General features: G+C 71.3%; 91 protein-coding genes, 10 tRNA genes and 1 other RNA gene (1 of these 102 only partly in view). 31 read left to right on the top strand and 71 right to left on the bottom strand.

Annotation, left to right across the window (positions count from 1 at the left end; all coding sequences use genetic code 11):
- Positions 1-633: 633 nt before the first annotated feature.
- Both BEK98_RS25065 and BEK98_RS25060 read right to left on the bottom strand, forming a co-directional pair.
- A tRNA-Met gene (locus BEK98_RS25065) sits at positions 634-707 on the bottom strand.
- A gap of 66 nt (positions 708-773) precedes the next feature.
- Positions 774-1,907 (bottom strand): dihydrofolate reductase family protein, encoded by a 1,134-nt coding sequence (locus tag BEK98_RS25060; protein ID WP_094218881.1) that lies wholly within the window; start codon positions 1,905-1,907, stop codon positions 774-776.
- Between the two features lie 95 nt (positions 1,908-2,002).
- Between BEK98_RS25060 and BEK98_RS25055 the strand changes: the two genes are divergently transcribed.
- Both BEK98_RS25055 and BEK98_RS25050 read left to right on the top strand, forming a co-directional pair.
- Positions 2,003-2,596 carry a MarR family winged helix-turn-helix transcriptional regulator gene (locus tag BEK98_RS25055; protein ID WP_244201964.1) on the top strand — a complete coding sequence of 198 codons (594 nt, stop codon included), beginning with the start codon at positions 2,003-2,005 and terminating at the stop codon, positions 2,594-2,596.
- A 99-nt stretch (positions 2,597-2,695) separates the two neighbouring features.
- Positions 2,696-3,331 carry a GTP cyclohydrolase II gene (locus BEK98_RS25050; protein ID WP_094218880.1) on the top strand — a complete coding sequence of 212 codons (636 nt, stop codon included), beginning with the start codon at positions 2,696-2,698 and terminating at the stop codon, positions 3,329-3,331.
- A 145-nt stretch (positions 3,332-3,476) separates the two neighbouring features.
- On the opposite strand, the gene BEK98_RS25045 is transcribed toward BEK98_RS25050, so the two are convergent.
- Together BEK98_RS25045 and BEK98_RS25040 are read right to left on the bottom strand one after the other, a co-directional pair.
- On the bottom strand, positions 3,477-4,904 hold the full coding sequence (locus BEK98_RS25045) for a DHA2 family efflux MFS transporter permease subunit (protein ID WP_094218879.1): 1,428 nt from the start codon (positions 4,902-4,904) through the stop codon (positions 3,477-3,479).
- Positions 4,905-4,920: 16 nt separating this feature from the next.
- The gene (locus BEK98_RS25040; protein ID WP_208643213.1) at positions 4,921-5,517 is read right to left on the bottom strand and encodes an NADPH-dependent FMN reductase; all 597 of its coding nucleotides are present in this window, start codon (positions 5,515-5,517) and stop codon (positions 4,921-4,923) included.
- A 178-nt stretch (positions 5,518-5,695) separates the two neighbouring features.
- On the opposite strand from BEK98_RS25040, the gene BEK98_RS25035 reads away from it, so the two are divergent.
- Positions 5,696-6,382: a TetR/AcrR family transcriptional regulator gene (locus BEK98_RS25035; protein ID WP_094218878.1), complete on the top strand. Its 687-nt coding sequence runs from the start codon at positions 5,696-5,698 to the stop codon at positions 6,380-6,382.
- Here BEK98_RS25035 and BEK98_RS25030 read toward each other — a convergent pair.
- From BEK98_RS25030 to BEK98_RS25015, 4 genes are all read right to left on the bottom strand, one after another.
- Complete coding sequence (locus BEK98_RS25030; protein ID WP_094218877.1) at positions 6,336-6,692, bottom strand: hypothetical protein; 357 nt, start codon at positions 6,690-6,692, stop codon at positions 6,336-6,338. The genes BEK98_RS25035 and BEK98_RS25030 overlap by 47 nt on opposite strands.
- 264 nt (positions 6,693-6,956) lie before the next feature.
- The gene (locus BEK98_RS25025) at positions 6,957-7,379 is read right to left on the bottom strand and encodes an arsenate reductase ArsC (RefSeq protein ID WP_094218876.1); all 423 of its coding nucleotides are present in this window, start codon (positions 7,377-7,379) and stop codon (positions 6,957-6,959) included.
- A 26-nt stretch (positions 7,380-7,405) separates the two neighbouring features.
- Positions 7,406-8,140: an aquaporin gene (locus tag BEK98_RS25020; RefSeq protein WP_167444256.1), complete on the bottom strand. Its 735-nt coding sequence runs from the start codon at positions 8,138-8,140 to the stop codon at positions 7,406-7,408.
- Positions 8,137-8,511: an ArsR/SmtB family transcription factor gene (locus BEK98_RS25015; RefSeq protein ID WP_208643212.1), complete on the bottom strand. Its 375-nt coding sequence runs from the start codon at positions 8,509-8,511 to the stop codon at positions 8,137-8,139. Before BEK98_RS25015 ends, BEK98_RS25020 begins: the two co-directional genes overlap by 4 nt.
- A gap of 124 nt (positions 8,512-8,635) precedes the next feature.
- Here BEK98_RS25015 and arsM point away from each other — a divergent pair, with 124 nt between their 5' ends.
- Complete coding sequence (gene arsM / locus BEK98_RS25010) at positions 8,636-9,457, top strand: arsenite methyltransferase (RefSeq protein WP_094218874.1); 822 nt, start codon at positions 8,636-8,638, stop codon at positions 9,455-9,457.
- 30 nt (positions 9,458-9,487) lie between these two features.
- Here arsM and BEK98_RS25005 read toward each other — a convergent pair whose 3' ends face one another.
- The 8 genes from BEK98_RS25005 to BEK98_RS24970 form a co-directional block, all read right to left on the bottom strand.
- Positions 9,488-10,153, bottom strand: a complete 666-nt coding sequence (locus BEK98_RS25005; RefSeq protein ID WP_094218873.1) for a nitroreductase — start codon at positions 10,151-10,153, stop codon at positions 9,488-9,490.
- A 63-nt stretch (positions 10,154-10,216) separates the two neighbouring features.
- The gene (locus BEK98_RS25000; RefSeq protein WP_094218872.1) at positions 10,217-10,945 is read right to left on the bottom strand and encodes an SDR family oxidoreductase; all 729 of its coding nucleotides are present in this window, start codon (positions 10,943-10,945) and stop codon (positions 10,217-10,219) included.
- Positions 10,946-11,045: 100 nt separating this feature from the next.
- Entirely contained in the window at positions 11,046-11,714 is a 669-nt protein-coding gene (locus BEK98_RS24995) for a nitroreductase (protein ID WP_094218919.1), read from the bottom strand.
- 305 nt (positions 11,715-12,019) lie between these two features.
- Positions 12,020-12,505, bottom strand: a complete 486-nt coding sequence (locus BEK98_RS24990) for a MarR family winged helix-turn-helix transcriptional regulator (RefSeq protein ID WP_094218918.1) — start codon at positions 12,503-12,505, stop codon at positions 12,020-12,022.
- A 130-nt stretch (positions 12,506-12,635) separates the two neighbouring features.
- The gene (locus BEK98_RS24985; RefSeq protein ID WP_244201963.1) at positions 12,636-13,802 is read right to left on the bottom strand and encodes an alpha/beta hydrolase family protein; all 1,167 of its coding nucleotides are present in this window, start codon (positions 13,800-13,802) and stop codon (positions 12,636-12,638) included.
- A 29-nt stretch (positions 13,803-13,831) separates the two neighbouring features.
- Positions 13,832-14,521, bottom strand: a complete 690-nt coding sequence (locus tag BEK98_RS24980) for a LuxR C-terminal-related transcriptional regulator (protein WP_094218870.1) — start codon at positions 14,519-14,521, stop codon at positions 13,832-13,834.
- Positions 14,512-16,125 carry a sensor histidine kinase gene (locus BEK98_RS50115; RefSeq protein WP_244201962.1) on the bottom strand — a complete coding sequence of 538 codons (1,614 nt, stop codon included), beginning with the start codon at positions 16,123-16,125 and terminating at the stop codon, positions 14,512-14,514. The genes BEK98_RS24980 and BEK98_RS50115 overlap by 10 nt, the downstream gene beginning before the upstream one ends.
- Positions 16,126-16,272: 147 nt before the next feature.
- Positions 16,273-17,331, bottom strand: coding sequence for an oxygenase MpaB family protein (locus BEK98_RS24970; protein WP_094218869.1), 1,059 nt, complete (start codon positions 17,329-17,331; stop codon positions 16,273-16,275).
- Between the two features lie 91 nt (positions 17,332-17,422).
- Between BEK98_RS24970 and BEK98_RS24965 the strand changes: the two genes are divergently transcribed.
- Positions 17,423-18,073: a TetR/AcrR family transcriptional regulator gene (locus BEK98_RS24965; protein WP_094218868.1), complete on the top strand. Its 651-nt coding sequence runs from the start codon at positions 17,423-17,425 to the stop codon at positions 18,071-18,073.
- Positions 18,074-18,203: 130 nt separating this feature from the next.
- On the opposite strand, the gene BEK98_RS24960 is transcribed toward BEK98_RS24965, so the two are convergent.
- Positions 18,204-18,276, bottom strand: a tRNA-Lys gene (locus tag BEK98_RS24960).
- Positions 18,277-18,363: 87 nt separating this feature from the next.
- Positions 18,364-19,884, bottom strand: coding sequence for an amino acid permease (locus BEK98_RS24955; RefSeq protein WP_094218867.1), 1,521 nt, complete (start codon positions 19,882-19,884; stop codon positions 18,364-18,366).
- Between the two features lie 250 nt (positions 19,885-20,134).
- Between BEK98_RS24955 and glgA the strand changes: the two genes are divergently transcribed.
- Positions 20,135-21,325, top strand: coding sequence for a glycogen synthase (gene glgA, locus BEK98_RS24950; RefSeq protein WP_094218866.1), 1,191 nt, complete (start codon positions 20,135-20,137; stop codon positions 21,323-21,325).
- Between the two features lie 109 nt (positions 21,326-21,434).
- Here the strand turns inward: glgA and BEK98_RS24945 are convergent, their stop codons facing one another.
- From BEK98_RS24945 to BEK98_RS24920, 6 genes are all read right to left on the bottom strand, one after another.
- Complete coding sequence (locus BEK98_RS24945; protein ID WP_094218865.1) at positions 21,435-23,027, bottom strand: GMC family oxidoreductase; 1,593 nt, start codon at positions 23,025-23,027, stop codon at positions 21,435-21,437.
- A gap of 55 nt (positions 23,028-23,082) precedes the next feature.
- Positions 23,083-24,624, bottom strand: a complete 1,542-nt coding sequence (locus tag BEK98_RS24940) for a GMC family oxidoreductase (protein WP_094218864.1) — start codon at positions 24,622-24,624, stop codon at positions 23,083-23,085.
- 9 nt (positions 24,625-24,633) lie between these two features.
- Positions 24,634-24,963: a Nif11-like leader peptide family natural product precursor gene (locus BEK98_RS24935; RefSeq protein ID WP_094218863.1), complete on the bottom strand. Its 330-nt coding sequence runs from the start codon at positions 24,961-24,963 to the stop codon at positions 24,634-24,636.
- Positions 24,960-25,295 (bottom strand): Nif11-like leader peptide family natural product precursor, encoded by a 336-nt coding sequence (locus BEK98_RS24930; RefSeq protein ID WP_094218862.1) that lies wholly within the window; start codon positions 25,293-25,295, stop codon positions 24,960-24,962. The genes BEK98_RS24935 and BEK98_RS24930 overlap by 4 nt, the downstream gene beginning before the upstream one ends.
- A 104-nt stretch (positions 25,296-25,399) precedes the next feature.
- Positions 25,400-26,668 carry a low temperature requirement protein A gene (locus BEK98_RS24925; protein WP_094218861.1) on the bottom strand — a complete coding sequence of 423 codons (1,269 nt, stop codon included), beginning with the start codon at positions 26,666-26,668 and terminating at the stop codon, positions 25,400-25,402.
- Between the two features lie 7 nt (positions 26,669-26,675).
- On the bottom strand, positions 26,676-27,626 hold the full coding sequence (locus BEK98_RS24920) for an NAD(P)/FAD-dependent oxidoreductase (protein ID WP_167444255.1): 951 nt from the start codon (positions 27,624-27,626) through the stop codon (positions 26,676-26,678).
- Positions 27,627-27,827: 201 nt separating this feature from the next.
- Here BEK98_RS24920 and BEK98_RS24915 point away from each other — a divergent pair, with 201 nt between their 5' ends.
- Complete coding sequence (locus tag BEK98_RS24915; RefSeq protein ID WP_094218860.1) at positions 27,828-28,862, top strand: zinc-binding dehydrogenase; 1,035 nt, start codon at positions 27,828-27,830, stop codon at positions 28,860-28,862.
- A 529-nt stretch (positions 28,863-29,391) separates the two neighbouring features.
- Here the strand turns inward: BEK98_RS24915 and BEK98_RS24910 are convergent.
- The 21 genes from BEK98_RS24910 to BEK98_RS49105 form a co-directional block, all read right to left on the bottom strand.
- Positions 29,392-30,027, bottom strand: coding sequence for a mycothiol-dependent nitroreductase Rv2466c family protein (locus tag BEK98_RS24910; RefSeq protein ID WP_094218859.1), 636 nt, complete (start codon positions 30,025-30,027; stop codon positions 29,392-29,394).
- A 129-nt stretch (positions 30,028-30,156) separates the two neighbouring features.
- Complete coding sequence (locus BEK98_RS24905; protein WP_094218858.1) at positions 30,157-31,614, bottom strand: MFS transporter; 1,458 nt, start codon at positions 31,612-31,614, stop codon at positions 30,157-30,159.
- Between the two features lie 138 nt (positions 31,615-31,752).
- Entirely contained in the window at positions 31,753-32,175 is a 423-nt protein-coding gene (locus BEK98_RS24900; RefSeq protein ID WP_094218857.1) for a CoA-binding protein, read from the bottom strand.
- The gene (gene glgB, locus BEK98_RS24895) at positions 32,172-34,424 is read right to left on the bottom strand and encodes a 1,4-alpha-glucan branching protein GlgB (RefSeq protein WP_094218856.1); all 2,253 of its coding nucleotides are present in this window, start codon (positions 34,422-34,424) and stop codon (positions 32,172-32,174) included. The genes BEK98_RS24900 and glgB overlap by 4 nt, the downstream gene beginning before the upstream one ends.
- A complete protein-coding gene (locus BEK98_RS24890; RefSeq protein ID WP_167444254.1) occupies positions 34,421-36,502 on the bottom strand; it encodes an alpha-1,4-glucan--maltose-1-phosphate maltosyltransferase in 2,082 nt (693 codons plus the stop codon). The genes glgB and BEK98_RS24890 overlap by 4 nt, the downstream gene beginning before the upstream one ends.
- Positions 36,503-36,537: 35 nt before the next feature.
- Complete coding sequence (locus BEK98_RS24885) at positions 36,538-37,338, bottom strand: MinD/ParA family ATP-binding protein (RefSeq protein ID WP_094218855.1); 801 nt, start codon at positions 37,336-37,338, stop codon at positions 36,538-36,540.
- 20 nt (positions 37,339-37,358) lie between these two features.
- Positions 37,359-38,639: a PP2C family protein-serine/threonine phosphatase gene (locus BEK98_RS24880; protein ID WP_094218854.1), complete on the bottom strand. Its 1,281-nt coding sequence runs from the start codon at positions 38,637-38,639 to the stop codon at positions 37,359-37,361.
- A gap of 10 nt (positions 38,640-38,649) precedes the next feature.
- Positions 38,650-39,165 (bottom strand): ATP-binding protein, encoded by a 516-nt coding sequence (locus tag BEK98_RS24875; RefSeq protein ID WP_244201961.1) that lies wholly within the window; start codon positions 39,163-39,165, stop codon positions 38,650-38,652.
- Between the two features lie 9 nt (positions 39,166-39,174).
- Positions 39,175-39,486 carry an STAS domain-containing protein gene (locus tag BEK98_RS24870; protein ID WP_094218853.1) on the bottom strand — a complete coding sequence of 104 codons (312 nt, stop codon included), beginning with the start codon at positions 39,484-39,486 and terminating at the stop codon, positions 39,175-39,177.
- Positions 39,487-39,512: 26 nt separating this feature from the next.
- Positions 39,513-41,657, bottom strand: coding sequence for a glycogen debranching protein GlgX (gene glgX / locus BEK98_RS24865; protein ID WP_094218852.1), 2,145 nt, complete (start codon positions 41,655-41,657; stop codon positions 39,513-39,515).
- Positions 41,654-41,995, bottom strand: coding sequence for an STAS domain-containing protein (locus BEK98_RS24860; protein WP_094218851.1), 342 nt, complete (start codon positions 41,993-41,995; stop codon positions 41,654-41,656). Before BEK98_RS24860 ends, glgX begins: the two co-directional genes overlap by 4 nt.
- Complete coding sequence (locus tag BEK98_RS24855) at positions 41,992-43,830, bottom strand: AGE family epimerase/isomerase (RefSeq protein ID WP_094218850.1); 1,839 nt, start codon at positions 43,828-43,830, stop codon at positions 41,992-41,994. Before BEK98_RS24855 ends, BEK98_RS24860 begins: the two co-directional genes overlap by 4 nt.
- A 2-nt stretch (positions 43,831-43,832) precedes the next feature.
- On the bottom strand, positions 43,833-44,432 hold the full coding sequence (locus BEK98_RS24850; RefSeq protein WP_094218849.1) for a DJ-1/PfpI family protein: 600 nt from the start codon (positions 44,430-44,432) through the stop codon (positions 43,833-43,835).
- Positions 44,425-46,071 carry a thiamine pyrophosphate-binding protein gene (locus tag BEK98_RS24845; RefSeq protein WP_094218848.1) on the bottom strand — a complete coding sequence of 549 codons (1,647 nt, stop codon included), beginning with the start codon at positions 46,069-46,071 and terminating at the stop codon, positions 44,425-44,427. The genes BEK98_RS24850 and BEK98_RS24845 overlap by 8 nt, the downstream gene beginning before the upstream one ends.
- A gap of 54 nt (positions 46,072-46,125) precedes the next feature.
- Positions 46,126-46,962: a type 1 glutamine amidotransferase domain-containing protein gene (locus BEK98_RS24840; RefSeq protein WP_094218847.1), complete on the bottom strand. Its 837-nt coding sequence runs from the start codon at positions 46,960-46,962 to the stop codon at positions 46,126-46,128.
- A 29-nt stretch (positions 46,963-46,991) separates the two neighbouring features.
- A complete protein-coding gene (locus BEK98_RS24835) occupies positions 46,992-47,696 on the bottom strand; it encodes an EthD domain-containing protein (protein ID WP_094218846.1) in 705 nt (234 codons plus the stop codon).
- A gap of 94 nt (positions 47,697-47,790) precedes the next feature.
- Positions 47,791-49,281, bottom strand: a complete 1,491-nt coding sequence (locus tag BEK98_RS24830; protein ID WP_094218845.1) for a maltokinase N-terminal cap-like domain-containing protein — start codon at positions 49,279-49,281, stop codon at positions 47,791-47,793.
- The gene (locus BEK98_RS24825; RefSeq protein WP_094218844.1) at positions 49,278-50,588 is read right to left on the bottom strand and encodes an IS701 family transposase; all 1,311 of its coding nucleotides are present in this window, start codon (positions 50,586-50,588) and stop codon (positions 49,278-49,280) included. The genes BEK98_RS24830 and BEK98_RS24825 overlap by 4 nt, the downstream gene beginning before the upstream one ends.
- Positions 50,589-50,790: 202 nt before the next feature.
- Positions 50,791-51,486 (bottom strand): SDR family oxidoreductase, encoded by a 696-nt coding sequence (locus tag BEK98_RS24820; protein ID WP_094218843.1) that lies wholly within the window; start codon positions 51,484-51,486, stop codon positions 50,791-50,793.
- 46 nt (positions 51,487-51,532) lie between these two features.
- Positions 51,533-52,879 carry a sugar phosphate nucleotidyltransferase gene (locus BEK98_RS24815; protein WP_094218842.1) on the bottom strand — a complete coding sequence of 449 codons (1,347 nt, stop codon included), beginning with the start codon at positions 52,877-52,879 and terminating at the stop codon, positions 51,533-51,535.
- A gap of 45 nt (positions 52,880-52,924) precedes the next feature.
- Positions 52,925-53,071, bottom strand: a complete 147-nt coding sequence (locus BEK98_RS49105) for a hypothetical protein (RefSeq protein ID WP_167444252.1) — start codon at positions 53,069-53,071, stop codon at positions 52,925-52,927.
- A 309-nt stretch (positions 53,072-53,380) separates the two neighbouring features.
- Here BEK98_RS49105 and BEK98_RS24810 point away from each other — a divergent pair, with 309 nt between their 5' ends.
- The gene (locus BEK98_RS24810; protein ID WP_244201960.1) at positions 53,381-54,196 is read left to right on the top strand and encodes a helix-turn-helix transcriptional regulator; all 816 of its coding nucleotides are present in this window, start codon (positions 53,381-53,383) and stop codon (positions 54,194-54,196) included.
- A gap of 234 nt (positions 54,197-54,430) precedes the next feature.
- Here the strand turns inward: BEK98_RS24810 and BEK98_RS24805 are convergent, their stop codons facing one another.
- Positions 54,431-55,300 (bottom strand): transketolase family protein, encoded by an 870-nt coding sequence (locus tag BEK98_RS24805; RefSeq protein ID WP_094218840.1) that lies wholly within the window; start codon positions 55,298-55,300, stop codon positions 54,431-54,433.
- Between the two features lie 600 nt (positions 55,301-55,900).
- On the opposite strand from BEK98_RS24805, the gene BEK98_RS24800 reads away from it, so the two are divergent.
- The gene (locus BEK98_RS24800; RefSeq protein WP_244201959.1) at positions 55,901-57,826 is read left to right on the top strand and encodes a helix-turn-helix domain-containing protein; all 1,926 of its coding nucleotides are present in this window, start codon (positions 55,901-55,903) and stop codon (positions 57,824-57,826) included.
- An 86-nt stretch (positions 57,827-57,912) separates the two neighbouring features.
- Here BEK98_RS24800 and BEK98_RS24795 read toward each other — a convergent pair whose 3' ends face one another.
- The 3 genes from BEK98_RS24795 to BEK98_RS24785 all read right to left on the bottom strand — a co-directional run bounded on the left by BEK98_RS24795 (position 57,913) and on the right by BEK98_RS24785 (position 61,236).
- Positions 57,913-60,066, bottom strand: a complete 2,154-nt coding sequence (locus BEK98_RS24795; RefSeq protein ID WP_094218839.1) for a DEAD/DEAH box helicase — start codon at positions 60,064-60,066, stop codon at positions 57,913-57,915.
- A 215-nt stretch (positions 60,067-60,281) separates the two neighbouring features.
- A complete protein-coding gene (locus BEK98_RS24790; protein ID WP_094218912.1) occupies positions 60,282-60,788 on the bottom strand; it encodes a hypothetical protein in 507 nt (168 codons plus the stop codon).
- 97 nt (positions 60,789-60,885) lie between these two features.
- On the bottom strand, positions 60,886-61,236 hold the full coding sequence (locus BEK98_RS24785; protein WP_094218838.1) for a metallopeptidase family protein: 351 nt from the start codon (positions 61,234-61,236) through the stop codon (positions 60,886-60,888).
- A gap of 83 nt (positions 61,237-61,319) precedes the next feature.
- Between BEK98_RS24785 and BEK98_RS24780 the strand changes: the two genes are divergently transcribed.
- The 8 genes from BEK98_RS24780 (at position 61,320) to BEK98_RS24745 (ending at position 68,295) form a co-directional block, all read left to right on the top strand.
- Positions 61,320-62,873 carry a metallophosphoesterase family protein gene (locus BEK98_RS24780; RefSeq protein ID WP_094218837.1) on the top strand — a complete coding sequence of 518 codons (1,554 nt, stop codon included), beginning with the start codon at positions 61,320-61,322 and terminating at the stop codon, positions 62,871-62,873.
- Positions 62,874-62,953: 80 nt separating this feature from the next.
- A tRNA-Glu gene (locus BEK98_RS24775) sits at positions 62,954-63,026 on the top strand.
- A gap of 38 nt (positions 63,027-63,064) precedes the next feature.
- Positions 63,065-63,139: transfer RNA gene (locus BEK98_RS24770), tRNA-Asp, on the top strand.
- 24 nt (positions 63,140-63,163) lie between these two features.
- Positions 63,164-63,237: transfer RNA gene (locus BEK98_RS24765), tRNA-Phe, on the top strand.
- A gap of 120 nt (positions 63,238-63,357) precedes the next feature.
- On the top strand, positions 63,358-63,669 hold the full coding sequence (locus BEK98_RS24760; RefSeq protein WP_208643211.1) for a 6TM ABC transporter family protein: 312 nt from the start codon (positions 63,358-63,360) through the stop codon (positions 63,667-63,669).
- A 58-nt stretch (positions 63,670-63,727) separates the two neighbouring features.
- On the top strand, positions 63,728-67,672 hold the full coding sequence (gene hrpA / locus BEK98_RS24755; RefSeq protein WP_094218836.1) for an ATP-dependent RNA helicase HrpA: 3,945 nt from the start codon (positions 63,728-63,730) through the stop codon (positions 67,670-67,672).
- A 96-nt stretch (positions 67,673-67,768) separates the two neighbouring features.
- A tRNA-Asp gene (locus tag BEK98_RS24750) sits at positions 67,769-67,843 on the top strand.
- Positions 67,844-68,097: 254 nt separating this feature from the next.
- Positions 68,098-68,295, top strand: a complete 198-nt coding sequence (locus tag BEK98_RS24745) for a DUF6274 family protein (protein ID WP_094218835.1) — start codon at positions 68,098-68,100, stop codon at positions 68,293-68,295.
- Between the two features lie 410 nt (positions 68,296-68,705).
- Here BEK98_RS24745 and bldC read toward each other — a convergent pair whose 3' ends face one another.
- Entirely contained in the window at positions 68,706-68,912 is a 207-nt protein-coding gene (gene bldC / locus BEK98_RS24740) for a developmental transcriptional regulator BldC (protein ID WP_003949541.1), read from the bottom strand.
- Between the two features lie 518 nt (positions 68,913-69,430).
- The gene (locus tag BEK98_RS24735; protein ID WP_094218834.1) at positions 69,431-70,273 is read right to left on the bottom strand and encodes a DUF8083 family protein; all 843 of its coding nucleotides are present in this window, start codon (positions 70,271-70,273) and stop codon (positions 69,431-69,433) included.
- Positions 70,274-70,473: 200 nt separating this feature from the next.
- On the opposite strand from BEK98_RS24735, the gene BEK98_RS24730 reads away from it, so the two are divergent.
- Positions 70,474-71,568 (top strand): Leu/Phe/Val dehydrogenase, encoded by a 1,095-nt coding sequence (locus tag BEK98_RS24730; protein WP_094218833.1) that lies wholly within the window; start codon positions 70,474-70,476, stop codon positions 71,566-71,568.
- Positions 71,569-71,885: 317 nt separating this feature from the next.
- Positions 71,886-72,137, top strand: coding sequence for a DUF3073 domain-containing protein (locus BEK98_RS24725; protein WP_094218832.1), 252 nt, complete (start codon positions 71,886-71,888; stop codon positions 72,135-72,137).
- Between the two features lie 82 nt (positions 72,138-72,219).
- On the opposite strand, the gene purM is transcribed toward BEK98_RS24725, so the two are convergent.
- The 6 genes from purM to BEK98_RS24700 all read right to left on the bottom strand — a co-directional run bounded on the left by purM (position 72,220) and on the right by BEK98_RS24700 (position 77,077).
- Positions 72,220-73,287: a phosphoribosylformylglycinamidine cyclo-ligase gene (gene purM / locus BEK98_RS24720; RefSeq protein WP_094218831.1), complete on the bottom strand. Its 1,068-nt coding sequence runs from the start codon at positions 73,285-73,287 to the stop codon at positions 72,220-72,222.
- A 34-nt stretch (positions 73,288-73,321) separates the two neighbouring features.
- Entirely contained in the window at positions 73,322-74,851 is a 1,530-nt protein-coding gene (purF, locus tag BEK98_RS24715) for an amidophosphoribosyltransferase (protein ID WP_094218830.1), read from the bottom strand.
- Between the two features lie 61 nt (positions 74,852-74,912).
- Positions 74,913-75,035, bottom strand: coding sequence for a hypothetical protein (locus BEK98_RS50915; protein ID WP_279635480.1), 123 nt, complete (start codon positions 75,033-75,035; stop codon positions 74,913-74,915).
- 17 nt (positions 75,036-75,052) lie between these two features.
- Positions 75,053-75,475, bottom strand: a complete 423-nt coding sequence (locus BEK98_RS24710) for an META domain-containing protein (RefSeq protein ID WP_244201958.1) — start codon at positions 75,473-75,475, stop codon at positions 75,053-75,055.
- A 56-nt stretch (positions 75,476-75,531) separates the two neighbouring features.
- Entirely contained in the window at positions 75,532-76,329 is a 798-nt protein-coding gene (locus BEK98_RS24705; protein ID WP_094218828.1) for a maleylpyruvate isomerase family mycothiol-dependent enzyme, read from the bottom strand.
- A gap of 109 nt (positions 76,330-76,438) precedes the next feature.
- The gene (locus tag BEK98_RS24700) at positions 76,439-77,077 is read right to left on the bottom strand and encodes a TetR/AcrR family transcriptional regulator (RefSeq protein WP_094218827.1); all 639 of its coding nucleotides are present in this window, start codon (positions 77,075-77,077) and stop codon (positions 76,439-76,441) included.
- A 96-nt stretch (positions 77,078-77,173) separates the two neighbouring features.
- Between BEK98_RS24700 and BEK98_RS24695 the strand changes: the two genes are divergently transcribed.
- The 3 genes from BEK98_RS24695 (at position 77,174) to BEK98_RS24685 (ending at position 83,080) form a co-directional block, all read left to right on the top strand.
- Positions 77,174-78,709, top strand: coding sequence for an MFS transporter (locus tag BEK98_RS24695; RefSeq protein ID WP_094218910.1), 1,536 nt, complete (start codon positions 77,174-77,176; stop codon positions 78,707-78,709).
- A gap of 64 nt (positions 78,710-78,773) precedes the next feature.
- Positions 78,774-79,091: a trypco2 family protein gene (locus tag BEK98_RS24690; protein WP_094218826.1), complete on the top strand. Its 318-nt coding sequence runs from the start codon at positions 78,774-78,776 to the stop codon at positions 79,089-79,091.
- Positions 79,088-83,080, top strand: a complete 3,993-nt coding sequence (locus BEK98_RS24685) for a trypsin-like peptidase domain-containing protein (RefSeq protein WP_094218825.1) — start codon at positions 79,088-79,090, stop codon at positions 83,078-83,080. The genes BEK98_RS24690 and BEK98_RS24685 overlap by 4 nt, the downstream gene beginning before the upstream one ends.
- 73 nt (positions 83,081-83,153) lie before the next feature.
- Here the strand turns inward: BEK98_RS24685 and purL are convergent, their stop codons facing one another.
- The 3 genes from purL to purS are packed head-to-tail and all read right to left on the bottom strand — an operon-like array spanning position 83,154 to position 86,349.
- Positions 83,154-85,412 carry a phosphoribosylformylglycinamidine synthase subunit PurL gene (gene purL / locus BEK98_RS24680; protein ID WP_094218824.1) on the bottom strand — a complete coding sequence of 753 codons (2,259 nt, stop codon included), beginning with the start codon at positions 85,410-85,412 and terminating at the stop codon, positions 83,154-83,156.
- Positions 85,409-86,089 (bottom strand): phosphoribosylformylglycinamidine synthase subunit PurQ, encoded by a 681-nt coding sequence (purQ, locus tag BEK98_RS24675; RefSeq protein ID WP_094218823.1) that lies wholly within the window; start codon positions 86,087-86,089, stop codon positions 85,409-85,411. Before purQ ends, purL begins: the two co-directional genes overlap by 4 nt.
- A complete protein-coding gene (gene purS / locus BEK98_RS24670) occupies positions 86,086-86,349 on the bottom strand; it encodes a phosphoribosylformylglycinamidine synthase subunit PurS (protein ID WP_015659417.1) in 264 nt (87 codons plus the stop codon). The genes purQ and purS overlap by 4 nt, the downstream gene beginning before the upstream one ends.
- Before the next feature lie 311 nt (positions 86,350-86,660).
- Here purS and BEK98_RS24665 point away from each other — a divergent pair, with 311 nt between their 5' ends.
- From BEK98_RS24665 to BEK98_RS24630, 8 genes are all read left to right on the top strand, one after another.
- Positions 86,661-86,978: a histone-like nucleoid-structuring protein Lsr2 gene (locus BEK98_RS24665; RefSeq protein WP_031164632.1), complete on the top strand. Its 318-nt coding sequence runs from the start codon at positions 86,661-86,663 to the stop codon at positions 86,976-86,978.
- Positions 86,979-87,134: 156 nt separating this feature from the next.
- Positions 87,135-87,206, top strand: a tRNA-Gly gene (locus BEK98_RS24660).
- 82 nt (positions 87,207-87,288) lie between these two features.
- Positions 87,289-87,364, top strand: a tRNA-Gly gene (locus BEK98_RS24655).
- A 118-nt stretch (positions 87,365-87,482) separates the two neighbouring features.
- Entirely contained in the window at positions 87,483-88,421 is a 939-nt protein-coding gene (locus BEK98_RS24650) for an ABC transporter ATP-binding protein (RefSeq protein ID WP_094218822.1), read from the top strand.
- Positions 88,418-89,197 carry an ABC transporter permease gene (locus tag BEK98_RS24645; RefSeq protein ID WP_094218821.1) on the top strand — a complete coding sequence of 260 codons (780 nt, stop codon included), beginning with the start codon at positions 88,418-88,420 and terminating at the stop codon, positions 89,195-89,197. Before BEK98_RS24650 ends, BEK98_RS24645 begins: the two co-directional genes overlap by 4 nt.
- 14 nt (positions 89,198-89,211) lie before the next feature.
- Positions 89,212-90,453 carry a sensor histidine kinase gene (locus BEK98_RS24640; protein WP_094218909.1) on the top strand — a complete coding sequence of 414 codons (1,242 nt, stop codon included), beginning with the start codon at positions 89,212-89,214 and terminating at the stop codon, positions 90,451-90,453.
- Positions 90,450-91,064 (top strand): response regulator transcription factor, encoded by a 615-nt coding sequence (locus BEK98_RS24635; protein WP_094218820.1) that lies wholly within the window; start codon positions 90,450-90,452, stop codon positions 91,062-91,064. The genes BEK98_RS24640 and BEK98_RS24635 overlap by 4 nt, the downstream gene beginning before the upstream one ends.
- Positions 91,065-91,086: 22 nt before the next feature.
- Positions 91,087-91,162, top strand: a tRNA-Gly gene (locus tag BEK98_RS24630).
- A 39-nt stretch (positions 91,163-91,201) separates the two neighbouring features.
- Here the strand turns inward: BEK98_RS24630 and BEK98_RS24625 are convergent.
- From BEK98_RS24625 to ffs, 6 genes are all read right to left on the bottom strand, one after another.
- Complete coding sequence (locus tag BEK98_RS24625; RefSeq protein WP_094218819.1) at positions 91,202-92,101, bottom strand: phosphoribosylaminoimidazolesuccinocarboxamide synthase; 900 nt, start codon at positions 92,099-92,101, stop codon at positions 91,202-91,204.
- Between the two features lie 115 nt (positions 92,102-92,216).
- Entirely contained in the window at positions 92,217-93,713 is a 1,497-nt protein-coding gene (locus tag BEK98_RS24620) for a N,N-dimethylformamidase beta subunit family domain-containing protein (RefSeq protein WP_094218818.1), read from the bottom strand.
- A gap of 233 nt (positions 93,714-93,946) precedes the next feature.
- Entirely contained in the window at positions 93,947-95,809 is a 1,863-nt protein-coding gene (locus BEK98_RS24615; protein ID WP_094218817.1) for a M48 family metalloprotease, read from the bottom strand.
- Positions 95,810-96,085: 276 nt separating this feature from the next.
- Positions 96,086-97,372, bottom strand: a complete 1,287-nt coding sequence (gene purD / locus BEK98_RS24610; protein WP_094218816.1) for a phosphoribosylamine--glycine ligase — start codon at positions 97,370-97,372, stop codon at positions 96,086-96,088.
- A gap of 142 nt (positions 97,373-97,514) precedes the next feature.
- Positions 97,515-99,836 carry a DNA polymerase III subunit gamma and tau gene (locus tag BEK98_RS24605; RefSeq protein WP_094218815.1) on the bottom strand — a complete coding sequence of 774 codons (2,322 nt, stop codon included), beginning with the start codon at positions 99,834-99,836 and terminating at the stop codon, positions 97,515-97,517.
- A gap of 63 nt (positions 99,837-99,899) precedes the next feature.
- Positions 99,900-99,994, bottom strand: an RNA gene (gene ffs, locus BEK98_RS24600) — signal recognition particle sRNA small type.
- A gap of 97 nt (positions 99,995-100,091) precedes the next feature.
- Between ffs and BEK98_RS24595 the strand changes: the two genes are divergently transcribed.
- A tRNA-Ser gene (locus BEK98_RS24595) sits at positions 100,092-100,179 on the top strand.
- Positions 100,180-100,243: 64 nt separating this feature from the next.
- On the opposite strand, the gene BEK98_RS48025 is transcribed toward BEK98_RS24595, so the two are convergent.
- The 5 genes in view from BEK98_RS48025 to BEK98_RS24575 are tightly spaced (at most 55 nt apart) and all read right to left on the bottom strand, a layout consistent with a single transcriptional unit that may run on beyond the window.
- Positions 100,244-100,870 (bottom strand): histidine phosphatase family protein, encoded by a 627-nt coding sequence (locus tag BEK98_RS48025; RefSeq protein ID WP_425276624.1) that lies wholly within the window; start codon positions 100,868-100,870, stop codon positions 100,244-100,246.
- Entirely contained in the window at positions 100,867-101,349 is a 483-nt protein-coding gene (locus BEK98_RS50110) for an SRPBCC family protein (RefSeq protein WP_107428291.1), read from the bottom strand. Before BEK98_RS50110 ends, BEK98_RS48025 begins: the two co-directional genes overlap by 4 nt.
- Positions 101,350-101,364: 15 nt before the next feature.
- Entirely contained in the window at positions 101,365-103,128 is a 1,764-nt protein-coding gene (locus BEK98_RS24585) for a carbamoyltransferase family protein (protein ID WP_341868985.1), read from the bottom strand.
- Positions 103,129-103,183: 55 nt separating this feature from the next.
- Positions 103,184-104,230: an NAD(P)/FAD-dependent oxidoreductase gene (locus tag BEK98_RS24580; RefSeq protein ID WP_094218813.1), complete on the bottom strand. Its 1,047-nt coding sequence runs from the start codon at positions 104,228-104,230 to the stop codon at positions 103,184-103,186.
- 31 nt (positions 104,231-104,261) lie between these two features.
- Positions 104,262-104,847, bottom strand: partial view of a cucumopine synthase-related protein gene (locus BEK98_RS24575; protein WP_244201957.1) — the 3' portion only. The gene runs 374 nt beyond the window's last position; 586 of the gene's 960 nt are visible here — the last part of the coding sequence; its start codon lies off the right edge, out of view — the gene reads right to left on this strand; the stop codon is at positions 104,262-104,264.

Genomic DNA, 104,847 nt, shown 5'->3' with positions numbered 1-104,847 from the left:
AGACGGGCCCAGGGTCAGAGACGAGGGCGGGGCCTGGTACGGGGCAGGGATCCGCGCCGAGGACCGAGTCCGGGGCGGAGTCGGGGTCCGGGGCGCGGCCCGGGACAGGGCCGGGGTCCGCGCCGAGGACTGAGTCCGAGACGGGCCCAGGGTCAGAGTCAGGGTCCGAGACGGGAGCGGGGTCCGCGCCAAGGACTGAGTCCGGGGCGGAGTCGGGGTGCGGGCCCGGGGCGCTGCCCGAGACTCGGCCAGGGGCAGAGTCCGGGGCGAGGACGGGGCCCGAGACAGGGTCGGGGTCCGCGCCGAAGCCTGAGTCGAGGGCGGGGCCGGGGTCCGGGGCGGGACCCGAGACGCAGGCTGGGACGGGGGGCGGGGCGGGGTCGTCGGGGAGGTGGTCGCCGGGTCTGGCGTTTGGGTTCTGCTCCAGCTCACCAGGGCGCACTGCTCGTCTCCCGTGCCCTTTCCCGTGTCCTTGACGTGCGTCCAGCCTGGCGGGAGCGGGGAGGGCGGGCGACTGCTGTGGACCGAGCGGATGATCGGGTGTGACGTATGCCACTAGGCGGCCTGTCGCGGGGGGCCGGGAAACACTCAGGGCCGGAATCCATTTACTGGATTCCGGCCCTGAGCCTTCAGTAGCGGGGACAGGATTTGAACCTGCGACCTCTGGGTTATGAGCCCAGCGAGCTACCGAGCTGCTCCACCCCGCGTCGTTGTGTCTCAAGAGTACCCCATGGCCAGACCACAAAGCACACGGGTTTCCCCGAGGGTGCCGCTCAGGGCAGCAGGTGGGCGTTCGGCTGCTTCGCCAGGGCCTCGTACTCCGGCAGCACCACGGCCGCCACGCCCGCGCTCAGCAGCGCCCCGGTCCCGTCGGCCGCCGTCACGAAGGTGTCCGGCTCCCGCCAGGCCGTGACCACTCGCCGTACGCCCGCCCGCAGGATCAGTTCGGCGCAGGGGGCGGGGCGGGAGGCGCGGCGGGTACAGGGCTCCAGGCTGCTGTAGACGGTGGCGCCGGGCAGGCGCGGGTCGGCGGGGTCGATCTTCGCGAGGGCCGCCTCCTCCGCGTGCACCACGGAGTCGCCGCCCTCGCGGGAGTAGCCGCGGGCCAGCTCCGTGCCGTCGGCCGCGACCACCACGGCACCGACGCTGAACGCGGTCTGCGAGGGCGGGCACAGGGCGGCCAGTTCGCAGGCGGTGCGCAGCCAGTGGCGGTCGGCGGCGGCGGGGGCCGGGCCGGTGCCGGGGGCGGTGGGCTCGTAGCGCATGAGGACGACGTCCTCGATCCGGCGGGTCTCGGTGAGGCGGAGCCGGCCGCCCTGGTACGACCCCGGGCCGAACAGGCGCGGGGCCGCCGGGGCGCCCACGAACAGCGGGGCGAGGACCAGCTGGAGTTCGTCGGCGAGGCCCTGCTGGAGGAGCTGGGTGTGGACGGTTCCGCCGCCCTCGACCATCAGGCGCCGTACCCCGCGCACGTCGTGCAGGTGCTCCAGAAGGGCGCGCCAGTCGAGGTCGGGGCCGAGGGAGACCACGTCGGCGGTCCGGCCGAGGGCGCCGGAGGCCGGTTCGGCGCCCTCGTCCGTCGTGTAGACGAGTTTCTCGCCACCCGTGTGCCAGAAGTTCGCGGCCGGGTCGAGGTCGCCGGTGGCGGTGACGGTGACCTTCAGGGGGTATTCGGGCCGGCCGTCGGCGACGCGGGCCGCCCTTCGTTCGGGTGAGTTCACCAGCAGGCGCGGGTTGTCGGCGCGGATGGTGCCGGCGCCGATCAGGATGGCGTCGACCGAGGCCCGTACCTCGTCGACCCGGTCGAAGTCGGCCGGGCTGGAGAGGAGGAGCCGGTCGGGGCCGGTGTCGTCCAGGTAGCCGTCGAGGGAGACGGCGGCGGACAGCAGGACGTACGGGTACGGCATCGGCGCGGTCTCCCTGGCGAGCGGTCACGGCTGTTGGTGAAGCGGTCGGGACTGGCGTTCTTGGTTCAAGTTTGAAACAAACCTACACTGGTGGCATGACGACCCGCTGGCTCACCCCCGAGGAGCAGCGCGCCTGGCGCGCCTACATCGCCGCCTCCCAGCTTCTGGAGGACGCGATCGACCGGCAGCTCCAGCAGGAGGCCGGCATGCCCCACCTGTTCTACTCCGTGCTGGCCAACCTCTCCGACGCACCCGACCGGCGCCTGCGCATGACGGATCTCGCCGAGACGCTGAAGATCACGCGCAGCAGGCTGACGTACGCGGTGACCAGGCTGGAGCGGGACGGGATGGTGCGGCGGGAGAACTGCCGCTGGGACAAGCGCAGCAGTCTCGCGGTGCTGACGGACGCGGGGATGGCCGTGCTGGAACGTACGGCGCCCGGGCATGTCGAGACGGTCCGCGCGACCCTGTTCGACCGGCTCACGCCGGAGCAGGTGGGGCAGCTGGAGGAGATCTGTACGGGGATCACGCGCGGACTGCAGGGCGACGACACCGAGGCCGGAGCGGGTGACGTCCCGTGGCGGCGGCGTTCGTCCTGCTCCTCGTCCCGGCCGGCCGATTCCTCGTCCCAGCCTGCCGACTCCTCGTCCGAGTCTGCCGACTCCTCGACCGAGTCCGCCGACTCGTGAGTCACACGCGAGAGCAATTGCTTTAACTTTTAAGCATGAGGTAGGGTCCCTACGTCCGTCTGCTTCAAATATGAAGCAAGCCCACCCGGAGGGACCCGCATGCCCGACACCCCCGCCGCCACGCCGCGCTCCCGCGTCCGGGTACCGCTGCACTTCCACGACGGCTACCGCGTCGACGCCGAACTCGTCACCTTCCACGGACTGGCCGACGGCCAGGAGCACGTGGCCGTGGTCCTCGGCGACCCCGGCCCCGTCCCACTGGTCCGGCTGCACTCCGAGTGCCTGACCGGAGACGTCTTCGGCTCCGCCCGCTGCGACTGCGGTCCCCAGCTGCGCGAGGCGGTGGAGCGGATCGCCGAGCGCGGGGGCGTCCTGCTCTACCTTCGCCAGGAGGGGCGCGGCATCGGGCTGTACAACAAGCTCGACGCCTACGCCCTCCAGGACCAGGGCCTCGACACGTACGAGGCGAATGCCGCGCTCGGGCTCCCGGAGGACGCTCGCGACTACACGGCCGCCGCGCAGATGCTGGGTGCCCTCGGCATCGGGGAGCTGGATCTTCTCTCCAACAACCCTGACAAGGCGGAGCAGTTGCGCTCGCTCGGTGTCGTCGTGCGGGATCGGGTGCCGACCGGTGTCTTCACCACGGCGCACAACGTCCGCTACCTGCGCGCGAAGGTTTTGCAGACCCAGCACACGCTGCCGCTGGGGGAGCTTACGGAGCTGAACGCGGGCTGAGCTTGGCGTTCTGAGGTGCGCTGCGCTTCGGGCACCGTCCCAGGGGGCTCCGCCCCCTGGACCCCCGGCCTATGCCCACCCACCACCCGACTCGGTAGGCGGAAAAGTGGCCGCCACCTCTCGACTCGGTAGGCCGAGAACGCGCTCAGCCCCGCCGCCCGCCCGGCAGCCGCAGCGCCGGCAGGATCGCCAGGCCCAGCAAGACCGCCGCGATCGCGTACGTCGTCCGGAAGCCTGCCGGAGTCGTGCCCGCCGCGCCCAGTGCCACCGACAGGACCGCCGTTCCGACGGACGCGCCCAGTTGGGAGTTGATGCTCAGCGCGGTGCTGGCCGCGGCGACGCGGTCGGTGGGCAGGTTGCGGGTCGCGGTTGTCATCGTCGGCATCAGGACCATGCCGGCGCCGACGCCCATGACCATGCCCGGTAGGACGACCCGCCACATGGGCACCCCGCTCTCCCCGGCCTGGAGCGCCACCAGTGCCATCCCCAGGGCGCCCACCGCGATCCCGGCCGGGATCAGCCGGCGCGGTGAGACCCGGTCGATCCGCCGGGCCGCGATCTGCATCGTCACCCCGACGGCCAGCCCGACCGGGGCGCCCAGCAGCCCGGCGCCGGTCGCGCTGACCCCCCGTTCCTGCTGCCAGTACAGCGGCCCGAGCAGCATCGACCCGAAGTAACCGCAGGTGAACAGGGCGAGCGTGGCGATACCGGCGGCGAAGGTGCGGTCGCCCAGCAGCCGCAGGTCCAGCAGCGGATCGCGGACGGTGAGGGCCCGTCGTACGAAGGCGGCGGTGAGGGCGGCACCGGCGAGCACGGGCAGGAGCGCACCCGGTGCCGTGAAGTCGCCGCGCTCGCCGCCCCGGGCCAGGCCGTACAGGAGCAGGGCGAGACCCGGCGAGAGCATCAGCAGGCCGGGGACGTCCAGGCGGGGCGCCGCGGCGGTACGGGCCTCGGGCGCGTCCCCGGGCAGCAGCCGTGCCGCGAGGGTCAGCGCGAGCGCGCCCACGGGCAGGTTGACCAGGAAGATCCAGTGCCAGGACGCGGAGTCGACCAGCCAGCCGCCGAGCAGCGGCCCGGCGACCGGGCCGACCAGGATGGGCAGCCCGAGCAGGGCCATCGCGCGGCCGAGCCGGGCCCGGTCGGCGATCCGCATCACCATCGCCATGCCGACCGGCATCAGCAGCCCACCGCCCAGCCCCTGCACCGCGCGGAAGGCGATCAGGCTGCCCGCGTCCCAGGCGCACGCGGCGAGCAGCGAGCCCAGCGTGAACAGGGTGAGCGCGGTCAGATAGGTGCGCTTGGCGCCGATCCGCCCCATCGCCCAGGCGGCGGTCGGAATCACCGCGGCGAGCGCGAGCGTGTACGCGGTGGCGGTCCACTGGATGGTCTCCAGCGGGGCCCCGAAGGACTCCGAGAGGCGGCGCAGCGCGACGTTGACGATGGTCATGTCGAGCACGGACATCACGGAGGCGATGACGGTGACGGCGACGACGCGGTAGAGCGCGGCGGATGCGTCCGGTGCGGGCCGGGCGGCCCCGGCGGCGGCCGCCTCGGCGGTCTCGGTCCTGTTCATGTCCCCCACCCCGCGCTCAGCCCGCGTACGGCCGCTCGGCGCGGGCGGCCCGCAGGGCCCGTCCCCACCAGGCGAGTTGGCCGAGCATGCCCTTGGCGGCACCGGCGCAGACGGCCGCGTCGCGCGGCGCGCCGTCCTCCCCGAGGCCCGACCACGGCCCGTGCAGGCTGACCGAGTCGCGCACGGTCACCGCGTGCAGCTCGGCGAAGACCAGCCGAAGCTGCTCGACCGCGCGCAGACCGCCGCCGAGACCGCCGTACGACACGAAGCCGACCGGCTTGGCCTGCCACTGGGCGTGGTGCCAGTCGACGAAGTTCTTCAGGGACGCCGGGAAGCTGTGGTTGTACTCCGGCGTGACGACGACGAACGCGTCGGCGGCGGCGAGCCGCGGCGAGACGTCCTTCAGCGCGGCGACGGCCTCGGGGCTCGGCGTGCCGCCCCAGCCGGGCAGCACCAGCGGCAGGTCCACCTCCGCGAGGTCGATGACGTCGAGGTCCAGGCCCTCGTCGGCAGCGGCGGTGCCGAGGAACCAGTCGGCGACGGCCCGGCCCTGCCTGCCCTCGCGGACGCTGCCGACGATCACGGCGACGCGGAGCGGGACTTCATCGGTCACGGATCGCGGAACTTCATTGGTCACGGCTGCGGACACAGGGATCCCCCAGTTCAGGCTCACGGCAGGACGGCCGCCCGATGCGGCCGCGCCGACCTCCCCAGCAAAGTACAACGAACGTTGTAGAAATTACAACGCTCGTTGTAATCCAGGTAGAGTGCAGGCGGAGGAGGGAGTGGGAGTGGACGAAAGCAACGAATCCCGGCTGGCCCGGGCGCAGCGCGAGGTGTCACCGCGCAAGCTGGAGAAGCAGATCGCCCTCGCGAGCGCGTCCTGCACGCTCTTCGGCCGCGAGGGCTACACCCGCGCCTCGGTCGACGCGCTGGCCGCCGAGGCCGGCGTCTCCACGCGCACGCTCTACAACCACTTCCCCGGCGGCAAGGCGCAGCTCTTCCAGACGGTGGTGACATGGACGTCGAGCGAGGTCCGGGACGCCCAACTGGCCCGTCTGCGCGCGACGCTGGACCCGGAGCGCCCCCCGCGGCCCGACACCCTGGAACGCGACCTGGTCGCCCTCGCCCGCGCCTTCGTCGGGCTCATGAGCGACTACCCGAACCACTTCGCCCTGGTCCGCCACATCCACGCCGAGGCCGACCACGTACCGCCGGAGGTCCTGAAGGCCTGGCACGAGGCGGGCCCGCAACCGGTCGGCCGCGCGCTCGCGGAGGCGATGGCCCACCTCGCCGAGGCCGGCCTGCTCGACGTACACGGCGACCCCGCCCTGACGGCCGCCCACTTCACGGCCCTGACCTCGCACACCATCGTCCAGTCCACCCACTACGGCGTCCTGCCCCTGCCCCCGAAGGAGACGGACCGCCTGATCACGGGCGGGGTGGCGGCGTTCCTGCGGGCGTACGGCGTCCGGTGAGGGCCCTCAGTCCCACCCGTTGAACATCAGCTCGCCGAGCGTCCGGGGCCGCCAGTACCGGACCTGCCGGTACGACGGGCCCGGCGGCGAAGGCCACGACCGGCAGGGTGCCGTGCGCCAGGACGGCGGTGCCGCCGATGTCCACGGCGTGGTAGCTCGCGGCCACGCCGGTGTCGAGAGCCCGGACCCTGAGCCGGGCCGTGCGCGCCGCCGCATGGCAGGCCCACTGAAAGGATGCCAAGTCGGGCTCGGGAAGCGGGACTTCACCGGCGGCCCGGAATCCGGTGGTCCCGCGCTCGGCGCGTATCACCCGGCACGCTCCACGAAGCCCGCCACCACGCGCCGCACCTTCGCGGCCGCGTCGGCGTTCCTCGGCCTCATCGCGGTGTTGGCGGCGCTGAGGACGGCATCGATCTGGAAAGCGGCCAGCTCGTCGTCCAGTTCAACGGTTTCCCAAGCTCGACGGCCTGCCGCAGTGGTCGAGGGGCGGGGTCGCCCACCAAGTGGCGCGGGTTCTGTGAGCCGTACGGCCGCTCACGCATCGCTCGCCTGACGCGGACGGCCGCCGTCGCGGTCATGCCGTCGCCGGGATGCCGAGTTCGGCGAGCAGGCCGCGTACCCGCATCTCGATGGCGTCCCGGATCGGGCGGACGGCTTCGACGCCCTGGCCCGCCGGGTCGGCCAGCTGCCAGTCCAGGTACCGCTTGCCGGGGAAGACCGGGCAGGCGTCCCCGCAGCCCATCGTGATCACCACGTCCGAGGACCGCACCGCCTCGGTGGTGAGGACCTTCGGCGTCTCGGCGGAGATGTCGACGCCCACCTCCGCCATGGCCTCGACCACGGCCGGATTGACCGTGTCGGCGGGGGCGGAGCCGGCCGAGCGGACCTCGACGCGGCCGCCGCCGAGGTGGGTGAGGAAGGCGGCGCCCATCTGGGAGCGGCCGGCGTTGTGGACGCAGACGAACAGCACGGAGGGACGCGGGGCGGGAGTGCTCATGGGGAAGTCTTTCCAGGAAGGGCGGGTCAGGGGGAGGCCGGTTCGGGTGCACCGTGCGGGGCGACGACCTTGCTGCCGGCCGGGGTGGGACGCCCGTGGATCGCGATGACGGCGCCCAGCCCGAGTGCGGCTCCGGCCAGCTGTGCTGCGAGGAACGGGGCGACGGAGGCGGGGGCGATCCCGGCGAACGTGTCGGTGAAGGCCCGTCCGATGGTCACCGCCGGGTTCGCGAACGAGGTGGAGGAGGTGAACCAGTAGGCGGCCCCGATGTACGAGGCCACGGCCGCCGGCGCGAGGGACGCACGGCCGACGCGGTCGAGCCCGAAGACCAGCAGGATCAGGCCGGCCGTGGCGACCACCTCACCGAGCCACAGGTGCGCGGCGGACCGGTCGTGCGTGGACCACTCGACCAGGGGCCTGGCGAACATCGCGTCGGCCAGGATCGCCCCGCTGATCGCCCCGGCGATCTGGGCGGGAACGTACGCCGCCGCCTCCCTCAAGGTGAGGCCATCGGGGGTGCGGCGGCCGGTGAACCAGGCGGCCAGGGTGACGGCGGGGTTGAAGTGCGCGCCGGAGACCGGCCCGAGGACCAGGATCAGGACGCCGAGGCCGAAGACGGTGGCGAGGGAGTTGGCGAGGAGTTGCACGCCTACGTCGTGAGACAACTCGGTTGCCTGGATGCCGGAGCCCACGACGACCGCGACCAGCAGCCCGGTGCCGACGGCTTCGGCGGCGAGCCGTCGGCCCAGCGGCGCGGTCACGCGACGGCTCCCGCGGTCTGCGAAGTGGTGAGGAACGCGGCGAGCCGGTCCAGGACGCCGGGCAGCACCCAGTAGTAGACCCAGGTGCCGCGGCGCTCGCAGTCGATGAGGCCGGCCTGCCGCAGGAGCTTGAGGTGGTGGGAGATCGTCGGCTGGGACAGGTCGAACGCGGGCGTCATCTCGCACACGCACACCTCGCCGCCCTCACGGGAGGCGATCATCGACAGCAGCCGCAGCCTGACCGGGTCCCCGAGGGCCTTGAACACCTTCGCCAGCTCTGCGGCCCGCTCATCACCCAGCGGCGCGACTGCGAGTCCGCCACAGCAGCCGTCGCCGTCCTGGCCGAGCACCTCAAGCTCTTGTTTCGACATTCCTCTATGTTGACGTTTTTCGATCCAAGGCGCAACCTTGCATCAACGAACGTCAATACAGACTGTTCCAGGGCACCGCCATGCCCCGTCACCCAGGCCACCCAGGCCACCCAGGAGTGAAGTCATGCACGAGCAGTCCACCGACCTACGCGAAACCGTCCGTCGACGCTACGCCGCGGCGGCCCTGAAGGTCACCGAGGGCGGCACCGCCTGTTGCGGGCCGCAGCCGGTCGAGGTCGACGAGAACTTCGGCTCCACCCTCTACGGCGCCGACGAGCGCGACGCCCTGCCCGCGGAGGCCGTTGCCGCCTCCCTCGGTTGCGGCAACCCCACCGCCGTCGCCGAACTCCGCGAGGGCGAACGCGTCCTGGACCTCGGCTCCGGCGGCGGCATCGACGTCCTGCTCTCCGCCCGCCGCGTCGGCCCCACCGGCAGGGCGTACGGACTGGACATGACCGAGGAGATGCTCGCCCTCGCCCTGGCCAACGCCGCGCAAGCGGGCGCGACGAACGTGGAGTTCCTCAAGGGCACCATCGAGGCCATCCCCCTGCCCGCGAACACGATCGATGTCGTGATCTCCAACTGCGTGATCAACCTGTCCGTCGACAAGGCCGCCGTGTTCGCCGAGACGTTCCGCGTCCTGAAGCCCGGCGGCCGGCTCGGCGTCTCGGACGTCGTCGCCGACGACTCCCTCACACCTGAGCAGCGGGCCGAGCGCGGTGACTACGCCGGCTGCATCGCCGGCGCGCTGTCCTTCGCCGAATACCGCCAGGGCCTGGAGACCGCCGGCTTCACCGACATCGAGATCACCCCGACCCACCGGGTCGCGGACGGGATGCACTCGGCGATCGTCCGGGCCGTCAAGCAGGCGATGGCCGACGCAATCGACGCACCCCGCACCGTCACCGAGGCCGAGGCGGCATCGGGGTGCGGCTGCAGCGGCTGAGCACGCATCGATCGTCACGTAGTTGCGCATCTACCCCTCGACGAACGTGACGGTCTCGGCAAGCGGCGCCCGGCCGGTACGGGCGTAACCCACCGTGACGTCCTCGAATCCGATCGACATTCCGCAGAACAGGACGAGCTCGTCCGGAGGTGACAGGACCTCCGCGACCGTCTGGCGATACACCGACCACGCCATCTGCGGGCAACTGTGCAGCCCTTCGGCGCGCAGCAGCAGCATGACGGTCTGCAGATACATGCCGATGTCGGACCATTGAGGTCGGCCCATGTCGCGGTCGATGTAGCAGAACAGGGCGGCGGGCGCGCCGAAGCAGTCCCAGTTCGCGGCAGCGGCCCGCTGGCGCGCCTCCCAGTCGTCGCGCTCAATACCAAGTGCGCTGTAGCGCTCATGGCCGAAGGCGGATCGGCGCTCATGGTACGGAGACTTCAGTGCGGGCGGGTACATCTCGTACTCCCGCTCGTCCCAGGGGTCGGCTGCCACCACGCGCTCGCCGGCGCGCCTCTTGAGCTCGGCCAGCGGCCCGCCTGTCACCACGTAGGCGCGCCACGGCTGAAGGTTCGATCCGGACGGCGCCCAAGCCGCGGCGGACAGCACCCGCTCCAATACCTGCCGCGGGACGGGCCGGTCGGTGAACCCACGGACCGCCCGTCGACTCGTGACCGCCTCATAGACATCCAAGATCGTCTACCTCCCTCATGCGCTCCACCTGTCCACTCATGCGAGACGCAGGAGGCGGGGCTGTCAGGAGAGCCAGTCGGTGTAACGGGTGGCGGCGAGGTGGGCGTCCTTGTCGGTGAGGACGTCGCCCTTGACGACGGCGAACATGCCGGCGGTGGGGTCGGTCACGACGGTGCGGTTGTCGCCCTTGTGGGACAGGGTGATCCGGCCCAGCTCGTCCAGGGTGAAGATCTCGGGGCCGGCGATGTTGCGGATGCCGTTCAGCGGGGCGCCCGCGGCGACCTCCGCCACCGCGGCGGCCACGTCTTCGGAGGCAATGGGCTGGATGGGCGTGGCGGGCAGCCGGACGGTCTGGGCGTCAGCGGTCCAGGACAGGACCGCGTCCATGAAGTCCATGAACTGCGTGGCCCGCACGATCGAGTACGGGATCGGCCCGGCCGCGAGGATCTTCTCCTGGAGCGCCTTGGCGCGGTAGTAGTCCAGCTCCGGCACCTGGTCCACGCCGACGATCGAGAGGATGACGAAGTGGCCGACGCCGCCCTTCCGGGCCGCGGCCAGAAGGTTGTCCATCGAGGTCTGGAAGAAGGCCAGGGAGGCTTCGTCGAAGGTCGGGGAGTTCGTCAGGTTGACGACGACGTCGGCTCCTGCCACCGCCTCGTCCAGTCCCTGGCCGCTGATGATGTCGACGCCGGTGGACTTCGAGTGCGGTACCGCCTCGTGTCCGGCGGCGTTCAGGTTCTTGACGACCTGCGACCCGATCAGTCCGGTGCCGCCCATGACTGCGATCTTCATACCATGCCCTTTCGTCGGGATTACGTGCGCAATGTGGCATATACAACGCTATGTGGGTGCGGCATGAAACCGCTCGTTGATCGACCAAGGAGGGAGGGCGTCAGAGCCCGTCGACGAACGTGACCGTCTCGTCGAGCGGCGCCCGGCCTGTACGGGCGTCACCTGCTGTGACGTCTTCGAATCCGATCGACATGCCGCAGAAGAGGACGAGCCCGTCCGGGGGAGACAGGACCTCCGCGACGGTCTTGTGGTACTTCGCCCAGGCCATCTGCGTGCAGCTGTGCAGCCCTTCGGCGCGGAGCAGCAGCATGACGGTCTGCAGGTACATGCCGGTGTCGGACCATTGGGGTCGACCCATGTCGCGGTCGATGTAGCAGAACAGGGCGGCGGGCGCGCCGAAGCAGTCCCAGTTCGCGGCAGCGGCCCGCTGGCGCGCCTCCAGGTCCCCACGCGCGATGCCGAGTGCACCGTAGCGCTGCTCGCCGAAGGCGGATCGGCGCTCGCGGTACGGAGACTTCAGTTCGGGCGGATACATCTCGTACTCCGGCGCGTCCCAGGGGTCGCCCGAGGCCAGGCGCTCGCCGGCACGCTTCTTGAGTTCGGCCAGCGGTGCGCCGGTCAGCAGGTAGGTGTGCCACGGCTGGAGGTTCGATCCGGACGGCGCCCAAGCCGCGGCGGACAGCACGCGCTCCAGCGTCTCCCTCGGGACAGGTCGGTCGGTGAATCGACGCACCGCTCGTCGGCTCGTGACCGCCTCGTAGACGTCCATGATCACCCGCCTCCATCTGCTCGTCGGGCTCACCTTCACCACACTCAAGACAGTATCACTCAATACCGTATCGAGTGAAACTATCTTGGGGCATGAATCCGCGCGGGTGAAGAGCACGCACGCCACCGGCCAGGCATGCGGCACGGCAGCCGTGCGGACGACTCGATCCGTCGACAGCGAAGCCTGACCGGCCGCCCGTCACCGCGTAGCGACGACGGCCGCAGCTCTCAAGGCCGGAGGTTCACCGCGGAGGCCGCACGGGACGAAGCGCGCCGTCGCGGCGGGCGACCGGTGCGTGGGCGGGCTTACGCCTCGTCGTCCGCGGGATGAGCAAACCGGGTCAGCAGGGCCGTCAGCTGCTCGGACTCGCCGGGTCCCAGTTCGGCGACCAGCTGCTCGGCCAGCGGCCCCGCAGCCACATGGGCCGCGTCGAAGAGTTCGAGTCCCTGGGGCGTGATCTCCACCGCTCGCACTCGCCGGTCCCCCGGAACGGCCTTGCGCACCGCCAGGCCCTTCCGCTCCAGGTCGTCCACGACCCGCATGATTCCCGCCTTGTCCGACCCCGTCGCCGCCACCAGGTCCCGCTGCACCGTGGGCCCGTGATTGACCAGCTCGATCAGCACCGCGAAATGCCGCAACTCCACGCCGAGCGGACGAAGCACCTCCCCCATCGCCGCGGCCGCGCGCCAGTGCGCCCGGCGCAGCAGCAAGCCAAGAGCGAAAGGCGAGGCATCCCCGGGGCGGTCGGTCGCACGCGAGGCGGTGGTGTGGCGAGGAACGTCGGCGGCCATGAACCCAGAATACGTCATTCGATACGGTATCGTTTGAAACTAAATCGGGTACGTCTGCTACGGCCCTGTCGCCGCATCGGTGAAGGGCGCTGTGACGCGCCGAGAGACGTGAGCGCCGCGGTCCGTCGCTTCAGGGAAGGAACTTGACCTCCGGGAAGGCCGCACTCGGACCGTCCAGCAGGCGCTCCCGGCGGTGCCGCAGATGCAGGTCGAAGAACGCGAGCGGGTACGCCTGCTGGATCCGTACCGCCCGGGCCGGATCCAGGGTGCCGATCCAGCCCTGGAGGTCCGCGTCGCTCATCCCGACGGCTTGGGCCAGCTGCGGGATCAGAAACTGGACGTCGCAGTACGACGAGTGCACCGCACCCTCCGCCTGGACATTGAGCCGCCATCCCCGCAGACGCGACCAGAACTCGGCCACGCTCGGCTGCGTGGCCCGGGGGAACTCGGCGGTCATCAGCATGAACGGCCGGTCCAGGTCGGTGCTGATCGTCGGTTGCATCGGGCCGTCGAAGCTCAGCCCGGCCCGGACGCGCTGGTCCTCGCTCATCACAAAGGCCGTCGCCGACGCGCCTTTCGACCAGCCGAACATGCCGATGCGACGCGGGTCGAGTGCGCACAGCAGACCGGCCGGCAGCGGCCGCTGGTCGGCGTCGGGGTTGCGCCCGGCGGCCAGTTCCTCGATGCGGTCGAGCACGAACCGGAGGTCCGTGGCGAAGTCCCGCGGCCCCAAGGCCGGTTGGTCGAGCGGCACCGTGAGCCGGCCGTCGGGGAACTCGCTGAACGCGTCGTACGTGTGATCCACCGTGATCACCACGTACCCGTGACTGGCAAGCTCCTGAACCACGATGGTGGTGTCCGCCCGGTGATCGTGCGCGCCGTGCGAGAACACGACGACGGGCAGTCGTCCGCCGGTTCGCCGCACCGGAGCACCCTCGTGGCCGGCCGTGAGAGGCGCCGGCGCGACATCGGCCGGAAAGCCCGCCGCCGTGAGGAGCGCCCGCGCCACGGCGGGGGACGTCCAGCGCGCCAGTGGATACCGCTCGACAGCCCGGGCGGGGTACCAGACGCCGGCCATCAGCTCACGGTGATGCCCCGGGCCCGCCACGGGATCCGGACGTGAACGGTCGACGAGGTGCAGGGGCACCGTCCCCACCGGGTACGGTCCGGTGGGCGCGGGCAGGGTGAGCCGCACCGGGCCCGGGGCGGTCGAAGCCGCCCGCGCCGGGCGTGCGACGCCGATCGGTAAGGCGGCCCCGGTTGCCAGCGCGGCTCCGAGCACGCGACGGCGCGTCATTCCTTCTCGGTTCATGAACGGTGTGGTTGTCACGGACTCTCCCGGGGTCGGGTGCGGCCTTCACGCGGCACGGACATGAGGTGGGCGAGTACGGCCAGCACGCGGCGGTTGTCGTCGTCGGAGGGGGTGAGGTCCAGCTTCGTGAAGATGCTGGTGCTGTGCTTGGACACGGCCTTCTCGCTGATGAAGAGCCGGTTCGCGATGGCGCTGTTGGAGCGTCCCTCGGCCATGAGTTCGAGCACCTGGCGCTCCCGCTCGGTGAGCCGGGAGAGGCGCTCGTGTTCGCCGCGGCTGCGGCGGCCGAGCAGCTTGGTGACCACTTCGGGGTCCATGACCGTGCCGCCCGCGGCGACCGTACGGATCACGTCGACGAACTGGTCGTCGCTGAACACGCGGTCCTTGAGCAGGTAGCCGACCCCGCCCGCCTGGTCGGCGAGCAGTTCCTGGGCGTAGATCTGCTCGACGTACTGAGAGAGCAGCAGGATCGGCAGCCCGGGTATCCGTTCCCGGGCGGCGAGTGCCGCACGGAGCCCGTCGTCGGTGTGGGTGGGCGGCAGCCTGATGTCCACGATCGCGAGGTCCGGCCGGAATTCCAGCAGCGCGTCGAGCAGGCCCGGCGCGCTGTCGGTGGCCGCCGCGATCTCGAACCCGCGCGCCTTGAGAAGCCGGACCAGTCCCTCCCGGAGCAGGAAGAGATCTTCCGCGACGACTACCCGCACGGTACCTCCATGACCACGATCGTCGGCCCGCCGGACGGGCTGCTGACCGCGAGGATGCCGTCGAAGGCCGCGAGCCGTCGCTCCACCCCCGCCAGCCCCGTGCCCTGGGCCGGGTCCGCGCCGCCCACCCCGTCGTCGACCACCTCGATGCGCAGCAGTCCGCCCGCCTGGGCCATCCGGATCTGGAGGCCGTGCGCCGAGGCGTGCCGGACGGCGTTGGTGACCACCTCGGCGACGGCGAAGTAGCAGGCCGATTCCAGCGGAGCGGCGAGCCGTTCGGGCAGATCGATCTCGGTCTCACAGGGCAGGGGCAGGTCCAGTGCCAGCGCCCGGACCGCCTCCCCCAGGCCCCGGTCGGCCAGCATCGGCGGGTGCATCCCCCTGATCAGGCCGCGCAGTTCCTCCAGCGCCGCCGACGAGGCGACGCGGGCCTCCACGACCAGCGCGGCGGCTTCGTGCGGGCTGCTGTGGATCATCTCCTCGGCCACCCTGAGGTTCATCCCGATCGCGACCAGCCGTCCCTGCGCGCCGTCGTGCAGGTCGCGCTCGATCCTGCGCAGCTCCGCGGCCGCGGAGCTGACCGCGTCGGCCCGCGTCTCGGTCAGCTCCCGCACCCGCCGGGTCAGCGCCGGATCCGGCTCCCGCCCCAACAGCCGCCTGGCATCCGGCAGTACGGTCAGTGTCAGCAGCCAGAGTCCGAGGGCCAGCACCACTGCCCCCTGGATGCCACCGAGGACCGACGCATGGTGTGCCAGCCCCTTGGGGAGCGACGGCGCCGACCCCTGCGGGGAGCCGATCTTGTGCACCACCACGTACTGCCCGAACCCGCTCTGGGCGACGTCGTACGCCCCGATCCCGACCAGCCCCAGGGCCGCCAGGTCCGCCGCCGCCCGCGGCCAGCGCGCCAGCCCGGCCACGACGGCCGCCAGCAGCACCAGCCCCACCAGATGGCCCGCCACCGACGGCCCGATCCCGATGCCCGGCGGCGGGGACTGCCACAGATCGAGGCCGAACAGGTCACCGGTCATCACCACGACGGCGGGCAGCAGCAGGGCCCAGCGCGCCGACCTGGGCGCGTCGGCTCCGGCCAGACGCGCGGGTCTGCCGGTCGCCGGCCAGAGCAGAGCGGCACCGGCGAGGGCGGCAATCACCGGCACGCTCACACCGCCCACCAGGACGTTCAGCGGTGTCCGGCCCGAAACGGCAGCGGAATGCGTGAGCCAGTACGTCGCTTCCAGCAGTTCGCCGGTCACCGCCGCGACCACGGGCAGCACCCACCGCCGGGGCGCGGGCGCCGAGGTGAGCAGCGCGGTGGCGAGCAGGCCGGCCGTCAGCAGCGCCGCCGGGAGCAGCCCGCCGGGCTCCAGATCCGGCATGGTCACGACGTAGCCGGGCGGTACAGCGGAGTTGTGCAGGGCGGCCAGCAGGGCCGGCACGCTGCCGTACGCGGCCGTACCCACCAGTCCCGCCACGACCGGCCAGCCGATCCGCCCGGCCGGTCGCGCGGTACGCGCCGGTCGGTCCCGCGCCAGCTCCGCCCTGAAGGCCAGCGCGGCGCAGACCGCGGTCAACGCCGCCAGCACGCCCGCCGGCCAGGGCGTCACGCCCGCCGGAAACGGCCACATATCCGTCCCCCGTCTCGTCTTCCAGGCCACGCGCTGCGGCCTGGAGATCATGCTGCTGCGAGGGGTCCGGAAAGCACCATGGGCCGAGACCTACTTCTGAGGTGGGCAAACACCTACCTGGACCTGCTAGAGCGGCCCCAGGATCTCCTGGGACTCGATGAGCCCCTGCTCGCTGGGGGCCTCGCCGTCGCCGAAGACACGGGTGGCCTGCCGGGCCCGGAATTCGAGATGTGCTTCGGCGGGCTTGGCGTAGCCGTAGCGGGCGCGGGCTTCCGCCGGGGTCAGTACTTCCTCGTTGCGGGGAGGTATGCCGAGCTTCATCGGCGCGATCACCGGAACCGTGGAGGGTGAGAGCCGTGCCAGCAGGCGCAGTTCGGCCTTGGGGTTGAGGTGGACGAGTGCGAAGGCCGTCTTCATGACGGGCACGATGAGGGTGTCGAGGAGGCGCGACTGCCGGATCCCGGCCATCTCGCGCATCCAGCGCGGCATGGTGGCGAGCGTGGCGATCCGCTGCGCCCGCGCGACAACCAGGCTCGCCGGCTTGGCCCAGCGCGGCGTCGGCGGCAGTACGAGCTCGCTCCTGAGCAGGTGGTTCATGGCCTGCCGGGCGATCGGGCTGGCGGACAAGTGCGGGCGCATGCGTGCGAAGTACGCCCGGACGCCGTCACGGCTGCGGGGGATGTCCTTGGGGGAGCAGGTCTGCAGTTCCGCGGCGATGGCGCATGCCTCCCAGTACTCCTGCTCCTCCTGCGCGGTGAGCTTCCCGGGCCCGTACTTCTCGTAGGCGTAGAGGATCGAGTGCCAGCCGGTGAGCTGGATCCACAGCTGCGAGGCGGGGTCGTTGGCGTCGTAGGTCCCACCGCCGTAGGGAAGCCGGCCGATCGCCTTGGAATGGACCTTGACCAGGACGTCCGCGGCTTTGCACACCTCCCGTGAACCGGCGAAGGCCACCATCGCGAAGTAGCGCAGGGTCCGGTCGTAGCGGGTGCGGGAGCGCCGGTAGATGCCCTGGGTTCCGTGGACGGCGGCCACCAGCGGCGGGTCGAGTTCCTCCACCACCACGGACCGCTGGAAACCCACCGTCGGCGCCGTCGGATAACTCCAGACCTTCCACACCACCGAGCCCGGGCCGAAGAAGCCGTAGTCCTCGTGCGGTTCGACCTCGTCACGCTTCAGCTTCGCCATGGAGCCGCTCCCTGTGCGTCCGCGGCGTGCGCCGCCCTCATTTACGACACTGCTGTCTTAAATTAAGACACGCCTGTCGTAAACTGCCAAGGTGTCAGCGTCCACAGCTTCGGAAGACAGGCCACGCAAGCGGCGCCCCTACGCCCCACGCGTCCCCCTCGCGCAACGCCGCGCGCAACTGCTCGACGCGGCCCTCGCCGTAATCGTGAGCGACGGCTACGACCGGGTCTCCATCGATGCCATCGCGAAGAGGGCCGATGTCGCCCGGTCGGTGGTCTACGGCGCCTTCGAGAACCTCGACGCCCTGCTGAGCGCCCTGCTCGACCGGCAGCAGGCACGCGCCTTCGCACGACTGCTTGAGACGTTTCCCGGCACCGCGGACCTGCGCGACCCCGCCGCGTTCGTCTCCGAAACCGTGCGCCGGATGTCCGCCATGCTCCACGAGGACCCGGATACGTGGCGGCTGATCCTGCTGCCCCCCGGCAACATGCCCACGGTCGTCCGCGACCGCATCGAGGCGGACCGGGAGCGGTTCCGGCTCCGGGTCGAGGCATGGCTGTCGCTCGTCCTGGCCGACCGGAGTGATCCGCGGCTCGACCCGCAAGTCCTCGCCCACGCACTCGTCGCCTGCGCGGAACACTTCGGCCGCCTCGCCCTCACCGAGCCCGGCAAGTTCGACCCGCCACGGCTGATCGGCCAGGTACAGGTGATCCTCGGCGCCCTCTGGCCGCGGACGCGTTGACGGCAGGTCAGCGGAGAGCGGCAGCCTCGGCGACAGCCTCCACCCGGAAACGAGACAGCGCCCGAGCCGACCGAAGCCGACCCAGGCGCTGCGTAGCAGGTCAGAGGGGGTCTCCCCTCCCCCGCAGCCGTAGGCCCTGTGGGACTCGAACCCACAACCAATGGATTAAAAGTCCACTGCTCTGCCAATTGAGCTAAGGGCCCAGGCGATGTTGCCTGTCCGAGCATAGCCGGACGAGGCCGTGTCTCCGATCGGGTATCGAGGACGCGGCCGCGTCAGGAGGGTGAAGGTTACTTTTCGACCGGTTCGGGGGAGCGGGTGGCGTGGGTCGGGGCGAGGAACCAGTGGCGGGCCGAGGCCAGCCACCAGGTGGCGGCGAAGCCCAGGACGACCAGGACGGCGACCGGGGCGTAGTTGAAGGTCTTCCAGGTGACCGGGGAGACCTGGGGGAGCATGAAGAGGATGGTGATCAGCGCGACCCAGGTGACGGAGACGATGCCGATGGGGACGGACCAGCGGCCCAGGTGCCAGGGGCCGCGTTCGAAGGCGTCGCCCTTGCGGACGCGCAGGAGGGTCGGGATGACGTAGGCGATGTAGAGGCCGATCACCGCGATCGAGGTCACCGCCGTGTAGGCCGTGGAGTTGATGAGGTAGGGGAGGCCGAGGGCCAGGGCGGCGAGCGCGGCCAGCCAGACCGCTGCCACGGGGGTGCGGGTGCGGGGGCTGACCGTGTGCCAGATGTGCGAGAAGGGCAGCGCGCCGTCGCGGGAGAAGGCGTAGATCATGCGGCTGTTGGCGGTGACCGAGGCCATGCCGCAGAAGAGCTGGGCGCCGATCACGACCAGGAGCAGGAGCTTGCCCGTGGTCGCGCCCAGTGCGTCCAGGAGGATCTGGGCGGGGGGTGCGCCGGTCGGGGACGTCAGCTCCTTGCCGTAGGACTGGATGGCGAAGGTGAAGCCCAGGAGGAGGACGAAGCCGGCTATCCAGGACGTCCAGATCGAGCGGACGATGCCCTTCGGGCCCGCCGTGGACGCGTCGTGGGTCTCCTCCGTCATGTGGGCGGAGGCGTCGTAGCCCGTGAAGGTGTACTGGGCCATGAGGAGGCCCAGTAGGACGACGTAGACCCCGTTGCCCCAGCCCGTCTCGTTGACGAACTTCGTGAACACGAAGGACGCCGACTGGTGGTGGTCGGGGACGAACGCCAGGGCGCCGACGATGACCGCGACCCCGAGGACGTGCCACCAGACGCTCACGCTGTTCAGGAACGCGACGATCCGGACGCCGAAGGTGTTCAGCAGGCCGTGCAGGATCAGGATGGCCGCGAAGAGCAGGACCGTGCGGCCCGGGGTGACCTCGAAGCCGAACTGGAGGTTCAGGTAGGCGCCGAGGAAGGACGCCGCGCCGAAGTCGATGCCCGCCGTCACCGCCACCTGGCCGAGCACGTTGAACCAGCCCGTGAACCACGCCCAGGCCGCCGCCGAGCGCGGGGGCGCGAGGCGGTGGGCCCAGAAGTAGAGGCCCGCCGAGGTGGGGTAGGCGGAGCAGATCTCGGCCATCGAGAGGCCCACGAACAGGGTCATCAGGCCGACCGCCACCCAGCCCCAGGTGATCACCGCGGGGCCGCCGGTGATCATGCCGAAGAGGTAGAGGGTCAGGCAGCCGGAGAGGACCGAGATGATCGTGAAGGACACGGCGTAGTTCGAGAACGCCGACATACGGCGGGCGAGGACCTGGGTGTAGCCGAGCTGGGCCAGTCGTTCCTCGTCCGAGAGCCCGGCCGCTCCACTGCTCGCTCTTGCGTCATCTGTCATGTCCCCAGCGATTCCCTCGCAGGCTCCGTGACATGCGTCACAGGGGTCTCGCTCTAGCGTGGTTTCCGGATCCGTGGCCGCCGAGCTCCACCCCCGTCGTCCGGCGGCCACGGATTCCCTGGTCACACCGGGCACAGGCATGCCGCTCCCGCGCGCTCCGCTCCCGGTTCCTCCACCGAAGAGCCCCGAAGACCCGGGCCCGGCATGCACGGAAACCGCCGCTCACGGCCGCAGACGTCAGGAAGTACGGATGAACACACGCGTGGATCTGCTCACCAAGGAATTCCCGCCCGCCGTCTACGGCGGCGCGGGCGTGCACGTCACCGAGCTGTCCCGGCAGCTGCGCACCCTGGTCGATCTGCGGGTGCGCTGTTTCGGCGAACCCCGCCCCGATCCAGGGGTGTTCGCGTACCCGGAACCCCGGCTGGCGGACGGAGCGAACGCCGCGCTGCGCACCCTCGCCGCGAACGTCGCGATGAGTGCCGCGTGCGAGGGGGCGGACCTGGTGCACAGCCACACCTGGTACGCGAACGCCGCGGGGCATCTGGCCCGGACCGTGTACGGCGTCCCGCACGTGGTGACCACGCACAGCCTGGAGCCCCTGCGGCCGTGGAAGGAGGAGCAGTTGGGCGGCGGATACCGGCTGTCCTCCCTGGTGGAACGTACGGCCGTGACGGCGGCGGACGCCGTGATCGCCGTGTCGCAGGGGATGCGCGAGGACGTCCTGCGCGTCTACCCGGACGTCGACCCCGAGCGGGTGCACGTCGTGCACAACGGCATCGACACCGAGGCGCACCGGCCCGATACGGGTACGGCCGCACTGGAGCGGTACGGCGTCGACCCCGAGCGCCCGCTCGTGCTCTTCGTGGGACGGGTGACCCGGCAGAAGGGGCTGCCCCAGCTGCTGCGCGCCGCCTTCGAGATCGATCCTGCGGCCCAGCTGGTGCTGTGCTGCGGGCAGCCGGACACGCCCGAGATCGCGGCGGAGACGGCCGCGCTCGTCGACGAGCTGCGGCGGAGCAGAGGGGGTGTCGTCCGCATCGACGGCATGCTGGACGCCGTCTCGCTGCGCCAGCTGCTGACGCACGCCTCCGTGTTCGTCTGCCCTTCGCTGTACGAGCCGATGGGCATCGTCAACCTGGAGGCGATGGCCTGCGGTACGGCCGTGGTGGCCACCGCCACCGGGGGGATACCCGAGGTGGTCGCGGACGGTGTCACGGGGCTGCTGGTGCCGATCGAGCAGGAACAGGACGGCACGGGCACCCCGCTGGACGAGAAGCGCTTCGCCGCCGACTTCGCCGCGGCGGTGAACCGGCTGCTGGCCGAGCCGGCGCTCGCCCGCGCGATGGGCGAGGCGGGGCGGGTGCGGGCCCGGGAGCACTTCTCCTGGCGGGCTGCCGCCGAGCGGGTGCTGGACGTCTACCGCCGGGTGCTGGCGTGAGGGGCCGGAGAGCGCCTGCCGTTTCATGACGTCGAGGACGGGGTCCCGCCGGTGGTGGGGCCCCGTCCTCGTCCTCTGTGTCCGCGGCTCTCCGCGGTAGCTGTTCGCGTCAGCCGCGCGCGGCGAGGTCCTCCTTGATGAAGTCCGCGGCGCGCTCGCCGATCATGACGGCCGTGGTGTGGGTGTGGGCCGAGACGATCGACGGCATGACCGAGGCGTCGGCCACCCGCAGCCCCTCGATCCCGCGCACCCGCAACCGGGCGTCCACCACGGAGAGTTCGTCGATGCCCATCTTGCAGGTGCCCGAGTAGTGGTGGAACGAGCCGGTGTTGTGCGCCACCCAGTCCCGCAGCTCGGCGCGGGTCTGGACATCCGGTCCGGGCGCGACCTCGCGGACGCCCCACTGGCTGGTGAACGCCTTGGAGCGGAACACCTCACGGGCGATCTCGGTGATGTCGGTGGCCCGCTCCAGGTCGGCCCGCTCCCCGTAGAAGTTGGGGTTGACCCGGGGCCGTACCGTCGGGTCGGCACTGGCCAGTCGTATCCAGCCGCGCGAGAGCGGGCGGATCACGGCTGGCAGCATGATGACCAGCCGCGGATCCACCTCGTCCTGCACCGAGACCGACGAGGTGCTGCCCGTGCGCTTCCACTCCATGAGCTTCTCGATCAGCTTCTCGCCCCACGGCGCGCGCGGCAGGAACCACAGCTCCATGTCCGGGGCGGGCAGGCCGGGCTGTGAACCCCAGTAGAGCGCGGGCTCGTTGATAACGCCCTCGGCGGGACCGGGCTTGTCCATGTAGCCGGTGGGCCCGATGACCAGCGGGTGGTTCTGGTAGTTCTCGCCGACACCGGGCAGGTCGGCGACGACGTCGATGCCGAAGGAGGTCAGCTGCTTGGGGTCGCCGATGCCGGACAGCAGCAGCAGCTTGGGCGACTCGATGGCGCCCGAGCTGACCACGACCTCCCGCTCGGCCCGTACGGTCTTGCGCTCGCCCTCGTGGAGGTACTCCACGCCGACGCACCGGGTCCCCTCGAACAGCAGCCGGGTCGCGGTCGAGTCGGCCCGCACGGTGAGGTTCGTGCGCGCGCGGGCGGGATCGTAGTAGGCGGTGCGGACGCCGTTGCGCTTGCCGTCCCGGAGGTCCAGGTGGTGCCAGCCGACCCCGAAGCGGTCCACGTTGACGTCCGCGACCTCGGGGTAGCCGAGTTCGACGCAGCCGTCGACGAACGCCTGGGAGACGGGGTTGCCCTCGTCCCCGGTGTTGACGACGTTGATCGGGCCGCCCTGCCCGGCCGTCGGGTTGGTGCCGTCCTCCTGGTTCTCGATCCGCTGGAAGTACGGCAGCACGTCCTTGGCGGACCAGCCGGCGGCACCCTGGTAGGCCCAGGTGTCGTAGTCGGCGTCAGGACCCCGGTTGTGGATCATGTGGTAGATGTTCGAGCTGCCGCCCACTCCGCGACCGGCCGCCGAGTAGACCGTCTCGCCGCCGAGAGCGGGCTGCGGCTCGGTGAGGTAGGACCAGTCGAACTCGCTCAAATTGGTCTGGGACCACAGTTCGGGTACTTCGAGCAGGCGGTCGTCCTTGGCGCTGCCGGCCTCGATGACCAGCACGGAGACGTCCTCCAGCTCGCTGAGCCGGGTGGCCGTCACCAGACCGGCGGTTCCGCCGCCGACGACGACGAAGTCGTAGGTCTCGGTCATGGCTGTCCTCTCCCTGGTTGCCTGGTGGATGGTTCGCATGGGCCGCGCCGCCCGCTCAGGCGCCGGCCTCGATCAGGTCCGCCGCCTTCTCGCCGATCATCACCACGGCGGCGTTGGTGTTGCCCGTGGTGATGGCCGGCATGACGGAGGCGTCGGCGATCCGCAGTCCGTCCACCCCGTGCACCCGCAGCCGGGCGTCGACCACGGAGCCGCCGTCCACGCCCATGCGGCAGGTGCCGACCGGGTGCCAGACGGTGGAGGCGGACTCGCGGACGTAGCGGGCGAGTTCACCGGGGGAGGTGACGTCCACGCCCGGGGCGAGTTCCCGGCCGCGGAACGGGGTCAGGGCCCGGGTGTGGGCCAGCTCGCGGGCCAGCGTGATGCCCCGGACCAGGACCTCCAGGTCCTCCTCGGCCTCCAGGTAGTGCGGGTCGACCACGGGCGGCGCGAGGACGTCGGCCGAGGCCAGCGTGACCGTGCCCCGGCTGCGCGGCCGGGCGAGGATGGGGGCGAAGGTGAAGCCGGGCGCGTCCGTCTTGTAGCGCTCGTCGACGAACTGCACCGGCCCGAAGAAGTACTGCAGGTCCGGTGCGTCGTCCTCGCCGGCGGGCCGTGCCGTGGTGAACAGACCGGCCTCGGCGAGGAGTTCGGGGACGGGCAGCTCCCGCGGGCTCTCGTAGGCGACCCCGAACAGCAGGTGGTCCTGCAGGTTCTGGCCCACCCCCGGCAGATCGACGACCGGGTCGATGCCGTGGCCGCGCAGCTCGGCGGCGGGGCCGATCCCGGAGAGCAGGAGCAGCCGCGGCGTGGCCAGCGCGCCCGCCGACAGCACGACCTCGGCCGTGGCGGCCGCGATGTGCCGCTCGCCGTCGCGCAGGTACTCGACGCCGGCCGCGCGGCCGCCCCGCAGCACCAGCCGGGTCGCCGTCGCGCCCGTGACGACGGTCAGGCGGGGATCGCCCAGCACCGGGTGCAGATAGGCGACCGCGGTGCTGGCCCGGCGGTCGTCCTTGGTGCGCGTGGACTGGTAGAAGAACGCGGTGTTCTCCTGGCGTTCGGCGTTGTAGTCGCCCGGGCCGTCGAAACCGAGTTCGCCGGCGGCGGCCACGAAGGCACGGGACACCTCGGCGGGCCGCGCGTACGGCACGACCGAGAGGGGACCGTCCGCGCCCCGGTACCGGGAGCCGCCCTCCTCGTACGACTCGGACCTGCGGAAGTACGGCAGGACGTCCTCGTACCCCCACCCCTCGTTGCCGAGGTCCCGCCAGCCGTCGAAGTCACGGCGGTTGCCGCGCACGTACATCATCGCGTTGACGGAGCTGCCGCCGCCGAGCATCCTGCCCTGCGGGACGGGAATCGTCCGGCCGCCCAGACCGGCCTGCGGGACCGTCTCGTAGCCCCAGACCGTCCCCTGCGGCCCCCACAGGGAGACCATCGAGGGGATGTCAGTGCGGTGCACGGCCTCGGCGTCGTCCGCGCCGCCCGCCTCCAGCAGCAGGATCCGGGCATCGGTCCGCTGCAGCAGCCGTGCGGCCACGACGCATCCGGCGGAGCCGGCGCCCACCACGACGTAGTCGTAACTCTCCTCGTTCTGCATGGGGGCTCCTTACGGCAGCTGCGGCGTCTCCGTGAACGTGGGCAGCAGCTTGGTCTCCTGGAAACTCGGAATGAGGTCGACCACCAGGTATTCCAGGTAGTACTTGCCCCACATCGTCTGCCACAGCGGGAACGTGCCGTCGAAGTTCTCGCCGCGCACTCCGGCGAGCTTCGCCTCCAGGTCCCAGATCAGATCGTCGAACTCCTGGTTGCTGAAGGGGAATCCGAAGGATTCCGCGGCCTGGAGCACCTCGTCCTTGCTGCGGTACTTGAGGGAATCCAGCAGGTCCGGTCGCACGGCTACCGTGCGCAGAAACTCGATCACGTTCTTGCTGCTCATCGGAGTGCGGCTCCGTTCGTCTCGGCGAGGGTGCGCAGTTCGTCGTCGGTGTGCCGGGCGACCACCCGGTCCAGCAGGTAGCCGAGGTGGGTCTGGCCCCACATCGCGCGCCACAGCGAGCTGTTGCCGTCCACCGGCTCCGCGTCCTTCTCGATGATCACGCCCATTTCCAGCTGGGAGACGACCTCGGCCATCTCCTCGGGGGTGAACTCGAATCCCTCGTTCTTGGCGTGGAAGACCAGCTGGCTCAGATTGCGCGACTCGTACGCGGCACGCTTCGCCGGATCGTCCCGGGCGGCCAGGAGGAATTTCACGAAACTCTGCTGGGACATGTGCGCCCTCCGCTGGAAAACTCCGGTGCGCACGGAATGTGCGCCGGAATGAGCCTGGCCGGAAAGGGTGCTTGTCCGCAAAAGTCGGGACGAGACTTCCTGAATTACCGGTCCGTCGCGGGGTCGCCCGCGGATTTCCGGGCGCTTCTGGGCAGGCGCGGCAGATGCACGAAGAGGACCCGCCGGCCGGTGGAGACGATCCAGTACTCGAAGGCGTTGAGACCGACCAGCACCAGGGCCACCAGGACGCCGGTGACGAACAGCGGCAGACGGGGGGCGAGCGGGACCAGCGCGAGGCAGAGCAGGGCCGCGGAGAACCGGCTCACTCCGGCCGCGCCGAACATGCGCCAGCGCGAGTAGCAGAAGCCGAACAGGTACAGCGCGGCGCCCGGGGCGAGCAGCAGCCCGGGCAGGCCGTGCGGGGGCTCGAACGGGTCGACGCACAGCTTCTTCAGGCCGACCGCCACGCAGATGATGGCGGTGACGTAGATGAAGTGGCCGTAGTTGAAGACGTCCCGGACGATGCGGGCCTGGACCGGGTCGGTGCGCAGGCTGTGCCGCACCGCGGCGGCGCCGAAGTGGAAGTAGCTCCACCACAGACCGAGGATCACCACGAAGCTCACCGCGAGCGAGGCGAGCTGCGCGGCGCCGAGCGGGCTGCCGGAGACCTTCGTGCCGACCGACATCACGGTCTCGCCGAGCGCCATGATGATGACCAGGCCGAAGCGTTCCGGCAGGTGGGAGGTCTCGAACCGCATCCGGTCCAGCCGGTGACCCAGCAGCACCGGTACGGCCACCTCCAGCACGGCCGCGCCGGCCCACGCCAGGGTGCGGGCCGGTTCCGGGAGCAGTCCGCCGGCCAGGAACACCGGGCAGACGACCAGCAGGTTGATGCCGAAGGGCTCCACCCGCAGGTCGCCGAAGAGCGGCAGCCGCCGCATCCCGGCCCACAGCAGCAGCCGCATGGCGACGTAGCAGAGCGGGAACAGCAGTCCGTGCCCGCCGTAGGCGTGCGGCACCGCCACCGTCATGGCGAGACCGCAGGCCCCGAGGGCGAAGAGCAGGAAGCGGCCCGAGGGCCGGTCCAGCGCCTCGCCCGCGGAGTTGCCGACCAGGGTGGCGCTGGTCCAGCCCCACCAGAGCGGGACCAGCAGTACCAGGGTGCGCAGCAGCTCCATCGGGCCGCCCGCGGTGCCCAGGCTCGTGGCGATCTGCGTCAGCGCGAACACCCAGACCAGGTCGAAGAACAACTCGGCCCAGGTGACGCGCTGTTCGGCGCCCTGCTCCGCCGGACCCGCGTCCTCGGTGCCGGCGATGTCCACGTCCGCGTCCGGGTGGTAGGCGGAGTCCCGGTCGTCCGTCTCCACGCTCATGAGGGTCTCAGTCGGCCTTCAGCTCGGGCGGGTAGAGGAAGTAGTTGGCCGCCGACGCCGCCTGCGCGCCCTCGTGGACGGCCGCCGTGACCTGGTGGGAGTGCAGGGCGGTGAGGTCGCCGGCCGCGTAGACGCCGGGCACGGAGGTCTTCTGCTCGGAGTCGACCTGCACGTAACCGCTGGCCGCGAGCCCGACGCCGAGCTGCCGGGCGAGCCCGGTCTCCGGGGTGGCGCCCTGGATGGAGAACAGCGCGTCCAGCTCCAGCCGGAGGCCACGGCGGGTGAGCACCGCGGAGAGCAGGCCGTCCTCGCCCTCGACCTCCTTGATCCGGTCGTGCACCACGGGGATCCCGGCCCGCTCCAGCCGCCGCCGGAACTTGGGGCTGATCTCGTCGCTGCGGCTGTTGGTCAGCAGCCGCACCCGGTCGGTGAGGCTGTGCAGCTGCATGGCCTCGCCCGCGGCCGCGTCGGTGTGGCCGACCACCAGGATGCTCCGGCCCCGGTTCTCGTACCCGTCACAGGTGATGCACCAGAACATCGAGCGTCCGACGTACGACTCCCAGCCCTCGAAGTGGGGGAAGTGGTCGAGCACTCCGGTGGCCAGCAGCAGCGACCGGGCCTGCCAGGAGTGGCCCTGGGAGCGGACGGTGAAGCCCTCCACCGCGTTGCCCTCGGCCTGGGTGATCAGGTGGTGCACCACCCGGGCGTTGGGGTAGCGGGAGAGCTGCTCCAGGCCCAGCTTGCGCAGGTCGACGGTCGGGATGCCCGACGGGAATCCCAGGTAGTTGTGGTTGGTCTGGTGGTGGGTCGAACGGCCGTGGCCGGTGTCGAAGACCAGGACCTCGCGGTTGTAGCGGGCCAGGTAGAGCGCCGCGGACAGACCGGCCGGGCCTCCCCCGACGACGATGGTGTCGACCGGCTGCCCGGCCTCGGACCCTGTGCTGGCGGGCGTTGCCAAGTCCCCTCCCTGAATGGTTCCGTTCCGGCGGCCGACGCTAACCGGGGGGTGCGGAAGGGGCCCAACGATCCGGGCGGACAATCTGAAGTCGGGCCGGGCGGCGGACCTCAGATAGCCCGAGCGGATTTCTTGCCGGTGCCCGGCGGCCCCGGATTGAGTCGTGAACTCCCCATGTCCACCTGCTTCTAGGCGGGAGCTCTCATGCGCGCGAGTGTCATTCACGGCCACCGGGACGTCCGGGTCGAGGAGGTTCCCGACCCTCGGCTCCGCTATCCCACCGACGCCCTGGTGCGGGTCACGCACGCCTGTGTGTGTGGCAGCGATCTGCTGGGCTACCGCAATCCGGCGCCGCGCCCGCAAAGCCAGCGCACGGGCCACGAGTTCATCGGCGTGGTCCAGGCGGTCGGCTCCGCGGTCACCACCCTGCGCGAGGGCGACCGGGTCATCGCGCCGTTCACCTGGTCCGACGGCGTCTGTCCGCACTGTGTCGCGGGGCTGCACACCTCCTGTGTGCGCGGCGGCTTCTTCGGCCAGCCCGGTTCCGACGGCGCGCACGGCGAGGCGGTCCGGGTGCCCTTCGCGGACGGGACGCTGGTGACGGTGCCCGAGGACGCCGAGGCCCCGCCGACCGCGCTGCTCGCCCTGTGCGACGTGATGGGCACCGGCCACCACGCGGCGCTGTGCGCCAAGGTGCGGCCTGGAGCGACGGTGGCCGTCGTCGGTGACGGTGCGGTCGGGCTGTGCGGGGTGCTGGCCGCCCGGCGGCTCGGTGCGGAGCGGGTCATCGTGCTCAGCAGCCACCCGGACCGGGCCGCGGTCGCCCGGCGGTTCGGGGCGAGCGACATCGTGACCGGACGCGGCGAGGCCGCCGTGGAGTCGGTACGGGAGCTGACCCGGGGGCTCGGCGCCGAGGCCGTGCTGGGCGCCGCGGGCACCGGCGAGGCCCTGCACACCGCGCTGGGCATCGCGCGCGACGGCGGCGCGGTGGGCTTCGTCGGGGTGCCGCGCGACGGCAACGAGGGCATCGACTTCCGGCAGATGTTCCGGCGCAACGTCGCGCTGAGCGGGGGCGTGGCCCCGGTCCGCGCCCACATCCCCGAGCTGCTGGCCGACGTGGTCGCCGGCCGGCTCGACCCCTCCCCGGTCTTCGACCTCACCGTCAAGCTGGACGGGGTGCCGGAGGGCTTCCGGGCGATGAACGAGCGACGGGCCATCAAGACGCTGATCGAGTTCTGATGCGGGTCGGGGGCTGATCGGGCGCCATGAGCGCGGCGGGCCCGGTCACGCCTCAGGCCCGGCCAGACCGCGGGCCCGGCGCTGATCGAGGTCCGTTCCGGCGCCACGACCACCGAGGGCCGGTCGCGCGGCGGGCCCGGCCACACCGCGGGCCCGGCAACACCAAAGGCCCGGCGCTGATCGAGCTCTGATCCGGCGCCACGACCGCCGCGGGTCCAGCCACGCGGCGGGTTGGTCACGCGGCAAGCCCGGTCCACACCACAGGCCCGGCAACACCAAAGGCCCGGCGCTGATCGAGGTCCGATCCGGCGCCACGACCGCCGAGGGCCCCGTCACGCGGCGGGCCCATTCAGACCAGCGGGCCCGGCCAGATCCGCAGGCCCGGTCCGCACCACAAGCCCGGTCACACCACAGCCCGGTCACACCGCAAGCCCGGTCACCAGCAACGCCATTGGCCGGCAACACCACAGGCCCGGTCACCGGCAGCGCCGGTGGCCGGGCCTGTCGCCGTCGTGGGCGGCCGCAGGGCTCAGCGGAAGTCGGGACCGTGGGTGCGGGTTCGCTTCAGTTCGCTGAAGCCGGGCGTGGCGGAGACCAGGACCACCCCGTCCCACAGGCTGCCCGCCGCCTCGCCCCGCGGAGTCGGGGTGACGACCGGGCCGAAGAACGCCACCTGCCGGCCACCCTCGTCAGCACCCTCCAGCGCGATGACGGGCGTGCCGACGTCGTCGCCGACCAGCGCCACCGCCGCCCGGTGGGACTGGCGCAGCGCGTTGTCGTGCTTGAGGAGGGTGAGGTGGTCGGCGAGGGAGAGCGGCAGCCCGACCTCGGCCAGTGCGTCCTCCACCACCTCCCGGTTCTGGGGCAGGCCACGCTGGTGGAAGCGGCTGCCGAGGGCGGTGTAGAGCGGACCGACCAGCTCGGCGCCGTACTCCTGCTGTGCCGCGGCGCAGACCCGGGCCGGGCCCTGTGCGTCGAGCAGCATCTGCTGGTAGGCGCGGGGCAGCCGCGGGTTCTCCTGCAGGATGGCGAGGCTCATCACATGCCAGCGGGTCCACACCGGCCGGACCTGCTCGACCTCCAGGATCCAGCGCGAGGTCATCCAGGACCAGGGACAGATCGGGTCGAACCAGAAGTCGACGGTACGCGGCTCAGTCGTGTTCATGTTCTCCTCCGGGGCGCGACGGATGGCGCGCGGGGGCGGGCCGGGGGGCAACGACCGCCGCGCCGGGCACCGCGCGGGACGTCGGGCGGAACGTCCCGTGCGGTAGCCGGCGACGGCGGTCCGCCCAGGTCAGGACTGGGACGTCGGAGTACGGCCGGGCAGCAGGGCGAGGGCTCCGAGCGTGGCCAGCACCGCGAAGCCGGCCGAGCCGAACAGCGCCGTGCGGTAGCCCTCGGTCAGCGCCGCGGGCAGCGCGCTGCCGTCGCCGACGGCGTCCGCGGTGGCGGAGCCGGCGACCGTGACCAGGATGGCGAGGCCGAGGGCGGCGCCGACCTGGTTGGCGGTGTTGAACAGGCCGGAGGCGAGGCCGGCCTCCTCCTCGGTGGCCTCGGCGGTCGCGGCGACCGTGGCGCACACCCAGACGGTGCCGCCGCCCAGGCCGGTGAGCACCTCGGGCCCGAACTGCTCGACGAAGAAGGCGCCCTGGTCGATCTGGGTGGCCCACAGCGTGCCGGCGACCACCAGCAGGGTGCCGATGATCGTGGTGCCGCGCAGGCCGAGCTTGGGCAGGACGCGGCCCACGTTGGTGGCGGCGACGACGACGCACAGGGCGAGCGGCACCAGCGCCAGACCGGACTTCAGCGGCGAGAAACCGCGCACCAGCTGGGTGTAGAGGGTCAGGAAGAAGATGGCGGGGATGACGGCCATCGGGATCAGCCCGCCCACGAGGTTGGCGCCGCGCAGCGTCTTCTTGCGGAAGATGCCCAGCGGGACCAGGGGCTGCCTGAGGCGCGACTCCAGCACCACGAAGCCGACGAGCAGCACCAGCGCCAGCCCGCCGAGTCCGAGCGTGCGGCCGGAGGTCCAGCCCACCTTCTCCGCCTCGACCAGGACGTAGACGAGCAGCGCCAGGCCACCGGTGCTGAGGACGGCACCGGTGAGGTCGAAGCCGCCGGAGGACCGGGCCTCGGCGCGGTCGGCCGGGAGCAGCTTGCCCGCGAGGAGGATCGCGCCGAGGGCGATGGGGACGTTGACGTAGAAGACGGCGGACCAGCCGAACCAGTCGGTGAGCAGACCGCCGAGGATCATGCCCGCGGCGCCGCCCGCGCCGGAGACCGCGCCGTAGACGCCCAGGGCCTTGTTGCGCTGCTGCTGCTCCTCCTCGGTGCCGTTCGGGAAGACCGTCATCAGCAGGGACAGCGCGGCGGGCGCGGCGAACGCGGACGCCAGACCCTGCAGGGAGCGCGCGGCGATCATGATGGCGGGCGAGCCGGCCAGCGCGCCGAGCAGCGAGGCCGCGGCGAACAGCAGCAGGCTGGCGGCGAACAGCTTGCGGCGGCCCACCAGGTCGGCCAGCCGGCCGCCGAGCATCAGGAAGCCGCCGAACAGGAGCAGGTAGGCGTTGGTCACCCAGGACAGGTCGGCCTGGGAGAAGCCGAGATCCTTGCCGAGCGAGGGCAGCGCCACCGCGACGATGGTGGAGTCCAGGACGAGCATGAACTGGACCGCGACGAGTAGTGCCAGTGCCGCGCCAGGGCGCCGGACCACCGGGTTGAGCGAAGTCTCAGTGACCGCTGGAGCGGACATGAGAGTAACCCCCAGAGTTGAGTAGGTGAGCGAAGCGGCAACCGAAAGTAGCCACGGCCCCCGGGGTGGGGGCAAAGAATGCGTCCCGACAACTTGAAGTCGGCTTGTTGCGGACGGGACTTGGGGCGCCTGCGCCCCTCAGATGTCCCCGGCGAGTTCCAGTTCCGCGTGGACCGCGCCGAGGCAGCGGTTCATGACGATGCTGAGCCCGCCGGACTCGGCGATCTCGTGGGCCCGGTCGGAGACGATGCCCAGCTGCAGCCAGAGGGCACGGGCCCCGATGGCCACGGCGTCCCGGGCCACGTCCGGTGTCTCGGGCGCCGGCCTGAAGACGTCGACGATATCGATGGGTTCGCCGATGTCGAGGAGCGAGGGGACGGCGGGCACGCCGAGCACCTCGCTGTGGTGCGGGTTGACCGGGATGACCCGGAAGCCCTTGCGCTGGAGGTAGGCGGGTATCTCGTGCGCGGACTTGCCGGGCTCGGCCGAGGCACCCACCACGGCGATCGTGCGCGCCCCGCTCAGGATGTGCCGGTACTCGTCCCACAGGCGTTCGGTCATGAGGTCCTTCCGTTCTCGTGTCGGGCGGGCGGTGCGGTGGCGGGTTCCACGGCCGGCCGCAGCGGCCGCAGCCAGACGACGCCGAGCGGCGGAAGGGTGATCTCGGTGCTCCACTCGACGCCCTGCCAGGGACGGGAACGTGCGGTCAGCGGGCCGGAGTTGACCACGCCGGAGCCGCCGTAGCGAGCGGCGTCGGTGTTGAGGATCTCCGTCCACTCGCCGCCCGCAGGCAGACCGATGCGGTAGCCGTGGCGCACGGTGGGCTGGAAGTGGTACACGCACACCAGGGGGCTGCCGTCGGTGTCGTAGCGGACGAAGGAGTAGACGTTGTCGTCGGTGGCGTCGGCGTCCAGCCAGCGGAAGCCCGCGGGGTCGGCGTCCAGGCTCCACAGGGCGGGCAGCCCGAGATAGTGCGCGTTGAGGTCGCGCACCAGGTCCCGTACCCCCGTGTGCGCGGGCTCGGCCAGTTCCGCCCAGTCCAGGCCGCGTTCGTGCGACCACTCGCTCTCCTGGGCGAACTCCTGCCCCATGAACAGCAGTTGCTTGCCGGGGAAGCCCCACATGAAGGCCAGGCAGGCCCGCACGTTGGCGAACTTCTGCCAGCGGTCGCCGGGCATCCGGCCGAACAACGAGCCCTTGCCGTGCACGACCTCGTCGTGGCTGATGGGCAGCAGGTGGTGCTCGGCGTACGCGTAGACCATCGGGAAGGTCAGCGCGTGGTGGTGGTACGAGCGGTGCACCGGGTCCCTGCCCAGATAGGACAGGGAGTCGTGCATCCAGCCCATGTTCCACTTGAGCCCGAAGCCCAGCCCGCCGAGGTCGGTGCGCCGGGTCACGCCGTCCCAGGCCGTGGACTCCTCGGCGATGGTGGTCACGCCGGGGCAGCAGCGGTGGACGGCGGCGTTCATCTCCTGCAGGAACTCCACGGCCTCCAGGTGCTCCCGGCCGCCGTACGCGTTGGGCAGCCAGCCGCCGTCGGGGCGGGAGTAGTCGAGGTAGAGCATCGAGGCGACGGCGTCCACCCGCAGGCCGTCGATGTGGAACTCCCGGCACCAGTACAGGGCGTTGGCCACCAGGAAGTTGCGTACCTGGTCGCGGCCGTAGTCGAAGACGAGGGTGCCCCAGTCGGGGTGTTCGCCGCGGCGCGGGTCGGGGTGCTCGTACAGGGCGGTGCCGTCGAACCGGGCCAGCGCCCAGTCGTCCTTCGGGAAGTGCGCCGGCACCCAGTCGACGATCACGCCGATGCCCGCCCGGTGCAGGGCGTCGACGAGGAACCGGAAGTCGTCGGGGGTGCCGAGCGCGGACATGGGCGCGTAGTACGAGGTGACCTGGTAGCCCCAGGAGCCGCCGAAGGGGTGCTCGGCGACGGGCAGGAACTCCACGTGGGTGAAGCCCAGCGCCTTGAGGTAGCCGGGGAGTTCGGCGGCCAGCTGACGGTAGGTGCGGCCGGGCCGCCAGGAGCCCAGGTGCAGCTCGTACACGCTCATCGGCGCCCGCTGGGCCGGCCGCCGGCCGCGCTCGGCCATCCAGGCGGCGTCGTTCCAGCGGTGCCGGGAGGTGAACACCACCGACGCGGTGCCGGGGGCGGGCTCCGCCGACCGGGCCAGCGGATCCGCCTTGTGCCGCCAGACCCCGTCGTGCGCGAGGATCTCGTACTTGTAGCGGCAGCCGTCGCCGACGCCCGGCACGAACAGCTCCCACACGCCCGAGGCGCCGAGCGAGCGCATGGGGTGCCCGGTGCCGTCCCAGTGGTTGAAGTCGCCGACCACCCGGACCGCGCGGGCGTTCGGCGCCCAGACCGCGAACGACGTACCGGAGACGGACTGGTGCTCACGGACGTCGGCCCCGAGGACCGTCCACAGCCGTTCGTGCCTGCCCTCGGCGATCAGATGCAGGTCGAGATCCCCGGGCACGGGTGCGAACCGGTACGGGTCGTCCGTCTCGAACTCGCCCTGCGGATAGCGCACCCGCAGCCGGTACTCGGGGATGCCCGGGCCGGGCAGCGTCCCGGAGAAGACACCGCCGCCCTCGTGGGCCAGTTCGGCCAGGACACCGCCCGCCGGGTCCACGGCCCACACGGCCCGCGCGAGCGGCTTGAGGACGCGCAGGGTGACGCCGCCGGGTCCCGGGTGCGGGCCGAGCAGGCTGTGCGGATCGCTGGACTCGCCGGTGGTCAGGCGCCTGAGGTCGGTGGCGGACAGCCGGGCGGGGGCGGTCCGGACGGGGTGCGCGGTTGCTACCGGGTTCACGAGAGGGCCGTCCTGTCCGTGATGATGTGGGCGACCTGGTGCCGCGGGTCGAGGCGTACGTAGTTCTCACGGCCCCAGCGGTAGGTCTCGCCGGTCAGCGCGTCGTGCGCGTCGAAGGGCTCGGCGCGGTCGAGGCCGAGGGCGGGCAGGTCGAGGAAGACCGTCGCCTCCCGCACGCTGTGCGGGTCCAGGTTGAGCACGACCAGGACCCAGTCGTCCCCGGCGCGCTTGGAGAAGCAGACGACCGCGTCGTTGTCCACGCGGTGGAAGCGCAGGTTGCGCAGCCGGCGCAGGGCGGGGTGGGCCCGGCGCAGCCGGTTGAGGGCGGTGATCAGCGGGACGAGGGTGTCGCCGGCCGCCTCGGCCGCCTTCCAGTCGCGGGGCCGGTACTGGTACTTCTCCGAGTCCAGGTACTCCTCGCTGCCGGGTCCGGCGGGCACGTTCTCGTACAGCTCGTAGCCCGAGTAGACCCCCCAGGTGGGGGCGGCCGTCGCCGCGAGGACGGCGCGGACGGCGAAGGCAGCGCGGCCGCCGTACTGCAGGAAGGCGTTGAGGATGTCCGGGGTGTTCACGAAGAGGTTGGGCCGCAGGTAGGCCGCGCTCTCCTCGCCGCCGAGACCGGCGAGTTCGGCGAGGTAGGACTCGACCTCCTCCTTGGAGTTGCGCCAGGTGAAGTAGGTGTACGACTGGTGGAAGCCGACCCGGGCCAGGCTGTGCATCATGGCCGGCCGGGTGAACGCCTCGGCCAGGAAGATCACGTCCGGGTCGGTGCGGTGCACCGCCTCGATGAGCCGCTCCCAGAACCAGACGGGCTTGGTGTGCGGGTTGTCCACGCGGAAGATGCGCACCCCGTGCGCCATCCAGTGGTGCAGGATGCGCAGACACTCCGTGTACAGCCCGTCGGGGTCGGCGTCGAAGTCGAGCGGGTAGATGTCCTGGTACTTCTTCGGCGGGTTCTCGGCGTAGGCGATCGACCCGTCGAGCCGGCGGCGGAACCAGTTGGGGTGCTCGGTGACCCAGGGGTGGTCGGGCGAGCACTGCAGCGCGAAGTCGAGCGCCACCTCAAGGCCCAGCTCGCCGGCCCGGGCGACGAAGTGGTCGAAGTCGTCCAGCGTGCCCAGGTCCGGGTGGACGCTGTCGTGGCCGCCGGCCGGTGAGCCGATCGCCCAGGGCGATCCCGGGTCGTGCGGGCCCGCGGAGAGGGTGTTGCCTGGACCCTTGCGGTGGGTGGTGCCGATCGGATGGACCGGGGGCAGGTACACCACGTCGAAGCCCATCTCGGCGATGGCCTCCAGCCGTTCCGCCGCGGTGCGCAGGGTCCCGGAGCGCGCCGGCTCCAGCACCCCCTCGGTGTTCACCGTGGCCGGCACCGCTCCCTCCGAGCGCGGGAAGAACTCGTACCAGGACCCGAACAGCGCGCGCTCGCGGTCCACCCGCAGCGGCAGTTCCTCGGAGGAGGTCAGCAGTTCGCGCAGCGGGCGGGCGGCCAGCAGGGCGGCCGGTTCCGGGTCGAGCACGGCGGCGAGCCGGTCGTCGGGGCCGAGCGTGTCGTCCAGGAGCCGGGCCCGGGCCGCGGTGAGCACGCGGCGGGCCCGCTCCGGGTCGGCGGCCGGGGCGTCGGGTCCCGTCCCGCCGGGGATGCCCGGCAGCCGGTCGAGCACCCGCTGCAGCAGCTCCGCCCCCTCCCGCAGGACCGGTTCCACGTCGATCCGGGCCGGGATCTTGATCTGCGCGATGTGCCGCCAGGTGGCGACCGGATCGGCCCAGGCCTCGACCCGGTACGTCCACTCGCCCTCCCGGTCGGCCGCGACCAGGGCCGTGTACCGGTCGGTGCCCGGCGCGAGCAGCCGCATCGGCGTCCAGGGGCCGGGCGCGCCGTCCGGGTCGGTCAGTACGACGTTCGCGGCGACCGCGTCGTGGCCCTCCTTGAAGACGGTGGCGGACACCTCGAACAGCTCGCCGGGTACGGCGCGGGCGGGGCGGCGGCCCGCGTCCACCTGAGGGCGCAGGTCCCGCACGGGGATCCGGCCGACGGTGGGCACCAGCCGGCGGGCCTCGGGCTTGCCTTGCATGTTCATGCCTCCTGGCACGGAAGAGCGGTCGTGGACGTGCGTCATGACAGGGCGGGAGGGTGCTGCGCCCCCCGGCGCAGCGCCGTGGTCCCGTTGCTCACGTCGGCGATGATGCGGCGGTAGCCCGCCACCAGCGGGTGCTGCGGATACGCGGTGCTGAACAGCTGCTCCCCGGCCAGCGAGGCCATCTCGGGGGCGTACGGCAGGGCGGCGGTGATCCGGGTGCCGAACGCGCCGCCCACCTCGTCGCGCAGCCGCTCCTCGGCCATCCCGGCCGGCACCATGTTCACCGCCACGCTCAGCCGGCCGCAGCCGAGCCGGTCGGCCAGCGACATGGTCTCGGCGGCGCCGGCCATGTCCAGCCGGTCCGCCCGGGTGACCACCACCAGGGCGTCCGAGCTGGCCATCGCGGTCACGGTCTCGTTGTTGAAACCGGCGTGGGTGTCCAGGAGCAGCACGTCCAGGGCGAGCGAGTCGATCAGCCGGTCGAAGCCCTCGCGCAGCAGCCCGACGTCGTAGCCGCGGCCCATGATCTCGTTGGTGCCCGCGGCCCGGGCCCGGCTCCGGGCGGGCACCACGAAGAAGCCGTCGTGTCCCGCGTCCGCCTCGGCCGGGTAGGCGGCGTCCTCGATCTCGCAGCGCCCGACCAGGTAGTCGCTGAGGGAGCGCCGTACCGTGCCGAGCGTGTCACCGAACAGCACGTCCAGGGCCGGGGTCTGGATGTCGGTGTCCACCAGGGCGACCCGGCGGCCCGCGGAGGCCAGGAGCACCGCCAGGTTGGCGGCGGTGCTGGACTTGCCGGTGCCGCCCCGGTACGAGTGCACGGTGATGATCTGCGACATGGTGTCCCCCCGGGCTTCCGTCACGAGTCCCGGCGCTGCGGGACCGGCCGGTCGGCGGGTACGGCACCCGCGGTGCGCCGGTGCACGGCCATCATGGTGATGTCGTCCGACTGCTCGGCCGGGCCGACGAACTCGCCCAGCGCACCGTCCATGTGGTCGAGGAGTTCCTCACCGCGCACCGCGGCCTCGGTGAGCTGTTTGATCAGCTGTTCGTCCCCGAAGAACCGCCCCGAGTCCGACCGTGCCTCGGTCACCCCGTCGGTGTAGATGAAGAGGGTGTCGCCGGGGCTGATCTGCGCGTAGCCGAGCGAGAAGGTGACGTCGGGGATGACGCCCACGGCCGGCCCGGTCGGCTCCAGCAGCACGGGTTCGCTGCCGTCGGGGCTGACCAGGACGGGCGGGTTGTGGCCGCCGTTGATGTACACCAGGTTGCCGGTGACCGGGTCGAGGACGCCGAAGAAGAGGGTGGCGAAGTAGCCCTGCCGGATGTGGTTGCGGGTCAGGTAGTTGTTGGTGCCCACCACGGCGTTCAGCAGCGGGGTGGCGCCGACCACGGGTATCGCCCGGGTCTGCTCCTCCCACACATGGGTCTCGTTGAGCAGGTCCGCGGCGATGAGGCTCTGCAGTCCGCTCTGCTCGGCGGTGTGCCGCAGCAGGCTGCGGATCAGCGCCATGAACAGGGCGGCACCCACGCCCTTGTCGCAGACGTCGGCGACGACCAGGGCCAGGCGCCGGCGGTTGACCAGTTCGAAGACGTCGTAGAAGTCACCGGCGACCGTCCTGGCCGGCCGGAAGCGCACGTCGATCTCCCAGTCCTCGGGGCTGGGCAGCGCGTCCGGCAGGAAGCCGAGCTGGATCTCCCGGCCGATCTCCAGCTCCCGCTCGTAGCTGAGCAGTTCGGCGTGGGCGGCCACGTCCTCCAGGGTGCGGCCCAGCTCGGCGCGCTCGTGGCAGGTGCGCAGACGGGCCCGGACCAGTTCCGGGTAGAACGGTGGCACGAGATAGTCCGAGCCCGCCTGGATGTGGCTGCCCAGCAGGTGCAGATCGTGGTCGGCGAACGCCACGACGGTCGGCTGCTGCCCCTCGTCGTCGAGGCGCCGGGCGACCGCCTTCACCGTGGCCGGAGCGAGCCGCGCGGAGACGAGCAGCACATCGGCACGGCCCAGTGCGCCGGGCGCCAGGGCGAGTGTCTCGCCCGGGGTACGGCGGTGGACCTCGGCCTGCAGCGACTCCAGGGCGGCCAGCAACTCGGGCGGCGCGCCACGGTGTTCATCAAGGATCAGCACCTTCGTCTGTGACATCTCGTCTCGTCTATCCGTGTTCGCTGCGGTGGATCGCCAGAATGCTGACGTTGCGGCCCGCCACCAGCTCGTAGTCGAAGGAGTCCACCGCCGTCAGGGCCAGGAACACCCCGAGCCCGCCGACGCTGCGCTCGCCCAGCGGCACCTCCAGATCAGGTGCTTTCATGCCGGTGCGGGGATCGAAGGCCGGGGCGTCGTCGTGGAACCGCACCCACACCCGGTCCGCCTCGACGCCGCCGTCGACACAGATGCCGCCGGACGCCCCGCGATAGCCGTGCATGACGATGTTGGTCGCCAGTTCGTCGGCGGCCAGCCGCAGCCGGTAGGTCTGGCTGTCGCTCAGCCGGCCCTGCCGCCCGAGTTCCAGGACGAACCGGGCGACCAGGTCCAGGGAGTCGAGGTCCGCGGGGATCCGCAGCCCCGACGCGGCCTTGGCGGCAAGCGGCTGACCGGCGCAGCGCGCCTTGCACCTCTCCTGCCCGGCGGTGTGTTCGGCCGACGCGGCCCCGGAGTCGATCGCCATCATCCGCCCCCCTCAGGCGTCGATCAGCTCGATGCTGTGGTCGAAGCCCGCCAGCCGGATGGTCCGGCTCACCGGCTCCGTGGCCCCGATCACGGCGATGCGCACCTCGTCGCCCATCTTCTGGCGGGCGAAGACCAGCGAGCGCAGGCCCGCGCTGGCCAGGAAGCCGAGGTGCCGGGCGTCTATCTCCAGCCGCACGGCGCCCTGCTCGGCGGCCTGGTCGACCAGGTCGTGGAAGCGGGGCGCGGTGGAGGCGTCGAGTTCGCCCTTGACCTCGATCGTCGCGATGCCCTCGGACACGCTCAGGGTTCCGTCGAACGACATGAGCAGCTCTCCTTCTGTGAAAGGGGTCAGCCGGTGCGCCGGTCCCGGCCGACGAGGATCACCAGCGCGTGCGGGCCGAGGTGGTAGCGGCCCGGATGGTGCAACTCGCTCTCGGCGCCCACCTCGGCGAGGCCGTGCGGGGCGGCGAGAGAGGTGTCGGCGAACAGATGCCACGCCTGTCCCTCGGGCAGGCCGGGCAGCTCCAGGTCGTGCGACTCCCAGTGGGCGTTGATGCCGATGTAGACGTGGTCGTCGGCGACGGCGCCGCCCTTGGCGTGCCGCCCGCACCGCATCAGCCCGACGACCCTGCTGTGCGCGGACCAGTCCGGCCGCCAGGCCCCCACGCCGTGCCAGCTGATGTCGGGGAAGCCGCTGCCGACCCGGTCGGAGCCGACCGGGTGGTCGACCGTGCGCAGCACCGGGTGGGCGTGCCGGAAGGCGATCAGGCGCTGGGTGAACTCCAGCAGTTCGGCGTTGGCCTCGACGAGTCCCCAGTCGAACCAGGAGAGTTCGTTGTCCTGGCAGTAGCCGTTGTTGTTGCCGAGCTGGGTGCGCCCGACCTCGTCCCCGGCCAGGATCATCGGCACGCCCTGGCTGGTGAGGAGGATGCCCAGCATGTTCTTCATCTGGCGCGTCCTGAGGTCGCGGACGTGCGCGGAGGCGCTCGGCCCCTCCTCACCGCAGTTCCAGCTGTGGTTGTCGTTGCCGCCGTCGCGGTTGTCCTCGCCGTTGGCCTCGTTGTGCTTGTCGTTGTACGACACCAGGTCGTTGAGGGTAAATCCGTCGTGCGCGGTGACGAAGTTGACCGACGCCGAGGCGGTACGGCCCCCGTACAGGTCCGGGGAGCCGGCCATCCGCGTGGCCAGCTCGCCGACCAGGCCCGGCTCACCCTTGATGAACCGGCGCACGCTGTCGCGGTACTTGCCGTTCCACTCCGACCAGCGGCCGTAGTTGGGGAACGCGCCCACCTGGTAGAGGCCGGCCGCGTCCCAGGCCTCGGCGATCAGCTTGGTGTGGCGCAGGATCGGGTCGTGGGCCAGCTGTTCCAGCAGGGGCGGGTTGGGCAGCGGGGTGCCGTCGGGCGCCCGGTCGAGGATGGCCGCGAGATCGAAGCGGAAGCCGTCGATGTGGTACTCGGACACCCAGTAGCGCAGACAGGACAGCACGAAGTCGCGGACCACGGGGTGGTTGCAGTTGACGGTGTTGCCGGTCCCGCTGAAGTTGTAGTACTCGCCCTGCGGCGTGAGCATGTAGTAGGTGGCGTTGTCCAGGCCCCGGAACGAGATGGTCGGGCCGTCCTCGTTGCCCTCGGCGGTGTGGTTGAACACCACGTCGAGCACGACCTCGATGCCGGCCCGGTGCAGCTCCCTGACGAGGGTCTTGAACTCGTCGGCCTGCATCCCGAACCGGCCCGTGGCCGCGTAGCCGGCCTTGGGCGCGAAGAACGAGACGGTGTTGTAGCCCCAGTAGTTGTGCAGCCGCTCGCCGGTCGCCGGGTCGGTGCGCGGGTTGTCCAGCTCGTCGAACTCGAACACCGGGAGCAGCTCGACGCAGTTGACGCCCAGGTCCTTCAGGTAGGGGATCTTCTCCCGCAGGCCCGCATAGGTGCCGGGGGCGCTCACCCCGGAGGAGGGGTGCCGGGTGAAGCCGCGGACGTGGGTCTCGTAGATGACCAGGTCCTCGGTGGGGATGCCGAGCGGAGTGTCGTCGCCCCAGTCGAAGTCGTCCTCCAGCACGTTGGCGCGGTAGGGGTAGACGTCGTCCCAGTCCGGCTCCCGCCCCCATACGTCCCGGCCGGAGACCAGCCGGGCGTAGGGGTCGCTGAGCACCTTGCCGGCGTCGAACCGGTCACCGGTCCGCGGGTCGAAGGGGCCGTCGGCGCGGAAGCCGTACTCCAGGTTCTCGGCGTCCAGGTCGAAGACGGTCATCGCGTACACGCTGCCGATGCGGAACTCCGGCGGGAACTCCAGTTCGGCGACCGGCCGCGGGGCGCCCTTCTCGAAGAGGACCAGCCGCATCGCGGTGGCCCGGTCGGAGTAGACCGAGAAGTTGACTCCCCCCGGCACCGGATGGGCGCCGTACGGGAAGGGCCGTCCGGCCCGGACCCGGTAGCCGCCGATCCGGCGGGTCGGGAACGCGTCGACGCGCTCGCGTGTCTCCTGGACGGTCATCGGCCCGTGCGTTCCCGTGCGGCGTCCAGGTCGTCCTCGATCTCGAAGAAGTCGAGGAACCCGGTCGCGGACATCACGAACCGGACCTCCTCCGACAGGCCGACCAGGATCACCCCGGTCCGCAGCTGCTGGGCCCTGCGGTGCACGATCAGCAGGGTGCGCAGGCCGGCGCTGGAGACGTAGCTGACCCCGCTGAGGTCGATCAGCAGCCGGCTGCCCTCCCCGACGAAGGGCAGCAGCTGGGCCTGGAGCCCGCCGGACGTGGTGGAGTTGATCTCCCCTTCGAGGACGACCACCGTGGTGTCGCCCTCGGTGCGGGAGCTGAGCTTGACGGTCATCCCGTCACCTCCGTACGGGCCACGGGGGCCAGCCGGACCTTGACCTTCACCCGGCCGGACGTCTCGGGCAGGTGCACGAGCAGGCCCTCGGCGTCGAAGCCGGTGTGCGGCTCGCCCTCGATCTCGACGGACTCGATGCGCACGGATCCGTGCGGCAGCAGGTCCGGTGCCACCCGCAGCACCCGGCCCTCGATCAGCGCGGGGTCCGGCTTGAACCAGAAGTCCATGGCGCTGCCCCCCAGCAGCAGGTTGTTGTAGACGGCCGCGAGGTAGCACAGCTCGGCCGAGTGGTACATCGACATCGAGTGGCTACCCTTGAGCCGCTCGACCCCGAGCAGGTACGGCAGCCCGTTCGCGAGCACGTTGAAGTAGACGGCGCCCTCGTCGTGGTCGAGGAAGAAGGCGTTGTAGAAGGCCTGGGCGTCCCGGGCCTCGCCCTGGAAGTCGGTCCGGCCGGTGGTGCCGTGCAGGATGAGGTAGGCGAGGATCGCCTGCTCCTGCTGCCACCACGCCTTGCGGTCGTGCCAGGTGAACCGGTGCCGGTCCTCGCCCTCCGCCCGGACCCGCTCCAGCACGTCGTACCAGCCGCCGCGCTGCCGGTCCGCGCCCCACTCGGGCATCGTCGCGCCGAGCGAGGTGGCCAGCTCCAGATAGCCCTCCTTGGGACGCAGCGAGTGCATCCGCATCAGGTTCCAGGCGATCTTGAGGTTGTGGCCGACGACCGCGCGGTTCTGCTGCCAGCCGTGCGTGGTGTCGTGGGACCAGTCCTTGTGGAATCGTTCCTGCACGAAGGGGCTGTGGTCCGCGTCCGGGAACCGCTCGACGATCGTGTCGAAGGTGTACTCCAGCATGTCGGCGTAGGTCTTCTCACCGGTGGCCAGGTACAGGTTGATCAGATAGGCCGGTGCGTGGTCGCCGACCGAGTTCCAGTTCTTGCGGGCCCGGTTGGGGCCGAGCGACTCGTGCTCCGGGCTGAGCAGGATCGGGTCGATGTGCGAGTAGTACCCGCCGTGCTCCGGGTCCAGGTAGAACCGGTCGAAGAGCCGGATGGTGGCGTCCGCGTCGGCCTTGATGCGCGGGTCGCCGGTGATCCGGTACGTCTGGATCGGGCCGGCCAGCGCGTAGATCTGCTCGTAGGCGGGCAGCGCGTCGTAGTCGTCGGAGAACTCCGAGGTGAACAGCTTGGTCTCGACGTCCCCGTCGACCTTGAGGCCGTGGTACCAGTACACGACGTTCTCGTCGGCGTCCACGAACCGCATGTGCTCGCGCAGGTACTCGGTGCCCCGCTCGGCGATCTCCAGGTACTCGTCGTCGCCGGTGAGCAGGAACGCGGAGGCCATGCCGTAGACCAGCCGGGAGATGGTGTCCGTCTCCTGGATGTGGCTGGCGGTCTTGTCACCGCTGAGCCGGATCTCGGTGCGGTACTGCGAGAAGTCGATCGGCCCGTCGCCGAACTGGGCCCTGCGGTAGAAGGCGGCGATCTCGCGGATCTGCCGGATCCACCAGCCGGCCTCCTCGAACCGGTGGTCGTCGGTCTGCCGGCCGGTGAAGATCAGCCGCTTGGCCTCGAACCGCAGCCCGTCGGCCCGCGGGTAGAAGATGCCGTACGCCAGGACGTAGCGGCCCTCCTCCAGCAGCGAGTCGATGTGGCCGGAGGCGTCCTGGTAGGGCTCCCCGAGGTTGTGCAGCAGCTCGGCGCCGGGCCCGCCGTCCAGGGAGACCTCGAAGGGCCGGCCGTCGGCGGTGACGAGGGTGAAGACCCGCGCCTCTCGGTCGAATCCGGCGACCCGGCCCGCGATGGTGTCGGAGAACGTGAAGTTGACGGTGTCGGACATGGTCACGCCCCTCGCAGCACGAGTTCGTCGATGATGGTCCTGGCGAAGAGATGGCAGTGGTCGCCGGTGCGGGCGGTGACCAGGTCGCCGTCCACGACGACGTCCTGGTCCACGTAGTTGGCGCCCATGTTGCGCACGTCGCCGATGAGGTTGTTGTGGCAGACGACCTTGCGTCCGCGCACGACGTAGGGGATGGACGAGGCCAGCCACATCCCGTGGCAGATGATCCCCTTGACGATCCCGGACCGGGCGAAGGCCCGGCGCAGCAGGTCGGTGGCGGGGGCGAGGCGCTCGATGTCCTCGGTGTAGCGCAGCCGGTCGGCGACCATCCCGGACGGGACGATCAGCGCGCTGTACTCGCGCAGCCGCAGGTCGTCGAGGTCCTCCAGGCTGCGGCTGACGGTCAGCGGGGCCCGGTACTCGTGCCCGCTGAAGGTGATCGAGGCGTTGCCCCACAGCCGGGTCAGGAAGTCGACGCGCGCGCCTTCCTCGGCGAACCGGCGCTGGTAGTAGGCGATCTCGGGCTCGTAGAAGTCGCTCTCGGTCAGTACGGCGATCCGGCGGCCGGTCAGGACGCCGTCGCGGGACGGTGTCTCAGGCATGGTCCGCCCCCTCGGCCGTGCGCAGGTCGACGAGGAACGGCCGGTCGTCCTGGAGCATCCGCTTCACCGCGTCGGTGACCTGGCCGGGCTCGTCCACGCGGACCGCGTCCACGCCGAAGCCCCGCGCGATCTCGACGAAGCCGAGGTCGGGGTGGGACAGGTCGAAGGGCGTCGGATGCGCGTGCTCGGGGATGCCGCGCTCGCGCCAGTACTGCTCGATGTTCAGGTCGAGCAGCTTGTAGCTGCGGTTGTTGCAGATGACGAACTTGGCCCCGATGCCGTGCCGTACGGCGGTGTAGAGCGCCTGGATCGTGTACATCGACCCGCCGTCGCCGGTGAAGCCGATCACGGTCTTGCCAGGGTGGGCGAGCTTGATGCCGAGCGCGCCCGGGATGCCGACGCCCAGCGAGCCGCCGCGGGTGGAGAACCAGTGGCCCGGCAGGCGGCCCGGCAGATGGGCGCCCAGCGCGCCCGACGCGGTCAGCGCCTCGTCGAAGATCATCACGTCCTGCGGCACCCGCTCGGCCAGCTCGCCGAGGAAGGTGTGCAGCAGTGATCCGTCGCCGGCCGGCTGCTCGGCCCGCTGCCGGGTGCGTTCCTCGACGCGGGAGCGCGCCGCGGCCCGGTCCCGCTCGGTCAGCCTGGTCTCCAGCTGGTCCGCGAGGGCGGCCAGCGTGGTCTTGGGATCGGCGACCAGGCCGAGCGTGACGGGGTGGTTCTTGGCTATCTCGTAGTCGTCGAGGTCGATGTGGACGATCCGCGCGTCCTCGCGGAACGGACCGTGCAGCGCGGGGAACACCTCGGGGAAGACATAGGTGCCGACGATCAGTACGGCGTCGGCCTCCCGCACGATGTCCGTGCTGACCTCCCCGAACATGTGCCCCGTCTGCCCTCGGAACAGCGGGTGGCGGGCGTCCAGGTTGACCTCGGAGTAGTTGACACCCCACACGTCCGCGCCCAACTGCTCGGCCACCCGGACCAGTTCCGCCTGCCCGCCGGAGGCCGAGACCCCGTCGCCCACCAGGACGACCGGCCTCTCGGCACCGGCGAGCAGCGCGGCCGCCTCCTCCACCAGGGAGGGAACCGGGGCCACCCGAGTACTGACGAAGGTGGACGGTACGACGGGCTCGGGAGTGACCGCGTCGAGCACGTCCATCGGGAGCGCGACGAAGACCGGCCCGCACGGCGGGGTCATCGCGATCTTCATGGCCCGCCGCAGCACCCGCAGCACCGAGCCGGGGTCGGTGACGCGGGTGGCGTACTTGGTCACCGGGTCGGCCATGGCGACCAGGTCGGCCGCCATCTGGGCGTCCATCGCCTCGTACTTCACCCCCGCCTCACCGGCGATGACCAGCAGCGGCGAGTGCCCGCGTTTGGCCTGGTACAGCATGCCGACGGCGTTGCCCAGGCCGACTCCGCTGTGCAGCTGCAGCAGGGCGGGACGGCCGGTGGCCCGGGCGTACCCGTCGGCGATGCCCGCGGCGACCGTCTCCTGCAGGGTCAGGATGTACTGGAGGTCGTCGTACTTCTCCAGTTCGTCCAGGAATCCCTGCTCGACCGTTCCTGGATTTCCGAACATAAAAGGAATTCCATCGGCGATGAACTGCTCGATGATCGCCGCTTTGCCCTGCCTGGCCATGTCTTCCTTCTCTCGATGTGACCTCGATCGAAATACCGCCGGAACCGGGCGGAATCACCAGCCGTAGCGGCGCAGCCCGTCCTCCAGGACCTCGACGATCTTCTCGCCCGTCAGATACGAGTCCGGCGTCGAACGCCCGGTGATGAACGGGTAGTCCACGATCACCGAGGTCTCCTTGCCGAAATTGCCGATGTACCGGCCGTCGGGACCCGTCGCATCGCGCAGGATGTACTCCAGCGGATACGGCGGCGGGCCCATCACGAAGTCGGTGCCGAGGAATCCGGTGCCGGCCTTGTAGTCGTATTCCTTGCAGTGGCCGGTGATGTGCTTGCCGCTGATGATGGAGGCCCGGTCCTCCCAGTCGCGGGCGAAGGCCAGCGCGGTCACGCCGTAGCACTCGGCCGCGATCGGCTTGTCGGCCCGCAGGAAGGCCAGGATGAGCTCGTGGACGCGCTCGTTGTTGCCGAGGTCCACGATCGGTCCGCTGCCGCCGACGAGGAGCAGCGCGTCGTACGCCTCCAGCTCCTGCTCCACGACGGACAGCGCCCGGTGGTAGGCCTCCAGCTTGCGCAGGTAGTCGTCGTCCGAGGTGTAGGGGCGCTCGGGCAGCCAGGCGGAGATGTCGATGGGGTCGTCCAGCCGGTCGGAGTCGTCCAGCCGCCGGGTGAGCCGGGCGACCTCCTCCGAGGTGACCGAGCGGCCGAGCGGCGGGTCGATGTACTCCGGGTCCATCGACGGCGGCAGGGCGTGCGCCCGCTTGCCGGTCGGGGTCGCGAAGTCCACCTGGTAGCCGCGCTGGTCGAAGTGGTGCAGGGGTCCGACGAGTTCCTCGCCCCAGTAGCCGTACTCCGACAGAATCACGAGGATCTTCTTGGCGTTCCTTCTGGCCACGCCTGCTCCTTTGGGTTGGGTGCGGTGGATCAGCGGGCCTCGGGACCGATGATCCAGTTCTCCTCCACGGCGAGGGAGAAGACGTACTTCGGGTCGGCGATCTCGTCCCGGGCCGCCGTGACCCGCTCGCGGAAGTACGCGGAGTTCAGGGCCTCGCGCAGCGCGTCGACGTCGTCGAACCACAGCTGCTCGACGGAGTCGAAGGCCGCCTCGCCGAAGACGTAGGCGCCGTCGACGGTGTGGGCGTGCAGATGGCGGCGCAGCCCGGGGATGTCCCTGACCACGGCCGCGTAGCCGTCCAGGGTCTGCTTGCGGTAGTCGGCCAGGTCCAGGCCCGGGCGCCGCTTCAGCAGCACGGTGAGCTTGACCCAGTCCCGGTCGCGGCCCTCGCCGGGGCCGGGGACCAGCTCATGGGCGGTGGTGTCGACGACGATGGTCTGCCAGAACGCGGCCCACTTCGGCTCGTCGAGCCGGGCGCCCTGCAGGAACTCCTCCGTCTGCAGCGAGGCCAGCTGCTCCTCGCCGTTCGCCAGCCAGATCTCCGCGATGCCCTGGTGCGGCAGCGCCGGCTCGCCGAGATTGCCGTCGAAATCGATGGTGGTGTCGACCATGTACTTGCGGATCTGGGGAATCTTCGCGGCGTATTCCACCGCGTGTACGCCGACCCAGTAGTCCTGGAATTCCTGTGCCGTCATACCCGGCTTGGGTGCCGCAAGAATGAACTGATGGATCATTGATATCTCCCTCTCCCGACATTCCGCGAACGTGTCATATCCTCACGGCCGCCGGATCTCCCGGACAAACGCGGGACATGGACTTCCTGACGTTTCAGGCGGGTTGCCCGCTCGTTCCGTCCACCGGTGCGGACGAGCGGCGCCATTGGGCGAGCCGGCGCACGGCGGAAAGCGGAATGGGGAGCCATTCCGGCCGGTTCCGGGACTCGTACACCGCCTCGTACACGGCTTTGTCCGCCTCGAAGCAGCGCAGCAGCACCGGGGCGCACCGCGGGTCCTGGCCGCCGCCGTCGGCGTAACCGGTGCAGTAGGCCCGCCGGTTGTGCACCGCCCATGCGGAGGCCCGGCGCGCCATCCGGACGGCACGCGGATCGTGCGGTCCGGAGTCTCCCGGCGGCCGGTCCAGCACCGCGGACAGGGCGTGGTGGGCCGCGTAGTCGAAGGAGCGCAGCATCGCGGCGACATCGCGCAGGGCGGGCTGCGGTCTGCGGCGCTGCTCGGGCGAGCGGCCCGGTTCGCCCTCGAAGTCGACGAGGATCCAGCCCTGGTCGCCGCGCAGCGCCTGTCCCAGGTGCAGATCGCCGTGGATCCGCTGCACGTGCGGCGCCCCGCCCCGCCCGACGATCTCTCTCAGGTCGTCCTGCATGGCCCACAACGCCCGTGCGTACGGCGCCAGTTGTGGCACCGTCCGCAGCCCCTGGGCCAGGCGGTCGGCCAACAGGTCCAGCAGGTCCTCGCTCTCCGGGCGGGTGAGCGGGCGGGAGCCGAGCTGCTCGGCGAGCGCGGTGTGCACCCGGGCGGTGGCCAGCCCCAGGGCGTACGCCTCCGCGGCGAACCCGCCGTGCGGCTCGACCGTCTCGCACTCCCCCGCCATGCAGGCGCGGGCCCGGTCGACGGCGATCGTCCAGCCGTCGCCCCGCGAGCGCACGAACTGCTGCAGCAGGGCGAGTGTGCGGGCGCCCACCGCCGAGGAGGCCGAGGTGCGCACCTGGGCGAGCGGGGCCGCGCTCGGCACTCCGCCGGCCCGCCGCAGCGCGGTGAGCAGCTCCAGCTCCGGGTTGTCTCCGGGCACGGGCCGGCGCAGCACCTTCAGCATCGCCCGCTCCGCGAACGCCACCGAGGTGTTCGACTGCTCCGCCGTGCTCGCCACACCCGGTGTCCCGACGGGCAGTTCGACGCCGGGTGCGGGTTCGAAGCACAGCGGGCCCGTGCGGCCGCCGGCCGCGATACGGGCCAGCAGCGCGCCCATCAACTCCGGGTCCTGCGTGGCCTCGTAGAGGAACACGCCGGACCCGTCCGGACCCTCCAGCCGGCCGATCAGCGGCTCGGCCGACGGCGGCACCGGGTCCCGGCGCACGCCGAGCAGCGCCTGGTACGGCCCGTCCGCACCGGCGTCGAACACCGCGACCAGGAGCGCCGGATCACCCGGCAGCACCACGTCGAGCAGCCGGGTGGTGACGTCCGGCGGGGATCCGGCGCCCTTGCCCGCGTACCAGCGCCGGCCGGGCAGCCAGGCCGGGAGCAGGGCGTCGAGCGCCGCCCGTATCCGCGCGAGGTCCAGGGCCGGGTCGGACAGGGCCGTCATGCGGCACGCATCCGCACCTCGCGGGACGCGGTCGGCCGCATCACGGCAGGACCGGTCTCGGAGTGCGGCACCGAGGACAGCACGGTGGCCGCGTGGGCCAGCGAGACCATCGTCATGTGGTGGTGCCAGCCGCGGAAGGAGCGGCCCTCGAAGTCCCGTACGCCCAGCCCCTCGCCGATCTCCGCCTGGTCCCGTTCGACCCGGCGGCCGAGCATGGCGGTGCGGAAGACGGTGCCGAGCTGGGACTGGGGAAGGTTCGTCAGCCAGTACTCGCTCGGGGTGCGCCGCGACGAGTCCTGCCAGGCTCCCATCAGCAGCAGTTCCTGCTGGTCCGCCGGGGCGGGCCGGAGGACGCCGGAGGCCGGGCGGCCCAGCAGGACCCGGGTGGCGCCGACCGAGGTCGCCCGCAGGGCGCCCATGGAGTGGTCGAACCACTCCACCGGCATGCACTGCCGGCTCAGCTCGGAGACCAGCGCGAACGCGGAGCCGGGCGGATGCGGAACACCCGTCTCGGCGGCCGGCACCTCCGCCGAGCCGGTGGCCCGGGAGCCGGTGCGCGGTCCGGACCGCACGGCGTGCAGCGCCAGACCCCGGGCCGCCGGGTCGATCCGGACGGCGAACGGCAGCCGGCGCTCCAGCAGCACCGCGCAGATGTCGTACGGGTCGCACTCGCGCAGGTCCATCACCACCGGCCGGTGCGGGATGCCCCAGTCCCGCGCCATCTCGGAGACCGCGTCCACCGCGCACTGCTCCGGCGGGCACGGGCGGACGCCGTCCGGGATCGAGGCACGGCGCCGCAGCGCCGCGTCACCCGTCCAGCTCTCGGGCAGCTCCAGCCGCCACTCGACCGGGCAGGACGCCTGGTCGGCGGCGAGCCAGACACCCACGGCCCGCTGGCAGTTGACGACGCGTCCGAACCCGGAGACCCAGCGCCGCTCCACGCCCACCGAGTGCTCGCCCACCTTGGCGATCACCAGCGGCTGGACCACCCAGGCCCGGGGCTGGAGCCGCAGCAGCAGCCCGGCCAGTTCCCGGCGCACCGGTTCGGCCGCCCACGGCGACTTGGTGATGAACTGATAGAGGCTCTGCTCCACACCGCCGCCCGCACCGTCGGCGATGGCACGCATCGTCTTCTTCCCGGAAACCGAGAGCAGACCCCTCACATAGATTCCGCCCCAGCGCCTCTGGTCACTTCGCGGAATGGATCGGAACGTACGGGAAATGATCTCGGAGACCACGTCCTCGGAAATAGCTGCGGATTCTTCGGAAATCTCGGCGGACCCGTAATTCTGACGTTCGCCGGGCATGGCTCGGCCCTCTCTGGAATACAGAAGTGCAAAAGAGCGTGGGGTGCGCTTTACCGGTGCGGTCCGAGGCCGGCGGGCATCGGGGCCTGTGTGGCCCGGTGCCGCGCCGGCCCCGGCGCGGACCCGCCGGCCTGGGGGACATGACCGGCGGGCGGGGACGGGGCGGGCGGTCGGGGGACCCGCCCTCGTCGTTCGGCGGGTCCTACGGCATCAGGGCCAGGACCCGGTCGGGGGTGAGCCCGTGGAACAGGGGCTCCCAGTCGGCCGGGGCCGGGCCCGGCTCGTTGTAGATCTCGAACGTCCGGCCGGTGGCCGCGGTGGAGCCCAGCGCCCGGACACAGGCCTCGGCCACCGAGGCGCGCGACACCCAGCCGTCACCGCGGTCGCCCTGCTCCAGCCGGACACCGGCGCCCGGCGTACCGTCGTCGGTCAGCCAGCCGGGCCGGACCACCGTGTAGGGGAGCCCGGAGTCCCGTACCGCCTCCTCGCCGCGCCGCCGCCAGTCGAGCAGCCGCCCGTAGGCGTTCATGGGGTGCTCGCGGCGGGTCACGAAGATCTGGCTGACCAGGACGAGGCGCGGGCGCTCCGGCTGGTCGGCCAGCGCCGCGAGCACGTTGCGGACACCGCCGTACATGGTGGTCTCCGGACTGTCCGGACCGGAGTCCGCGGTGCCCGGCTCCACGCTGAGGACCACGGCGGCCGAGCCGCGCAGCGCGGGCCCCAGCGTGTCCGCGTACCGCACGTCCGCCTGCCGTACCTCGGCCTCGGCGGGTACGGCGGCGCCGCGCTCCGGGTGCCGGCTGACCACGCGGACCCGTTCCCCCGCCCCGGCCAGCCTGGCGGTCACCAGGGCACCGAGCCGGCCCGCCCCGCCGATCACCGCTATGGGGCCGTGCATGTGCATGATTCCCCTCTCGTGTACCGACCCGCGTCCACCGCCGGGATCACACCCAGCGCAGGACGTCGTCGGCGTTCTTGAGCTCGGTCGCGGCGGGCACCCCTGTCAGGGTCGGCACCCTCAGCCGTGGATAGACGGTGATGCCGCGGAACCGTGACCCCGGCCGCAGCACCGCTCCGTCGCCGATCGCCGTGTGACACTCCAGCCGTGCCGGCCTGCCGCGTTCGGAATGAACCACGGCCATCGGGCCGACATAGGAGTCGAGGACGTCGGCGTGGGCGCCGATCACCGCGGACTCGCCCACGGCCGAGTTCACCAGCGTGCTTCCTTCGCGGATCTCGGCCCCGTCGCCGACATCCGTGTACTCCAGCCGCACCCCGGGGCCGATCTCGACCTCGTGCCCGATGCGCACACCGGGCCCGATCCGCACCGACCCCTCCTCGATCTTCTGGGCGAGGGTGGTGCCGGTCAGGTCGTCCTTGGTCTGCAGGCTGCTCTCGTGGATCCAGCCGTGCGCTCCGGCCGGACCGGGCCGCGCCATGAGCCGGTTCATGTGCTCGTAGGCGCCGTCCAGCACCAGCCGCAGGGTGTGCAGATAGTCCGGTACGTTGCCCAGGTCGCCGAGCCTGCCGATGGCGTGGGTGGCGACCGGGTGGCCCTGCCCGGCCAGCCAGGGCAGCAGGTCGCCGCCCCAGTCCAGCCGCTGGTGGGACTGCCGGAACAGGCCGGGCTCGCGGGCCAGCAGGCGCAGCCGCCGGCAGTCCACCAGGTACATCCCCGCGTTGGTGGGCAGGGTCGCCCGCTCGTCCGCGGCCGTCTGCGGGAACAGTTCCCGCAGCCCGGCGAGCGGTGGCTTCTCGACGAAGCCCGTCACCAGGCCGCGGGCGTCGGTCCGCATCACGCCGTACTTGCCGGCGATCTCCGCCCCGGTGCGGGCCACGGCGGCCACGGTCACCAGGGCGTCGTACGCGTCGTGCGTCGCCCGCATCGCCGCCAGGTCGAAGTCGAAGAGCGAATCGACCGGCAGGACCAGGGCCTGCCCCTGCAGGTCCCACTGTTCGAGGTTGTGCAGGGTGGCTCCGGCGGATCCCACGTTGTAGCGGTCCAGGCGCGAACGCGAGTACCTGACCTCGACTCCGTGGTGTTCGCCGTGCCCCAGCAGGAGCTTGATCTGGTTCCGGTTCTCCAGGCCGTGGGCGACCACGAAGAAGCGCCGGATGCCCTGGTCCCGGCAGGCCTCGACGACCCATTCGACGAGCCGCTTCCCGACGAACGGGATGAGCGCCTTGCTGCGAATGTAGTCGGCCGACTTCAACGTGATGGGCTTGGCTCGCTCGCCTCTGCCGCCCGCGAGAATGATTCCGACGGTCTCCGAATGCCGACGAGCGGCCATTTCTCCCCCTAGTGCGTTCGTCGGGCGCTCAGCGCCGGCCGCCGGTCATCCCCATTCCGGATCGTGCGGGCCGACGTGGACCACCCGGGAGGCGGCCTGGACCGAGCTGGTGCCGGCGCTCGCCTGGACGCCGATTCCGACGAAGAGCAGAAGTGCGAGTATCGCGGTGAATCGCTTCGTGGTCGCTTCCATGAAAAGCATTCGTTTCCCCCTGGCAGATGGCTGATAGGCGTTTTCGCCTCCGCTGCTTGAAAGCATGCAGCAGCCAGTGGCCGATTCCGGGCGCTTGTTAGCCTCGACAACACGCAATGCGCAACTAAGAAGGGGGTACAGATGTGCAGAAAAGCGGACAATGAGTCACATACCAACGTGGTCAGGCTGTGTGATCGGGGCCTGGCTTGCTACCGAGAAGCCTTGACGAATGGTCCGATTGATGGTGATGTCCCGGACTGCCTGATCGAGTTGGGGCTCATGCGGCCGTTGGCCGAAAACCCACGGATCATGACCGTGGTGCCGCCAGACATCGCCGCGAACGAACTCACCCGCCCCGTGGAACGGGCGATTCTGGTCCAGCAGCAGGCCGTCGCGGCCATCCGCGAGGCGCTCAGCGCCGCCGACGACGTCTACCGCGAGGAACAGGGCACCGGCTCCGCCAACATCCGTCTGCTGCACGGGGCGGACGTGATCAGTGCGGCCCTGCAGAAGTCGGCCGACAACTGCCGTACGGAGCTGCTGACCGCCCAGCCCGGCGGCGGCCGGGCCACCGCGCTGCTCAGCAAGGCGCTGCGCCGGACCCTGGAGCTGGCCGAGCGCGGCATCCGCCAGCGCAACCTGTACCAGCACGCCGTCCGCACCCACGGGCCCACGCTCGGCTACATCGAGCAGGCCACCGCCGTCGGCGTCGAAGTCCGCACCCTGAACGAGCTGTTCGACCGGCTCATCATCTTCGACCGCTGTATCGCCTTCATCCCCGACCCGCGCCACGACCTCAGGACGACCGCCCTGACCATCGAGCACCCGGCGATCGTCCACTACCTCGCCACCGTCTTCGACCACGCCTGGCAGCGCGCCGAGCCGCTCAGCATCACGCAGGAGCAGACCCGCCCTCCGCTGATGACCGACGAGACCCGGCGCACCGTCCTGCGGCTGATGATCGAGGGCCACACCGACGCCGCCATAGCCAAACGCCTCGGCATCAGCCCCCGCACCGTCTCCACCCACATCGGCAAGGCATCGGAGGCCCTCAGCAGCAAGAGCCGCGCCCAACTCGCCTACGCCCTGGCCCAGTCCCGACTCCTGGAGGACGCGGCCGGCTGACCGCCCGGAGGCCCGAACACCCGTGCGGGACGGGTGGGGCCCTCACCGCTCCGACGCCCACCACCGCTGCCGCTCCCAACCGACAACCCGCAGCCGCCGACGGCGCTCCCGCCCCACAGGGGCCACCCGCACCCGATGACGAAGGCTGCACGGGTGGTGCGGGTGGGAACCCAAACCCGGCCGAAGGCCGGGTGCCCCACAAGGCACCCGCACCCAAAATCGCACCCCCTGGCATCAGGCCCGCCCCGACGACCCCCCAAAGGCAGCCACCGCGGCCAACACCTCAGCCACGTCAGCCTGCCCCTGATGGGAAGCGGCGAGTACACCGGACACCGCGTGCCCAGGCGTCCGCGCGCGCAGCGCCCGAAGCACCTCCTCCAGCATCCACGCAGCCGCCGTCACGACCGACGGCCCGGGCCACAGGGCGAGTTCGGCGGCCGCCGCGGCCAGGCGCACCTCGTCCAAGTAGACGAGGTGGACATGGCCGAGCCCGGGCGCGGTGGCACGCGTCGCCAGGGCCAGCCGGGTACCGGCCTCGCCCACGGACACCAACCGCGCCCCCGTCCCCGCGGACAGGCCCAACTCATCGGCGACGAGCGGCACTTTATTGCCCGCACCGTTCGGCCGGTACGGCCAGAGCGGCCCAGGACGGTCACCGAGCACCAGGCAGTACGGCCGCCGCGACCGCGCCACCTGCCGCACCATCGCCCGGGTCTCCTCCTCGCCGCACGGGACGGCGAGCGGCACGCAGGTCTTCTGCCGGACCTCCACCGACCCTTCCCCGGACCCCTCGGGCGGCAGCACCACCGTGGCGCCGGCCTCCACACAGGCCCGCCACAGCCACCGGTTACCGACCGCCCGGGCCGGCGCCGTACCGCCCGGCCCGACCACCACGAACGGCCGGAACCCGGCCGCGACCAGACCCGTCACCATCTGCGCCAGCACCGGGCCACCGGACGGCAAGGAGAAGAAACGTTCCGGGTGAGCGGCCTCGAAAGGATGGTCCCGATACGGGGACCAGGTCTCCAGGCAGACCACCCGGCCGTCCCGGTGTGCGATCGACGTAAGTTCGCCACGGAAGGCGTCGCGCCCCGACAGGGCCACCGCCGTACCCCCTTCTCTGCGTCCGCTCCACGGGGGGACGTCCAGAGTTCGGTCATGAGCGGCCGGTGGGGGTCGCGCAACGACGCCGGTGCGGAACAGCCGCTCATCTGTGTGTAGTCCACGCCCTCGACAGGGCGGCAAATCCGGCCCGAACTCGACTCCGACGGCCGGGCCGTGACGCCTCCTCAGGGCGCCCGGGCGGTCCTACGACGGCTCGGCGCCGTCCGCGTGGATCTCCGGCATCAGGTGCGAACGTAGACAGCTCGGTGCCTCCGTCAATGGTCCATCCCCCGTTGGACATTCCCCCGTTGAGCTTTTCCCCCGTTGAGCTGCACCTCCCGGCTGGGTGGTGCGCTGTCGGCACCATTGTCCGGCGCGCGGGCGGCCCTGCGGAAGGTTCGGGGACAACCCTCGGAGACGGCAGGAGTGGTGTTCCGGTCACCGTCAGACGGACCGTCACATGTGGATTCAGCCAAACATAGGGGCTTCAGCACTGGTTTAAGTCATTGTTGACGGCTTCCACGCCGACAATCTAGTTTCGCGGGCGGCTAGCGAGAGTCAATCGCTGCATGCGCGCGGATCAACTGGGGGGTGGGGTCGGTGCGGCGCACGGACGACTTCGTACGGGACGAACTGATCAGGCTCCTTGAACTGCTCGCCCTGGAGGCTCCACCGCACCAGTTCACACCGCCCACGGGCACCAGCACCGACGACTGGATGTCCGCCGAGTCCCAGGCCCTCCTCGACCGGGCGCGGACCCTGGCGCTCGACATCCACGGCCTGTTCGCGCGCCGCCAGCAGCGCGAGGCCGCCCTGGCCGCGCTCGTGGACACCGCCCGGGAGCTGACCCTCCCCTACGACGTGGACGCGCTCCTGCAGGTGATCGCCCGGCGGGCCCGGCTGCTCCTCAACTTCGACATGGCGTGGATCACCCTCCAGGACCCCATCGACGGCCGTACCCGGGTGCGCGTCTCCGACGGCCACACCTCCACCCTCACCCCCGGGTTCGTGGTCCCGGCCCACGGCGGCGTCGGCAACGCGGCCGCCGACCGCTCGGCCCCCTTCTGGACCCCCGACTACCTCACCGACGAGCGCTTCCCGCACTCCCCACCCACCGACGAGGTCGCCGTCGCGGAGGGCCTGCACGGGCTGATGGCGGTGCCCCTGAAGGAGGGCACCGACACCTTCGGCGCGCTCTACGGCGCCGATCGCTCCGTGCGCCACTTCACCCCCGACGAGATCACCCTGATGTCCTCGCTGGGCGACCTCGCCTCCCTGGCCATCAAGAAGGCCCGGCTGCTCGCCCAGACCCGCTCCGAGCTGAGCGAACGCGAACTCGACGTCTCCCGGGCGCTGGACTCCTCCAGCGCCGCGCTCCGGCTGGGCGGCATCCACACCCAGCTCATCGACATGGTGCTGAGCGGGCAGGGGCTGAGCAAGGTCGCCGCCCACGCCGCGGCCGAGCTGGGCGGCACGCTGATGGTGCGGGACGCGACCGGCAGGACGCTGGTCGTCACGGGCGACTTCCCGGGCCTGGACGAGACGGCGCTCTTCCAGCGGACCCTGGACGCGCACGCCGAACTCGCCGCCGTCCGCTCGGCGGAGGGCATGTGGCTGTGTCCGGCCACCGCCGGCCGCGAGGTGCTCGGCACCCTGATCCTGGCCCCGGACGGGCCGGTCACCGACCACCAGCTCCAGCTCCTGCGGGCCACGGCCCAGTCCATCGCGGTCCTGCTGCAGATGGAGGCCGGCGCCGAGGCCTCCCCCGACGGGGGCCGCGGCCGGCTGCTGCAGGACCTGGTCACCGACTCGCCCCGCTCGCCCGAGCAGCTCGCGGTGCACGCCCGGCGCCTCGGCGTCGCCCTCGACGACCCGCACGTGGTGCTGATCGCCCGGCCGGACGGCGGGGCGAGCGGCCGCTCCCTGGTCTGGGCCTCGTCGTACGCCCACCGCATGGCCGGACTGCAGACCATCGTGGACGACTGCCTGGTCCTGCTGGTCCCGGGCACGGACTCGGGGGCCGCGGGGCGGGCGGTCACCGCCGAGCTGTCCGCGGTGACCGGCCGCCGGGTGACGGTCGGCTCGGCCGGGCCGGTCGCCCACCCCGGCCCGGTCCACGCCACCTACCAGGAGGCCCGGCGCTGCCTGGAGGCGCTCACCGCGCTCGGCACCGACGGGGGCAGCGCCTCGGCACAGGAACTGGGCTTCCTCGGCCTGCTGCTCGCGGACAGCCCCGACATCCCGGCCTTCGTACAGACCACCATCGGCCCGGTGATCGCCTACGACCTACGGCACTGCACCGATCTGGTGCACACCCTGGAGGCCCACTTCGCGTCCGGGGGCAGCCCCCGCCGCGCCGCCGAGGCCCTGCACGTCCACCCCAACACGGTCTCCCGGCGCCTGGAACGGATCACCGACCTGCTCGGCCCCACCTGGCAGCAACCCATGCGGGCGCTGGAGGTACAGCTCGCCCTGCGCCTCCAGCGCACCCGGCACGCGGTCCGCTCCCCGCTGTCCGCCTGCTGACACCGTCCGCCGCAGAAACGAAACGGCCGCGGGCCCCGGATGATCCGGGGCCCGCGGCCGTTCGTTGTCGCTCAGCTTGTCATCGCTCAGCCGTTGCGCTTCCAGCGCGGCTTGTCGTCGCGGCGGCCGAAGGAGCCGGAGCCAGAGCCGGAGCCGGTGCCACGGTGGTCGTCACGACGGCCGAAGGGGCGGTCGTGACCGGCGGAGCGGAAGCCCGGGCGGTCGTCACGACGGTCGCGGTTGAACGGACGGTCGCTGCCCCGGTGCCCACCGCGCTCGTCCCGGCGGAAACCACCGCGGTCGTCGCGGCGCTCGAAGGAGCGGCCACCACGGTCGTCCCGACGCTCGAAACCGCGCTCGCCACGGTCCCGGTCGAACGGCCGACGCTCGTCACGGCGCTCGAAGGAACGCCCACCACGGTCACCACGGTCGTCGCGACGCTCGAAGGAACGCCCACCACGGTCACCACGGTCGTCACGACGCTCGAAGCCACGCTCGCCACGGTCCCGGTCGAACGGCCGACGCTCGTCGCGACGCTCGAAGGAACGCCCACCACGGTCACCACGGTCGTCACGACGCTCGAAGCCACGGCCACCGCGGTCGTCACGACGCTCGAAGGAACGCCCACCACGGTCGTCACGACGCTCGAAGCCACGCTCGCCACGGTCCCGGTCGAAGGAGCGCCGCTCCCGGCGCTCGTACGACGCCGCAGCCGGACGCTCCTCGCGCTCGGTCTCGCGCACCGCCGGCTCCTCGGCCACGGCCGCCTCGACCACGGCCTCGGCCGCGGCCGCCTGGGCCTCGGCCACCGCGGTCTCCGGGTCCTCGCCACGGTCACGGGCGACCCGGGCGACCAGCCGGTCGGCCTCCTCGCGCAGCTCGGTCGCGCGGCGCTGGGCGCGCTCCAGCTGCTTGGTGAGCTGGGCGACCTCACGCTCGGCCTGCTGGGCGGCGTTGCCCGCGGACTCGGCCTGGACCTCGGTCATGGACCGGGCGCCGGTGATCTCGGCGACCTCCGGCTCGAAGGCCGAACCGCCCTGGATGATGTGGCGCCCGGCGTCGACGCCGGCGTCCTCCATCAGGCGGAAGATCTGACGCCGCTGGTGCGGCAGGGACAGCGAGACGACCGTGCCCGTACGACCGGCACGCGCGGTACGGCCCGCACGGTGCAGGTAGTCCTTGTGGTCACCGGCCGGGTCCACGTTCAGGACCAGGTCGATGCCGTCGACGTGGATACCGCGAGCCGCGACATCCGTGGCGACCAGGACGTTGACGTAGCCGTCCTTGAAGTCGGCCAGCGTCCGGGTACGCGCGCCCTGGGTCATGCCGCCGTGCAGCGCGTCGGCCTTCACGCCCGCGTCGCGCAGCTGCTCGGCGACGCGGTCGGCGCCCAGCTGGGTGCGGACGAAGATGATCGTGCGGCCCTTGCGGGAGGCGATCGCGGCCGTGACCGGCGCCTTGTCCTTGGGCTTCACGATGAGGATGTGGTGCGACATGGTCGTCACCGCGCCCTGGGCCGCGTCCACCTCGTGGGAGACAGGGTTGTTCAGGTAGCGGTCGACGAGGGTCTGGATCTCGTTCTCCATGGTGGCGGAGAAGAGCATGCGCTGGCCGCCGGCCGGGACCTGGTCGAGCAGCTCGGTGACCTCGGGCAGGAAGCCCAGGTCGGACATCTGGTCGGCCTCGTCCAGGACGGTGATCTGCACGTCCTCCAGGGAGCAGGCACCGCGGTTGATGATGTCGCGCAGCCGACCCGGGGTGGCGACGAGGATGTCGACACCGCGCTCCAGGGCGTAGATCTGGTTGCCCATCGACGTACCGCCGCAGACGACCTTCATCTTCAGGCCGAGGACGTCGCCGTAGGGCTGCAGGGCGTCGGCCACCTGCATGGCCAGCTCACGGGTCGGGGTGAGGATGACGGCACGCGGCCGCTTCTTCTCGGTGCGGCCGCCGGCCAGCGTGGCCAGGGTCGGCAGACCGAAGGAGAGGGTCTTGCCGGAGCCGGTGCGGCCACGGCCGAGGATGTCCTTGCCGACCAGGGCGTCCGGGATGGTCGCGGCCTGGATCGGGAAGGGGGTGGTCACGCCGTTCTGTGCGAGCTTGCGCACAACACCCTCGGGGAGGCCGAGGTCGGCAAAGGTGGTCTGGGGGGTCTCAGCTGTTTCGGTGACCTCGGTCACCAGATCGTCGTCCTGGTTGTTCTCGGACATGACGATGTGATCAGTGCTGGACACGGACATGCGAATGTGAAACCTTCCGGAGTCTCTTCGGCACGCGCCCGTCAACTCCGTGAATCGCTCACGACCGCCTCAATGCGGTCCGCCACGGCAAGGGAGAGTACGCGCCACACGGCGCGCTCTGCAGTGGCGCCGGGCAAATGGGATCAAACGATCTACCACCATACGCACCCAACGCCCCCCAAGGCAAACCGAGCCCAGGAGACGCTCGTCACGTCCTACGCCGGCGAACCCGCCGCAGGCGCCGGCTCCCGTTGGGCCAGTTGGGTTCCCGTCTCCTCGTGGGCCGACGAGGACGGTTCGGCGGACGGCGGCGGGGGTGGCTCGGACGTCGGCTGTTCGGTGGGCGGCGGGGGCGGCTCGGGCGTCTGGGTGGGGGTCGGCTCGGCGGTCCGCGTGGGAGTCGGGTCCACGGTCCGCCCCGGCTGCGGAGGCGCTGCCGAAGCACTGCCCGTCGCGGACGGCGAGCCCGAGGGCGAGGCCGACTCCCCCGGCTTCTTCTTGCCCCCGTGCTCGTGCTTGCCGTCCCCTGAGCCGCTGCCGCCGTAGCCGAGGCCGCCCCCGCCCTCCACCGGACCTCCGTCGGGCGCCTCGCCGCCCCGCTGCCCCGCCGAGTGCGAGGGCCTGGCCCGGCCGGCGTCGTCACCCACGCTCACACAGCCGGCCGCGGCCGTGAGGGCCAGCACCGTGACGGCCAATCGGACGGGTACGTACATGGGGCGCACGGCGGCCACCTCCGGAGGCAAGGACGGGAGTCAACCTCCCCAACTCCCGCCGCCCGCAAGAGGACACGCGGACCGTTCGAATCGGCGTTTCGTCCGATCACCCGTACCCGAGCGCGTGCAGCCGGGCGTCGTCGATGCCGAAGTGGTGGGCGATCTCGTGCACCACGGTGACCTCGGTCTCGGCGACGACGTCCTCGCGGCTCTCGCACATCCGCAGCGTCGGCCCCCGGTAGATCGTGATCCGGTCCGGCAGCACACCCGCGTACCACTCGCCCCGCTCGGTCAGCGGCGTCCCCTCGTACAGCCCGAGCAGCTCGGGATCGTCCGCCGGCGGTTCGTCCTCGACGAACACCGCGACGTTGTCCATCAGCCGCGTCAGCTCCGACGGGATCCGGTCGAGCGCCTGGGCGACCAGTTCCTCGAACTCCTCGCGCGTCATCTCCAGCACAGGGTCATTGTCCGGTACGGGACGCCCGTACGAGGGTGGCGAACCGTCGCATATCCGCGCCCGGACGCGGGCATACGGCCCCAATGGCCCGCGTCCGCCTCCCCGCCGCAGCCCTCCGTACCCGCCGCGCCCGCGGGACCCGTCTTCCCGCGCTCGAACTGGCGGCCCGCCCGAACCCCTGGCTGTGCGCCCTCGGCCTCACCGCGGTGGTCCTGGTCGGCGCCTGGCTGGGCCTGCTGATCGTCGGGAACGTACGGGCCCCGGTCGGCCCGATGGACACGACGATGGCGCTGCGCCCGTCCCTGACCGGCGGTACGAAGATCAACGTCTCCCCGCTGGGCGCGCTGACCCTGGACAGCCATGTCGCCCCGGTCCGCCTGGACGTCAACGTCGACCAGCTCGACCCGCTCCGCTCCCAGGCCCTCGTCGACCACCCCGAACGCCTCTCCGGCCTCCAGGACGAGGTGGCCCACGACGTCGAGCACGGCACGCTCGACCTGGCCGTACGCTCCGGCGTCGCCGTGGTCTCCGGGGCGACCGCCCTCGGCCTCGCCGTCTACCGCCGCCCGCGCCGCGCCCTGGCGGCCGGCGGCCTGGCGCTGGCCCTGCTGGCCGCCTCCGGGGCGACGGCGTACGCCACCTGGAACCCCAAGTCGGTCCTGGAGCCGAGGTTCTCGGGCCTGCTCTCCTCCGCACCCTCCGTGGTCGGCAACGCGCGCAGCATCGTCACCGAATTCGACGTCTACCAGAAGGAGTTGGCGCGCCTGGTGACGAACGTGACGAAGCTGTACGACGTCACGTCCACGCTCCCGGCCTACCAGCCGGACCCCGCCACCCTGCGGGTCCTGCACGTCTCCGACATCCACCTCAACCCGGCGAGCTGGAAGATCATCGCCTCGCTGGTGGAGCAGTACAAGGTGAACGTGATCGTGGACTCCGGCGACACGATGGATCACGGTACGGCGGCGGAGAACGGCTTCCTGGACCCGATCGGGGACCTGGGCGTGCCGTACGTCTGGGTCCGCGGCAACCACGACTCCCTGACCACCCAGCGCTACCTGCGGCGCATCAAGAACGTGCACGTCCTGGACGACGGCCGGGCGCAGACGATCGCGGGCCTGCGCTTCGCGGGCATCGGCGACCCCCAGTTCACTCCTGACCGCTCGACGCCGACCGGCGGGGACGCGGCCGAGCGGCTGGCGGGCGACCGCCTGGCCTCGGCCCTGCGCGACCAGGCGGCGGCGGGCACGCCGGTCGACGTGGCGATCGCGCACGAGCCCGCCGCGGCCCGGGAGACGGACGGCGAGGTCCCCCTGGTCCTGGCGGGCCACCTCCACCACGAGGGCACGGAGGTCATGAAGTACGGCACCCGCCTGCGGATCGAGGGCTCCACGGGCGGCAGCGGCCTGCGCGCGGTGGAGGGCAAGTACCCCGACCCGATCGAGGCCTCGATCCTCTACTTCGACCGCGACAGCCGCCGCCTCCAGGCCTGGGACGAGATCAAACTGGGCGGCCTGGGCCTCACCACGGCCGAGGTCAGCCGCCACCTCCCGGAGGAAGTGTTCGATCAGCGGCTCCGCGGCGGACTCCCGAGCACCACGCCCTCCCCCACGGCCCCGTCTCCCACGAGGTCGTAAACCGTTTTGGCGATACTCCCCGCCATCCCATATGCTTCTCACGTCCCCGACGCGCTGAGAAGCGCCCAGGCGGGCCGATAGCCCTCATCGTCTAGCGGCCTAGGACGCCGCCCTTTCAAGGCGGTAGCACGGGTTCGAATCCCGTTGGGGGCACGCAAGATCGTGTGCGACACTGTTGCACACACAAGCTTGGTCCTGTGGAGCAGTTTGGAGTGCTCGCCACCCTGTCAAGGTGGAGGCCGCGGGTTCAAATCCCGTCAGGACCGCTGAGGTTTCCCCGGAAACCTCGTGGCTGGGTAGCTCAGTTGGTACGAGCGATCGCCTGAAAAGCGATAGGTCGCCGGTTCGACCCCGGCCCCAGCCACAACCGGAAGGCCCCGTTCAGCAGAACGGGGCCTTCGCCGTTTCGGCGGACTTCTTGGCAGGTCACCCCGGCAGCGCTACGTTCTGGATGATCGGTTGTGACCGTCGGGGGGCAGGGACGATGAGCCGGGATGAGGCCAGGGCCATTCGGGATACCGAGTTGGAGAAGGATCGCGCGCGGTACGGGCTGCTCGCGGTCGTCGTCAGCAATCTCGCCATCGCCGGAGTCGCGATCTTCGGGGTGTGGCGGCTGAACGGGGACAAGGCCGTGATCGTCGGAGTGCTGACCGCCGCCTTCACCGCGGTGACCAGCCTGACCACCGCCTACCTGGGCATCAAGGCCGTCTCCAACACCGCGAAGTCGATCGCCCTGGGCGACGGACCGAACCGGCAGCGCACGGAGGCGGTACCACCCGCCCAGCGCACGCCCTGAGCGCCCCCGCGCAAATCGTTCGCCAGTGATTTCCCCGAGGTGAGATCCTGGATCGCGTATGTCTACGCACCCAGCCCCCGCCCTCGGCACCCTCGCCCCCCGCCTGACCGAGCTGTCGCTGCGCGAAGCGCACCGCCTCGGCCGGCGGCTCGAGGGCGCGCGCAAGATCCGTAAGCCGGAGGCCCGCGCCGCCGTCCTCGCCGAGATCGAGGCCGAGATCGCCAAGGCCGCGGCCCGGATGGACGAGCGGCGCACCCGTGTGCCCGCCGTCAGCTACCCCGAGCAGCTCCCCGTCAGCCAGAAGAAGGACCTGATCGCCGAGGCCATCCGCGATCACCAGGTCGTCATCGTCGCCGGCGAGACCGGGTCCGGTAAGACCACGCAGATCCCCAAGATCTGTATGGAGCTGGGACGCGGCGTCCGCGGCATGATCGGGCACACCCAGCCCCGCCGTATCGCCGCCCGGACCGTCGCCGAGCGGGTGGCCGAGGAGCTGAGCACCCCCCTCGGCGAAGCCGTCGGCTGGAAGGTCCGCTTCACCGACCAGGTGAACCCGGACGCCACCTTCGTCAAGCTGATGACGGACGGCATCCTGCTCGCCGAGATCCAGACCGACCGCGAGCTGCGCGCCTACGACACGATCATCATCGACGAGGCCCACGAGCGGTCCCTCAACATCGACTTCCTGCTGGGCTACCTGGCGCAGCTGCTGCCGAAGCGGCCCGACCTGAAGGTCGTCATCACCTCGGCCACCATCGACCCCGAACGCTTCTCCCGGCATTTCGGCGACGCCCCGATCATCGAGGTCAGCGGCCGCACCTATCCCGTCGAGGTCCGCTACCGGCCGCTCCTCGAAGAGGACTCCGAGGACGCCGACCGGGACCAGATCACCGCGATCACCGACGCCGTCGAGGAGCTGATGGGGGAGGGCAAGGGCGACATCCTCGTCTTCCTCTCCGGCGAGCGGGAGATCCGGGACACGGCGGACGCGCTGACCAGGAAGCAGTACCGCTTCACCGAGATCCTGCCGCTCTACGCCCGTCTCTCCCACGCCGAGCAGCACCGCGTCTTCCAGCCGCACACCGGGCGCAGGATCGTTCTGGCGACCAACGTCGCCGAGACCTCCCTCACCGTCCCCGGCATCAAGTACGTCATCGACCCCGGCTTCGCCCGGATCAGCCGCTACAGCCACCGCACCAAGGTCCAGCGGCTGCCCATCGAGCCGATCTCCCAGGCCAGCGCCAACCAGCGCAAGGGCCGCTGCGGCCGTACCTCCGACGGCATCTGCATCCGGCTGTACGCCGAGGACGACTTCCTCGCCCGCCCGGAGTTCACGGACGCCGAGATCCTGCGGACGAACCTCGCCTCCGTCATCCTCCAGATGACCGCGGCCGGCCTCGGCGACATCGAGAAGTTCCCCTTCATCGACCCGCCGGACCACCGCAACATCCGCGACGGCGTCCAGCTGCTGCAGGAGCTGCACGCGCTGGACCCCGAGCAGAAGGACCCGCGCAAGCGCCTGACCGACACCGGCCGCAAGCTCGCCCAGCTGCCCGTCGACCCGCGCCTGGCCCGCATGGTCCTGGAGGCCGACAAGAACGGCTGTGTCCGCGAGGTCATGGTCATCGCGGCCGCGCTGTCCATCCAGGACCCGCGCGAGCGCCCGGCCGACAAACAGGCCCAGGCGGACCAGCAGCACGCCCGCTTCAAGGACGAGACCAGCGACTTCCTCGCCTACCTGAACCTGTGGCGGTACGTCCGCGAGCAGCAGAAGGAGCGGGGGTCCAGCTCCTTCCGCCGGATGTGCAAGCAGGAGTACCTGAACTTCCTGCGCATCCGCGAATGGCAGGACATCTACACCCAGCTGCGCACGGTGGCCAAGCAGATGGGCATCCACCTCGCCGAAGAGGACGCCCCCGCCGACCGCGTCCATGTCTCCCTCCTCGCCGGCCTCCTCTCCCACATCGGGATGAAGGACGTGAAGGACGGCAACAAGAACGAGTACCTGGGCGCGCGCAACGCCAAGTTCGCGATCTTCCCGGGCTCGGCGCTGTTCCGGAAGCAGCCCCGCTTCGTGATGTCCGCCGAGCTGGTGGAGACGTCCCGCCTGTGGGCCCGGGTCAACGCGAAGATCGAGCCGGAGTGGGTCGAACCGCTCGCCGAGCACCTCCTGAAGCGGACGTACAGCGAACCGCACTGGGAGAAGGACCAGGCGGCCGTGATGGCGTACGAGAAGGTCACGCTGTACGGCGTCCCGATCGTCGCCCAGCGGAAGGTGAACTACGGCCGGATCGACCCCGAGGTCTCCCGGGAGCTGTTCATCCGCAACGCGCTCGTCGAGGGCGACTGGCGCACGCACCACAAGTTCTTCGCCGACAACCGCAGACTCCTCAGCGAGGTCGAGGAGTTGGAGCACCGGGCGCGGCGCCGGGACATCGTGGTGGACGACGAGACCCTCTTCGACTTCTACGACGCCCGGGTGCCCGAACACGTCGTCTCCGGCGCCCATTTCGACTCCTGGTGGAAGCGGAAGCGGAACGAGCAGCCCGAGTTCCTGGACTTCGAGCGGGAGATGCTCATCCGGGAGTCGGCGGAGGCGGTCACCAAGGCCGACTATCCGGACAACTGGCGTCAGGGGCCGCTGAAGTTCCGTGTCACGTACCAGTTCGAGCCCGGCGCGGACGCCGACGGCGTGACCGTCCACGTCCCGCTCCAGGTGCTCAACCAGGTCACCGACGAGGGCTTCGACTGGCAGATCCCGGGCCTGCGCGAGGAGGTCGTGACGGAGCTGATCCGCTCCCTCCCGAAGCCGATCCGCCGCCACTACGTGCCCGCGCCGAACTACGCGAAGGCGTTCCTGGAGAAGGCAGTGCCCCTCCAGGAGCCGTTGACCGTGACGATGGCCCGCGAGCTGAAGCGCATGGTCGGTGTGCCCTTCGAAGCGGAGGACTTCGACTGGTCGAGGGTCCCCGACCACCTCAAGATCACCTTCCGGATCGTCGACGAACGGCGCCGGAAGCTGGCCGAGGACAAGGACCTGGAGGCGCTGAAGCTCCAGCTGAAGCCGAAGGCGCGCCAGGCCCTGTCCCAGGCGGCGGCCGCGACCGCCTCCCGCGAGGGCGGCGAGTCCCTGGAGCGCAAGGGTCTGACCGACTGGACGATCGGCACGCTCACCCGGGTCTTCGAGACCCGCCGGGCCGGGCAGCCCGTGAAGGCGTACCCGGCGCTGGTGGACGACGGCGACACGGTCTCGGTCCGTCTCTTCGACACCGAGGCGGAGCAGGCGGAGGCCATGTGGAAGGGCACCCGGCGCCTGATCCTGCGCAACATCCCGGTGAACCCGGCGAAGTTCGCGTCCGAGAAGCTGACCAACGCCCAGAAGCTGGCGCTCTCCGCCAACCCGCACGGCTCGATCCAGGCCCTCTTCGACGACTGCGCGATGGCCGCGGCCGACAAGCTGATCGCGGACTTCGGCGGGCCGGTGTGGGACGAGGAGTCGTACCGGAAGCTGTACGACAAGGTGCGCGCGGAGATCGTGGACACGACGGTCCGTACGGTCACTCAGGTCCAGCAGGTGCTGGCCGCCTGGCAGGCCTGTGAGCGCCGTCTGAAGGGCGTACGCAGCCCCGTCCTGCTGGCAAACCTGACGGACGTCCGCAAGCAGCTGGACGCCCTTGTGAAGCCCGGTTTCGTGACCTGGGCGGGGATACGCCGGCTGCCCGACCTCATGCGCTATCTGGTGGCCGCGGACCGGCGTCTGCAGCAGATGCCGACGGGCGTCCAGCGGGACACCACGCGCATGGAGAAGGTCCACGAGATGCAGGACGAGTACGCCTGGCTGCTGGAACAGCTCCCGAAGGGCCGGCCGGTGCCGCAGCAGGTGCTGGACATCCGCTGGATGCTGGAGGAGCTTCGGGTCAGCTATTTCGCCCACGCGCTGGGCACGGCGTACCCCATCTCCGACAAGCGGATCGTGAAGGCGATCGACGCGGCCGTCCCGTAACCGCGCACGTACGGAGGGTGAGTTCGACCAGGACCCGCACCCTCCTGTACAGTCCTTCTCGCAGCGCAACGCAGCAAGCCGAGCGCCGCGAAACCTGGTCCTGTGGAGCAGTTTGGAGTGCTCGCCACCCTGTCAAGGTGGAGGCCGCGGGTTCAAATCCCGTCAGGACCGCAATAGAACGAAGGACCCTCATCCTCACCGGATGGGGGTCCTTCTACTTGCCACGCGGAGGCCGCGCCCGCGGCGGAGCCGCAATCGATGCAGCAAATCCCGTCAGGACCGCATAGAGCGAAGGGCCCCCGGAAGGGGGCCCTTCGCTTGTTGTGCGCAGCCCGCCGCAGCCGTCGGCGCCCTTGACGACGTCACATTCCGCCGGTACCCAGAAACCAGGGCCCGCCCCCCTGTGCGGCCCCTGGAGGTGGCGTATGGCGGCATCGGCCAGGCACGAGACGCGGGCGCTGCTGAGGGCGCATCTGGCGGCCGCGTCGTCCTACCGGCACCTCACCCGCCACTGCCCGATCTGTCATCACCTGCTGCGGCTGGCGATGGCCGCCGGCCCACGCTCCCAGGACGCGAGCGAAGAGACCCTGGAGGACGAAAGTCCTGCACACTGGAAGAGGTAGTTCCACTACCGCACTCGCGCCAGAGGCAACAAGATCCCTGGCGTGTGACGGGAGTCACCGCGCGACTTTTTGAAACGGCGGAACTTACCCCCCTCCTACAACTGGTCAATTTAATATGTGCAATTGCACCCGCCTCAGGGGCCGTGCACAGAAGTTCCGACAGCCCTCCCCAGACTCCGACAAGGCCGCTCACAGCGACCCCGACACGCCCACGACCAGCGCACAAAAAAGATCGCGCTGGACCCGGCGGAGTCCAGCGCGATCTACGACGCACCCTGTGTCGCTGCCTACAACGTTCTCTTCGGCTTGGGCGTGGGCCCTGTTGGGGCAGGTCCCGCGTCGCTTGGAGCTAGGGTTTCGGGCGCCTCGACCAGTGGGGGACCAGCCGGTTTGCCCGGTTATTCAGTTGTTCAGGCCTCGCTGCGCTGCTGCGGGATGCCCGCGAGCAGAGCGCGGACTTCGGCCTCGCGGTAGCGGCGGTGCCCGCCGAGCGTACGGATCGACGTGAGCTTGCCGGCCTTCGCCCACCGCGTGACCGTCTTGGGGTCGACGCGGAACATCGTGGCGACCTCAGCCGGGGTCAGCAGCGGCTCGGCATCAGGGGTGCGAGCGGTCATGAGCGGCCTCCTCGGGAGAACCGAACCTTCTCGGTTCTTTCCTCTAAATTCTGCACCTTGACCCGCGTTGCCCGAAATGGACGACGCGAGTCGAGTCGGTTATAGGACGAACGGCTTGTCCTCGGCACTACAACTACACCATCTGTCCAGCCGCGTCGGCCAAACCGATGGAATTGCCCTCCCAGGTGTTCATCAGCGACGGAAGCCGATGGACCATGCCATAGCGGACAGTCACGCCACTGTGACGATCAGTCACAGGACGATCAGGAGGCACCAGACCCCCCAAAGCTAGCAATGCGGAGATTCCGCCCACAGTGGAGCATAGTTGGACGGACGGAGCCCTCCCCGGACTCCTTGTCCTATTTTGGCACGAGGGGCGGCACACAGGGCAAGACTCCTGTAAGTGCCGTCCGTCACCCTTGGGACAAAAGCCCGGATCGGGACCTACATCCCGTCAGGTGGTCAAGTGTCGTAGACCGTACGTCGTTCAGCGCGGTTTGGGCCGTGACCTACGTCACTCAGTTCGCGGAGCGCCGGTCCCGTACCGCCCGCCACCGCTCCACCAGCCGCCCGTAGGCCTCCCCGGCGGCCGTCCCGTCCCCCCGGCGCAGCGCCTCGATGCCCTCGGCCACGTCCGCCGCCGAGTGGTCGCCCTCCAGCTCGCCGGCCGGCAGCGCGTGCACCAGGCCGCCGTAGTCCAGCTCCACCAGCGAGCGCGGGTGGAATTCCTCCAGCCAGCGCCCGACGTCCACCAGGCCGTCGATCAGCGGCCCCTCCTCGATGGTGTCCTTCAGCGTGCGCAGCGCCCGGGCCACCCGGCGCCGGGCCTGCACCATCGGGGTGCGGTAGCGCAGCATCGGCGGCACCTCGCCGGACCGCTTCTCGTACCGGCGCTCGTCGTCGGAGACCAGCACGAACCAGTTCAGCGGGACCTGCCAGGTCGCCGTGCGGATCCAGGGGCGGGCGTCCGGGTTGCGGGCGAGCCAGCGCTCGTAGTCCTGCGCGGCCTGGTGGCGCACCAGCGGCGGCAGCACCGCGTCCAGCACCGACGGGGGCAGCTCCTCGGCGAGGTCGCCCAGGGCCTGCCAGCCGCGCAGCCGGGTCCGCCAGGGGCAGACGCAGACGACACCGTCGACGTCCAGCACGAAGGCGTCGCCGCTCTCGTGCACCGGCACCGGGATCGGTGGGGTGGGCAGCAAGTCGGCCAGCGAACGGCGCAGTTCGTCCTGGTAGGAGGGGCGGTCGGGGCGTCGGGCGTAGCGCGCCCAGTGGGTGCGCTCCGGCTCCGGGAAGGCGGCCAGCGGCTCGTAGACGCGCAGGTACGCGGCGTAGGGGACGACCACGGAGGACACCTTGGGCACGCCTGCTCCCTCCCCATAGGACCCGGCTCGAAACCACTGCAAATCGTCCCATGGTCATGCGTGCGCCGGCGGCAAGGCAGAGTGATCCTGAACACTGCGAGGATGGCTGGTGGGCACAGGCTCTACGCTCATGCCACAGCACCCGCCACCCGCACGGGAGCTGAGCCCCACTCGCCGCTATTTACACAGGAGTCACCACAGTGACCGACGTAACCGGCGCACCCGCTGATGTCCTGCACACCCTGTTCCACTCGGACCAGGGAGGCCATGAGCAGGTCGTGCTCTGCCAGGATCGCGCCAGCGGTCTCAAGGCCGTGATCGCCATCCACTCCACCGCCCTGGGCCCGGCCCTCGGCGGGACGCGCTTCTACCCGTACGCGACCGAGGCCGAGGCCGTCGCCGACGCCCTCAACCTCGCGCGCGGGATGTCGTACAAGAACGCCATGGCCGGCCTGGACCACGGCGGCGGCAAGGCCGTGATCATCGGCGACCCGGAGCGTGACAAGACCGAGGAGCTGCTGCTCGCCTACGGCCGCATGGTCGCCTCGCTCGGCGGGCGCTACGTCACCGCCTGCGACGTCGGCACGTACGTCGCCGACATGGACGTCGTGGCCCGCGAGTGCCGCTGGACCACCGGCCGCTCGCCCGAGAACGGCGGCGCCGGCGACTCCTCCGTGCTCACCGCCTTCGGCGTCTACCAGGGCATGCGCGCCTCCGCCCAGCACCTGTGGGGCGACCCCTCGCTGCGCGGCCGCAAGGTCGGCATCGCCGGCGTCGGCAAGGTCGGCCACCACCTGGTCCGGCACCTGCTCGACGAGGGCGCCGAGGTCGTGATCACGGACGTACGCCGGGAGGCCGTCGGACGGATCTCCGACCAGCACCCGACCGTGCAGGTGGTCGCCGACACCGACGCGCTCATCCGTGTCGAGGGCCTCGACATCTACGCCCCGTGCGCCCTGGGCGGCGCCCTGAACGACGACTCCGTGCCGGTGCTGACCGCCCGCGTGGTGTGCGGTGCCGCCAACAACCAGCTCGCCCACCCGGGCGTGGAGAAGGACCTCGCCGACCGCGGGATCCTCTACGCGCCGGACTACGTGGTGAACGCCGGTGGCGTCATCCAGGTGGCCGACGAACTGCACGGGTTCGACTTCGAGCGGTGCAAGGCGAAGGCCGCGAAGATCTTCGACACCACGCTGGCCATCTTCGCACGTGCGAAGGAAGACGGGATTCCGCCGGCCGCCGCGGCCGACCGGATCGCCGAGCAGCGCATGGCCGAGGCCCGCTCGGCGCGCTGACGGAAGCCGAGGGAACGCGATCGGGTGTCCGATCGCACGCGTGAGCGGTACCCGCCGGCGGGAACTTAGAGAGAACTCTCACTTCCACCGGCGGGTCGTACCCCGATAAGTGGTTAAAATCGCCACTGACCAGCGAGGACAGGGCACCTCGAGGGTCCTGGGCAGACGCGCGTGCTGCGGGCGACGTACCGTATGGGCGCGGGCTCAGGTACCGTGGAAGCCCTACGGACCGGCCTCTCTGCGGAGGGTCCGTTCCGGATCATGAACGCGTGTCAGACTCTGGGGCCGTCAAGCCCCGTCACCGAGGGGGTCGAGCCATGGGGCGCGGCCGGGCCAAGGCCAAGCAGACAAAGGTCGCCCGCCAGCTGAAGTACAACAGCGGTGGGACTGACCTCTCGCGTCTGGCCAATGAACTGGGCGCATCGACTTCGAGCCAGCCGCCGAACGGCGAGCCGTTCGAGGACGATGAGGATGATGAGGACGATCTTTACTCTCGATACGCCGACCTCTATGAGGACGACGACGAGGGTGAGGATGACGGTCCTTCACAACACCGTCGCGGCGCTTGACCTTGCACTGAGCACTCACCCGGTCGGTGGCACTGCCACCGACCGGGTTCTGTGCTGTCCGCAGGTCCGGACCGCGGCGTCTTTAGCTTGAGTACGTCCCGACCAGCTCGGCGCCGGTCTCCTTGTCACCCCGGTCCGTGATCTCGCCGGCCACCCAGGCGTCGACCCCGCGGTCGGCCAGGGTCGCGAGGGCCACGTCCGTCGACTCCTCCGGCACGATCGCCATCATGCCGACGCCCATGTTCAGGGTCTTCTCCAGCTCCAGGCGCTCGACGTTCCCGGTCCTGCCGACCAGGTCGAAGATCGCGCCCGGGGTCCAGGTGGCCCGGTCCACGGTCGCGTGCAGCTCGTCCGGGATGACCCGGGCCAGGTTGGCCGCGAGTCCGCCGCCGGTGATGTGGCTGAACGCGTGCACCTCGGTGGTGCGGGTCAGCGCCAGGCAGTCCAGCGAGTAGATCTTGGTGGGCTCCAGCAGCTCCTCGCCGAGGGTGCGTCCCAGGTCCGCGACCTCCGCCTCCAGGGCCAGGCCCGCGCGGTCCAGCAGGACGTGGCGCACCAGGGAGTACCCGTTCGAGTGAAGCCCGGAGGACGCCATGGCGATCACGGTGTCACCCTTACGGATACGATCCGCGCCCAGCAGCCGGTCGGCCTCCACGACGCCCGTACCGGCGCCGGCGACGTCGAAGTCGTCCTCGCCCAGCAGACCGGGGTGCTCGGCCGTCTCGCCGCCCACCAGGGCGCAGCCGGCCAGTACACAGCCCTCCGCGATGCCCTTGACGATCGCGGCGACCCGCTCGGGGTGGACCTTGCCGACGCAGATGTAGTCGGTCATGAACAGCGGCTCGGCACCGCACACCACGATGTCGTCCATGACCATGGCGACCAGGTCGTGGCCGATGGTGTCGTAGACGCCCAGCCGACGCGCGACGTCGACCTTCGTGCCGACGCCGTCCGTGGCGGAGGCGAGCAGCGGGCGCTCGTAGCGCTTGAGGGCGGAGGCGTCGAAGAGCCCGGCGAAGCCGCCGAGGCCGCCCAGGACCTCGGGGCGCTGGGTCTTCTTGACCCACTCCTTCATCAGCTCTACGGCGCGGTCGCCCGCCTCGATGTCGACGCCCGCGCTCGCGTAGCTGGCACCAGTGGTCTCTGACATGACCTTGAGAACTTTCGTGTCGTCCTACGGGGGCTTACGGGCGACGGATCGCGTCGGCCGCGGCCGTGGCGGCCGGACCGGCGGCCAGCTCGGTCTCCAGGAGCTGCTTGCCGAGCAGCTCGGGGTCCGGCAGCTCCATCGGGTACTCGCCGTCGAAGCAGGCGCGGCACAGGTTCGGCTTGGCGATGGTGGTCGCGTCGATCATGCCGTCGATGGAGATGTACGCCAGGGAGTCGGCGCCGAGCGAGGTGCCGATCTCCTCGATGCTCATGCCGTTGGCGATCAGCTCGGCGCGGGTGGCGAAGTCGATGCCGAAGAAGCAGGGCCACTTCACGGGCGGCGAGGAGATCCGGATGTGGACCTCGGCGGCGCCCGCCTCGCGCAGCATGCGGACCAGGGCCCGCTGGGTGTTGCCGCGCACGATCGAGTCGTCCACGACGACCAGACGCTTGCCCTTGATGACTTCCTTCAGCGGGTTCAGCTTCAGGCGGATGCCGAGCTGGCGGATGGTCTGCGAGGGCTGGATGAAGGTGCGGCCCACATAGGCGTTCTTCACCAGGCCGGCGCCGAAGGGGATGCCGGAGGCCTCCGCGTAGCCGATGGCTGCCGGGGTGCCGGACTCCGGGGTCGCTATGACCAGGTCGGCCTCGACCGGGGCCTCCTTGGCCAGGCGGCGGCCCATCTCCACGCGGGAGAGGTACACGTTCCGGCCGGCGATGTCGGTGTCCGGGCGGGCCAGGTACACGTACTCGAAGACACAGCCCTTGGGCTTCGCTTCCGCGAAGCGGGAGGTGCGCAGGCCGTTCTCGTCGATGGCGACGAACTCGCCCGGCTCGATCTCCCGCACGAAGCTGGCGCCGCAGATGTCCAGGGCGGCGCTCTCGGAGGCGACCACCCAGCCGCGCTCCAGGCGGCCGAGGACCAGCGGGCGGATGCCCTGCGGGTCACGGGCGGCGTAGAGGGTGTGCTCGTCCATGAAGACGAGCGAGAAGGCGCCCTTGACCTGCGGAAGGACCGCGTGGGCGGCCTCCTCGATGGTCAGCGGCTTGCCGTCCTCGTCGACCTGGGCGGCCAGCAGGGCCGTCAGCAGGTCGGTGTCGTTGGTGGCCGCGACCCGGGTGGAGCGGCCGTTGTTGTCCTTCGGGAGGTCGGCGACCATCTCGGCGAGCTGCGCCGTGTTGACCAGGTTGCCGTTGTGGCCGAGCGCGATCGAGCCGTGCGCGGTGGCACGGAACGTCGGCTGGGCGTTCTCCCACACGGAGGCACCGGTGGTCGAGTAGCGGGCGTGTCCGACCGCGATATGACCCTGGAGCGAACCGAGAGAGGTCTCGTCGAAGACCTGGGAGACCAGTCCCATGTCCTTGAAGACGAGGATCTGGGAGCCATTGCTGACCGCGATTCCCGCGGATTCCTGACCCCGGTGCTGGAGGGCGTAGAGCCCGAAGTACGTGAGCTTTGCGACCTCTTCACCCGGAGCCCAGACACCGAAGACGCCGCAAGCGTCCTGGGGGCCCTTTTCGCCGGGAAGCAGATCGTGATTGAGTCGACCGTCACCACGTGGCACGGCTCCGAGTGTAGGCGAGGTCGACCACTGGTCCGAATTGGGGATACACGGCGTTAACGGATCAGGGCTTGCCGATCACCTTGGCGGTTTCTTCGTTTCCGCAGGTCAGAATGGTGTAGGGGCAGTCGGAGCGGCCGTCGGCGGGCCTCTGGGCGGCGCCCCGAAGCCCGATGGCCGTATCCATGAGTGAGGTGTCGCACATCATTCGGGTGCGCCGCGGCTGAGGTGGACGACATCTCCGTCGCCGTCGGTGAGCGTCAGCTTCCCGTCGTCGGTCCTGGCGGTGAGCGTGCCGGTGGTGAGGGTGCGGGCGAAGGCGCGCTCGAAGTCCATCCGCGCCCGGTCGCAGGCCATCTTGGTGGCGCGGACGTCCCCGATCGTGATGCGGTCGCCCTGCACGGTCGCCTGGGCGCTGAACTGGTTGCAGCCGAGGTTGCCGGCCGCGAGACCGTCCGTGCCGATCCGGATGTGGGCCGTGGCGGGCGCCTGCCGGGTGGTGCCCTCGGCGGTGAGGCTGTCCACCCGCCAGTCGACGCCGGTCACGGGCTGCCCGGCCTCCGCGCCCTGGCTACTGGCGCAGGCCAGGATGAGCGGGACGAGCACGGCGGCCGCTGTCAGGGTCATGCGCTGCTTGTGCCGGTTCATACGAATTCGACGGCCCGCCCGGACCGCCGGTTCCGTCAGGCCATGAGCGGCAGCAGGTCCCCGATGTCCGCGCGCTCCCCGCTCGCGCTGACCTTGGCCTCCTCCAACACGTCCTTCCAGGCCACACGGCCGGCGGCGAGCCGGATCCAGGTCAGCGGGTCGGTCTCCACCACGTTGGGCGGGGTGCCGCGGGTGTGCCGGGGCCCCTCGACGCACTGCACGACGGCGTACGGCGGCACGCGCACCTCGGTGGAGCCGCCGGGCGCCTTCACGGCGAGGGCGTCGGCGAGGAGCCGGGTGGCGGCGGCCAGGGCCTGGCGGTCGTACGGCACGTCCAGGCCGGGGACGGCGGCGTTCAGGTCGTCGGTGTGGACGACGAGTTCGACGGTCCGGGTGACCAGGTAGTCGTCCAGGGGCAGCGCGCCCACGTTGGTCTGCAGGAGCCGGGTGCCGGGGTGCTCGGCGAGGAGCGCGTGCAGGGACTCCTCGATGTCGGCGAGATAGGCGTCGAGGTCCTGGTGGTCCGCGGCGACCTTGCGGGTGAACTCGTCGATGGCAGCCGAGTTGACGGCGGTGGCGAAGGGCCAGTCGAGGAGCACGGCGTCCGCCCTGGGCGGCTCCGGCAGGGCCAGCGCCCGGTGGACGGCCGTGACCGCCATCCCGATGTGCGCGACGAGGTGCCGTACGGTCCACTCGCCGAGCCGCGTCGGCAGCGCGAGCTGCTCGGGGCTCAGGCCGCGCACGGCCTGCCGCACGTGTCCGAACTGCGCGAAGACCGCGGCACGGGTCTTGGCGGGGTCATAGCTGCGGGCGCGCTTCTTGGCCGGGGGCATGACAGTGACCCTATGCCGCCCGGGGGTGCGGCTTCAGCCGGTTGTCGCTTCGCCGCGTAAGCCTTTTCCGGCTTCACCGCGTAGGCGTTTGCTCCACCGCGTAGGCGTTCTACTGCTTCACCCCGTAGTCCTTCAGACCGTTCTCGACCAGGCCGAAGGCGACCCCGGCGCGTTCGGCTGCGTCGGCGGTGACCTGGTCGGGACTCACGCCCTCGGCGATCCGGCGGTGGTGCTCCTCGATCAGGGCGTTGCGGGCGGCGCTGAGGGTGGCGGCCGCGATCGTGGCCTGCATCAGGTCCCCGGTCTCGGCGGCCAGCAGGCCGGCCAGTTCCCGGGTGCCCTTCTGCGCGGCGACGAAGGCGCGCTCCATCAGGACCGGGGTCTCCCGCACCAGTTCGCGCACCTGGCGGGAGATCGGCTCGGGGTTCAGCCCGATCGAGGGGTCGCGGCTCTCCACCATCTCCAGGAACTGCCGGCGCACGGCGGCCACGGCGGACTCGCCCGGCTGCCGCTCCCGCACGGCCCGGGCCGCGTCGCCGAAGTGCTCCTCCATCGGCCGGAAGACCAGGTCCTCCTTGGTGCCGAAGTAGTTGAAGACGGTCATCTTGGAGACCTCGGCGGCGTCGGCGATCTCCTGCACGGAGACGTTGTCGAAGCCCCGCTCGACGAACAGGCCGACCGCGACCCGGTAGATCCGCATCGCCGTCTGCAGCTTCTTGCGCTCGCGCAGCCCCATCGTCTCAGCCATGCGGACACCTTACCGCGATGAAATTTAGGCCGAGATGAAGCTTAATCTGAGCCGAAACATTGACTCGGTACACGAATGCCGGGCATGGTGATGCCCATGACCGAAACCCAGCGCAAGATCGGCTTCCTCGTCTGCCTCGTCACGATCGTGCTCGCCGTCCTGGACCTGCAGATCGTGTCCGCGGCGACCGTCCCGATCGTCCGGGATCTGGACCCCGGGCATGGCATCGACAAGATCCCGTGGCTGGTCAGCGCCTTCTCGCTCGCCTCGGCCGCGATGCTGCCCCTGTACGGCCGGCTGTGCGACGTGCTCGGCGCCAAGCGGGTCTTCCTCGGCGCCTTGGGCGCCTTCCTGGCCGGCTCGGCGCTGTGCGGGGCGGCCCCGTCGATCGGCTGGCTGATCGCTTCCCGGGCCGTGCAGGGCGTCGGGGCGGGCGGGCTGATGAGCGTCACGATGGTCGTGATCGCGCAGCTGAAGGGGCCCGAGGAGAAGAAGAGCAAGGGTGCGGGCACAGGCGGGATCGTCGCCGGCGGCGGCATGGCCGTCGGCCCCTGGCTCGGCGGCTTCCTCGCCGACCACGCGAGCTGGCGCTGGGCCTTCTACATCAACCTGCCGCTCGGCATCGCGGCCCTCGCCACCGCGGTCGTGGTTCTGAAGCTCCCGCGCGACACCCACAGCCGTGCGATCGACTTCCCCGGCGCGGCCCTCGCCGCCGCCTTCTCCACCACGCTGCTGCTGGTCACCGAGTGGGGCGGCAGGCAGTACGCCTGGTCCTCCCCGCAGATCCTCGGCCTGACCCTGGCCTCCGCGGTCGCTCTCGCGCTGTTCCTGCGCCGCCAGGCCACCACCGCCGAACCGATCCTGCCGCCCTCGCTGTTCCGCGTCCCCGAGCTGCGCCTCGGCTTCGCGATCCAGGGTCTGATGGGTGTGGCCATGACCGGCGCGATGTACTACGTCCTGGTCTACCTCCAGGTCGCCCGTGGCGTCGCCAGCTCCTCCGCCGGGCTGTTCCTCATCCCGATGGCGGCCGGGATCATGGCCGTCGGCATCGTGGCCGGCCGGCTCACCGAACGCGGCTGGTCCGAGCGGACCTTCGTGATCAGCGGCTCCGTCGTCACCGTGGCCGCCTTCCTGCTCCTCGCCACCACCGGCACGAACACCTCGCTGTGGCAGCTGCGCGCCGCCCTGCTGCTCGTCGGCATCGGCTTCGGCCAGCTGCTCGGCCAGCTGATCCAGCTGGTGCAGGAGGCGGCGCCCCGCCAGCAGCTCGGTGTGGCCACCACGGCCATCCGCTTCTTTCAGACGCTCGGCACGGCCCTCGGCGCCGCCCTCTTCGGCACCCTCCTCAACCGCCTGTACGACGGCCCCGGCGACGTCGGCTCCCTCGCCGCGCTGCGGGGTGCCGCACACGCTCAGGGCGTGGCCGCGTACGTCTCCGCGATGGACACGGTGTTCCTGTGCGGGGCCGGGGTGATGGTGCTGTGCCTGGTCCTGGCGCTGCGCCTGCCTGGGTCCCGGCCGGCGCAGGCTCCGGCCGCACGGCCGGAGACCGGTGCGGCCCGCGGGCTCCGCGCCGAGGGCCAGGTCCCGTCCGGCGCCACGGGCGTCCGACACGACACTCGGGCGTCGTGAGTCAACTCACCTTCGTGGGTACGGTGTTGGGGGCAAGAAAGCTGTCGACAGCACGGGGGCGGCCATGGCCGACGCGCAGGCACACACCGACTGGCTGGATCTCGCCGACGCGCTCACCGCGCTGCGCGAGCAACTCGCGGAGGCGAAGGTGAGAGGCTCGGGCAGCCCGGTCCGGCTGTCCGTCGAGGAAGTGACCGTGGAGTTCGGCCTGGAGCTGCAGCGGTCGGCCAAGGGCGACGGCGGGTTCAGGTTCGGCGTGGTCAGCGCGGGCGCCCACGGGGAGCGGGCCCGCCGCACCACCCACACGGTCACCCTGCGCCTTGCCGCCCGCACCGAGGCGGGCGGACCGGTTGACGTCAACGACGTGGACGACGACGCATGACGCCGGCCGGCCCGGACCCCGAAAACGTCGTCCAGGTACGGGCGCACCCATCGTTCGGCACCGGATACCGGATCGCTCCGGGCCTGGTGCTGACCGCCGCGCACGTGGTCACCGGTGCGGACGGCGAGCAGGCCGGGCAGGTCACGGTCGCCCGGCTCGGGCAGGAGCGCCTGGCGGGCGACGTCGTGTGGTGGCGAAGGGACGAGGCCGTCGACGCCGCGCTGATCCGGCTCCGCACGCACGGCGCCCCGGAGACACCCGGGCGAGCAACGGTCACCCGGTACGGCTCGTTCGTCTCGGCCCGGCCCGACCAGCCGGTCGAGGCGATCGGCTTCCCCCGCGCGCAGAAGTCGGAGAGCCTCCGCGACCAGGAGCACTTCTCGGGACTGCTGAGCCCGGCCACCGGCGCCGGCGCCGGGCACTACGAGTTCACGAGCACCACCCCGATGCCCGGCGGCCCGCCCGGCGCCACGGCCACCCAGTGGGCCGGCATGTCCGGGGCCGCCCTGTTCGCCGCGGGACTGCTGGTCGGCGTCGTACGCCAGGACCGCAGGCCGGACTGGGGCACGCGGCTGACCGCGACACCGCTGTCGGCTCTCCTGGCCGACGAGGAGTTCCGGCACACGGTGGCCGAGGCCACCGGCCGCGACCCGCTGTGCGAAGCGGTCGAGCTGTCCGGTCTCCTCGCCTCGCCCTACCCCAGCCGGGACATCCCCTCCGTCGCCTCCCTGCTGCGCGCCGACTCGGAAACCGTCTCCTTCCACGGTCGCGAGGCGGTCATCGAGCGGTTGGCCGACTGGTGCGCGGGCGCGGAGCCCGCGTCGGTGCTGATCGTGATCGGCCAGGGTGGGGAGGGCAAGAGCCGCCTCGCCCGTCGGTTCCTCGCACAGCAGCGGGCCGCGGGCTGGACCACCGGGCTGCTGCGGCCCGGGCCCGCCGACGACGCGGTCACCGAGGAGCGGTTCCACCCCGTCGCCCGGGCCCGCGGTCCGCTGCTGATCGCGGTGGACTACGCGGAGAACCACCCGCGTCAGGTGCGTGCGCTGCTGCGGCAGGCCCGGGCCGCACAGGGCCCCGTACGGCTCCTGCTGCTCGCCCGCGAACGCGGCGTCTGGGCGGAGGCGCTGGACGAACCGGACCCCGACGTGCGGGACCTGCTCGCCGACGCACCGGTCCTGACGCTCGAAGCGCTGGCGGCGACCGACGCGGACTGGGACGCCTCCTTCCGCCGGTCCCTGCGGGACCTCGCCCGGGCGCTGCCCGCCGTCCCCGGCCACGAGGGGCCGGACTGGGCCGCCCTCGCCGAGCGGATCGCACCGCCGCCCGCGGACACCCACCACCGCGCCGACTCGGCGCTCGGCATCCAGATGACCGCGCTCACCCTGCTGCTCCAGCAGGCCGTCCCGCTCGACACGGTCCGCGGCGAACCGGTGGAACGCACCCTGCTGCGCCATGAGGAGGCGTACTGGACCCGGGCCGCCCACCGCTGCGGGCTGCGCGGACTCGACCGTACGACCCTGCGCTCGGCGGTCGCCGCCCTGCACCTGGTCACCGTGGCCGACCGGACCCAGGCCGTCTCCCTGCTCGACTCCCTCGGCGTGAGCGACTCCGACCGAGGCCGGATCGCGGCCCGCTGGCTGCACGAGCTGTATCCGCCGGCCGAAGGCGCCCACTGCGGCTCCGTGCAGCCCGACCGGCTCGCCGAGTACCTCCTCGTGACGGCCTGCGCCGACGAGGGCGACCTGCTGACCCGCGTCGTGTCCGCCGCCGCGCACCTCGGCGACCCGCGGCTCGCCGCGTACTTCGACGCCGGTCCCGACCAGGGCGACGCCCCCGGCTACGGCCAGATGATGGCGCTTCGGGAAGCGGTGCGCACCGCGCGGTCGCAGCAGCACTTCGGGCATGCGGTACGTCCCCTGCTGGACCAGATCGAGCGGACCGCGAGCCTGCCGGTGATCTCCGACCAGACCCTCGCCTGGGCGGTCAGCAACAGCCAGACGCTGCCTCCGCCCGGCATGCGGCAGCAGATCACCCGGCACAGCGACGGCAGCGCGACCATCACCGGCGTGCTCGACGCGGCCTCGGCCGCCCTGGCGGTCGCCGGCTACCGCCGGGGCGCGCATTCGATCGTCCAGAGCGACGCCCGGGACCAGGGCTTCGTGCACATGCTGCACGCCTTGAGCCTGAGCCAGCTGGGGCGGCCGGAAGAGGCCCTGGAGGTCTCCTCACGCGCGGTCGACGCCTTCCGGTCGGCGCCCGGCGGCGAGGACGACCTGGCCGGCCAACTGCGTCAGCAGGCCGAGCTGCTGCTCGGCCTCGGTCGACAGGACGAGGCCGTGGCGGCCCTGCGCGAAGCGGTACGGCTGCGCGGGCCGGCCGGACCGGCCGCGAACGAGGAACAGCTGCGCCCCCTCCTCGACCCGCTGGTCCTGACCCTGTGCCGGCTGGGCCGCTTCGCCGAGGCCCGCCCGTACGCCCGGCAGGAGACGGAGCTGCTGGGCCGGTCCGCGGGCACGGCCCCGGAGACGGCCCGGCCCTACCTGGTGGCCCTGGGCCGTTACGCGCAGGTGCTGGAAGCGTGCCAGGACGCCGGCGAGGCCCTCGCCCTCTGCGCCCGCGCGGAGGCCTTCGTCGCCGGACTGCCGGCCGCGGCCCGCGACGAGCTGACCGCCGAACGGGCCCTGGTGGCCGAGACGAGGGCCCAAGCCCACAGCGCGCTGGCCGACGGACCGGCCGGCGTCGCCGCCTGGCAGGAGGCCGCCGAGCTGTGGCAGCGGCTGGACGCCCCGCACCAGGGACTGGTCCCGGCGGTGCGCCAGGTCATGGCACTCAACAACGCTGCCGTCGGCCACCAGGCGCTGGGCCACCACGATCGTGCGCTGCGCCTCATCCGCGAGGCGGTGGAACTGGCCCTCGGCGATCGGGGTGAGCCGGTGCTCCGCGACCGCCCCGAGCTGTACGAGGCGGTGCACGCCACCTACGTCGGCTACCTGGCCCGTGGGGGCCGTGCCGAGGACACCCTGCGCGAGGCCGAGCGGCTGCGGGACAGGCCCCGGCCGTCCGCGACCCCGCTGCCGGTCCACTTCGCCAACAGCCTGCGCGAGGCGTCCCTCGCCCTGGCCGCCACGGGCCGGCTCGCCCTGGCGACCCGGGCCAGCGGCCTCGCGGTGGCCACCCTGGAGACCCTCGCCCTGTCCTCGGCCGATCCCTACCTGCCGACGATGCTGGCCGCCGTCCTCGTCGACCACGCCGCCAACCTCGCCCAGACCGGTGCGGCCGCCGACGGCGCGGAGACGGCCGGCCGCGCGGTCGACCTCTGGCGCCGGCTGGCCGCGACGGAGCCGGAGGCGCGGATCAACCTGGCACAGGCCCTCGGCAACCGGGCCTCGTGCCTGCACGTCCTCGGCCGCCACGCCGAGGCGGCCGGGGCAGCCGGGGAGGCCTCGGACCTCGTGCGCGCGGAGATGCGGGAGGAGCAGCGGCTCCTGCCGCTGCTCGCCGACCTGCTGAGCCAGCGGGCGACCTGCCACGCGGAGTCGGGCGACCACACGGCGGCCGCGGACGCCCGCGACGAGGAGGCCGCCATCCGCTACCGGCTGTGGCGCACCGACCCGTCGGCGGGCCCAGGAGCCGCCCGCGCCCTCGCCGAACTCTCCGCCCACTTCGAGGAGACGGGCCACCTGCGCGAAGCCGTGTCGGCGGCGAAGGCGGCCTGCGATATCCACCACGAGCTGTACGGACCCGAACCGGGCGAGCACTGGCGGGAGGTCGTCTTCGCCCTCGCCCGCGCCGGCACCACTCTGCTGAAGAGCGGCGCGGCGGCGGAGGCCGTGGCCCCTTTCGTGCGGTGCCTCGCGCTGTACCTCAGGGCGGGCGACATGGACCAGGCCGCCGCCTGCCGATCGGCCATCGACATCGCCCATGCCATGGACCCGGCCGGTGTGGCCGCCGAGTGGCGGCGGATGGTCGGCGCCGACTTCCCGAAGTGACCGCGCGGCGCGCCACGGACGGCGAAGGGCCCGCCCGGACGGATCCGGGCGGGCCCTCGCGTCAGGTCACCGCCTAGGCGAGCAGCGCCTCGATCGTGCCCTCGTGGGCCTCGCGCAGCTCGGCCAGCGAGAGGGAGAACTCGCCCTGGATCTCGACCGAGTCACTGTCCACGACACCGATGCGGGCGACCGGCAGACCGCGGGCACCGCACATGTCGTTGAAGCGGACCTCCTCCGAGCGCGGCACCGCGACGATCGCACGCCCGGCCGACTCGGAGAACAGGAAGGTGAAGGCGTCCAGCCCGTCCGGTACGACCAGACGCGCGCCCTTGCCGCCGAGCAGCGCCGACTCCACGACCGCCTGGACCAGACCGCCGTCGGACAGGTCGTGCGCGGAGTCGATCATGCCGTCGCGGGAGGCGGAGATCAGGATCTCGGCCAGCAGGCGCTCGCGCTCCAGGTCCACGGCCGGGGGCAGGCCGCCGAGGTGGTCGTGGACCACCTGGGACCAGGCCGAGCCGCCGAACTCCTCACGCGTGTCGCCGAGGAGGTAGATCAGCTGGCCCTCCTCCTGGAAGGCGACCGGCGTGCGGCGGGCGACGTCGTCGATGACACCGAGGACGGCGACGACCGGCGTCGGGTGGATGGCGGCCTCGCCCGTCTGGTTGTAGAGCGAGACGTTGCCGCCGGTCACCGGGGTGCCCAGCTGCTGACAGGCGTCGGCGAGACCGCGCACGGCCTCCGCGAACTGCCACATGACCGCCGGGTCCTCGGGGGAGCCGAAGTTCAGGCAGTCGGAGACGGCGAGCGGCTTGGCGCCGGTCGTCGCCACGTTCCGGTAGGCCTCGGAGAGCGCCAGCTGCGCGCCCGCGTACGGGTCGAGCTTGGCGTAGCGGCCGTTGCCGTCGGTCGCGATGGCGACGCCGAGGCCGGTCTCCTCGTCGACGCGGATCATGCCGGAGTCCTCGGGCTGGGCGAGGACGGTGTTGCCCTGCACGAAGTGGTCGTACTGCGAGGTGATCCACTTCTTGGAGGCCTGGTTGGGCGAGCCGACCAGCTTCAGGACCTGGTCCTTCAGCTCCTCGGCGGTCTTCGGCCGCGGCAGCTTGTTCGCGTCGTCCGCCTGCAGCTCGTCCTGCCAGGACGGGCGGGCGTACGGGCGCTCGTACACCGGGCCCTCGTGGGCCACGGTCCGCGGGTCGACGTCGACGATCTTGCCGCCGTGCCAGTAGATCTCCAGCCGGTCGCCGTCCGTCACCTCACCGATGACGGTGGCGATGACGTCCCACTTGGCGCAGATCTCCAGGAAGCGGTCGACCTTCTCGGGCTCGACCACGGCGCACATGCGCTCCTGCGACTCGCTCATGAGGATTTCCTCGGGCGAGAGCGTCGAGTCACGCAGCGGTACGTCGTCCAGGGTCACGCGCATGCCGCCGGAGCCGTTGGAGGCCAGCTCGGACGTGGCGCAGGACAGGCCCGCCGCACCGAGGTCCTGGATGCCGACGACCAGCTTCTCCCGGAAGGCCTCCAGGGTGCACTCGATGAGGAGCTTCTCCTGGAAGGGGTCACCGACCTGGACCGCGGGACGCTTCGACGGCTTGGCGTCGTCGAAGGTCTCGGAGGCCAGGATCGAGGCGCCGCCGATGCCGTCGCCGCCGGTGCGGGCGCCGTAGAGGATGACCTTGTTGCCCGCGCCGGAGGCCTTGGCGAGGTGGATGTCCTCGTGCCGCATCACACCGATGGCACCGGCGTTGACCAGCGGGTTGCCCTGGTAGCAGGCGTCGAAGACGACCTCGCCGCCGATGTTGGGCAGACCCAGGCAGTTGCCGTAGCCGCCGATGCCGGCGACGACGCCCGGCAGGACGCGCTTGGTGTCGGGGTGGTCGGCCGCGCCGAAGCGCAGCGGGTCCACGACGGCGACCGGGCGGGCGCCCATCGCGATGATGTCGCGGACGATGCCGCCGACGCCCGTGGCCGCGCCCTGGTAGGGCTCGACGTAGGAGGGGTGGTTGTGCGACTCGACCTTGAAGGTCACGGCGTAACCCTGGCCGACGTCGACGACACCCGCGTTCTCGCCGATACCGACGAGCAGCGCGTCCGACTCGGGCGCCTTCTCGCCGAACTGGCGCAGGTGGACCTTGGAGGACTTGTACGAGCAGTGCTCGGACCACATGACCGAGTACATGGCGAGTTCGGCGCCGGTCGGGCGGCGGCCCAGGATCTCGACGATCCGCTCGTACTCGTCCTTCTTCAGGCCGAGTTCGGCCCAGGGCAGCTCGACGTCGGGGGTCCCGGCCGCGTGCTCGACCGTGTCCAGAGGCGTCCGGCTCATGCGTTGACCAGCTTCTTGAGGATCGAGGTGAAGAAGGGGAGGCCGTCGGTGCGGCCCGTACCGATCAGCGGCTCGACGGCGTGCTCGGGGTGCGGCATGAGACCGACGACGTTCCCGGCCTCGTTGGTGATGCCGGCGATGTCCCGCAGCGAGCCGTTGGGGTTGAAGTCGAGGTAGCGGAAGACGACCCGCCCCTCGGCCTCCAGCTTGTCGAGCGTGTACTCGTCGGCGACGTACCGGCCGTCCATGTTCTTCAGCGGGATGTGGATCTCCTGGTCCTGGCGGTAGTCGCCGGTCCAGGCCGTCCCCGCGTTCTCCACCCGCAGCTTCTGGTCGCGGCAGATGAAGTGGAGGTGGTCGTTGCCGAGCATCCCGCCCGGGAGGAGGTGGGCCTCGGTGAGGACCTGGAAACCGTTGCAGATACCGAGAACCGGAAGTCCGGCCTTCGCCTGCTCGATGACGGTCTCCATCACCGGCGAGAACCGGGAGATGGCCCCGGCCCGCAGATAGTCGCCGTAGGAGAAACCGCCGGGCAGCACCACGGCGTCGACCTGCTTGAGGTCCTTGTCCTTGTGCCAGAGGGCAACCGGTTCGGCACCCGCGAGGCGGATCGCACGCTGGGTGTCCCGGTCGTCGAGACTCCCGGGGAAAGTGACGACGCCAATACGAGCGGTCACTTCGCGGCCTCCGCGACTTCCTCCACCTTGACGGTGAAGTCCTCGATCACGGTGTTGGCGAGGAAGGATTCCGCAAGATCGTGGATGCGGGCGAGCGCGGCCTCGTCAACCGGCCCGTCAACTTCCAGTTCGAAACGCTTTCCCTGACGTACGTCCGAGATCCCCTCGAAACCCAGGCGCGGCAGCGCACGCTGGACCGCCTGGCCCTGGGGGTCGAGGATCTCCGGCTTGAGCATGACGTCGACTACGACGCGTGCCACTGGCACTCCCGGTGTGTGGTGCTGAGCAGGTTCCTTCAGACTACCCGCACAAAATTTCTACGCGAGTAGAGTTGTAGGAAACTACGTGAGGCGCATCACGATCGGGTGACGGGCGGGCACCCTCGCGAAAAGTTCTGGGAAAGTTCCACGGGTCCGCCCACGACGCCTATTGCACTGGGACACGCTGACGGATTTAGTCGGGCTTCACTTTGCATTGCCGGGCACTGTACAAATGAATTGGCAATAGCCGATACTCGGCACGTCATCGCCGATGAGCTGTATCGACGTGCCGCACGAAGGGACCGATATTCGTGGCGCAAAAGGTCGTGGTCACTCTCTTTGACGACATCGACGGCTCGGAAGCGGCGGAAACGATCGCCTTCGGACTCGACGGCAAGTCGTACGAGATCGACCTGAACGAAACCAACGCCAAGAAACTGCGCAAGGCGCTCGCGCCCTACGTGGAGGCCGGCCGCAAGCGCTCGCGCTCCGGCAAGGCGTACAAGCAGACGGAGGTCGCCCCCGATCCGGCGGCCGTCCGGGCCTGGGCCCAGGCGAACAAGATGGACGTGCCGGCGCGCGGACGCATCCCGAAGAAGGTCTACGAGGCGTTCAGCGCCGCGCAGTGAGGCCCGCGAAGGGGCAGTCCTCAGGGTCCGTCAGCGGGCCCTGAGGGCCGTGCACTTGGCCGTGGCGGGAGCCGACTTGCGCTACCCCCCTGCTGATCAGCTAATGTCTGAGACACGCCGAGGGGCGAGGCCGAAAGGCCGGATCCCACGGATCGTGCGGGTGTAGTTCAGTAGCAGAACATCCCCCTTCCAGGGGGAAGGCGCAGTGTGCAATTCCTGTCACCCGCTCTGGCACCGGTCGTCACGACCACTCCTGTGGATCAGGTAGGCTGGTGCTCGCACCGATCGGTGGGAGCCGGTCGGGAGCAGTGCGGACGTAGCTCAGTTGGTAGAGCGCAACCTTGCCAAGGTTGAGGTCGCGAGTTCGAGCCTCGTCGTCCGCTCCAGAGAAACCCCGGTCATATGACCGGGGTTTTTTCGTGCGTGCACATGACTGACATTTGTCATGCCGAGTGATGACACCGCGCACTGCTGTTCCGCCCCGCCCGCCGGGACGCTGAACTCATGAACACCAACGAACACGAGCACGTGATCGAGGCCACAGACCTCAGCCGTGTTTACGGGGGCGGGTTCGAGGCCGTGCGCGGAGTCACCTTCTCCGTGGCGCGCGGGGAGATCTTCGCCCTGCTGGGCACCAACGGCGCGGGAAAGACGTCGACGGTCGAACTGCTGGAAGGCCTCGCGGCACCGGCCGGCGGCCAGGTCCGCGTCCTCGGCCACGACCCCTTCCGGGAGCGGGCCGCCGTACGCCCCCGCACCGGGGTGATGCTCCAGGAAGGTGGTTTCCCCTCCGACCTGACCGTCGCCGAGACCGCCCGGATGTGGGCGGGCTGCACCAGCGGGGCCCGGCCCGAAGCGGAGGTGCTGGAGCTGGTCGGGCTGGCCCGGAAGACCGGCGTACGGGTCAAGCAGCTGTCCGGCGGCGAACGGCGGCGCCTGGACCTGGCGCTCGCCCTGCTCGGCGGCCCCGAGGTGCTCTTCCTCGACGAGCCGACGACCGGGCTCGACGCCGAAGGCCGCCGGGACACCTGGGAGTTGGTGCGCGGCCTGCGGGCGGCGGGCACGACCGTGCTGCTCACCACGCACTACCTGGAGGAGGCGGAAGGCCTCGCCGACCGGCTCGCCATCCTGCACGAGGGGCGCATCGCCGCCTCCGGAACCCCGGCCGAGGTCACCGCCGGCCGTCCCTCCCGGATGTCCTTCGAGCTGCCCGACGGCTACTTCCTCGGGGATCTGCCGCCCCTCGCCGACCTCGGCGTCTGCGGGCACGAGAGCGACGGCAACCTCGTCCGGCTGCGCACCCGCGAGCTGCAGCGGACCGCCACCGGGGTGCTGGCCTGGGCCGAGCGGGCCGGGGTCGAGCTGCGCCGCCTCGATGTGCGCTCGGCCTCACTGGAGGAGGCGTTCCTCGGGATCGCACAGGAGCAGGAGGTCATGGCATGAGCACTCTCACCTGGGCACCGACGGGCCGGCGGCTGCGCGTGCTGGCCCGCGCCGAACTCGCCCTCCTCGGCCGCAACCGCAGCGTCGTCTTCACCGCCCTGGTCGTACCGCTCGCCCTGCCGTTCACCGTGCGGCCCGCCCTCGACCAGATCGACCTGAAGAAGGAAGGGCTCTCCATCGGCACGGTGATGATGACGGCCGCGATCGGCTACTCCCTCCTCTTCGCCGTCTACACCTCCCTGGTGAACGCCTACGTCGCCCGCCGCGAGGAACTCGTCCTCAAGCGGCTGCGCACCGGCGAACTCTCCGACGCCGAGATCCTCACGGGCACGGCCCTGCCGGCCGTCGTCCTCGGCCTCGCCCAGGCCCTGCTGCTGTGCGCGGGCTGCGCGGTGCTGCTGCACACAGGGCCGCCCAAGGCGCCGTACCTGACCCTGCTGGGGCTGGCGGCGGGACTCGTGCTGAGCGCCGCGCTGGCCGCGCTCACCGCGTCCTTCACCCGCAGTGTGGAGAGCGGACAGGTCACCGCGCTGCCGCTGGTGTTCTTCTCGATGATCGGCTCCGGCATCGCGATCCCCACCGAGATCCTGCCCGACCGGCTCGCCTCGGTCTGCGAACTCCTGCCGCTGTCCCCCGCGATCCGGCTGGTCCGCGGGGGCTGGACCGGCCAGTTGACCGCCTTCGAGGTGCTGGCCACGGTGGCGACGGCGCTGGCCTGGACCGTCGTGGCGGTGTTTGCTGTACGGCGGTGGTTCCGGTGGGAGCCGCGGCGCTGAGCACGGGGGCACACATGGTGGGGCGGATACGGCGGTGGCACCAGCGTCACTGGCACGAGCGCAGCAAGGCCGAGCGGGTCGAGCTGCAGAGCGTGGTCACCTGGCACGGCAGCATCTGGGTGTTGCCGATCGGCTGGCTGATGCTGCCGCTCGTCAGCGGGCTCGACCACCGGCCCCTGCCGATGGCGCTCGGCGGGCTGCTGATCGCCGTGGACCTGCTGCAGTGCGCGGCCGCGAGCCGGGTGCTCCGGCCCGCGCTCGACGTCTACCTCGGACGCGCCGAACTGCCGCCACGCGCCCAGCGCGGTCCCGCCGTCCTGCTCGGCCTGGCACTCGGGACGGTCGTGGCGCTCGCCGCGGTCGACGGAACCGACCCGGTCACCGCCCGGCTCGCGGTCGGAGCGGTGCTCATGCCGTTCGGGCTGCCGTACGCGCTCACCGTGCCCATGGGCGTGTTCCTGCGCCGCGCCGCGTACCTCGCGGTGCTGATCCTGGCCGCCTTCGCGGTCGTGCGCGGCGACGGCCTCGGTCTCTTCGCCACGGTGCTGGTGACCGCCTTCGCCTCCGCCTTCTCCCTGATCGCCGCCCGCTGCGGTGCCTGGACCCTCGCCGTGCTCTGGGAGGCGGAGCGCGCCCGGGAGGTCGAGGCCCGGCTCGCCGTCGCCGAGGAGCGGCTGCGGTTCGGGCGGGACCTGCACGACGTGCTGGGGCGGAACCTCTCCGTGATCTCCCTGAAGAGCGAGCTGGCCGTGCAACTGGCCCGGCGCGGGCGGCCGGAGGCCGTGGAGCAGATGATCGAGGTGCAGCGCATCGCCCAGGAGTCGCAGCGGGAGGTGCGGGACGTCGTCCGCGGCTACCGCGAGGCCGACCTGCTGGTCGAACTCGCCGGTGCCCAGGGCGTGCTGACGGCCGCCGGGATCGAGTGCGAGGTCCGCGCCGAGGCCGGCGGGCTGCCCGCCGAGGTGCAGTCCGCGCTCGGCTGGGTGGTGCGCGAGGCGGCCACCAACGTGCTGCGGCACGGGGACGCGGGACGGTGCACCCTGAGGCTGCGGGTACGGGAGGGGTGTGTGGTGCTGACGGTGGAGAACGACGGGGCGGCGGGCCCGAGCGGCAGCGGCGGCTCGGGAATCGCCGGGCTGCGGGAACGACTGGCCGCCGTGGGCGGGACGCTGGAAGCCGGGCTCGTCGGCAAGGACCGGTTCCGGCTGGTGGCCGAGGTACCGGTGAAACAGGAAGTGAGCGGAGTCACCTCATGAGCAGCCCGGTACGGCTGTTGCTCGCCGACGACGAGCATCTGATCCGGGGCGCGCTGGCCGCCCTGCTCTCCCTGGAGGACGACCTGGTCGTCGTCGCGGAGGCGGCGAGCGGGCCGGAGGCGCTGGCGATGGCCCGGGCGCACGAACCCGACGTGGCCGTCCTGGATCTCCAGATGCCGGGCGCCGACGGTGTGAAGGTCGCCACATCTCTGCGCGCCGAACTGCCCGGCTGCCAGGTACTGATCGTCACCGGTCACGGGCGGCCCGGACACCTCAAGCGGGCGCTCGCGGCCGGTGTGCGCGGGTTCGTCCCGAAGACGGTCAGCGCCCAGCGGCTCGCCGAGATCATCCGGACCGTGCACGCGGGAAACCGTTACGTCGACCCGGAGTTGGCCGCCGACGCGATCTCCGCCGGGGACTCCCCGCTGACCGCCCGGGAGGCCGAGGTGCTGGAGCTGGCGGCCGACGGAGCACCGGTCGCGGAGATCGCCGAGCGGGCCGCGCTGTCGCCCGGGACCGTGCGGAACTACCTCTCCTCGGCCGTCACGAAGCTCGGTGCGGAGAACCGTCATGCGGCAGTGCGTCTCGCACGCGACCGAGGTTGGGTATAGTTGGCCTCGCGCCACGGCGCATGCGGACGTAGCTCAGTTGGTAGAGCGCAACCTTGCCAAGGTTGAGGTCGCGAGTTCGAGCCTCGTCGTCCGCTCCAGTACGAAAGGCCCCCGGTTCTCACCGGGGGCCTTTCGCGTTACGCCCAGCTCGTGCCCGTCAGGCGCTCGTAGGCCTCCACGTACTTCGCCCGGGTCGCCTCCACGACCTGCTGCGGCAGCGGCGGCGGGGGCTGCTCGCTCTTGCGGTCCCAGCCGGACTCCGCCGAGGTCAGCCAGTTCCGGACGAACTGCTTGTCGTACGACGGCTGCGCGCGGCCCGGCTGCCACTGGTCGGCCGGCCAGAAGCGCGAGGAGTCCGGGGTGAGCACCTCGTCGGCGAGGACGAGCGTGTCGCCCTCGAAGCCGAACTCGAACTTGGTGTCCGCCAGGATGATCCCCCGGTCGCGGGCGATGTCCCGGGCGCGGGAGTACACCGCGAGGGTGGCCTGGCGCAGCTGGGCCGCGGTCTCGGCGCCGACCTGGCGGGCGACCTCCTCGTAGGAGACGTTCTCGTCGTGCTCGCCGACCGCGGCCTTGGTGGCCGGCGTGAAGATCGGGCCGGGCAGTTCCGAGCCGTCGACCAGACCCTCGGGGAGGGCGAGGCCGCAGACGGTCCGGGACTCGTTGTACTCGAGCAGGCCCGAGCCGGTGAGGTAGCCGCGGGCCACGCACTCCACCGGGACCATCTTCAGGGACTTGCAGATGAGCGTGCGGCCCGCCCAGTCGGCGGGGGCGCCCTCCGGCAGCTCCGTGCTCAGCACGTGGTTGGGGGCCAGGTCCCGCAGCTGGTCGAACCACCACAGGGAGAGCTGGGTGAGGACGCGGCCCTTGTCGGGGATCTCCGTGGGCAGCACCCAGTCGTAGGCGGACATACGGTCGCTGGCGACCATCACGAGGTCGCCCGCCTCGTTCTGGTACAGCTCGCGCACCTTTCCGGTGTGCAGGTGCACCAGGCCCGGAACCTGGATCGGCTCGGGCTTTTCTACGAATCCGGACACGGTTCCTCCCCGTGGTTCTGTCCAAGTGCCTCGATTCTCCCTTATGAGGGCGATCGGTTTCGGCCAGGGGGGTGACGGCGGTCCGCCGGGGGGCTCGGTGACGGTCCGCCGGGTGTCAGTCGCGTTTGCAGATGCGGTCCAGCAGATTCGCCGTGGCCCGCTGGATACGGGGGTCCACATGGCCGGGGCGGTCCAGGGACGGGGACCAGGCGAAGGTGCCGGAGGCGAAGACCCAGGCGCCGGAGGGGGCCCGGTAGAGGGAGGTCTCCTGGTGGCGCAGGACGCCGTCGTTGTCGGTGTAGGGGGAGTGCGCGAGCAGGATGCGCTCCTCGTGCTCGGGCAGCGGGGTGCGCGGGAAGTAGCGGTCGGCCTCGCCTGCGACCAGGCCCTCGATCTCGTCGCCCTCGTGCGCGCCGGTCGCGTCCCACAGCCAGTGGCCCGCGTTGCGGACGATCAGCGGGTACGGCTCCGGGACCCGGCCCGCGTACTGGATGCCGACCAGCTGCTGCTCGGGCCGGTCGATCTCGCGCCACAGCACCGGCTTTCCGGGGCCCTTGCGTTTGCGGCAGGTCAGCAGCCGGTCGGGGACACCGGACGGCGAGGGGCCCAACTCCACCTGCCAGTACATGGTGTTGGCGGAGAGGAAGACCAGCGAGGTGCCGCGGTCGCGGGCGTCCTCGACGGCGCGGCGCATCGACACCGACCAGTACTCGTCGTGGCCCGGGAAGACCAGGCCCCGGTACCGGGTGGGGTCGACCCGGCCGGCGTGCAGGTCGCGGGCGTCGGCGTAGGCGATGTCGTAGCCGTAGCGCTCGGCCCAGCGGATGAAGTCGTAGGCGTGGCCGACGTGCAGGGGCAGGCCCGCGCCCGCGTACGGGCGGTCGAAGGAGACCGTGGTGGCCGCGTCCGCCTCCCCGAGCAGGCGGCCCTTCTCGTCCCAGGCGTGGTAGAGGCTGGCGCCGGTGTGACCGTCCTCCGGGTAGAGGTTGTACGCCTGCCAGGTGATGTCGGGCAGCAGCAGGAGCAGGTCGGCGGGGTGGTCGTCGCGGACCGTGAACGGCACGTGGGAGCGGTAGCCGTCGACGGTGGTGAGGACGGCCACATAGGCGCCGATGCTCCAGTGGGAGGGCACCTGGAGGCGCCAGGACAGCCACCAGTGGTGGCAGGAGACCGTGCGGTCGGCGGTCAGCGGCTGGGGCTGGACGATGCCGGAGAGCCGGGGGCTCGTGGTGATCTTGGCGGCGCCGTCGCCCCCGTAGTGGCCGATCCGGTAGATGTCCACGCTGAACTGCTGGGGCGGGTCGACCGTGATGTGGAAGTCGATCGCCTCGCCGGGCGTGACCGCGCCGGTGGAGGTGAAGCCCTTGATCTGCCGGTGCACGTCGTCGGCCGAGCGGGGGCCGGAGCCCGCCGCCCTCGGCGCCGGGACGCGCGGCTGTTCACCGGCCGGCTGCCGCGGGCTCGGGTCGACGTACCAGGGCACGACGTGTCCCGTGTCGTCGAAGTAGGTCTCGCTGCCACGCAGCCAGGGGACCGGGCCCAGGCCGAAGGGGTCCGTGACAGCGTGCGCGAGTGCTCCGGACTCCCAGCGGCGGATGTGGTCCGAGGCCATGGTCGCTCCCCTCCCTCGTGCCCCCCGTGTCGCTCTGGCGGTGGTGCGGTGTGGTGCTCGGTCGTGCTGTCGTATGTCGCATGCGCTTGCCATGTGCGAGGTCGGTCCCCAGCACATCACATAACGCACGGACCTGGTCACTGTTCGTTGCGAATTGACCTGAAGTGGAAGACGCTTTTCCGTTACGACGCCCAGGACGCCGGGTGGGCCACGGCACTCGGTGGTGGCCGGTTTCAGACGAGCCGCACCGGCTTCTCCGGGCGTATCCCGGACGCGGCCAGCCAGTCGCGCAGCGGGCCCGGGTCTCCCTCCTCGATCAGGCTGAGCACCTTGGGCGCGAGGTCGGCGGCTCGCACGCCGCCCAGCAGCAGGGAGGGGCCGTCGAGCCAGTCGAGGCCGGGGGCCGCACCGGCCGTGTCGACGGCGGCGCAGCACACCATGGCCGTGACGTGATCGGTGAGCAGCTCGCGGGCGGAACGCGGGGGTTGCAGCGGGAACAGGGGCAGCGTGGCGTCGTCCCACAGGGCGCTGTCGGGGGCTCGGCCGGCGGCGGTCGCGCCTCTCGGTGCGGCGGCCTCCTCGCGGGCCAGGGCGGCGGTGAGGCCTGCGGCGAGGGCGGCGCTGCGCTCGGTGCCGGGGTCTGTGTCGTCGTGGGTGTCCGCCTCGGCTTCGCCTTCGGCGGGGAATTCGTTCCCAGCCGCGCCACCCGTGCCGCTTTCGTCGTCGGGTGCGGGTGGCCCCTGTGGGGGGTCCTCGCCGTCGGCGGCTTGCGGGGTGTTCTGCGGGGCCTCCAGGACAGCGGTTTCCGTCAGGTGGTCCAGGACTCGGGACAGGGTGGGGCCGGGGGGCTCGGGGGCTGTGGGGTCCGCGGTGGGGCGGACGCCGAGGGAGTCCAGGACTCGGTGGAGGCGGGCCGCGTCGGCGCGCCAGGTGCGGTCGACGACCTCCTCCGGGTACGCCTGCCAGTCCACCGGGGCCCAGTCGGGGCCGCACTCGGCGGGGCCGCCGTGGAAGAGGCGGGCGGCGAGCAGGGAGGCTGCCTCGTCGACCGCGCCGGGCTCTTCCAGGAGGTCGCAGGCGGGGCGCTCGCCGAGGCGGGAGGCGAAGCCCTCGGCCAGCCGGTCGCGCCGGGACAGCTCGGTGAGCGCGGCCACCACGCCCGCGTCCAGCCGGGCGGGCCAGCGGCCCATGCGCCAGGCGGGCAGCGCCACCCGGGTCAGCAGCCGGTCCCAGCCCGCGTAGGCGAGACCGACCTGCTCCTGGGCGACGATCCGCAGTCCGTAGTCCACGGCCTGCGCGCGCTCGGCCGCCGCCGCCGCGACCCCGCGCTCCATCAGCGCCGCGTGCTCGCGGCAGCCGCGCAGCAGCAGCCGGGCGACCCAGCCGACGGCCGCGCACACGGCCCGGGTGAGCGGGCAGCGGCCGGGTGTCGAGGCGGCGCCGACCGCCGCGTCCAGACCGCGCACGAAGCGGCGGGCGGCGGCTATGTCCGGGTGTGCGGAGGGGCCCGTACCGGCGACGACCGGGGCGAGGACCGCGCGCAGCTCGCCGACGCGCATCCACCACAGGAACGGGGAGCCGATGACCAGGACCGGGGCGGTGACGGCCCGGCGGTGGGCGCCGAAACCGGATCCCTGGCCGGGGCCCGCCAGCTCGTCGTGCGCCGGCCGCGGGGGCGGGCCGTGGGCCGGGTGGGTGCGGTCCTCCAGCCAGCTGTCGCAGTCCGGGGTGAGCGCTATGGCCGAGGGAGCGGGGACCTCGAGCCGCTCGGCGAGGTCGCGCACCAGCCGGTACAGGTCCGGGGCGGAGGCCTCCGGGACGGGGACCGTGGGGCTCATGGCGGGGCGGGCCCGGGCCACGACCAGGGCGACAGCGGCGGCGGCCAGCAGCACGACCACGGCCAGCACGCCCACGACCCAGCGGGCGGCGGACCAGCCCGGGCCGACGAGATGGCCGGTGGAACCGCCGGTCAGCAGGATCACCTCGGCGGCCGCGGGCAGCACGGCCACGGCCAGCGCCCGGCCGCGGATGCGCAGCACGGCGAGGGCCCGCGAGCGCGCTGCCTGCGCGCCCACCTCCACACCGATTCCGGTCACGAGCGGATCTCACCCCCTCCCTGCCGATCCCGGGCTGTCCTGGGGTTGCTCACTCCCCCACTGTGGCACCCGCCACTGACATCGCAATGCCGGTGGGCCAAGTGCCGGAACGCTTGCGCCGCACCCTAGTTGGGGCCTCGGCCCCCGTCAGCCGGATGGGCGATTGCTCACTCGATGGAATGGCTTTGGTCAGAGGTGGGTGACAGACAGCAAAGATCAGGCCCCGGATTTTCGTCCGGGGCCTGGGTGGGTGCGGGATGCGTGCGACCGGCGGCTTTACGCCTCCGCCGCCTCCCCCGCCCGCTCGGCTTCGTTTGCTCCCGCAGCCTTCGCGGCGATGTCCGTGCGGTGCTGCGAACCGTCCAGGCGGACCCGGGACACCGCCCGGTACGCCCGCTCGCGGGCCTGGGTGAGGTCCTTGCCGGTGGCCGTGACGGACAGCACCCGGCCGCCCGCGCTGACGACCGCGTCACCCTCCTGCTTCGTCCCGGCGTGCAGGACGTAGGCGTGCGGGGCGTCCTCGGCGGCCACCTCGCCCAGACCGGTGATCGGGTCGCCGGTGCGCGGGGTGCCGGGGTAGTTGTGCGAGGCGATGACCACCGTGACGGCCGCGTCCTCGCTCCAGCGCAGGCGCTCCAGGTCGTCCAGGGTGCCGTTCGCGGCGGCCAGCAGGACACCGGCCAGCGGGGTCTTCAGGCGGGCCAGCACGACCTGGGTCTCGGGGTCACCGAAGCGGGCGTTGAACTCGATGACCCGGACACCGCGCGAGGTGATCGCGAGCCCGGCGTAGAGCAGACCGGAGAAGGGCGTGCCACGGCGGCGCAGCTCGTCCACGGTCGGCTGCAGCACCGTCTCCAGCACCTCCTCGACCAGCTTCGGGTCCGCCCACGGCAGCGGCGAGTACGCGCCCATGCCACCCGTGTTCGGGCCCTCGTCGCCGTCCAGGGCGCGCTTGAAGTCCTGGGCGGGCTGCAGCGGCACGACGGTACGGCCGTCGGTGATGGCGAACAGGGACACCTCGGGCCCGTCGAGGAACTCCTCGATGACGACCCGCTCGCAGCCGGCCGCGTGGGCCTTGGCCGCCTCCAAGTCGTCCGTGACGACGACACCCTTGCCGGCTGCCAGCCCGTCGTCCTTGACGACGTAGGGGGCACCGAAGGCGTCGAGGGCCTCGGCGGCCTCCTCCTCGGTGGTGCAGACGTACGACCGGGCCGTGGGCACCCCGGCCGCCGCCATCACGTCCTTGGCGAAGGCCTTGGACCCCTCCAGCTGCGCGGCTTCCCCGGAGGGGCCGAACACCGGGATGCCCGCCTCGCGCACGGCGTCGGCGACACCCGCGACCAGCGGGGCCTCCGGGCCGACGACGACGAGTTCGGCACCGAGTTCGCCGGCCAGCGCGGCCACGGCCTTGCCGTCGAGCGCGTCGACCTGGTGCAGCTCGGCGACCTCGGCGATGCCGGCGTTGCCGGGAGCGCAGTGGAGCGCGGTGACGTCGGGGTCGAGGGACAGGGAGCGGCACAGGGCATGTTCGCGGGCGCCGCTGCCGATGACGAGGACCTTCACGGGGGTCAGCCTAATGGCAAGGTTGCCGAAGGTCGGGGGGCGGGGAAGCTGTGCGTTCCTACGAAGGGCGCCCGCTGTCGGCCGGAACGGCCTCGTCCTCGAACGCCGGACGGGCTGAACTCGCGCCCGTGCCTACTCGTTCCTACTCGTTCGAGAACTCCTCCATCACCGTCGCCCCCAGCTCCCGCACGATCAGTTCGTGACCGGAGAGCGCCGACTCGTCGAGGTCGGGGTCGTCGTCCTCGGGGATGTCGTCCTCGGGGGCGACGGGAGGCGGTTCGGGAGCGGACTGCGGGGCAGGGGTTGCCGGTGCCGGGGTGGCCGGGGCGCTGCCCTGGGGTGCGGCGGGCGCGGGGGCCACCGGCTGCGGTGCCGCGGGGCGAGGTGCGGCGGGGGCGCCGTAGCCACCGCCGGCGGGCGCGCTGCCGTAGCCCGCGCCGCCGCCACCGCCGAAGCCCGGGGAGCCGCCGGACGGCGGGGGCGCGGAGCCGCCCGAGGGGTCGACGATCGCCTCGACCTTCCACTGCACGTTGAACTGCTCGGCCAGCGCCTGCCGCAGCACGTCCTCGCTGCCGCTGCTCGCGAAGTTGTCGCGCGCGCCGGCGTTGACGAAGCCGAGCTGGAGGGTGGTGCCGTCGAAGCCGGCCACCTGGGCGTTCTGGCTGAGCAGGATCCAGGTGAAGCGGCGGCGGTTCTTGACGGCCTCCAGGATGTTCGGCCAGAGCATGCGGGGGTCGAGGCCGCCGGTGGGGGCCGCCGGGGCCGGAGCCTGGGCCGGGGCCGAGGGCGCCGCTGGGGCAGGGGGTGCCTGGGGCTGGGGCTGGGCCGGGGCGGGGCCCTGCTGGCCGCCCGCGGGGCCCTGCTGGCCGCCCGCGGGAGCGGCCGTGGGCCAGCCACCGGGGCGCCGGCCGCCGCCGGCCTGGGCGGCGGTGGGCCAGGCGCCGGGGGCCGGAGCCTGGGCCGCCGGGGCAGGGGCTGCGGGAGCAGGGGCCGGCGGGGCAGGGGGTGCCGGAGCGACGGCTGCCGGAGCAGCGGCCGCCGGAGCGGGCGCGGGGGGTGCCGGAGTCGGCGCAGGGGCGGGCGCAGGAGCCGTAGGCGCCCCCGCAGCCGCGCCACCGGAGCCGCCCGGTCCACCTGGTCCACCGGGCGCACCCGAACCCCGTACGGCCGCACGAGCGGCGGCGGGCCCGCCACCGGGCTGCACCGGCGCACCCCCCTGGGCCGGGCCCGCCTGAGCCATGCCCGCGTGGGCCTCGGGTCCGGGGACGTACCCCATGGCGGGCGCACCGCCGGCGCCCACGAAGTTGACGCCGCGCTCAAGGCGGTCGAGGCGGGCCATCACGGACCGCTCGTCCCCGTAGGCGGCGGGAAGCAGGACGCGGGCGCAGATGAGTTCGAGCTGGAGGCGGGGAGAGGTGGCGCCGCGCATCTCGGTGAGGCCCTCGTTGACGAGGTCGGCGGCGCGGCTCAGCTCGGCGGCGCCGAACGTGCCGGCCTGGGCCTGCATCCGCTCCAGGACGTCGGCCGGGGCATCGAAGAGGCCCTTCTCCGCCGCGTCCGGCACCGCGGCGAGGATCACCAGGTCCCGCAGCCGCTCCAGCAGGTCGGCGACGAAGCGACGCGGGTCGTTGCCGCCCTCGATGATGCGGTCGACGACCTCGAAGGCGGCGGCCCCGTCACCGGTGGCGAAGGCCTCGACGACGGAGTCGAGCAGGGACCCGTCGGTGTAACCGAGGAGAGAGGTGGCCATGGCATAGGTCACACCTTCCTCCCGCGCACCGGCGAGGAGCTGGTCCATGACGGACATGGAGTCACGCACGGAACCGGCTCCGGCCCGCACGACGAGCGGCAGCACACCCTCCTCGACGGGGATGTCCTCCCGCTGGCACACCTCGGCGAGGTAGTCGCGCAGCGTCCCCGGCGGCACGAGCCGGAACGGATAGTGATGGGTCCGCGACCGGATCGTCCCGATGACCTTCTCGGGCTCGGTGGTGGCGAAGATGAACTTGAGGTGCTCCGGCGGCTCCTCGACGACCTTCAGCAGCGCGTTGAAGCCGGCCGACGTGACCATGTGGGCCTCGTCGATGATGTAGATCTTGTACCGGCTGGCGGCGGGCCCGAAGAAGGCCTTCTCGCGCAGCTCACGGGCGTCGTCCACACCACCGTGGGATGCCGCGTCGATCTCGATGACGTCGATCGAACCCGGGCCGTTCCGCGCCAGGTCCCGGCACGACTGGCACTCCCCGCACGGGGTCGGCGTGGGACCTTGCTCACAGTTCAGGCAGCGCGCCAGGATCCGCGCGCTGGTCGTCTTGCCACACCCGCGCGGCCCGCTGAACAGGTACGCGTGATTGACCCGGTTGTTCCGCAGCGCCTGCTGCAGCGGGTCGGTGACATGCTCCTGCCCGATGACCTCGGCAAAGGTCTCCGGGCGATAGCGGCGGTACAGCGCGAGAGACGACACGCATACGAGGTTATAGGCGCCCACTGACAACCAACCCCGCCGAAGGCTCCCGCCCCGGCAAACACAAGGGCCCCCCACGCACCCGCCAGAGCCGACCTACCCTTGCTGCCTTCCGGCCCTGGGGGAGTTCAGTCAGATAGCGCCGCGTGAGGGGCTGCGCCCACAGTACCCGATCGCGGCCCGCGGGCTGTACCCGATGACGGCCTGCGGGAACGTGTTCGCGAGCACCCCTCTCGGTCATGTAATGTTTCCGGCGGAGGATTCGCCTAGAGGCCTAGGGCGCACGCTTGGAAAGCGTGTTGGGGGCAACCCCTCACGAGTTCGAATCTCGTATCCTCCGCCAGTGCCTCACCGGGCACGATGTCGAAGGGCCCCACCGTTCGCGGTGGGGCCCTTCGACGTGCGGTTCAGTTCAAGTGGTGGGTGTCATTGAGGGCCTGCACCGTGGCGGTGCCGTCCTCGTCGTACGTCACGGTCGACAGGGAGGCCGCTGCGACTTCCATGCGGAACAGGCTGTGTGGTGGGGCTTGGAGCGCGAGGCGAATCAGGGTTCTGAGTGGTCCGACGTGGGAGACGACGAGAACCGTGGCGCCGGCGTACTGGGACAGGAGGCCGTCTCGTACGGCGGTGACCCGGCGGGTGACCTGCTGCATGGTCTCGCCCGCGCCCGACGGGGGACGCTCGGGCGAGGCGAACCAGGCGCTCAGGTCGTCCGGGTAGCGTTCGCGGACTTCGGTGAAGGTCAGGCCTTCCCAGGCGCCGAAGTCCGCTTCCCGTAGATCCCGCTCGACCTGGACGCTCAGGCCAAGGCGCGCGGCCACGGAATGAGCGGTCTCCTGGCAGCGCCGCATCGGTGACGTGACGACCGCCGCGATGTCGCCGCGGTGGGCGAGAGCCTCTGCTGCCGCTCCGGCTTGGCGGCGTCCGGCCGGTGAGAGTCCCGGGTTGGATCCTCCGCTGCCGGAGAGCCGCCGCTGCGGGGTGAGCAGGGTTTCGCCGTGCCGCAGCAGTACGAGCGTCGTCGCGTCACTCACTTCGCGGTCTTCGCGAAGTGGTCCCGTACGGCGTCGGTCTGCTTCTCCATGACGTCGATGATGGCCTCGACCACGTCCAGGTCGGCGTCCTCGGCGATCTCCAGGGTCCGTGACCAGTCGAAGAAGCTGCGGGCCGGGTCGTTGGTGATGGGGAACACGCGGATGGTGGCCTCGTACCTGGCGACACCGCTGGTGGGGGCGACAGCCCGGTAGGACTGGGTCTTGTTGATCTCGTCGCGGGCGGCGATCTCCTGCTGGACGAGACGGCCGTTGAGCGTGAGCCTGAAGTCGTAGCGGGCCGGGACGGTGTCGACCGAGCCGCCCTCGACCCAGCTGACGTCCCGGTGGATGTCCAGGTCGCCCGGGGACACGATGTCCAGGATCTGCATGGCGTCGCGGACGGTCGCCCACACGGTGTCCGGGTCGGCGTCGAGGACGGTGGAGTGGTACATGGTGTGCTTGCGCTGGATCGTCGGCACGGAGTGCTCCTTCTTCTAGTTCTTGGCGATGAGGTGGTTGCCGAGGATCAGGTAGTCGATCTCGGTGCCCATGAAGCAGTTCAGGGCGTCGGCAGGGGTGCAGACGATGGGTTCGCCGGCGACGTTGAACGAGGTGTTGATCAGGCACGGGGTGCCGGTGAGTTCGATGAACTTCCGCAGCAGCGCCGTGAGCCGTGGGGTTCCCTCGTCGGTCAGGGTCTGAATACGGGAGGTGCCGTCCACGTGTACGGCGCCGGGGATGCGGTCCTTGTACGCGTCGCGGACGGGGAAGACGAACGTCATGTACGGGGAACTGGTCTTACGCCCCATGTCGAAGATCTTCGGTGCCTGCTCTTCGAGGACGAGGGGAGCGAACGGGCGGAAGGGTTCGCGGTGCTTGACCCGGGTGTTGATGATGTCCTTGATGTCGGTGAAGCCGGGGTTGGCGAGGATGCTGCGATGCCCCAGCGCGCGTGGCCCGTGCTCGACGCGGCCTTCGAACCAGCCGATGACGACCTTCTTCGTCAGCAGCTTCGCCACCTGCTCGACGACCTCGTCATCGTCCAGGCGCGAGACGACGACGCGGCCGGCGAAGCCCTGGAGGGCCTCCTCGATCGCGGCCTCGTCGTAGGCCGGGCCCAGATAGGGGGTGACGGGTGCGGAGGCGGCGGCGCGGATGTCCGCGGGGGCGGTGTCGGGGTGGTTGAGCCAGGCGTGGGCCGCGGCTCCGATGGTGATGCCGGTGTCGGAGGCGCCGAAGCTGACCTGCATGTCCTCGAAGCGGGAGCCTTCGAACATCGGGGTGTTGTTCAGGCAGTTCAGGGCGACGCCGCCTTCGAACAACAGCCGGTTGAGATCCGTCCTCTTCTCCAGGTGGCCGACCTGGTGGGCGGTGGCGACGTTCAGCATCTGCTGCGCGGCAGCGGCGACGCGGGACGTGTATGCGAGGGTGTCCTCGAAGGGCCCGAAGTACTCCTCGAACAGGGCGTCGTGACTGTGCAGGTCGTCGGTCTGAAGGGGCTTGGTGAAGCTGTAGCGGCCGTCGTCGTGCAGCGTCAGGAGCTTGTCGATGAACGGGTTCGGCGTCGGCGGGGCGGCGTATCCGGCCAGGCCCATCACCTTGTACTCGTCGTTGTTGGGGACGAAGCCGAGGAAGCGGGTGATGGCGGAGAACAGGGTGCCGATGGAGTGCTGGGCGCCGGTGACGGTGTCGTCGAAGACGGTGATCCGGCCGTCGCGGATCTCGCCCGTCAAGGTCGAGAAGCGTTCGGCGCGGCCGTCGCTGACGAGGAACGCGGAGTCCTTCATCCCGGCGAGGTAGTAGCCGGTCGTGGCGTGGGCCAGGTGGTGCGGAACGAAGCGGACCTTGGCCGGGTCGGGGCGGTGTCCGGTGCGGGCCTCGAAGTCCGCGAGGATCGCTTCGTGGCTGACGACCTCGTCGAACAGATCGGCCATGTCACTCATGAGGCGGGTCTTCGCGGCCTGCGGCATCGGCGAGGTGCGTATGCCGTCCAGGAGCTCGTTCAGAACCTGGGTGGACCAGTTCCAGGGGAAGGCGAACAGGTCGACGTCATCGAACGTGATCCCGGCTTCCTCGAGGCACCAGTCGATCGCGTTCACCGGGAAGTCGGTGGTCTTCTTCTCCCGGTTGAGGCGTTCTTCCTCCGCCGCGGCGACCAGACGGCCGTCGATCAGGAGTGCGGCGGCGGCGTCGTGGCCCAAGAGGTAATGCTTGTTGATGCCGGTCGCACCGAGCCGTTCGGAGAAGAACTCCGACACCCGACTGAAACCATTACATCCAAGAACAATCACGTCATTCCTACCTGTCATGGGGCTACTTGACGATCAGTAGGTCCCGGAGCTTTTCCCCGGCCGCGGGTGCCTGGCACAGGCCCGCGCCGGTGAATCCGGCCGCGTACAGGAAGCGGCGGGTGGGGTGTTCGCCGATGACGGCGGTGTTGTTGGGGCCGGCGTCGAAATCGCCGCTCCACGCGCGGTGCAGGCCGATGCCGTCCAAGGCGGGGAACAGGGTGCCGAGATGGCCGACGATGCGGCCGAGCCAGGCTTCGCGTGTTTCGCCGGCCTTGGGTACGCCCATGGCGAGGAGGATGCGGTCCTTCCACGAGCGGATCCGCAGGCCGGATGTGGCGTGCATCGTCATGGGCATCTCGCGATGCGGGGAGGGCGGGATGTCGGTGAACAGCATCTCGATCGCGTGGGGTCTCATCGGCAGGTCGACCGACGCCATGGATGCCACCTCGCCGGACCAGGGCCCGGCCGTGCACACGATGCTGTCCGCCTTGATGCTGCCCTGCGGGGTGTGGATGGTGTTGTCGTCGTCGATGCGTGTGACGGGTGTGTGGGTGAACAGGCGCGCGCCGTGATTGCGGGCGGCGGCGGCGTAGCCGCGGACGATGTCGAGGCCGTCCACGTGGTACGCCTCAGGCGACCAGGCGGCGGCCAGGACGGCGCGCTCGTTGATCAGCGGGTTGAGTCCGGACGCTTCGCGGGCACTGATCAGGCCGACTTGGACGCCGGCGGCCTGCTGGGCTTGATGGCCGCCCTCGAAATCGGCGATCTGCTGTTCGTCGGTGAACAGCACCATGAAACCGAGCCGCTTCAGGGCGAGTGGGGCTGCGGTGTGGCGGGCGAAGTCGTGGTAGGCGTTCAGGCTGCGCACGGCCATCTGCCCGGTATGGGGGTCGCCGGGGAAGTAGGTGCGGACCATGCCCGCCGTGTGCGCGGATGCCCCGCCGCCGAGGCTTCCGCGTTCCAGCAGCACGGTGTTCACGCCGGCTTCGGCGAGATGGTAGGCGGCGGAGGTTCCGATCACTCCCCCGCCGATGACGACGGCGTCAGCGCGGGCAGGCAGGGCGCTCAAGGTCTTCCTTCTCCTGTGGCTCCGGGCATGGCTACGCGCCGGCCGTGGCGGCCTGCTGGCGCAGGTGGTCTCCGGTCTCCCACGGGTACAGCTGGAGGTTCCAGCCGCCGAGGCAGTTGATGTAGAGGGCCATCTGGCTGGTGACGGCGTAGAAGTCGTCTCGGTCGAGGCGGTCGAGGACGTCGAGGAAGCGCTGGGTGAACGCCCACAGCTTCTCCAGGCCGCAGTAGCCCAGGAACTCGGCGGGGACTCCGACCAGGAGGCGGGCCATGTGGACGAGGGATGCCATGGGCATGTCCTGGACGGCGGCACGGACGAGTCCGCCGTAGGCGGCGTAACCCAGGGGCCGGGTCTCGCCGTTGACGAACAGCAGGGTGGGCAGGACGGTGCCGAAGTTGCCTGCCTGGGAGGGGATGATGCCCCGGTGGAGGTCGTCCAGCTCGGCCGGGGGTGCGAGCCAGATCTTCTCGGTCTCGGCGACGATGTCGGCGATCAGGTGACTGGCGCGCGTGTTGGTGGCGTGGAGCATCGGGATGCGGTGGCCGCCCGGCTCGCCTGCGCGGCGGACTTCGGCGATGATCTGCTTCTTCGTGGAGTAGACGGCGTCCCAGATCGCG

It is taken from the genome of Streptomyces diastatochromogenes, from assembly GCF_002242805.1.
Classification (GTDB): domain Bacteria; phylum Actinomycetota; class Actinomycetes; order Streptomycetales; family Streptomycetaceae; genus Streptomyces; species Streptomyces diastatochromogenes.
The sequence above is the reverse complement of the archived record's forward strand: the minus strand, read 5'-3'. Positions and strand labels throughout refer to the sequence as shown.

Bases quoted from the DNA above. Each gene is read 5' to 3' on its own strand.
- BEK98_RS24955 (WP_094218867.1), bottom strand. From the start codon at position 19,884: ATGACAGATGACGCAAGAGCGAGCAGTGGAGCGGCCGGGCTCTCGGAC.
- BEK98_RS24825 (WP_094218844.1), bottom strand. From the start codon at position 50,588: ATGCCCGGCGAACGTCAGAATTACGGGTCCGCCGAGATTTCCGAAGAA.
- BEK98_RS24875 (WP_244201961.1), bottom strand. From the start codon at position 39,165: ATGATGGCGATCGACTCCGGGGCCGCGTCGGCCGAACACACCGCCGGG.
- BEK98_RS24845 (WP_094218848.1), bottom strand. From the start codon at position 46,071: ATGGCCAGGCAGGGCAAAGCGGCGATCATCGAGCAGTTCATCGCCGAT.
- BEK98_RS25050 (WP_094218880.1), top strand. From the start codon at position 2,696: ATGCCCGACACCCCCGCCGCCACGCCGCGCTCCCGCGTCCGGGTACCG.
- BEK98_RS24620 (WP_094218818.1), bottom strand. From the start codon at position 93,713: ATGGCCTCGGACCACATCCGCCGCTGGGAGTCCGGAGCACTCGCGCAC.
- BEK98_RS25015 (WP_208643212.1), bottom strand. From the start codon at position 8,511: ATGTCGAAACAAGAGCTTGAGGTGCTCGGCCAGGACGGCGACGGCTGC.
- BEK98_RS24880 (WP_094218854.1), bottom strand. From the start codon at position 38,639: ATGTCACAGACGAAGGTGCTGATCCTTGATGAACACCGTGGCGCGCCG.
- BEK98_RS24705 (WP_094218828.1), bottom strand. From the start codon at position 76,329: ATGCCCCCGGCCAAGAAGCGCGCCCGCAGCTATGACCCCGCCAAGACC.
- BEK98_RS25045 (WP_094218879.1), bottom strand. From the start codon at position 4,904: ATGAACAGGACCGAGACCGCCGAGGCGGCCGCCGCCGGGGCCGCCCGG.
- BEK98_RS24795 (WP_094218839.1), bottom strand. From the start codon at position 60,066: ATGTCCGTGTCCAGCACTGATCACATCGTCATGTCCGAGAACAACCAG.
- BEK98_RS24835 (WP_094218846.1), bottom strand. From the start codon at position 47,696: ATGATCCATCAGTTCATTCTTGCGGCACCCAAGCCGGGTATGACGGCA.
- BEK98_RS24930 (WP_094218862.1), bottom strand. From the start codon at position 25,295: ATGTCCCAGCAGAGTTTCGTGAAATTCCTCCTGGCCGCCCGGGACGAT.
- BEK98_RS24635 (WP_094218820.1), top strand. From the start codon at position 90,450: ATGAGCAGCCCGGTACGGCTGTTGCTCGCCGACGACGAGCATCTGATC.
- BEK98_RS25025 (WP_094218876.1), bottom strand. From the start codon at position 7,379: ATGAGCACTCCCGCCCCGCGTCCCTCCGTGCTGTTCGTCTGCGTCCAC.
- BEK98_RS24645 (WP_094218821.1), top strand. From the start codon at position 88,418: ATGAGCACTCTCACCTGGGCACCGACGGGCCGGCGGCTGCGCGTGCTG.
- BEK98_RS24885 (WP_094218855.1), bottom strand. From the start codon at position 37,338: ATGTCGCAGATCATCACCGTGCACTCGTACCGGGGCGGCACCGGCAAG.
- arsM (WP_094218874.1), top strand. From the start codon at position 8,636: ATGCACGAGCAGTCCACCGACCTACGCGAAACCGTCCGTCGACGCTAC.
- BEK98_RS24870 (WP_094218853.1), bottom strand. From the start codon at position 39,486: ATGTCGTTCGACGGAACCCTGAGCGTGTCCGAGGGCATCGCGACGATC.
- glgA (WP_094218866.1), top strand. From the start codon at position 20,135: ATGAACACACGCGTGGATCTGCTCACCAAGGAATTCCCGCCCGCCGTC.
- hrpA (WP_094218836.1), top strand. From the start codon at position 63,728: ATGTCTACGCACCCAGCCCCCGCCCTCGGCACCCTCGCCCCCCGCCTG.
- BEK98_RS24725 (WP_094218832.1), top strand. From the start codon at position 71,886: ATGGGGCGCGGCCGGGCCAAGGCCAAGCAGACAAAGGTCGCCCGCCAG.
- BEK98_RS24830 (WP_094218845.1), bottom strand. From the start codon at position 49,281: ATGACGGCCCTGTCCGACCCGGCCCTGGACCTCGCGCGGATACGGGCG.
- BEK98_RS24710 (WP_244201958.1), bottom strand. From the start codon at position 75,475: ATGACCCTGACAGCGGCCGCCGTGCTCGTCCCGCTCATCCTGGCCTGC.
- BEK98_RS24815 (WP_094218842.1), bottom strand. From the start codon at position 52,879: ATGGCCGCTCGTCGGCATTCGGAGACCGTCGGAATCATTCTCGCGGGC.
- purM (WP_094218831.1), bottom strand. From the start codon at position 73,287: ATGTCAGAGACCACTGGTGCCAGCTACGCGAGCGCGGGCGTCGACATC.
- BEK98_RS24900 (WP_094218857.1), bottom strand. From the start codon at position 32,175: ATGACCGAACGCCTGTGGGACGAGTACCGGCACATCCTGAGCGGGGCG.
- BEK98_RS24700 (WP_094218827.1), bottom strand. From the start codon at position 77,077: ATGGCTGAGACGATGGGGCTGCGCGAGCGCAAGAAGCTGCAGACGGCG.
- BEK98_RS24915 (WP_094218860.1), top strand. From the start codon at position 27,828: ATGCGCGCGAGTGTCATTCACGGCCACCGGGACGTCCGGGTCGAGGAG.
- BEK98_RS24890 (WP_167444254.1), bottom strand. From the start codon at position 36,502: ATGAACATGCAAGGCAAGCCCGAGGCCCGCCGGCTGGTGCCCACCGTC.
- BEK98_RS24970 (WP_094218869.1), bottom strand. From the start codon at position 17,331: ATGGCGAAGCTGAAGCGTGACGAGGTCGAACCGCACGAGGACTACGGC.
- purL (WP_094218824.1), bottom strand. From the start codon at position 85,412: ATGAGCCGGACGCCTCTGGACACGGTCGAGCACGCGGCCGGGACCCCC.
- BEK98_RS24860 (WP_094218851.1), bottom strand. From the start codon at position 41,995: ATGACCGTCAAGCTCAGCTCCCGCACCGAGGGCGACACCACGGTGGTC.
- BEK98_RS24995 (WP_094218919.1), bottom strand. From the start codon at position 11,714: ATGGACGTCTACGAGGCGGTCACGAGCCGACGAGCGGTGCGTCGATTC.
- BEK98_RS24780 (WP_094218837.1), top strand. From the start codon at position 61,320: ATGGCCCGCGTCCGCCTCCCCGCCGCAGCCCTCCGTACCCGCCGCGCC.
- BEK98_RS24810 (WP_244201960.1), top strand. From the start codon at position 53,381: ATGACCGTGGTGCCGCCAGACATCGCCGCGAACGAACTCACCCGCCCC.
- BEK98_RS24910 (WP_094218859.1), bottom strand. From the start codon at position 30,027: ATGAACACGACTGAGCCGCGTACCGTCGACTTCTGGTTCGACCCGATC.
- bldC (WP_003949541.1), bottom strand. From the start codon at position 68,912: ATGACCGCTCGCACCCCTGATGCCGAGCCGCTGCTGACCCCGGCTGAG.
- BEK98_RS24760 (WP_208643211.1), top strand. From the start codon at position 63,358: ATGAGCCGGGATGAGGCCAGGGCCATTCGGGATACCGAGTTGGAGAAG.
- BEK98_RS25060 (WP_094218881.1), bottom strand. From the start codon at position 1,907: ATGCCGTACCCGTACGTCCTGCTGTCCGCCGCCGTCTCCCTCGACGGC.
- BEK98_RS24695 (WP_094218910.1), top strand. From the start codon at position 77,174: ATGACCGAAACCCAGCGCAAGATCGGCTTCCTCGTCTGCCTCGTCACG.
- BEK98_RS24940 (WP_094218864.1), bottom strand. From the start codon at position 24,624: ATGCAGAACGAGGAGAGTTACGACTACGTCGTGGTGGGCGCCGGCTCC.
- BEK98_RS24945 (WP_094218865.1), bottom strand. From the start codon at position 23,027: ATGACCGAGACCTACGACTTCGTCGTCGTCGGCGGCGGAACCGCCGGT.
- BEK98_RS50915 (WP_279635480.1), bottom strand. From the start codon at position 75,035: ATGGATACGGCCATCGGGCTTCGGGGCGCCGCCCAGAGGCCCGCCGAC.
- BEK98_RS24690 (WP_094218826.1), top strand. From the start codon at position 78,774: ATGGCCGACGCGCAGGCACACACCGACTGGCTGGATCTCGCCGACGCG.
- BEK98_RS24820 (WP_094218843.1), bottom strand. From the start codon at position 51,486: ATGCACGGCCCCATAGCGGTGATCGGCGGGGCGGGCCGGCTCGGTGCC.
- BEK98_RS24855 (WP_094218850.1), bottom strand. From the start codon at position 43,830: ATGTCCGACACCGTCAACTTCACGTTCTCCGACACCATCGCGGGCCGG.
- BEK98_RS49105 (WP_167444252.1), bottom strand. From the start codon at position 53,071: ATGGAAGCGACCACGAAGCGATTCACCGCGATACTCGCACTTCTGCTC.
- BEK98_RS25000 (WP_094218872.1), bottom strand. From the start codon at position 10,945: ATGAAGATCGCAGTCATGGGCGGCACCGGACTGATCGGGTCGCAGGTC.
- BEK98_RS24990 (WP_094218918.1), bottom strand. From the start codon at position 12,505: ATGGCCGCCGACGTTCCTCGCCACACCACCGCCTCGCGTGCGACCGAC.
- BEK98_RS24935 (WP_094218863.1), bottom strand. From the start codon at position 24,963: ATGAGCAGCAAGAACGTGATCGAGTTTCTGCGCACGGTAGCCGTGCGA.
- BEK98_RS24985 (WP_244201963.1), bottom strand. From the start codon at position 13,802: ATGACGCGCCGTCGCGTGCTCGGAGCCGCGCTGGCAACCGGGGCCGCC.
- BEK98_RS24905 (WP_094218858.1), bottom strand. From the start codon at position 31,614: ATGTCCGCTCCAGCGGTCACTGAGACTTCGCTCAACCCGGTGGTCCGG.
- BEK98_RS25055 (WP_244201964.1), top strand. From the start codon at position 2,003: ATGACGACCCGCTGGCTCACCCCCGAGGAGCAGCGCGCCTGGCGCGCC.
- BEK98_RS24650 (WP_094218822.1), top strand. From the start codon at position 87,483: ATGAACACCAACGAACACGAGCACGTGATCGAGGCCACAGACCTCAGC.
- BEK98_RS24745 (WP_094218835.1), top strand. From the start codon at position 68,098: ATGGCGGCATCGGCCAGGCACGAGACGCGGGCGCTGCTGAGGGCGCAT.
- BEK98_RS24685 (WP_094218825.1), top strand. From the start codon at position 79,088: ATGACGCCGGCCGGCCCGGACCCCGAAAACGTCGTCCAGGTACGGGCG.
- glgX (WP_094218852.1), bottom strand. From the start codon at position 41,657: ATGACCGTCCAGGAGACACGCGAGCGCGTCGACGCGTTCCCGACCCGC.
- BEK98_RS24925 (WP_094218861.1), bottom strand. From the start codon at position 26,668: ATGAGCGTGGAGACGGACGACCGGGACTCCGCCTACCACCCGGACGCG.
- BEK98_RS24640 (WP_094218909.1), top strand. From the start codon at position 89,212: ATGGTGGGGCGGATACGGCGGTGGCACCAGCGTCACTGGCACGAGCGC.
- BEK98_RS24850 (WP_094218849.1), bottom strand. From the start codon at position 44,432: ATGCCTGAGACACCGTCCCGCGACGGCGTCCTGACCGGCCGCCGGATC.